Raw genomic sequence first — 115,343 nt, forward strand, 5'->3', positions numbered from 1 at the left:
TGAGAGAAAAACTTGATGAAGGAAAGCTAGACGCCGCTATTGTGACAAGAGCACCGGACAGTGAGGAAGGTTACTGGCTAGCAAGCGACAAAGGCGTGTGGATTGCTCATCCTGATTTTGACATTGAGAACGCCCAACCTCTCCCTCTCGCCCTATTCCAAACCGACTGTAAATACCATGCGGCAGCAGTAGACGGATTAACCAAACGTGGCACTCCTTATCAACTACTGGCATGTTGCAATACGGCTTCTGCACAACGAGCAATTGTACGTTCAGGCATGGCTATCGGTGCGATGGGCAGTATTAGCGTTAGCGAGGATCTTAAGATCTTAGGCGATATGCCATCACTGCCTTCCGTGGATATAGTGCTGGTCACGGGTGTTGAGCCTCATCCAATACTGGACAAAGAATGCTTGGCGCAATTGGTTGAGTTGATGGCTTAACCGGATTCGCTAGCCAATCACAAAGTTAAATTCGCCCGTTAACCGCCCGTCGATTCGTATCGTTTCAAACTGTAGATAATCACGGGCTTTGCCACCCCACCATTCATCACCAGTATTGCCTTTTAAGTACAACTGAGTGGTCAGAAGCTCTTGGTTATCCCGCCACAACTTAACGTGAATGTGCGGTGGGCGAGAGGCGTAAGGCACAGGATACAAAGTCTGGAATAAGTAGCGACCATCCAATTGAGTTTCGACTGCGCCAAAGCCTGCAAAATGTGCATCAAACTTATCATTATTTGGCTGCTTAGGATGATCGTAAATCCCCTGCCCATCGCATTGCCAGATTTCTACTTTGATGCCTGAAACTGGGTTTCCAGATGTATCTACGACTTTGCCTTGCAGCACAATAGGTTCACCAAGCAAGCCCTCCGATTGCAGAATCAAGTTTTGACGAAGAGGAATGTCCACCACTGGATAAAATGGCCCTTCTGTTTGTGCTGGCGTTGGCCGCATTGGTGTTTTCGCTTTTAAAGAGGGTGCGAGCAACAATGTCCACAGCGCTAAAAAGTGTCTTCTTTCCATGATGCCACCAATGCAATTGCGTTGAATTAAGTTTGGGGGAACTTGAGGAATTTGCCATGACGAATATAAAAAATGCCCCTGCAAGAGAGTCATTTGCAGAGGCACTGTGGAACTAAATTGAGTGTTGATTGAAGGTTTATGCGGCTTCGAACGCCAATGCTTTCTTCTCTACCTGACGGAAAATGAGAGTTAGCACACCATTTACCGTTAAATAAAATGCACCTGCAATACCAAATACCGTCAACGTATCGTAGGTTTGTGCGTTAATGCGCTGCGCGTAACCCATCAAATCCATGATCGTAATCGTGCTTGCTAGTGACGTGCCTTTGAAGACCAGAATCACTTCGTTCGAGTAAGCCGGAACAGCGCGACGAATGGCGTATGGCAGCAGCACTTTCAGTGTTGCGGTTTTGTTCATGCCTAATGCACGACACGCTTGCCATTGACCGGAAGGAATCGCGTTAAACGCTCCTTTGAACAACTGAGTACTGTACGCCGCGGTATTGAGTGCTAGCGCTAACATCGCACAGAACCAAGGTTGGCTTAACCATGTCCAGAATACACTTTCTCTTACGGCATCAAACTGACCTGGACCGTAGTACACCAAAAAGATCTGTACCAACAAAGGCGTACCAGTGAACAAGGTAATGATGCCACGACTTACCCAATGCAAACCCGGAGTACGTAGGATCAGAGTCAGCGTCATCATCAAAGCTAAGAGACAGCCCACTACCAAAGAAGCGGCGGTCAATTGAAGGCTAGTGCCTAAGCCATCCAGCATTTGCCAAACGTGTTGTTCGTTCATGCGGTTGCCTCCTGTCCCATGCTCATGCCTTGAATTGAGAACTTCTTATCAATCAGTTTTACGGCACGTTGTGTAATCAAAGTAATGCCTAAGTAAATCGCCGCAGCAGTTGCGTACCATGTAAACGCTTCATGTGTCGCTGCAGATGTTAGCTGTGCTTGTTTCAACAAATCCGTTACTCCGATCAGTGATACAAGCGCGGTATCTTTCAGCAAAACCAACCATTGGTTAGTTAAACCTGGTAGTGCGTGTCTTACTGCTTGTGGCAAAACAATGCGAACAAAAGCATGTGCTTGACTGATGCCGAGTGCACTTGCTGCTTCTCTCTGCCCTCTTCCAACGGCTTTTAACGCGCCACGTAGAGTTTGAGAAGCATAAGAAGCGAAGATCAATGACAACGCCACCACGCCAGACAAGAACGGGCTAACTTCAATAAAGTCGCCGGTGATTAAAAACAGAACCTGAGTCGAACCAAAATAAATGAACAACACGACAAGGATTTCTGGCAAGCCACGCACAATCGTCACAAACGCCGTCATTGGCCATTTAACGAAAACGCGGCGAGACATTTCACCACTGGCGAATACCACTGCCAGAATCAAACCGACTAAAAGGCTTGTGAAGGCTAGCTGGACAGTCATCCAACTAGCTTGAACAAGCGATAAAGAGTAACCCGTTAGTGCCATATTACTTACCGAAGTACTTGTTGTAGATTACGTCGTATTCGCCGTTCGCTTTCACTGTTTTCAGTGCCGTGTTCAGCTTGTTCACTAGCTCGTCGTTACCTTTGTTTACTGCGATACCGAAACCGTTACCGAAGTATTTAGGGTTGGTTACGTGCTCGCCCACGTATGCTAGATTGTCTTCTTTCTTGAACCATTCAGCTACAACAGCTGTATCGCCGAATACAGAATCAATACGACCGTTCTTCATATCGATGAATGCGTCTTGGTAGCTAGAGTAAGGAACCGCTGTTACGCCCGGCATTTGCTCAATCAGGTAACTTTGGTGTGTAGAACCGTTTTGAACACCAACGCGCTTACCTTCTAGTGCTTTTTGATCAGCAACTTTTTCTTTGATAGAAACAAACGCAGCTGAGTTCTCATAGTATGCATTCGTGAAATTCACTTGCTCCAAACGCGCCTCGGTAATGTCCATTGCAGAGATAGCCGCATCGTAACGTTTGAATTTTAATGCAGGGATCAGGCTGTCAAAAGATTGGTTATGGAAGGTACATTTGGCTTCCATTTCTTTACATAGTGCGTTCGCTAGATCCACGTCAAAACCTTGGATTTGGTTGTTTTCATCCATGTATTCGAATGGTGCGTACGTCGCTTCCATCGCGAATTTGATCTCTTCTTGTGCTGCTGCGTTTGCTGCCATAGTTGCAGAAGAAAGGCCGATTAGTGAAGCTAGTAGAATCTTTTTCATTGCAATACTCCGTGTGTACTTAGTGGGCTGACACTCGCAATGACAGCCGAGCTTATCTGTTAAATAGACTGAACTTTAAAAACGTGATTTAGTGATTTAAGTAGTCAGCAAACTGGGCGGTTTGCGGGTTAGAAAACGAATCATTTGTGCCGTGCTCAACGATGTGTCCTTTTTCTAAATACAGTACGTGACTAGCGATTTTCTTGGCGAAATCCACTTCGTGCGTCACAACTACTTGTGTAATTCCGGTTTCGCTTAAATTTTTAATAATCTTAACGACTTGGTTAGTAATTTCCGGATCAAGCGCAGCGGTCGGTTCATCAAAAAGCAAGACTTCCGGTTTCATCATCAATGCACGAGCAATCGCCACACGTTGTTGCTGACCACCAGAAAGTTGCATCGGCCATGCATCCGCTTTGTCTGCCAAATGCAGCGTCGCAAGAATTTGCATTGCCTGCTTCTTCGCTTCTTCTTTATCCATGCCAGCGACTTTTACCGGAGCCTCAATCAGGTTCTCCATCACTGTCATGTGTGGCCATAGGTTGTACTGCTGGAACACCATGCCTACTTTACGACGAAGTGCTAAACCTTGTTTCTCTTTGATTTCAGTAGAGAAATCAAAAACATCATTTGCGATGTTTAGCTTGCCGTTATCCGCACCTTCAAGAAGGTTAAGAACACGTAGTAGAGAGCTCTTCCCTGCACCACTTGGACCAAGTAACACCAGTGTTTCGCCGCTTTCACACTTAAAGCTGACATCGTGAAGCACTTGTGTCTCACCGTAGGATTTATTGATTCCGCTTACCTGAATAGTCATGCTGACATACCGCATTAATTGTCACTTGGCATTTATATTACTCAAAAGGATTTTTTATGCAATAAAAATGTATAAAAATTAATTTTGTTAAATTTTTGTATGATAAGCAATCAATACAACAGAGAATATGACTGGTTTAATCAGTTGGTTTTAACTGAAATTGTTGATGAAAATCCAACAATATGATGGCAATCGAAACAAGGTTAAAATTCTGGTTACTTTTGTGCTTGTGTAGACGGAATTTTGAGTCTTTGAGCGTACTACACCCGACGCAGACCTTCTCATTTTTGCCGGGCTCCCCTCGATTTCCGGTAAAGCCTTCTATCGGCGGGTTCCTGATTAGGACTTTGTGAATGGACTATAATTTCTCTTTGTATTCTGGCCTTTAATTCGAGTCATCTAAGTATGAGTGAGATAACCCCATGTTGAAGTCGCATTGTTTTTCTCTCATTGCACTTGCTTCTCTGAGCTTACTTTCTATACCCAGCGTTTGGAGTAGAACAGCAATCGTGTTACCTGGATTGCATGAACAGGGTATTGATCTTCAAGATAAGCCTATCTCTGCTGTGGCTACACGTGAATGGGAACTGGATCATGCTGATATCGTGTTTGGAGCTTACAAAGATAAGAGTGATAACGAGCGTGTAAAAGCGCTTGGTTACATGTACAACCAAAAGCTGGAACTTAACTCAGGTTGGCTGGAAAACGATATACGTAACCAAGCAGAACTGAATGGAATTGACTACGAAGATTTCTTTCTCCACTTTTCTGAAGACACTATCCTAGCTGAAGTCGACTCAAGCCATGGTGAAAATACCTTACTCAATCGAAAACCGATGATCGTTGGCTATACCGCCAGCGCTGACCACGCCGGCTTTTGGCTATATCAACCACCGCCATGGGATGCTGATGTATTTGGCCAGGCGAATAATGGTGGAGCCCTCTATGTCTATCACTCAGAGAAGTTCGACCGCTTAGCCTTTACGTTCTCTCAGTTTGCTCAAGGCGGCAGCTTCACGATTGAATACCCTTCTGCTATCGACTCGTTTGGTCGGGTAACAGAATGGAAACGCTTCGCGATTAAAAAAGACAAAACTGAGAACATGACTAAAAACCAAACAGTAAACTGGTCTGTTCCTTCGGATTGGGTTCGCGCTACAACGCATGATGGTAGCGGAAAAACTTATGGTGGCGGTCAGTACTTTGGCTCCACCTTTTTACGCGACGGCGGCCGCCTTTACTTTGCGAAAATTACTTGGCATGACGGCAACATAGAAAACCGCCCACGTCTCGAAAACATTCAACTCAAAAATAGCTTCCCTGCCGTCAATATCTCAGGAGCACCAACGGAGACACCGGAAGGCCAAACCATTCAACGCTGGCGTAAAATTCGTGGCTTCGACAAATCTGCAGATCGAAACCAAGACAATTATCTTTCTTGGAATGAATACAAAAACCGTTCGAATAAGAATGCAACGGCCCGATTTCGTTGGGAGTCACGGGTTATTCCATTTGGTCGTATGTGGAATCAAACCTCTTCTTGGGCATTGACCAATCTCGGTAATCCCGTTTTTACCAATACAATGCGCCACTATTACCAAGCTGAATGGGCGAAACAAGGTTTAAATGGTGCGTACAACGACGATACGAATAAGTTACTCGGTGCAAATCAGTTCTACATATATTCCGGAGGCACAGTGGATGAACTTGGTTTGGTGGCGGGTAGCCAAGCTGCTGACGATGCTTACAAAGCGCAATTCTCGGCGTTCTTGAATAAACTGGCAACGCTGGATGAAGATGCGTTAATTGGCCTCAACATAGGTACGGCAAACTTATTCGGTCGTAATGGGCAAAACCACTTGGTTAACGCTGGCTCCTTGTACTTGCGCGAGCACTACCTTTTCCCTGCTACCGGCTTTAGTGGCTATGCTGGCTTGGCTAAATTTTGGGATAACTCTGCACTCGCCAAAGCGGGTCAGAAAGTGATTTATCAAGCGACCACGCGTTATGGTCGAGTTCAATACTTTGGCAACACTGAGGATAACTGGAAACAGGACCAATACTCTGCACTAGCGGTGTTCTACTTAAACTATCACCCTGAGCGCAGTTACTTTAATCAGTGGAACAATGGCTACTTATATGGAAGTAATAACACAACAGGTGACAACTTCTGGAAAGCAGGCGTACCAAAGAATATTGCTTATCAACCTAGCACCTTGCTTGCCGTTGATTTGGGAGAGCCTGCCAATCAAACACCAGAGGGATATCAGGCGACTCCGGTAATGATGTCCACCAGCACGCCCTATCCTGCCGATTACACAGTCATTGGAGATGCTTCTATGAGCAAAGTGGCTCATCCTGACTTGCCCAATGGCTCTATCGATTTGTTACCAACCCATACGTACTTTGCGTATCACTCAGACGATACGGTAGTGATGCATGGCCCTACAGAGATGGTGTTAGCCCGAGAATTCACCAAAGGCAGAGTTCTGTATCGAACTGATTTCTTTGGCAAGAATATCGATTATTTCACCTCACCGAAGATGACAATCGCGCTTCCAGAGCCTATGCGACCTGTAGATCAAGACGGTAACATCGGCGACTATGTTTCTCATATTGAGATTGGCGGCTACGAAGGAGTGTTCTTGCTACATTAACTCCCTTTCAACCCCTCTCACCAAACGCTTCATAAATCGCCGTTTTTATGCTCAACGTCACTGAAAAAAACTTGTTCACTGAATCTTTATAAACCGATGTATATACTGAAGTAAATGACAACGACAAGGAAATTCAGTCACATGAAGACGACACCTTCAATGCTCTCTGTTCTGCTGCTATCAGCATTATCTACTCATGCAAATGCGGACGAATGCGGAAAAATAACTATCGCAGACATGAATTGGAATTCGGCCAGCTTAATGGCGCACATCGACCAATTTGTCTTAAATGAAGGCTACCAGTGCGATGCGGAATTGATCCCTGGTGATAGCGTTCCTACGGGCACCTCTATGATTGAAAAGGGGCAACCTGACGTTGCGCCAGAGTTATGGACAAACGGCATTAAAGAAGCACTTGATAAAGGGATTGCGGATAAACGCTTGCGTATCGCTAGTGAATCGCTTGTCAATGGCGGTGAAGAAGGGTTTTGGGTTCCCGCCTATCTGGTAAAACAGTATCCAGAGCTCGCGACGATAGAAGGCGTCATCAAGCACGCCAAACTATTTGAACACCCAGAGGATGATGACAAGTTCGCCTTTTATAGCTGCCCTGCTGGTTGGACATGCCAAATCACCTCCGGTCACTTGTTTAATGCATTAGGGTTAAGTGAGCACGGCTTTGAGATGGTTGACCCAGGATCTGGCGCAGCATTAGCTGGCACCATCGCCAAAGCCTATGATCGCAAAATGCCTTGGTTTGGTTACTACTGGTCACCGACCCCCGTATTGGGCAAGTATGATATGGTCAAAGTGGATTTTGGTAGCGGAACAGATTTAGAAGAGTATCGCAACTGTACCACTCAGCCTGATTGCGCTTCACCAAAAGTAACAATGTACCCACCTTCTCCAGTTCGCACAGTAACAACTGAGGCATTTGCGAACAAAGAACCCCAAGCATTCGCGTACTTGCAGAAACGCGGATTTACCAACGAGCAAATGAGTGAAATGCTGGCCTGGATGGAAGATAACTACGCAGATGGTGAAGAAGCGATGTTTTACTTCTTTAATACCTACCCTGACTTATGGAAAGGTTGGGTATCTGAAGACGTAGCGATGAAGATCGAAAAAGCACTCTAGTGATTGACGTCTAACTCGTACCAAATAATTTAGCCTCCCATACCGTTTGAATAAATAGTATTGGAGGCTAATCAACGATTCGTTAATACATGGTGTGACCATTCAATGTTTCTTTAGGAATCTCTTGCAGAGCGTCCCAATGTTCGACGATTTTCCCATTATGATCAAAACGAAAGAAATCCATCGTCACGTATTCAATATCATTAGGCCATGTTTGGTGCGTGTGTAGTGCCACCAAATTCCCTTCAGCAATGGCTCGCACAAACGTAATATCTTTATCGGGATACTCATTTTGCATCCGCTCAAAATACTCTATAAAAGCCTCGGGACCATTTCCAACTAATGGATTGTGCTGGATGTACTCATCACCTACGTAGTCTTCAACTGCCTTTCTTGGGTTACCTCTATAGGCGGTTTCGTAAAACGCAATGGCATTTCTTTTATTCTCTTGCAGATCCATTTTTCTTACCTGTGTTGCTCCATCTTGCGGATAACGGTAATCATAGTCTTTGAACTTCAGAAGTGACTGAACATCGCGCACAAAAAAGGCCGCTAAACAGCAGCCTTCATCACTTCTACTTGGAATCATCGCCTTTCATAGCTTAAACCACACCACCAGCACCGAGCATAGAACGCTCACTGTTCTCCACCAGCAACGCGGTTGCGGTTTGTTTCAGTGTTTCCCATTCTTGGTCTTCGACAAAGATACCATTTTGCCAAGAAGCTTGTTGCGTACGGCTTAACTCATCGCCTTCAATGTGGGTGGTATATCCTTGTGCACTTTTCTCGATATCGAAATCGTTCACGGAGAGCTCGATAACCATACTATGCAAATCCGTATCATGCCCATCAAACTGATCCGAGAAAAAGACTTCTGGTGCGATTCGTCCGCGGTTTAACACATAAAGCGTTCGCTTGGGACTAGAGCCATTGACCCATTGTGCGCGACACGCGATGCCTTTTGCAGAGAGCTTCAACAACTCACTAAAACCTAGCCAACGGTTATGGCACTGCGTCAACGTGATAGTAATCGACTTACGGTTAATCATTTTCTCAAGTGCGAAATCCAACACAGCGGGTAAATGACACGCTACACTCCCGTTGTGCAGTTCTACCTCTATGTTTGACGGCGTACTGTTGGTCACCGATACGGCGCAGTCTGAATCTAACCCAAGAAACAGACTGGCGTTATTAAAATGACGAACTCCATGTAAGCCAACCATTTGCAAGTCCGCCACCATGTTCGCAATGACATCCGCCTCACCACAGTGACGGCGCATGCCAAGAAATGCCTTATTAACCGCGGCCACCAATTCGTTGTGAGAGACGATCATAATGCAAATCCTCCACTGATTTTTTGATTATCACTTTGCGCAATTTCGTCACGTGGCGGCATGCTAGGGAAAATCCATGTGTCTGCCAGTTTAGGGTCGTGAATTTCATCTAACAACGGCGCACCTTGGAAGAAAGTTACTCGAACCCAACGATCCGAGCGCGGATCAAACTTAGTCGCGCCAAAGATCGCCAATTTACAGCGCAGTAAGTGCATTGGTAACGCATCTTTACGCAGCACATTCATTTGAATATCCCCCATCGCACGGTTGCCTAGCGTCCATACGCGACGTGTGATCGAACGATAAGCCGGTTTTTGCAATAGAAACTCTGCTACGGACATTTCTACATCACAGTCAAGCAAGGCCTGGTACAAGCGATTCACTTGTCTGCCGATATCAAGCGGCAGTTCTTTTTCTTCTCCAGCCTCTTCCCCGCGAACACCAAGCCTTGGCTCTTCTTTATCTTGTGAGCGATACCAGAACCAGTAGTTGTTCTCGGCTAGTGAGTAATCCGCATCAATCGCCCAGCGGTACTTGCTTTGCAACACTTCCAGTAAATCTTGGATCTTTTTCCCGCCCGGAATAGATAACGTTTCATCCGTATTCATTTGGCTAGCAAATTCATCCACTAAAGATGGGTAGAGTTCGATCAAGCAAGAGGTGAGGATTTCTTGGGCTTCCACACTCATTGTTTTCTTATGCTCGACCAAACTCGCCCAGTTCGGATGTAATTCCATTAACGTTGTTAGCTTCGATAGCAGTTGTTTGATGTCTGCTATCGCTTGATGATTGAGCCTGTCTTGATGTTCATTGATGGTGATGACTTGCTCTAAATGACGCTGTGCTTTTTGCAGCAATCCTTGCAAAGGAGCATGGAACGACGCTTCACATGGCATGGCAAAGACTCGCGCTACCGCACGTTCGCGAGAGGTCATCCATTGGTCAACGATGCACGGGTGATTAATCAAGTATGGAGCCATGCCTAAGCCAGTCGCATTGCCGACACCAAGGTAGCGCTGCAAGCCACGATGCAAAGCCACCGCGTTGTCGCCACCTTGTTGAAGTGCCAGATAGTGCACCCAATCTAGGCTGAATTCACGCAACATATATACTGCACACATTTGCGCACTAAAAGACTGGCTGAAATCTGAGTTGTTCTCTAACAGTTTGAAATCGGCGATACCAAACTTTCCGTTACCATAAACAGCTGTGGTACGCAGGATATAACCCACTTCCGCTAACTCTTTCGGCTCAGGCTGCTCGCCTTGAGAAAGCGCGCTAACAATGTGCTCAAACACGCGCACACTTTTGTTTGCGCGAGCAAGAACAAGTACGTTGTTTGGATTACGTCCCGCTTCTTGCAGCGGTACATTTTCTCGCAATCTTTCCAACAAAGTAACATCAACATCGCCTTGAACCAGTGCAAATGTGACGTCCCACTTTTCAGCAATTACGCGATCATTACGCTCGTCGTCGGCAATTTCATCACAGAATACCACCAAATGATAAACGTGCTCTGGCGTGGTCAATTTGTAAATCACATGACCATAACCACGAGGACAAAGCTGCCACTCATGCTTGGTTACTTGCCAGTTTTGGCTTGCCATATTACGAATCAGACTGCGAACAAAGCTGATTCGGTTTTGGTGCATTGCGCCAAGCCTTTCGGCTGCCATGACAATCGCTGCATCGCGCATAGTTGCTTCCGTATAAGTAGAACGATGTGCATCCATTTTGCTCACCACCTATTTGTTATTGTAAGAATACTAGGGTTTGTGCGGATGCAGGAGGAAAACACCCGCACAAGCTCCACGTTGTTTGAATTGGATAATTGTTATAGCCCTTGCTCTTTCGCCATTTTGATTGCAATTTGTGGCGCATTCCAAAGTGACGGTAACAGAATCAACGAAACCGGAACCGCGGTAATAACAATGAAAGATTGCAGAGCAGAGATGCCACCAGAGCCAAGAGAAATCAGGATTAGTGCCGTCACACCCATCATTACTCCCCAGAAGGTACGGATGATCGCATTCGGCTCCGTTTCACCACTGATCACGACACTGATTGTGTAGGTCATTGAGTCGCCCGTCGTGACGATGAAGATCGTGGTTAAAATCAGAAATAGAATTGAAGTCAGCATTGGCATTGGTAGTTGCTGAGTCACTGCAAGCAAAGCACCTGGCAAGTTAAAGCCTTCAAACGCCGCACTCACGCTACCCGGTTCAGCAATTTCAAACGCAAGGCCTGAGCCGCCCACAATCGTGAACCAAAAACAGGTGGTTAACGGAGCCACAATACTGATGGTGGAAATAACTTGGCGAATAGTGCGACCACGGGAAATACGCGCAATAAAGATTGCCATCATCGGACCATAACCCAGGAACCAGCCCCAGAAAAATACTGTCCACCAACTTAGCCAACCTTCGTCACCGCGATAGGTCGCCATTGGGATAAAGTTATCCAGCATGCTCCCTACACCTTGAATATATCCGTTAAAGATAAAATTCGTAGGGCCAAAAAACAGGATGTAAACCATCAATGCCATTGCCAGAATCACGTTGTAACGACTAAGCAGTTGCATGCCTCGGCTTAATCCACTGAGTGCTGACAAGGTGTAAAGCGCAATCGCAAACAAGATGATGATAAGCTGAGTGGTAAAGCCATCAGGGATATCAAACAACGCATTTAACGCGTAGCTAACCTGCAAGCCCAGAAACCCAATTGGACCAATGGTGCCCGCGGCTACCGCGATAATGCAGCATGCGTCAATCAATGCACCGAGTTGGCCTTTAAGTGCTCGTTCGCCCAAGACTGGGTAAAGCAAAATACGGGGTTTTAGTGGTAAACCTTTGTCGTAATGTAGGTGCATCACCACGATGGAAGTTAAGCTACCTACAATCGCCCAAGCTAGAAAGCCCCAGTGCATAAAGGATTGCGACAACGCATTCACCGCACCTTGCTGCGGGTTATCTTGCGCGCCGTACAAAGGAGGTGGGCTAACATAATGCGCGATAGGCTCAGCCGCGGCCCAGAAAACGCCACCACCAGCCAATAAGGTACAGAAAATAATCGCCATCCAGCGGAAAGAATCCATTTCTGGTTTTGCAATCCCGCCCAACATCACCTTGCCTGTTCGCCCTGCAGCCAAGCCAAGACCAATAAGAAAAGTGAGAAGCAGCAGTAACTGCCAGTATGGGCCAAATACCTGAACTGCCCAGCTAAAACCGGCGTTAACGATTGTAGATAACAGCTCGCCGTCATAAAGTGCAATAGCAACGAACAACGCGATGAAACCACCGCTATACCAAAAGGCCGGGTTATTCAGTCCTAATTTGTCCGTCGTGTTTTCTGTTGTTGATGTGTTGTGTTTTGCTTTTGACTTGCCCGATGACACGCTCATCGTGGAAGCTTTCATGCTATTGGTTAAATCAGACATACTCTGGCTCCAGAGGTTCTTTGCAGCAGCCAAAGACTGGCTACAAATGTGAGTTTTACGCCTGCCGTATTGTTATTATGTGGGCAGGCGGTTCCTACTTTGGGGAATGCTATGAAATAGGCTCTAATCCTTCTTTAAGGAAGTTGAACCAGTTTTCACCCAATATTTTTCCAGCCTCAGATTCACTGAATCCGTGACCCATTAATCCGTTGTAGATGTTCTCCATCCCTGCGCTGCCGCAGAACCATGGCAGCGCATCTGGCCATCCCGAGTTACTTGCTGAACCTTCGCCGTAATCCATCGCTTTTGACCAACGACCGTTGCGCATCCACTCCAACACTTGTTGCGGCTGATTTAGGCACAAATCGCTACCGATACCTAAATGGTCAACGCCAAACATGTCTGCGGTTTTCGCAACCATCTGGCAGAAATCATCCAGCGTGCACTGGCTGCCATTTGGCAAATGGAACGGATATAAACTGAATCCAATCAAACCACCGCGCTCCGTCAGTGCTTTGATCACGGTGTTAGACTTGTTGCGCAGTGCGTCATGCGCAAACGTCGGGTTAGCATGGCTGATACAAATTGGACGCGAAGAGAGCTCGATAGCTTCCAACGTCGAACGCTCCGCGCTGTGGGACATATCAATGATCATCCCGACTCGGTTCATCTCTTCAATCGCTTGCTTACCAAAGCGAGTTACACCTGAATCGTTTTGTTCGTAACAACCTGTCGCTAGTAAGCTTTGGTTGTTGTAGGTCAGTTGCATGATCAGCAGACCTTGGCGGCGCATCACTTCAATCAGACCAATTTCATCATCAATCGGTGAGCAATTCTGCGCGCCGAAGAAGATGCCGACTTTGCCTTCTGCTTTGGCTTTTTCTACATCTGCCATTGAATAAATAGGCATGATGAGGTCCGCATTTTGCTCGAAGCGCAAGTTCCATTCAGCAAAACGCGTTAAGGTTTCGCGCGCAGTTTCGTGGTAGACGATGGTGGCATGAACGGCGGTAATGCCACTCGCCTTAAGCGTTTGGAAATACTCTCGATCCCAATTGCAGTACTGCAATCCGTCAATCACAATCCGTTGTTGGTACATAACCACTCCTTAAACAATTTCTTAGCCTTTTCGTGCGGGCAACTGACACCATCAGTTACCCAGCCGATCTTAGTAAGGACGCTGATAAGCGGTTTTCACTACGGTGTAGAACTCTTTGGCGTACTGACCTTGCTCACGAGGACCAAAGCTAGATTCTTTACGGCCACCAAATGGAACGTGATAATCTGTACCCGCAGTTGGCAAGTTAACCATGACGCAGCCCGTTTGGACTTGCTGTTTGAAGATCGCGCTATTGCGCAGACTTTGCGTGATAATGCCGCCTGTCAGGCCAAAGCGCGTATCGTTCGCGACTGCAATTGCCTCATCCAGATCAGAAACGCGAATCACGCTTGCCATTGGTGCAAAGACTTCTTCTTGGTTCACTTCCCAGCTGTTTTGTGTGTTCAAGAACAGGGTTGGTGACATGTAGTACCCGTCATGATCTAGGCTCAGACGCTCGCCACCAAAAGCCAGCTCTGCGCCCGCTTGGCGCGCGTTTTCGATCCACTCAAAGTTCGCATTCAGCTGGTTACCATCAACAACAGGACCCATGAATACGCCCTCTTCTAGTGCGTGACCCACTTTTAATTCGCTCATGCGTTTGATTAGCGCTTCAACATACGCGTCGTGAATTCCGTCCATAACCACAAGACGAGAAGACGCGGTACATTTTTGACCTGCACCCGAGAATGAGCCTGCGATTGTGGCTTCAACGGCAATTTGAATGTCTGCATCATCTGCCACTACGAGCGCGTTTTTGCTGCCCATCTCTAGCTGACAACGCACAAAGTTTGGTGCCGTAGCCGCTGCAACTTTACGGCCAGTGTCCACAGACCCAGTGAAGCTCACGCCGTTCACATCTTTCGAATTGATAAGGGTATTACCGACTTGCGAACCGCTACCCAAAACGAGGTTAAACGTGCCAGCAGGTAAACCTTGGCGATGGATAATCTCTGTCAGCGCAACGGCACTTGCTGGGGTTAGGTTGGCAGGCTTCCAGACGACGCTGTTGCCAAACGCAAGTGCTGGCGCGATTTTCCAAGCCGCTGTTGCTGTTGGGAAGTTCCAAGGAGAGATAATGGCGATAACGCCGACGGCTTCGCGAGTAACTTCAACGGAGACACCTGGACGGACGGAAGCAGCGCTATCGCCAATTTGACGCAGAACCTCAGCAGCAAAGTATTGGAAGAATTGGCCAGCACGGTAAATCTCACCTCGACCTTCAGCAAATGGCTTACCTTCTTCACGCGAAAGCAAGGTGCCCAATTCGTCACATCGTGCAATGAGCTCATCACCAATCGCTTGTAGCACTGCTTGCTTGCGCTCGATTGGTGTTTTTTCCCACTCTGGCTGCGCTGATTTAGCCGCTTGAATCGCTTGCTCTACTTGCGACACACTCGCTTGTGCGAAATCGCCAATGTTTTCGCTGATATCAGAAGGGTTAATATTGGCGATGGTGTCCATGCCCGATTGCCATTCACCTGCTATATAGAGGGATTTTTCTGCTTGAACATTGTTAATAAAAGTCATGGTTCTTTCCTTGTTCTTCCGATTTGTGATGGCAAGCCACCCACTCACTGATCTCTAATTGTTCTTATTGGATTTATTCTGGTTGGCTTGCCGACGCGTAGACGACAAACTCCACCAACATCTCTTCTCGCGCTAACCCTGCAACCACCATGGCGGCGCGATTTGGGTACGGCGCTTCAAAATATTCCGCGTACACTTGGTTAACGGTCTTTAAGTATTCTCTGTCGGTCACATAAATCAGGACCTGCAACACCGAGTCCAAAGACTCCCCTGCACACTCCAGGGTGTGAATGAGATTGTTAAAGGTTTGACGTGTTTGTGCTTCGATACCGCCTTCCACAACCGCGCCTGTGTCATCAATAGGAATTTGAGCCGTATACAGGGTTCCGTTGTTGACTATCGCCCATTCAAGCGGCGCTTTAGAAGCAAATAGACTGGTTTTAACTGGGTGTTTTTTAGTAGGAGTATTCACGTGCCTTTCAACCTTTGTAACAGCTTTGTTTCAATATGGTTAAATGATGCACATTGACAGGCGATAAATCTAACGGTAAATTTTTGACATTTGATAAATTAAACTTATCACTCTATTTAAAATAACGTAAATAAAGGGATTAAGAGGCATTAGGGATGAGTATTAAGCTTCAACAATTAATGCATTTTGTGATGGTAGTCGAGGAAGGAGGCTTTCGAGCCGCTTCACATCGTGCAAATCGTTCTCAGGCGGCACTGTCCACATCGATAAAAGAGCTTGAAAAAATTCTAGGGCAAACGCTGTTTGAACCCGGAAACAAAACCAAATTGACCCCGTTTGGTGAAATTTGTCTGCCCAAAGTGGTTCAGTTTCTCAATATCTACAGTGCGCTGGACAACGATCTCAAAGCTGCCGCGGCCGGACAGCAAGGGAGAGTGCGAATTGCGAGCGTTCCTTCTGTTGCAGCGAAACTCATCCCGAGCGTGTTGGGTGCCTTTTGCGAGCAGTATCCAAATGTAGAAGTAAGCTTGATCGATGATAACGCGGCGGGCGTCGAGGCTCGCTTACTCTCCGGTGAAGTCGACTTAGCGCTCGGTAACCCCTCTCACCTCGATGAGGGCGGCATTGACTTTACGCCGCTGTTAGCCGATCCAATAGGCGTGGTGTGTTTAAAGGACAACCCTATTGCGAGTCATCCAGAAGGAATCGAGTGGCAAACTTTGTTGGAACAACCCTTTATCCGTAACGGCACTTGTACACTTCTAGATCCAACCCCAGCAAGAGCTCTGAGTCAGCAAGCGCTCTATTCGGTCGAAAATATTACTTCGCTATTTTCTGTCTTAGAACTTGGGATTGGTGTCACGACCCTACCGAAGCTTGCTTTCCCAACCAATGAAACACGCTTGGTTTGGATTCCGCTTATCGATCCACCACTTGAAAGGCAAATTGGTATATTTACGTTAACCGATCGCACGATCTCGCCTCAAGCTAAAGCATTTCACGATCTTTGTGTACATTATTTAAACTATCAAAAAGAAGATAAATAATGGTTCGATTAACATGCGGATAATTAAAAGCCTCCATATTCAGAGTGGAGGCTAATTTGTATTTGTGTATTCGCTTCGTTCTATTTTTTGCGACGATTTCGGTTCTTATACACCACGCAAAAGTTACCACGCTTGGTACGACACTTTGAGCAACGTTCACAATCTACTGGTGCGCGATTGCCTTCTTTCCAACGTTTGATCAACTGTGGCTCAGCCAATAAAGGGCGTGACACAGCAAAAAATTGGATACCTGTGTTTTCTGCAATTTTCTCAATCGCATCAATGTCGCTCAGCCCGCCGACAGTAATCACCGGTATGCTAACGTCCTGACTGATCACGTGACCATATTCGTGAAAGTAACCTTCTTCTTGTAGTGTGTAACCATCGAACGTTTGACCAACAAGTTCGTTTGCTTTGCCGTGAATATTGCCAGACACGACGATCGCATCAACGCCTACTTCTTCAAGTTTCTTACAGACGACGCGAGTTTCATCGAACGTTAAACCGCCGTCAAAGAACTCTGTTGCCGTCAGTTTTACGAGGATGGGAAATTCGCTTCCAACCAGCTTTCTGGTTTCAGAATAAATTTCTAAAAGAAAGCGCATGCGATTTTCTAAGTCACCACCATATTCGTCTTCTCGACGATTATAGTACGGGCTTAAAAACTGGTTAATTAAATAAGTGTGCGCCGCATGAATCTCTACGCCGTCAAAACCAGCGTCTTGAGCACGTTTACTCGCCAATGCGAATGCCTTTACGATGTAGTCTATTTCGTCCTTTGTCATCGCTTTGCCTTGCGTATTTGTACCACGCTCAGGCACGTCACTCGGAGCGAAGATGACACGCTCACCGACGTTATGGGTGGTTTTGGTGCCACCGTAAGCAATTTGCATCACGATTTTAGAATCTTGTTGATGTACTAGCTCTGTTAGCTTTTTGTATTCTTCAATAAAAGAGTCGTTGTAGATCCCCATCATACCTGCGTTGGGTTTCTCTTCTTCAACGATATTGGCATAACCCGTGACAATAAGCCCAACTTCCCCTTTCGCAAGCGTTTCGTAAATATCGTAAAGCTTTACCGTCATGTGACCATCTTCGGTCGCCATGTTCTCCCACGTTGCGCTTCGCACAAAACGGTTCTTTAGGATCATGTTGCCAATGCGGGCTTCGGAAAACAAAATGCTCAAAACCAGTCCTCTTAAAGTTGTCTTTATGTTTTATCTTTTCGCAAGTAAACAAGATCGAAAAAGGAACAGCGATACACGATGTATGGCTGTTCCTTCTCTGAATCCTTGAGACCTGCAAACTACAGGCGCACCTTAATGCCTCGGAGACGACAAAACTTTAATCTGGGTTAAGGTTTAGTGAGTTTTTAGATTATGTAAAAGGATGATTCTTAATCGTGTTCATTTCACTGGAGTTAAGATGCTTCCTCTCCCACTTTCAGTAGTAAAACTTGTGTATTTCGCTAGCAGGTGATTCAACTCAAACATTCACATTGTTAGTTTGTATGCTGCTATGAGAACTAGCACTCCCCCCCAAATGTTTACATTACAAACTGTCGATATTGAATTCTCATATGGTAAGTAGAGTTATTGCGCTGTTTATACTTTTAGCTTAATCGTCGCTATCTCTTGGCATTATTACGCGTCAGCGGAAACGCGCGATCTACTATGTTTTACACGCTGGTTGTTTTTGCTTTTAGATATGAATACGTGATAGTGAAGCTAGAGGAGGAACAGGGAAAACAAAGGACAATAGAAAGTTAAATGACCTTACTTCTAGGTAAGGCCATTGATGCATTCAGCAGCACAAGATATTAGCGCGTAGCAAACGCTTAGGTCTGGTTGTTACAGAGCTAGAGGAATCAACTCGACACCAAGCACACCACTGATCCCCATCACCACTAGCAGTGAGACTTTAAACACCGACTTTGACCAAGCGATATAGTTGTTGTCATCAATGCTGCGAAAGGTCACTTTCGTCCACATAAAGCAAACAACCGCTGCAACCGCTAAGTATTCATACCCGGCTTCACCTAGTAAAAATAACCCCAATGATGCTGCTCCAAACGCCACGACATACGCTTTCATGTGTCGATGCGCTTTATGAATACCTTCTTTAACTGGCAATACGGGAATCCCGGCTTCTCGGTAGTCTTGCATGCGGAACATGGCAATGGCATAAGAGTGCGGCATTTGCCAGAGACAGAACATGGTAAAGAGTAAAATCGCTTCCAAGCTAATGAAGTTTGTTACCGCCAAGTAACCCACCAATGGCGGAACTGCGCCTGAGATACTTCCCACTAAGGTTCCATACACCGAGTTACGTTTGTACCACATCGTGTAAAAGAACACGTAATACACGTAGCCAAGCAACACGACGACAGCGGATAGTGGGTTCACTCGGATAAATAACAGTGCGGTTCCTACCAGCAATAAAGCAAGTGCATAAACAAACGCAATATCGATATTGATGTTGCCTTTCACTGTTTCACGATTTCGTGTACGTGCCATCTTTTGGTCGATATCACGATCGAAAATATTATTCACCACACAACCTGAAGCGATGACTAACCCAACACCAACTAACGTCGTAACGAACAGCATTAGACTGGCTGGTTCTGTTTTTGCGGCGAGGAAGAACCCCGCCGCAACAGAAATCAGGTTGCCGAAAATAATGCCCGGTTTAGTGATAGACAAATAACTTTTCAGCATGCCTTGACCTACAACTTCATGTTGACGTTCATGTTGTAGATGATCCATACCGAGCCAGCGATAAGGATAAGTACAACAATGGCGGTAAACATCAGTGATACAAGATTCCAACGTCCGTCGGATGTTTTTGTTTCCATGTGCAAGAAGTATTTAAAGTGAACAAATATCTGCACTAATGCACATCCAAATAGAATCGCATAGGTCGTTGTATCTGGTAATGATTTCGTCCAAACAAAGTAGAACGGAATTACCGTCAGAATCAGTGAGGCAATAAAGCCTTTCACGTAATCTGACGAACTGGTTTCTACATGTTGATCCATTACATTACCCCCAGTAAGTAAACGATGGTAAAGACACAAATCCAAACGATATCTAGAAAGTGCCAGAATAGGCTTAAGCAGTTAAAGCGCATTGCCATATTGTCGTTCAGACCTTTCGTCGACAGTTGATGATACGCTACCGCTAACCAAATCAGACCAAAGGTTACGTGCAGGCCGTGCGTACCAACCAACGTAAAGAATGCCGACAGGAATGCACTTGTTTGGGGCCCATAGCCTTCTTCAATCAGGTGATGGAACTCATAGACCTCCATACAGATAAAGCCAAGACCAAGCGCGAACGTGACTAACATCCAGCGTTTGAGACCAGCAACGTTGTTGCGCTTCATCGCGATAATGCCAAAACCAAATGTGATACTGCTAAACAGCAGCAGCATGGTTTCGACAAACACGAATGGGAGTTCGAAAATGTCTTTACCTGTTGGGCCTGCAATTGAATTGCTCGACAGCACAGCGTACGTCGCGAACAAGGTCGCAAACAATACACAGTCACTCATCAGGTAAACCCAGAAGCCAAATAGCTTGTTGCCATTCGTGTCATGGTGGTGATCATGGTCGTGATGTGCTGCGATATTAGTTTGCATACGTCACCTCCAGATCATCTTTACTTTCGCTGTCTTTCACTGAGTTTTTCTTCGCTTCTTCAAGCTGAGCTCGACGTTCGGCCTCAATTGCTTTGATCTCTTCAACTTCCACGTAGTAATCCACATCATCGTTATAGCTATGCTGAATACACGTCACGATAATACCGACCAAACTTGCCGCCGCTAGCCACCAGATGTACCAAATCATGCCGAAGCCAAATAGGAGCGACCAAGCCGACACGTAGATGCCTGTTGCCGTGTTTTTTGGCATATGAATACGTTCGTATTCCACTTCTTTAGTTGGATCGAACTCGCCACTTTGTTTCTGGTACCAGAAGGCATCCAGCACATCACCTTTTGGTAGGTGCGCAAAGTTGTAGAACGGCGGTGGAGACGATGTTGCCCACTCAAGAGTACGACCACCCCACGGGTCACCAGTTAAATCACGGTTTTGCTCGCGGTCACGGATACTCACGTAAATTTGGATGAACTGAGACAATACGCCCAGCGCAATCACAACCGTACCTGCTGCGGCAATCGACAACAGTGGGAAGTATTCTGGGTTGATGTCTTGGCTTAAACGACGAGTCATCCCCATGAAGCCCAGCGCGTAAAGCGGTAAGAACGCCATTAAGAAACCAATAATCCAAAGATAGAACGCGCGTTTGCCCCAAGTTTCATTCATGGTGAAACCGGTCGCTTTCGGGAACCAGTAAGTGATCGCAGCGAAACATCCAAACACCACACCACCGATGATAACGTTGTGGAAGTGAGCGATAAGGAATACTGAGTTATGCAGAACGAAATCTGCGCCCGGAACAGCCATTAGTACGCCCGTCATACCACCAACAGTAAAGGTGATCAGGAAACCCACCGTCCACATCATTGGCGTCGTAAAGCGGATGCGGCCTTTGTACATCGTGAATAGCCAGTTGAAGATCTTCACCCCTGTTGGGATAGAAATGATCATCGTGGCAATACCGAAGAAGGCATTTACGTTCGCGCCAGACCCCATCGTAAAGAAGTGGTGTAGCCAAACGACAAAGGCAAGAATCGTGATAACTACGGTAGCCCAAACTAGCGATGTGTAACCGAACAACTTTTTACGTGAGAAGGTTGCGGTGACTTCTGAGAACACACCAAAAATTGGCAAGATCAAAATGTACACTTCTGGGTGGCCCCAAGCCCAAATCAGGTTGACGTACATCATTACGTTGCCGCCAAGATCATTGGTAAAGAAGTGCATGCCTAGGTATCTATCCAGCGTAAGCAGAGCGATAGTCACCGTTAGGATTGGGAATGAAATGATGATCAAAATGTTTGCACATAGAGATGCCCAAGTGAAAACTGGCATCTTCATCATTGGCATAGACGGTGTACGCATACGCAAAATGGTCGCGAAGAAGTTCACGCCTGTTAACGTCGTACCAACACCTGATATCTGCAGCGCCCAAATCCAATAGTCGACCCCGACTCCTGGGCTAGCCTCAATACCTGAAAGCGGCGGATACGCTAGCCAACCTGTACGACCAAATTCACCTAAGCCGAGAGACATGTTTGTTAGGATGACACCTACAACAAACAGCCAGAAGCTCAAGTTATTCAGATACGGGAAAGCTACGTCACGCGCACCAATCTGCAATGGCACGATGATGTTCATCAGACCAATGACCAATGGCATCGCTACGAAGAAGATCATGATCACGCCATGGGCAGTAAAAATTTGATCGTAGTGATGCGGTGGTAAGTAACCTGCTTCACCCGCAGAAGAAAGGAGTTGCTGACTACGCATCATGACTGCGTCAGCAAAACCACGAACAAGCATCACCATCGCTACTGCGATGTACATGAAGCCAAGTTTTTTATGGTCTACTGAAGTAAACCATTCATTCCACAAATATTGCCACTTTCCGGCTTTGGTCACCGCGTAAACTACGGCTAAACCAACCAGCGCCACAACCGCTAGGGTGATGACAATAATAGGTTCGTGGAATGGAACTGAATCAAGAGTTAATCTTCCAAACATTACGATTATCCTTGGTTTTCAGGCAAACAGTTCATTGAACCAGGATGCTGAGTCACAACGTCGGTGAACAAGAACGGAGGAACGCTAGAGAACAAAGTGACTGGCTCTGCGATACTTGGCGCTGCCAGTGAGCTGTATTGCTCCCAATCTTCAATACGATCAGGGCTCGCCTTCACTTTCTGCACCCAATTTAGGAACGCAGCACGATCAGACATTGCTGAAGCTGTGAACTTCATTTGCGAAAAGCCTTCGCCGCTGTAGTTCGATGCAAAACCCTTATAGTCACCTTCGTGGTTCGCTATGAGGTTGAGCTTGGTTACCATGCCTGGCATCGCGTAGATCTGTGTACCTAAGCGAGGGATGAAAAAAGCGTTCATGATGTTGTCCGAAGTCAGTTTGAACTGCACTGGCACGTCTTTCGGGAACGCCACATAGTTCACCGTCGCAATGTTTTCTTCTGGATAGATGAACAACCATTTCCAATCGAGTGACACCACTTCGATGGTCATTGGTTTAACATCACTTTCCAAAGGTTTGGATGGCTCTAGTTCATGAGTCGAACGCCATGTGATCGTCGCAAGAATCGCAATGATGATGATTGGAATTGTCCATACCACCACTTCGATTTTGGTCGAGTGTGACCACTCGGGTGCGTACTCTTCTTCAGTGTTAGAGGCGCGGTATCGGTAAGCGAAGTAAATCGTCATTAAAATCACAGGGATTACAACGATCAACATCAGCAAAAGAGCAGTAATAATTAACTCTTTTTCTTGCACACCAATGGCACCTTTGGGGTCAAGTAAAGCTGAATTACATCCTGAGAGCATAAGTATGACGGACGCCAAACTTCCCCTCGACAAGATGCGTTTATATCTTGAGGCTTCCATTAACTTTCTCGATGGTTGTCTGGTTTCAAAGCAGATGCCAATCAAAGTAAATAAGAGCTCACAAATAGCGCAGAGGTAATGTATGAGAACAAGAAAAACTTCGATAAGTAGTTATTCTACTTACAATTTTTCAACTTCGTCATCAAGCATTTAACCAGCTAGAATGAACCGTTATTTACTACGATACGATTGGTATCAAGCCAAGAACCAGTTGTTATAGTCATTAGAATGTTTATGTGTTGAGCATGAGTAACGTCGGGCTCAGAGCGAAACAAAACGGAATTGAGTGGAGATCAAAACCACACTCTTAGTGTGAGTTTATTGTTACACTTTGAAACACTATGTTACATTTGGCGCATTATGAGGAGTAAAAAGTTAAAGCTCATTAGCCACAACTGGAAACTAACCTTCCATTAATGGAAGTTACACACTTTAAATAGAATATTAACCTCAACACGAATTTCTCGTGCTTCAACAATTAATTATTTAAAAACAAACAGTTGAAACTAAAAATTGATGAGACTGACTATCAACTTCATTTACGCAGATAGCCTTAGTGAGAAGCGGAAACTAAAAAACCAAAAGTGTGATCAGAATCAAATTAATGATTTCACTTAATATTTGAGTGGTATTTACATCTCTTTATTGGATTGCGAGAAATCATTCTCAAGGTAAATCCAAACATAAGTTGTAAATACATTTGGGTTGCGCAGAATTAGCACTCCACAACATAGAAAATGTTGAAATGGAAAGAAACTTATTATTCAGGTCTATCAGAGCCTTATTTCAGTGGTCACTTACATACGAATGCCTCCATCCACTTCTAAAACCCTGCCAGTAAAGTAATCACTCTCAATAATGTATTTTACTGCATGCGCGATTTCGCTTGTTTCGCCCATCCTGCCAACTGGGATCATCTTTTCTAATCGCTCTATGGCTTCGGGTTTCATTTGCTCTGCCATCGCGGTATGTACTACACCTGGTGCAACCGCCGCCGCGCGAATACCGTATCTTGCGAGCTCACGGGCCCATGTTGTCGCCATGGTCGCGACCGCCGCTTTAGATGCAGAATAATTGGTTTGTCCGATATTCCCTGCTCTCGCAACACTAGAAATATTGATGATAACGCCTTGGGAGCCACTCTCAATCATCTTGACGGCCGCTTCACGCCCACACAAAAATGTTCCTGTCACGTTAACGTTCATGACCAAATTGAATTGATCCAAAGACATCTTACTGATCACGCCATCTTTTGCTTTTACAAGTAGTCCATCTCTTAATACGCCAGCGTTATTGACTAACCCATTGAGTTGACCAAAATCTTGGATAATCGCTTCAAACGTGGTTTCAACGTCGATTTCGTTGGTGACATCCACTTGATATGTCAACGCTTTCGCACTCAGCATTCGACACTGCTCTTGTGTTTCCATTAAGCCACTGGCGTTTACATCCAACAACGCTAAATCAGCGCCAGCTTGAGCAAAGGTAATGGCCATCATTTGCCCAAGCCCCTGCCCTGCTCCTGTAATGGCAATAACACTACTTTTTATGTCCATATTGGTGCACTCCATAGCTCGTAATGTTCTCTATCTCAACCAGTCTAAGTTGGCCGAAATGATGCGCATTTTAGGTCACCATCTCGGGCTGGTTTGTCACAAAACTCGGTCTAGCCTTTCTTACTCTTGTATAACTCAAATAAGCTTGAGAAATCGAGCTCGCCGTGGCCGCTCGCGTTGTGGAAAGAATATAAGTTGCGCGCTAACGACCCCATCGGAACCGAAGAATGTGTTTGTAACGCCGCATCTAACCCCAAGCCGAGATCTTTTAGCATGAGTTTGCTCATAAAGCCCGGCTGGTAATCGTGACTGGCTGGCGCACTGTCCATCACACCTGGGCAAGGATTGTAAAGCTCCAATGCCCAATTTCGGCCAGAGCTTTGCAGCATGATGTTTGATAGCACTTTTGGATCGAGTCCATGATCGATACCTAGGTTTAATGCCTCGCACGTACCAGACATTAAAATGCCGAGCATAAGGTTGTTACAGATTTTCGCCATTTGACCATCGCCTGCTTTGCCAGCATGGAAAACATTTTTTCCCATATACTGCAAAATGGCATTGGCTTTAGAAAACGCTTGATCCGAACCACCAACAATAAAGGTTAATGTCGCCGCTTTAGCGCCAGCAACGCCCCCCGAAACGGGTGCGTCGACAAACAACACGCGTTTATTTGCCGCTTCATTGGCGACTAATCGCGCGGAGTCCGGATCAATGGTTGAACAATCAATCATCAAGGTACTTGGCGAGACAAGGTTGAGGACACCTACGCCACCATGTAAGTCGCCAAGATACACGGAACGAACGTGAGATCCTGCTGGTAGCATCGTGATGACTGTGCTTGCACCATCTACTACCTCTTCGATAGAGCTCGCCACCACGGCACCAAAAGGTACTAGTTGCTTTGCGGCTTCGCTATCGACATCGAATACTTGCACGTTAAATCCAGACGCGAGTAAGTTTTGCGCCATAGGATGCCCCATTCTTCCTAAACCGATAAATGCGATGGTACTCATGATCATTCTCCTTATTGACCTAGTGTTTGTTCACCCAAATTAGCAAGCGGATGCTCGTTATCTGACCAAAGCGAGGTAAACAAAGTATCGATAACATCTTCATCGACTTCACTGACACTGTTAAATATCCAGCTCGGCTCGCCATCCCGGTCAATGAGCCGAGAACGGACGCCCTCTTTAAACTCACCTAATAAGGCACTGCGAACCGACAAACTCAACTCTAAACGGAAGCAATCTGCAAGCGGTAAGCTGTGGTACTCTTTCACTTGTCTAAAGCAAATATGCGCGGTGATCGGACTGCCCGATGCGAACGTTTGTTTCGCGTTTTCTATCCACTGGCTATTCCCTTCGATAGTCATGATTCGCTGTGCTATCGCATTAAGATCAAAGCCTTTGCACGCTTCCTCTATCTGATCTAAGTATGGACAAATTTGCGTGGTTGGTTTGCTATCAATAACCTGTTCTTCCATTAATTTTAGTAGCGCAGTTACCAACTCTTTCGCATCTTCTTTGCCCCACTGGAGCCGCTTTAGCTCATCCAGTAAGGTGGGATACTGCTCTTCCAACAGTAACCAATCGGCCAAACCAATAGTGACAGCGTCACTTGAATTTACCATTGAACCTGTCAATCCGAGGAATAAGCCCACTTGCGGATCTATCTGGCTTAAAAACCACGTACCTCCCACATCAGGATACAGTCCGATATTGATTTCTGGCATAGCAAGGCGTGATGTTGTTGTCACAACGTTATGGCTGGTTCCCATAAAAAGCCCCATCCCACCGCCCATGACAATGCCTTCTCCCCAACCGATAATGGGTTTGTTGTAAGTGTGGATGAGATAGTCACACTCATACTCCAACGAGAAATAGTCCGTACAGAACTCTACGATTTTTTCTTTGCTCTCGTTATGCATGACATGATACATAGCTCGAACATCACCACCAGCACAGAATGCTTTTTCTCCAGCGCCAGTGAGTACCACACAAGTCACATGCGGATCGTCTTGCCACTTGACAAGCTGATCGTTAAGTTGGACTAACATGTCATACGTCAATGCATTCAATGAAGCGGTGTTGTCTAACGTTGCGATACCAATGCGGTGCACGCCATCTAAGCACTCTATTTCACTGATGGTTACCATCCCTGCCATGTGGCCTCCTATCGGTTTTTCCATTGCGGTGGGCGTTTTTCTAAAAAGGCGCGAACACCCTCAACTTGATCTTCCGTATCAAAAAGATTCAGAAACAACTCTCGCTCTTTCATTAAGCCGTGTTGAAGTGGCGCAGAGCGCATATTTTGAATGAGCGCCTTACATGCGGCGACAGAAGATGGCGACTGGTTCGAAACAGATTCAGCAAGCTCCAGCGCTTTACTTAAAGCTTCACCTTTGGGAACCAACTCCTCAGCCAAGCCTAGTTCTTTTGCTTTGTCAGCGCTGACTTGTTCTCCACATAAAATGATGCGCTTTGCCCAGCCTTCTCCTACTAACGCTGTGAGGTTTTGGGTACCGCCAGCGCAGGGCAAAAGTCCGACTTTGGCTTCAGGTAAAGCAAGTACCGCTTGCTCTTCAACTACTCGAATATCACAAGCTAATGCCACTTCTAACCCTCCGCCCATGGCGTAACCATTAATGGCGGCAATGGAAACACCACGGAATTCCGAGAGTGTTTCAAACGCTTCACCAAAGCATCGCGCCATGTCTAACGCAACCGCTTTGTCACCATCAGAAAATAGCTTGAGATCAGCACCAGCAGAGAAAAACTTGTCTCCACTGCCAGTTAAAACCAATGAATAGACCTGCTTATCATCGTTAAGTGTGAGTATCAGCGACTTCAGTGCCTTGAGGCTCTCTGCTGTCCACGTATTGGCTGGCGGGTTGTTCATTGTCACCACCGCAACGTGATTAGTGATCGTATGTTGAATGGCTGCTTGGGTTAATGGCATATCTGAATCCTTTCTCAATGAGCAAATCCAATACTTCGCTACAGCAAGGTCGATTCCTCAGAGAGCAAACGGCGCGCGATGATCAAGCGCATGATTTCGTTCGTTCCCTCCAGAATTTGATGCACACGCACATCTCTGAAATGACGCTCCATTGGATACTCTTTGATGTAGCCATAGCCGCCATAAAGCTGCAGCGCTTGGTCGCAAACCTGAAAGCCCACATCGGTTGCGAACCGTTTTGCCATCGCGCAATAAGCCGTGGCATCCGGGTCATTTCGGTCGAGTTTACTGGCGGCATAGCGCACCAACTGCCGCGCAGCCACTAGCTCTGTCGCCATGTCTGCCAATTTGAATTGTAAGGCTTGAAACTGCGCAAGCGGCTTGCCGAACTGCTTACGTTCTTGAATGTACCGTGCCGCCTGATTAAGGGCCTGTTGAGCCGTACCGACGGAGCAGGTCGCAATATTTATACGCCCTCCATCAAGCCCTTTCATCGCAAAGACAAAACCTTGCCCTTCTTCGCCCAGTAAATGGCTAGCTGGAATAACGACATTTTCAAAAGTAACCGCTCGTGTTGGTTGGCTGTTCCAACCCATTTTGGGTTCTTTGCGCCCATAGCTGATACCACCTGTTTGAGCAGGAACAACAAATGCAGACACGCCTTTGGCACCCGCTTCTCCGGTTCGCGCCATCACGACCAAAACATCTGTCTCTCCTGCGCCAGAGATAAAGGTTTTGCCACCATTCAACACGTAAGTATCACCTTTTTTGCTCGCGGTTGTGGTCAACGAAGCGGCATCCGATCCCGCATTAGGCTCGGTTAAGCAATAGGAGCCTAACCACTCCCCCGTAACTAATTTCGGACAGAACTGCGTTTTGGCTTCATCGGTAGCAAAACTGGCTATCATCCAACTCACCATATTGTGGATAGTCATGAAAGCGGTCGTCGACGTACAGCCCATTGAGAGTTGTTCAAAGATAATTGACGCATCCAAACGGCTTAACCCTAAGCCGTCATGTTCTTCTGGTGTGTAGAGACTGAGAAACCCCAGTTCCCCCGCCTCTCTCAATACGTCTTTGGGGAAAATCTGCTTTTCATCCCACTCCGCCGCCATCGGTGCTAAACGCTCATCGGCAAATTGTTGAGCGGTATCGGCAAATGCACGTTGATCTTCATTAAGTTCAAAGTCCATAAAAGCTCCTTTTATTCACTCAGCGCAGTTGGATGGTCAGATTGAGCCCCGTTGGAATATCGTCATCAAACCAACGCGCCGTCACCGTTTTGGTCTCGGTATAAAAACGCACTGCTTGTTTACCATACGCATGTAAATCACCATAGAAACTGCCTCTCCAACCAGTAAAGGAGAAAAATGGTAAAGGGACTGGAATTGGCACATTAATCCCCACTTGACCGACTTGAATGTCATGCTGATATTTTCTCGCAGCAGCGCCATTAGCGGTAAATATAGAAGTTCCGTTGCCGTAAGGGTTGCGATTCACCAACTCAATGGCCTCTTGCAACGTTTCGACTTCCATACAAACTAAAACAGGGCCAAATATCTCTTGCGTGTAAATCGACATGTTCGCTGTTACACCGCTAAACAAGGTTGGGCCAATCCAGTTTCCATCGGGAAAGCCGTCCACTTCACACTGACTGCCATCGAGTTCACACACTGCGCCTTGTTGTTTGCCATCTTCGATTAGGTCCAATACGCGTTGCTTGGCTTGCTCACTGATCAGTGGGCCATAAGCAGCCTGTTCATCATCCCAAGGCCCTGGGTGTACTTTCGCCATCGCCAGTTTCAGGTCTGCAATCCATTGTTTTGAATCGCCGACAAATACCGCAACAGAAATCGCCATACAGCGTTGCCCCGCAGCCCCAACGGAGGCTCCGATTAGGTTATTCACCACTTGATCTTTGTTTGCATCAGGCATGATCACCATGTGATTCTTTGCACCAGCAAAAGCTTGAACCCGTTTAAAATGTTTAGTCCCTGTGGTGTAGATATAACGGGCAACGGGAACCGAGCCAACAAATGACACCGCTCGAATATCAGGATGAGCCAGAAGAAAGTCGACTTGCTCTTTGCGGCCATGAACGATCTGCAACACTCCTTTCGGCGCGCCAGCTTGCTCAAATAGTTCAGCTAAACGAATAGAGGTCAACGGCACTTGTTCGGAGGGTTTAAGCACAAATGTATTGCCCGCAGCGATAGCGATTGGGAACATCCACAACGGAATCATGGCAGGAAAGTTAAATGGCGTAATGCCGCAACACACACCTAGGGGCTGAATCATTGAGTAACTATCAATATCCGTGGCAACGTTTTCGACGGTTTCGCCCATCATGTTGCTGGCAATGTTTGCCGCCTGCTCAACAACCTCTATGCCTCGCCACACATCGCCTTTAGCATCCGCTAAAATCTTACCCGTTTCATGAGAAAGCAGTGTGGCAAGCTCATCATGATGCTCTTTGAGCAAGTGCTGATAACGAAGCATAACTCGGGCACGCTCGGGTATCGCCACTTCTTTCCAAGATTGGAATGTCTCTTTCGCATTATCAATGGCGGCTTCCATCTCGTGCTCTGTGGAACATGGAACGTACGCAATGACATCATTAGTGGCGGGATTGGTTACCTCAACCCAATCCGATGTTTGAGATTCACGAAACTCGCCACCAATAAACAAGGGAACCAAACGAGTCATCATTTACTCCTTTCTGATTTCAATTAAAGCGGTATTTCAATGCCTATCGCCGTGGCTTCTCCACCGCCGATACAAAGTGATGCAACACCCCGCATCACTTTTTTGGCTTCGAGATCACCATTGGTGCCTAGCGCTTGTAGCTGACGCAAACTGTGAATCAATGTCACCAGAATTCGTGCGCCACTAGCCCCTATCGGATGCCCAAGTGCACAGGCTCCACCTTTAATATTTACTTTGCTTGTATCTAGTCCAAGTTCCGCCACCGCTATTTGTGTCACGACGGCAAAGGCTTCATTGATTTCCCACAGGTCCACTTCATAAATTGACCAATCTAGCTGGAACAGCAGTTGCTCAATTGCGTAGACGGGTGCCAAAGTAAATTCTGCAGGTTTTCTGGCATGTGTAGAGTGCGCCTTGATGATCGCAAGTGGTTTAAGCCCCTGATGACGCGCAGTGTCTTCATCCATAAGCACCAGAGCCGCCGCGCCATCTGAAATGGCACTCGAATTAGCAGCGGTCACCGTACCTTTTTCATCGAATGCAGGTTTGAGTTGAGGAATTTTACCAAGGTCAATCGAGCGAGGGTGCTCATCGTAGTCCAGCACCGCTTGTTCTGACTTGGTATTGAGTGAAACCGGCGAAAGTTCATCGGCAAACAAGCCTCGCTCTTGAGCTTCCAACGCACGCTTTGCCGACATCACGGCCCATTCATCCATTTGCTCTCTGGTGAACTTAAGCCTGTCAGCAACTTGCTGAGCATAAACACCCATTAAGTGCCCTTCGTAAGCATCTTGTAGCCCATCGAGAAACATGTGGTCATACGTAGACTGGTGCCCCATGCGCATTCCCTTTCTCGCCTCCCTCAGCAAATACGGCGCATTGGTCATACTTTCCATACCACCAGCAATGGCAGAGCGAATCGTTCCAGCTTTAATGAGATCGTGCGCTAACATGACGCTCTTCATGCCAGAGCCACACACTTTGTTAATGGTGGTGCACCCTACACCCAAAGGAAGATCGGCCCCCATAGATGCTTGCCTCGCAGGAGCTTGTCCACACCCTGCTGGAAGCACACATCCCATGAACACTTCATCCACCGAAGTCACATTCACTTCGTGCATTGCCGCCTTGATCGCCAGTGCGCCTAATTGAGGAGCAGAGTAAGTTTGCAACTTGCCTTGAAAGCGCCCAATTGGCGTTCTTTTCGCGCTGACAATCCAGATGTCTTTTCCCATGATTCGCATTCCCTTAAGGTATATGTGAACACTTGGCAGAATGATGACACCCTACATAGAATTACTCACCAAGCGCCACACCAGCCTTTATCGCCTTTTTCACTAACAAACTTTCATTCCGCGATTTCTTGACGTTTACGTAAGCATAGCACTAGCCTTTACAATGAGATGAAAAAACACACCAAGCAGGCGTTTATATTTCAAAGTTGATGTTCGACCTTCCCATTAAAGGTTCGATTTCCAGAAACTGGATTTTTATTCGAGGTAAGTATGTTATGGAAAAATACAAGATCAGTGACCTCGCCAAGGAGTTTGATATTACTACTCGCAGTATCCGGTTTTATGAAGACGTGGGTCTGATTGAACCAGAGCGAAAAGGCAATATGCGCGTTTATCAACGCAGGGATAGAATTCGCCTCAAACTGATTTTAAGAGGGAAACGACTCGGTTTTTCGTTGGCAGAAATTCGTGAACTTTTCGAGCTCTACGACATGCAACAAACCGAAGGACAGTTATTGAAAATGCTCAATATCATTGAAGAGAAACAAGCCGTCCTACAGCAACAACTCAACGACATCAGCGTCGTTATGGCAGAGTTGAATGCCGCTAAGGAGCGTTGTATTCAAACACTCAAAAGCAAGCAGACATAAACGCTATACTCAATTAGCAACACCGCTACAGGCTTTTCCACCTTACCTCTGATACCGGGAGACGTTATGAAAAGCACCTATACCCCACTCAATTTCGGACTTGGTGATACCATCGATATGCTCCGAGAACACGTTAATGCCTTTGCTACGGAACATATCGCGCCCATCGCCGCTGAGATAGACCGCGATAACCAGTTCCCGAATCATTTATGGCCTTTGTTGGGAGAAATGGGGTTGCTTGGTGTGACCGTCGATGCAGAGCTTGGTGGTGCAGGCATGGGATACCTCGCTCATGTTGTTGCCATGGAAGAAATCAGCCGTGCCTCTGCGTCTGTCGCTTTAAGCTACGGCGCTCATTCTAACCTGTGCGTCAACCAAATCTTTCGTAACGGCACGCCTTCTCAACGCGAAAAATACCTTCCAAAACTCATTGATGGTACGCACGTTGGCGCCCTAGCGATGAGCGAGCCCAATGCCGGTTCAGACGTGATAAGCATGCAACTGAAAGCGGAGAACAAGGGCGACCATTTTGTACTGAATGGCAACAAAATGTGGATAACAAACGGGCCCGATGCTGACGTAGTGGTGCTTTACGCTAAAACAGATGTCAGCGCAGGTTCACGTGGCATTACCGCATTCATTATTGAACGTAACTTCGCAGGTTTCACTCATGCTCAAAAGCTGGACAAGCTAGGCATGAGAGGCTCGAATACTTGCGAACTTGTATTTAACCATTGCGTAGTGCCAAAAGAGAATATTCTTGGCGAGTTGAATCAAGGCGTCGAGGTATTAATGAGTGGGCTGGATTACGAGCGCGTCGTCCTCGCTGCCGGACCACTCGGGATAATGCAAGCTTGCATGGACATTGTGGTCCCGTACGTACATGAACGAGAGCAGTTTGGAAAATCCATTGGCGAGTTTCAGTTAGTTCAGGGCAAGATCGCCGATATGTACTCTCGAATGAGTGCAGCAAAAGCGTATGTATATACCGTCGCAGCGGCTTGTGATCGAGGTAACGCAACACGCAAAGACGCCGCTGGCTCGATTTTGTACAGTGCAGAGCTCGCCACACAAATGGCACTCGATGCAATCCAGTTGCTCGGTGGGAATGGCTACATCAATGAATACCCTGCTGGGCGTTTGCTACGTGATGCAAAGCTTTATGAAATCGGCGCGGGTACCTCTGAGATTCGCCGCATGTTAATAGGCCGAGAGCTGTTCGAAGAATCTCGCTAACGGAACATACGACAAGGAAGTCATTATGGCCATTATCAAAAGTAAAACTAAGCCAACTGACGAGTTATTTCTTTCCAATAAAGCTGTTATGGAAACGTTGGTCACTCAACTTAATCAACACATCGAGACCATCAAACAGGGCGGCGGTGAAAAAGCCATTGAGCACCAGAGGCAAAAAGGAAAACTCCCCGCCCGAGAACGCATCGCGCGCTTGCTTGATGACAACACTGACTTTCTTGAAATCAGCCAGTTTGCCGCCTGGCAAGTGTATGACGAAGCGATCCCCTGCGCTGGTGTTATCGCCGGCATTGGTATCATAGAGGGGATTCAATGCATGGTCATCGCCAACGATGCTTCGGTAAAAGGCGGAACCTACTACCCACTCACGGTAAAAAAACACCTTAGAGCGCAAGAGATTGCGCAACGTTGCCAACTCCCCTGCGTGTACTTGGTGGACTCCGGTGGCGCAAATCTCCCTCATCAGTCCGACGTCTTCCCCGACAAAGAACACTTTGGTCGCATTTTCTTTAACCAAGCGAGAATGTCAGCGAAAAGCATCCCCCAAGTTGCTGTTGTGATGGGGCTTTGCACTGCTGGGGGCGCGTACGTTCCTGCCATGGCGGATGTGTCCATTATGGTTAAAGAGCAAGGCACCATTTTTTTGGCGGGGCCACCTTTGGTGAAAGCGGCCACTGGCGAAGTCGTGACGGGTGAAGAGCTCGGCGGTGCAGACGTGCATTGTCGAAAATCTGGTGTCGCAGATTATTACGCTGAAAATGATGAACATGCCCTAATGCTTGCGAGAGAAGCCATTGCCAATGCCAATAGAACAAGACCTGTTAAGCCAGAAAACACCGTACTTCCTCCCCGCTACGACGCAGAAGAAATCTACGGAATCGTGAATGCCAACTTACGACTGTCATTCGACGTTCGAGAAATTATTGCCCGCATCGTCGATGATTCTGATTTCGACGAATTCAAAGCCTTGTACGGCAGAACGCTAGTGTGTGGTTTCGCTCGTGTTCAAGGACACTTGATTGGCATTGTGGCAAACAACGGTATCTTGTTTTCTGAATCGGCACAAAAAGGCGCGCACTTTATTGAGCTGTGCGCCAAACGGAAAACACCGCTTCTTTTTCTCCAAAACATTACCGGCTTTATGGTCGGAAAAAAGGTTGAAGAAGAAGGCATCGCAAAACATGGCGCCAAGCTAGTGATGGCCGTCGCTTGTGCTGACGTGCCGAAGTTTACCGTGATCATCGGTGGATCGTACGGCGCTGGTAATTACGGCATGTGCGGCCGAGCGTATGATCCAACCATGATGTGGATGTGGCCGAACGCGCGTATTTCTGTGATGGGCGGAGAACAAGCAGCAGGCGTTTTAACACAAGTTCGAAAAGACGCGAAGGAACGTCAGGGGGAAGCGTGGTCAGAGCAAGAAGAGCACATTTTTAGAGAATCGATCATAGACTTGTATGAAACACAAGGACATCCCTATTTTGCGAGCGCTCGGCTATGGGATGACGGAATTATTGACCCTAAAAAAACGCGTCAGGTGTTGAGTCAAGCGTTAACGGCAGCATTAAATGCCCCCATTCCTGATAGCGAGTTTGGCGTCTTCAGAATGTAAACATCCAAAGATGAATTAAGGAAGTTAGTATGCAGGAAATGCAACCAAGCATTATTCCCAACGCCCAAAGGCAAGATGATGTTCTTTGGCATGTCGATGATAATGGCGTAGCGACCATTACCCTAAACAGAACAGCTAAACACAATGCTTTTGACGCTTGTACGATCGACTTGCTGATCCACCGCCTAGATTATCTCGCTTTACGAACGGATGTGCGGTGCTTGGTATTAAGAAGTAACGGCAAGCACTTTTCATCCGGGGCCGATTTGAATTGGATGCAGTCGATGGCCGACAGCACGATGCAAGATAACTTCGTTGATGCCCAAAACTTGGCAAGACTCATGGAAACATTAGATTCGTTCCCTCAACCCACCATCGCAGTTGTTCAAGGTTCCGCTTATGGTGGTGCTTTAGGGTTGATTTGTTGTAGTGATATCGCCATCGCAAGCCAAAGTGCCAACTTTTGCTTAAGTGAAGTTAGGCTTGGTTTAGTTCCAGCGACCATTGCGCCTTACGTCATGCGCGCGATGGGGAATAGACAAGCTAGACGCTATATCTTAAGTGGTGAAGTCATTTCAGCCGAAGATGCCGAACGGTTTGGTATTGTGCACGAAGTGAAAGAAGCCAAACAGCTTGAAAATGCGGTCGATAGCGTAATCAAGACGTTGCTACTTAATAGCCCAGATGCGATGCGTAAAGCGAAAACGCTTTGCCATCAATGTCATCAAAACCCCATCGATCAACAACTGATTCACTATACTAGCAAGCTCATTGCGGACATTAGAGTATCACCCCAAGGTCAAGATGGGCTGCACGCGTTTCTTGAAAAACGTAGCCCAAGTTGGGTCACCAAGTCACAGGACAAGTAATGCTACCTTCCAAAGTAAAGATTGTCGAAGTAGGTCCTAGAGATGGGTTGCAAAATGAATCTCCTGTTGCGACCCAGACTAAAATCCGGCTGATCAACTTACTCTCTGATACTGGGCTAACTCATATTGAGGCGGGCTCTTTTGTCTCACCCAAGTGGGTGCCACAAATGGCGGACTCAATAGAGGTCATGAAAGCAATAACACGGCGAAATCATGTTACCTACTCTGCCCTGACACCAAACCTAAAAGGCTTAGAACAAGCGTTGGAGGCTGACGCCAATCAGGTCGCGATTTTCACTTCACCCTCAGAAGGATTCTGCCAACACAATATCAATTGCTCGATTGCAGAAAGTTTAACTCGCTTCGAGCCTGTAATGCGATTAGCCACCAAACACAGCATCCCTGTTCGAGGTTATCTATCCTGCGTTGCAGATTGCCCTTACGACGGTCCAACAGCCCCTAAACAGGTGGCGAGCGTGACCAAATCGCTCATCGATTTAGGATGCTATGAAGTATCCCTAGGCGATACAATCGGCACAGGCACGCCAAGTCGAATTGCTGCTATGCTGGAAGCCGTCATGTTGGTTGCACCTCTTCCCCAGCTTGCTGTCCATTTCCACGACACATGGGGACAAGCTCTCACCAACATTTATCAGGCACTGAGTATGGGCATCAATACCATCGACAGTAGTGTAGCTGGGCTGGGTGGATGCCCATACGCTCATGGCGCATCAGGAAATGTCGCAACGGAGGATGTACTGTATTTATGCCAAGGGTTAGGAATAGAAACGGGGATCGACTTAGAGCTACTGGCTAAAGCTGGCTGGATGATCAGCGAAGAGCTGGGTCGGCAGCCTACATCAAAAGTGTCATTAGCATTGCGTAACCGCGTATTATCACTTTCGTAGAAGGCCATCCGGCACCTCAAATTCTCCCAACCCAAGTTAATTTGCTCTACTTTCGAGTAGGGAAGCGAAACCGCCCGCCAGTACGATAAATAATTAGAGAAAATAAGATAAGCACACAACCTACTAGTTTATTTGCCGTTAGCACTTCGCCATACCACAGCACGCTCAGAATAACCGTCCAAACTGGTTCTAATATCATAATTAGAGCAGCGTTACCTGCCTGAACAAATTTTTGCCCCATGGTTTGCATTACGTAACGCAAGCTCGTCGCTAATAAGGTACTCAACGCAAACCACCACCAAATAGAGGAGTCTACCTCTGCCGGGAAAGATTCCATAAAAAATGAAACCAACAAACCTAAACAACCTGCTGAAAAAAGTTGCACGCAAGTAAGCAGCAGCACAGGTAGTTTTTGAGAGTATTTGCTGTTCACATTAAAATGAAGCGCCAAAACCAGTGCTGCACCAAGAAACCACAATTGACTGGCCGATTGTTTCCAGCCACCAACTAAAGAAAGACAAGCAAGACCTAATACAGCGATAGGCAAAGAAAGCCAGAAAATTCGTTGTGGTCGTTGACGAAACATAACCCATGCAACAATCGGCACAAACAGCATGGAAAGGCTCATGATAAATGCGCCTTCCCCGAGAGTATCACTGATAGAAATAGCGTAAATCCATGTCATAACGGCACTGCCTAACAGGAGCCCGACACCACCAGCAGAAAGCACATCTTTTAAGTTTGCTTTCAGCAAAGGTCGGTAACATAGAGGCAGTAAGCAGAGCGAAGCGATAGTAAATCGCGCCCCAATAAAGCCAAAAGGTGGTAAACCCTGTATTGTTTCCTTAGAGAATATCCAGCCAAGTGCCGCGATCATCGTCGTCGCAACCAGAATAACCGTCGCTTTGCGTTCTGAGTTAAACATAAGTACTCACAAAATATGGAACACACAATAGCGCAGCAAGAGAGTTTTACTGCGCTATTGTGTAAATTTGAAAGGGGTTTGTGTCGAGCGAAAAAGTGAAAGCCCGATCCTCTCCTGTATTGTTGTCACGCAGATTGAAGTTCTGCTGCTAGATACATTAAATGCAGGCAAAGTCTTAAGGCAAGCCTTTTCGCATACTAAATTACTTTAGCATTCTATACAGCAAGCAAACTGGCTAAAACCGGTACCGGGTATCGAACTACCTCCCCTTCAAAACGCTTAACTTGACTGCGGCAGGAGTAGTATTGCGACTTCAGCGCTCCTCAATACAGGTTGAATAAGGCGAATTGCTTTTTACCCATCGCCCCTACAATGAAAACTTATTGATTAACTACAACGAGCGGTTAAATTGCTCCACGGCCTCTACAACACGGCTAGCGCCATCTTGTATTTCATTCATCACATTGCCTGCTTTTTCAGAGAGCTCTAGCGTATCTAGTGCTTCTTTTTGGCATTTAGCGATCAGCTTAACTGCGTTATCTGTTCGCTGTAGGTTTTCACTTACCATTGTGACAATTTCATCGGTGGTTGCATTGGTTCTTGTAGCAAGCTGTCTGACTTCATCAGCAACAACGGCAAAACCTCTACCATGCTCACCCGCACGAGCCGCTTCTATCGCCGCATTTAACGCCAATAAGTTAGTTTGGTCAGCGATACCACTGATGCTATTTACCAACTCGCTAATACGCGATGAGTGCGCTTTAAGCTCGTCAATCGCGGTGTTCGCTTGCTGCATTTGCTCGGAAAGTATCTGCATCTTTTCTAACGTTGAGCCTATAACCTCTTGCCCTTGCAGGGTTTGTGTTCCAGTTTCTTGGGAGATTTCGTTCGCCAATTGCGCAGCCTGGGCCATTTTCTGTTCCTGCATCACCTGCTGGGTAATATCTGTCGCGAACTTAACGACCTTGTAGAGCTCTCCTCTGTCGTTATGGATAGGGTTATATGAAGCCTCTAGCCACACCTCTTCACCATAACGGTTAACTCGTTTGAATCGCTCTGATGAAAATTGCCCTTTTGCTAAACGTTGCCAAAACTCACGGTAAGCTTGAGAGCTCGACTCTTCCTGATCACAAAACATGCGATGATGCTTCCCTAGAATCTGATCAAGCGTATAACCCATTGTGTTTAGGAAATTATCGTTGGCTTTTAAAACATGGCCATCTAATGTGAACTCAATCACCGCCATAGAACGACTTAATGCATTTAGCATGTCCTCTTGCTCACGGGATGATTTGATCGTTCGCGTAAGTTCAGAAGCAAAAACAAAAAAGCTTTCTACTTCTCTGCGCTCATTTAAAACAGGCTGGATAATCGTTCTTAACCAGGCTTCCTCACCATTACCTTTCTGTACTTGCAATGCCCCATTCCAGAACACTTTATCTTGGACGGCTTTCTTCATTCGATGAAAGTGGTCTGTATTGCGCGAATTTGACGGTACCAATTCAGTAATTGATTTCGTTAAGATCTCATCATCATGTAAGAAAAGTTCTTGCTGTAGTTTGGTATTTGCAGAAGTAATGAGGCCTTTACTATCCAATGTTAAGCGGATCATCTCTTCATCTAAACTGGTTTGGATTTGCTGCAGGATTTGCAACTCCTGCTTTAATCGTTGATTTTCTTGTTGAAGCGACTTATTAAAAAACATGACTTTCTCTCATTCGACCGACCTTCGGACTAGTCAAAGGTTTATTATTTGTATACCGAATAACCTGCAAGCGGCAAAATCGTTTGGTTGCATATTCAAACGCGATTTCTATTTCTCATCAAAGGACCCCGCTGGGAATACGGCGATTTTTTCTACAGTGTAACCTAAGCGCAGTATACTGAAATTTCTTCAGCGCCCAAGCTGTTTATATATTTATCAATATTAAAGCTCTTTATCGCCAGTTTGAGGTTTGTATTTGTGGATGTACTTATATGGAAAATTGGTGTGTTCAGATCAATAAGTCTTTCCATCAAAAAAGGGCTTTGACTTAGTTCCAATAATTTTTGCCGTTTTATCGCTGTTCCATCCGCCGTTTGAGCGATTATCCACTCCTTATTCGCTTGTATTTCTATTAACAACGCACGGAGGAACCAATAACAGCACACCGACCAACAAGCTTTTGGACATTTTTGAGTTAGTGATTTTGCTAAATTAGCGAAATACTGATTAGTTTATGTATGGATGGGCTTCAAATGCGTGGCCAAACTCCTTTGGCCACTACAAACTGTAGGATTAGTATTCCATTAACCAACCAAGGAGTGTTAGCTCCAAGAATGGTAAGAATGCTGAAAATTGGCTCGGACATTCGTGACGTGCACCACCCAGTGGACGTTAACGATATTGCCCCTATGAAGATGCCTCTGCGCTATGTGACGAAGTATTGGCAGTGATTACCAAGCTTCCTCAAAAAGTAAACGGCTATTGACTTTCATTGGTCACCAGTTCGCTAGTGGCCATCTTCACTAAACCTTTAATCGCAAGTCTCGGGGGGAAGAACATAAGTTTTGCTTGAGAACTTCAATGCAAGCTCCCGTTCAGATACACATTCAATATAGCCTTTCTCATTAAGCTCTTGCTTTGTTGATACATTCGTATGCCAACCATATGCAAAGGAAGCCAAGAATAAGCAGCTTAGAACTAACACAACCACTTTAGGTAACCATCTTAAGCATCGGCCAGTAATGAATACTATCAATGACAATAACGATGCAGTGATCATTGCGTAGCTAAGAGCCAGTAATGACGCGTCATTTAGTGGGCTGTATATCTTGACCACATTTGGGAGACTTTCTGAGTCGTAAAGGCCATTGGTAGAGAAAGGGACTATGAGCAATGATGATGCTATGCATGCCGCCAAAAATAGTCCAGAGCGAAAACGATTAATTTTCATCAATCAACCTCTCAATTTCTTTTTTCATTGGTTCGGTGAACTTGTATTGGTCATCAATAGCCGAAACAACTTTACCAATACCGAAAGCAGTAAGCACAAAGAAACCCAACAATAACGCTGTTGGTGGCGCTGCAAACGCTGCGGTAACTCCAACTCTAAGCCCTATCGTTATGCCTTGAGCAATCACACCAGCAACCACACTTTTTGATACATCCGATGTAAACTGTCCTACTACCTCACCTAGCGTTTTTTCATCGTGCAATATGTAATCAACTGCATTAACCGCACCACTGAACACAAGTTCTACATAGATATTGCTGCTCAAGAAACTGACATTGCCTCGAACGGTGTTTAGGGCGTGGCCAATTTTAAGCATTTTAGGCGTTGCTTCCTGCCAACGGACACCTAAATCTAAATATCGAGGCTTGTAGTTCTCAACCACAATGTTCATTACACCATTGATATTGACGGCTTTGGCGGTTGCCCCAAATCCACCGAGATCTTTGGCCACGTCATAAGCGTCTTTAAGTCCCTTGCTAACGCCAGTGTAGTCCTTACCTATAGTGAGCTGTCCGTGCGTGTCTTTAATGAGCAAATCCAAATACTCGTTGGCTTCTTCAACGGTTAGTACGGCAATACTGACGTTCTCTTGTTGAGAGGTGTCCCATTGATATTCTTTAGCTTGCTTTTGTAAATCATCGTCCCATTCTTTTTCTGTTAAGCCATAAGCTTGTTGGGCAGCTTTGCGTTCAGCAAGAACGCGCTCTCTATTTTCAGCCCATCGTTTCTCATCGCTCGCGGTATATCTCAGCTCTTCCTGACGTTCTAGGCGTTGACGTACTGTACGTTCTCTTGTGGTTTTTTGTCTTTCTACTGGAGCTACAGGAGCGGATTCATATCTCATGGGGTTTAGTTTTACTAGTAAATGAAAAAGGATAATAACAATATTTTCAGTGCTTTATCATCCCCCAACAAGATACCTCGAGGAATTAACTGGTTAAATAGGCAAATTGCCAAGTCAAACAAGCATAGTGAAGGGGCAAGTTATGTTGGTTTGTATTCTATCGGATAACTTTTTGTAGGGTAAAACGCAAGCACCAAATTTTGTAGAGTATTTATTCCAGCTTATTTTGGGGCAAAGATAAGTTTGGCAGAGAAAGCCCAAGCTTAGTCTTCAGGCTTTATATCAAAACTCATAAAATGAAGCTTTGGATGCCTAAAACAACCCTAACTCACTTCAATTGCTGCCCGCACTAACACTTTTGTTTTGTATCGTAACTGATTTGCTTACTGACGTTCTTTAGTTGCACTCCTACCTTATTAAAGGCCTTTTGAATAGTTGTGGAAACATGCTGGCGGCCCTCTCCTTCAAAAAAGTTAGCTCGATCTTGCTTCGTTTCGAAGACGCAGACTATTTCTAAGCTTTGTGGAAAAGAAGAGAATTTGACGGTATGAGTCACCCAAAGAAAGCCATCGTAGCCTTTTAGCGTATCTTCACAAACTTCGGTCAACACTTCTCTAATTAGATTCTCGACCTTCTTATCTGATTTGCGCATAAATTAAACTTCATTCCTATCTAAAGCCTTTAATTAGGTTTCAGTGTACATTGTCTTAAACAGTATTTGGCAGTGGTATTTAGCCAAGAGCCTGTAGATGAGGTTATTCGCACGAAGATTTACCGACCTACTCGCTTCGAACTACATCTTACGCTGTTAAAAATAAGCGCTTTGCAACTCTACAAAACGCTTCTAACTTATTAGATTATTTTAAGTGTGTTTCAAGGAATGCAGAAACCTTGTCCATTGCAATGCCGACTGCTTCTGGATGGTCATACAGTTCATAGTGAGACCAGTTTCCCAAATTAACCAGCTGTCGGTCTTTTGATTGAACAGAGCGGCCATAAATTTCCTGCCCATCACGATAAGCACCAAACGCCCCGACTTTTTGCCCTACCACGGCCATAACAGGCTGAGTCAATAACGTTTCGGCAAATGCAAAGGCATCCCAGCTCAGTGTTTTCTGTGCATGTGAAAACAGCATACGAGTTGCACCACCTTCGGTTTGTCCACGTGATGTTTTGTAGTATTCAGTAGCTTCGAACACGTCTCGTTCTGTTAATCCATTTTCTTTTGCAAATTCAATATTTGGAGGAAGAAGTTCATCGATTTTCAGCTCTGAGCCGCGAGCTTCGGCTGTTCTCTGTGCAGCCATAGCTTCAAGATTGGCGATAGGGTCGTACATACTAAAGCCTTCACGGAACAAGCGACCTAAGTTAACAGGCGTAATACCTACGACAGCTTTCAAGCGCTTTTCGGTTAGGGCTGAATTGATCATGTAACCACCACCGCCGCAGATACCGAGTCCACCAATTCTATTCTCATCGACATAAGGTAAAGTCACTGCATAGTCGATAACGCGACTGATATCTTCAACACGTTGACTTGGGTCTTCTACGTAGCGAGGCAATCCCCCCGATTCTCCTTGGAAGCTCGCGTCAAATGCGATCACGACGTAACCTAACTCAGCAAGGGCTTTACCATAGACAGCGCTGGATGTTTGTTCTTTACAACTACCAAAAGGATGAACACTTATCATTGTTGGGTAGCGTTTCGATTCATTGAAGCCTTCTGGAAATAAAATTAATGCAGACATATCCCAAGCCATATCAGCATTTCTAAAAGTGATTTTTTGCGTGTTCATAACCCATACCTTGAGAGTAAAAAGCCTTGAAAGGCTCAAAGCAATCGAGCCTTTCATCGGGAATATTAAAGAGTGCGTTGAAAGAAAGATGCGAGTTGAGATACTGCGTCATCGACGTATTCTGCAACATCATAAAGCGACATATGGTTCGCACCTTCAATCACATATAGTGATTTATCTGTACTCGCTGCACGCTCTATCAAGTCATCACTCATCCATTTGCTGCCTGCGTCACGACCAACGACTGCAAGAATTGGCTGAGTTAGGAATGCTTCCGCTTTGTGGTACGCATCGTAAGTAATGATCTGGTTTAAGTTACGAGTTAGAGCAAAACCCGGCGCATTTGGATGTTCACAACGTGGTGTGTGGTAATACTCCCAAGCTTCGCGTAGCTCTGCATTTGAGGCATCTTCTTCACGCATCGGAGCTAAAGGAATAGTCGCGAATTCTGTACCATTCGTGTCGGTTGTGCGAGCATTCGAACCAAATTCTAAGTAACCAACAGCGTCAGCATCGTTAACCGAATTATCCCAACCATTACGGAACATTTGGCCAATGTTTACGGCACTAACCATACCCAGTGCTTTGATTCGACGATCATTGATCGCTGCATTTGCACTATAGCCCGCACCAGCACAAATCCCCATTGCGCCAATTTTATCGTTATCGACGTACTCTAACGTTGTCAGATAGTCGACGACTGCGCTCACGTCTTCAGTACTCGTGTAAGGGTTTTCCATTTGGCGAGGCTCACCTGTACTTTCACCTTGATACGAACGGTCAAACGCAATGGTAATTATGCCGCTTTTTGCAAGTTTACTCGCATATAGGCCTGCGGTTTGCTCTTTTACGCCACCACCTGGGTGTGAAACAACAACCGCCGCATATTGTTTACTTGCATCAAAATCTGTAGGGAAGTTGATAACCGCTGAAATCTCAATACCTTGACCATTGAGATTTTTGAAAGTGACTTTAGACATAGCGACATTCTCCATTAGAGGTTAACTGTTCATCTCAGGCTGACCTAAGCTTTGATGTAATATTAGTCAACACACTGTTTCGGATAAATATCGTTTTATCTACATGACTGTTTAGTTATACTTAACAAATGAGAATAGAACCTTCTTTAATTTCATCACTGACGTGGTTTGCACATATTGCTCGCCATCGCAGTTTCACTAAAGCAGCCTTAGAAATGGGGGTAACCCGTGCTGCCTTATCACAACACCTAAAAGCGTTAGAACAACAGCTACAAGTTCGGTTAATTAATCGAACCACCAGAAGTATGTCGCTGACGGAAGAAGGCCAACGTCTGCTTGATATTTTGCAACCTTCATTGGTGAACATTGAGCAGGTAGTTAACGAATTGAACGACTCTCATCTTGAGCCTTCGGGATTAATCCGTATCAGTGTATCAAGAACCGCTGCTCGGCTGCTTATTGAGCCCTATCTAGGTGAGTTCCTCTCTCGTTATCCTAAAATACGCCTAGAGCTAATCATGGATGATGGGTTTTCTAACATCGTCGCAGAAGGCGTTGACGCTGGCATTCGCTTAGGATTAAGCTTAGATGAACATATGGTTGCGGTCCCTATTACTCCGCCGTTAACAACGGCAATAGTGGGCTCTCCTGAATACTTTAGGCAAAATGGACTACCTCAAACTCCTGAGGATTTAGAAGGTCACAATTGCCTTGCTTATCGTTTTACCTCTAGCGGAACAATTGATCATTGGTCGCTAACCTCTCCAGATGTTGCAAAGCGCACCCTCGTTTTCGAGCCTAAAGGCAATGCTATTTTTAATGATGACTATAGTATGTTACAAGCTGCAATACAGGGTGTGGGTTTAGTGAAGCATATTGATTTATGGGTGGAAAAGCACATAGATGAGGGAAGATTGACCCGAGTTCTGACACCTTGGTGCAAAGAGTTTCCAGGGTTTTATTTATATATGCCTTCACGAGAGCATATGCCGAAAAAAATCCGCGTCTTGATGGATTTTTTAATCGAAAAGCGCGAAGCTCTGAAACTCAAAGAGTAATTACCAAATTGCTTTAAATAAAAAAGCGAGCACGAGGCTCGCTTTTAACTTTCTGTTTTCGTTATATATTACAATAGCTCAACCGATTGTTTAGCTATCACAAATTCCTCGTTAGTAGGAATAACAAGAGCTTTGGCGCCTAACAACTCAGATGTTGCAATAACACCTGCGTTACCAAATCTTGCATCTTCGTTACCTTTCTCATCTTCAACAAAACCTAACAGTTTTAGGTTTTTCAAGATTTCACGACGAATTGGTAGTGAGTTTTCACCAATACCACCAGTGAAGATGATGCCGTCTAATGAATCCAGAGCCGCTAGGTAGGAAGTAATGTATTTCGCAACGCGGTAAGTGAAGATCTCAAATGCCAACTTCGCACGTGAATTCCCCGCTTCCATTGCTTCTAGTACGCCACGAGCATCACTTGTCACACCAGATACACCTAAGAAACCTGACTTCTTGTTCATCATCTCGAACACTTCGTCTTTTTCCCAGCCTTTACGGAAAAGGAACTCGATAACACTTGGGTCTAGGTCACCACAGCGAGTGCCCATCATTAGGCCAGCTAACGGCGTCAAACCCATACTTGTATCAACACATTCGCCATTTTTAACCGCACTCACTGATGCACCGTTACCTAAGTGCACAGTGATAAAGCTGCTTTCTTCAACCAGCTTATCTAGCATTTTCGCTGCTTCACGGCTTACGTAGTAGTGGCTTGTGCCGTGAGCACCGTAACGACGCACTTTATGCTCTTCGTAAAGCTCGTAAGGAAGTGCGTACATAAAGGCTTTGGCTGGCATTGTTTGGTGGAAAGCAGTGTCAAATACAGCAAATTGAGGCAGTGAAGGGAACGCCGCCATTGCCGCTCTCATGCCTTCAGCGTTCGCTTTGTTATGAAGTGGTGCAAGTTCAGCAAGGCGCTCTACTTCTTGAATAACTGTTTCATCAACTTTCACAGTTCCTTTAAAGGTTTCACCGCCTGCGACAATGCGATGACCCACAGCGACAAATTTTGAGCTCAAACCTAGAGTTTCGAGTAGTTTTACCACTCGCTCAACAGCGTACTGATGATGGTTACCGCCAGCTGGAATTGCTTCAACGGTTTTTTCTCCCTGATATTTCCAACTGATTTCAGCTTCAGGTAGGCCAAAACACTCACCAATACCTGATACCAAAGCTTCACCGGTTTCAGAATCAATAACAGCAAATTTTAATGAAGAGCTACCAGAGTTGATCACCAGTACAAACGAATTAGACATGAAATAGTTATCCTGTTGTAGAGCAGAGGTTGTAATAGCGCTTGTGCGCTGCGTACTTCTTGTTTGCCCCTCTATTATTCAATAATTTTTTAATCTTTCAACAATCTTTTAGTAAAAGCGATTTGATTGAACAAATTTTGTTGATCTGTAGCAAGTTTTGATTTTATTTGAAGGCTAAAAAATATCACTTGTTAAACATAATTTATGAATAGGTCAATTTGTACAAAGTCAGATATATAAGCTACGTTGTTTATTGGGTGAACAAAAATAACAAACCAATCAATAAATCGGGGTAATAATGTGCCCACTATTGCATTTCTATTAGTGATCTTAGGTTTGATTTTGCTCTGCTGGGGATGGCAGATGACAAAAAACATCTGCTCGAAAACTGACGTAACCGGGTGGACTTTCCTATTATTGTTAATCAGCTGTTTCATTTTTGCTTATGCCGTTTTTTTGCACGCTATCATGCAAAAACCTATTGCTTCTCTCTTAGAAACGGGGGTTTCTCTTATACTTTTTGGCGGCAGTATCTTTGTCGTGCTGGTGATTAAGTGGAGCAACGATTCAATATTAGAGCTTCATACCGTTGCTGAAAGAGAGAAGCGCAATGCCGTCCATGACGCTCTTACTGGGCTCCCTAATCGTAAATACTGCTTTGAGTCTATCGAAGGCAGAATACAATCTAGAGACCCATTCTCGGTGATCCTTTTTGACGTGGTTAATTTTAAACAAGTCAACGATGCAATGGGTCACTTTTGTGGAGACCAGTTACTTATTCAAATTGGTCAACGCCTTCAGGGGAAACTGAAAGGCAATGACCAGATATTCCGCGTTGGTGGTGATGAATTTGTCATCCTGACATCTTCTGCATGCGAGGAAACGGGTAAAAAACTCATAGAAGAACTAGATTCTGCAATGTCTGAACGCTTTCATTTAGATGAGTTTCAAGTTTCCTGCCGCGTTGTTTTTGGTATAAGCACCTACCCATATGACGCCCTAACCAATGACCTTTTGATCAAGCACGCAGATATCGCTATGTATCACGCCAAGCGTAATGGCAATCTTTTTGCGTTTTATAATGAAGATATGAACGTCGGGGCTAAGTACCAACTTGAGATATCTTCTCGTATTCAATGTGCGCTTGAAAAAGAGGAGTTTCAGTTGTATTACCAACCGTTGATTGATGCACACACTAACTTAGCTGTCGGTTTTGAAGCAGTGATTCGTTGGCATGACGAAAATGGTAAAACGATCTCACCCAACGACTTCATTCCTATCGCAGAGCGTAGCAATCAGGTGCACAACATTACCATGTGGGTTCTTAACCAAGTAGAAAGGGATCTGCAAACATTTATAGAGAAAGGCATTAAGCTTCCTGTCCACGTAAACTTATCAGCGAAAGATCTCTCATCTAACTTGCTGTTTAATCGCTTAGAAACTTTGCTCAAAGTAAACCCGCAATTCGCTGACCTAATAAGTTTAGAGATCACTGAAACGATGGCGATCGATAGGGTCGTTGAGCTCAACCCCTTAATTCATCAAATTAAAGGATTAGGTATAAAGATCAGCTTGGATGATTTTGGCACTGGGTATTCATCTTTGTCACTGTTAAGAGATCTTCCGGTTGATCAAATTAAAATCGACCGCTCATTTCTTTCCACAGCAAGCCGCACAGAAGGCTCCCGCTCTATCGTTGAGAACACGATTGCGCTAGCACATGGATTAGGGTATTCGGTCGTAGCAGAAGGCGTTCAAGACATGGACACACTGCATTTTTTGAGAAGTCGAGGCTGTGACATCATTCAGGGTTACTTGTTCTGTCCTGCCCTGCCCTTAGACGAAGTAATAAGTTGGGTAAACAAACACGATGAAAAGCAAAACCGTATTAGACGCGCATAAAAAAGCCGAGCGCTTTGCTCGGCTTTCAATTCTTTGTGTAGCAACTTAAACCGTCGCTTTAATCACTCGTGATTATGCGTCTGTACGACGGCCACGACCGTGACCACGTTCACCACGATGTGCACCACGGTGATCACCACCACGGTTGCGATCGAAACGACGTTCGCCACCTTCGCGATTGCCATCGCGGTTGCCGTCACGGTTACCGCGGAAGCCACCTTCGCGACGACCGCCTTCACGACGATCACCACCACGATTGCCGCCTTCGCGGTTGCCACGGTAACCACCGCCATCACGACGACCACCATCGCGACGACCACCGTCACGGCGACCACCACGAGACTCGCGGAAATCATCGAAGTCACATACTACAGCACCAACATCTTGTTGACGGATACGTAGTTTGCTTAGCTTGTTCGCCGCGTCTGAAGTCATTGCTTTAGGTAGCTGTACGAATGTGTGACCTTGAGCTAGTTTGATCGCACCGATAGAACCTTTACCTAGACCTAGTTCGTTTGCTAGAGCGCCAACGATGTCTTTAACTTGAACGCCTTGCTCACGACCAACTTGAAGCTGGTAAGTATCCCAGTCTTGGTTGTTGAAGTTACGACCGCCATCGCGACCACCTTCACGGCGCTCTTTACGACGTTGCTTGTCACGCTCAATTGCTTCAACCATTGGGTCTTCGCCAATGTAGAACAGAGGACGTTTGCCTTGCTGACGCTTAAGAAGCATAGCAGCAAGTGTTGCTGGGTCGATGTCTAGAGAAGTTTGTAGTTTCTCTACCAACTCAGCAAATTTGTCTAGTGCTTTGTGCTCTTTCTCTGCTTCAAGCTCAGCGCCTAGCTTAGCTAGACGAGCTTCAGCAACTTGGTCACGTAGAGGAAGTTGGATTTCTTCCATAGATGACTTAGTTACACGCTCGATAGTGCGAAGCATACGAATTTGGTTAGTGCGAACTAGAAGGATCGCTTTACCCTTACGTCCAGCACGGCCAGTACGACCGATACGGTGGATGTATGACTCAACATCAAATGGGATGTCGTAGTTGAATACGTGCGTAATACGTGGAACGTCAAGACCACGAGCTACAACATCAGTTGCAACTAGGATGTCAATAACACCTTGTTTGATGTGATCAACAGTACGTTCACGTAGAGACTGAGGAATGTCACCGTGCAGTGCAGCTGCTTTGAAGCCACGTGCAGATAGCCAGTCAGCCAGACGCTCAGTATCTTGACGAGTACGTACGAATACGATTGACGCGTCAGTTTCTTCAGTTTCAAGAAGACGAGACATCGCTTCATCTTTCTCTACACCTTTCACTACCCAGAACTGTTGTTGAACTTTGTCTACAGTGTGGTTTTTACCAGCAACGTCAACCGTTACAGGGTCACGAAGGAAACGTTCAACGATCTTCTTCAGCATTGGAGGCATAGTTGCAGAAAACAGAACGCGTTGTGCTGACTCTGGAGCGTGCTCCATGATCGCAGTTACGTCATCTACGAAACCCATGTTTAGCATTTCGTCTGCTTCATCAAGAACGAAAGTACTAACTTCGTCTAGGTGTAGACGTTCGCGATTGATAAGATCTTGAACACGGCCTGGAGTACCGACAACTACATGAGCGCCACTTTTAAGAGCACGCATTTGGTCGACAATAGATGCGCCACCGTAAATCTCTAGAACTTTCAAACCTTTGATATTTTTACCAAGGTTTTTCATTTCCGCTGCAACCTGAATTGCCAGCTCACGAGTCGGAGCAAGTACAATCGCTTGCGGTTTGCGTTGGTTTAGATCGAGTTTGTTGAGAAGAGGCAGAGAGAACGCTGCTGTTTTACCTGTACCTGTTTGAGCTTTACCCAGCGCGTCAGCACCTTCCAATAGGTGTGGGATTGCCGCAGCCTGAATTGGAGTTGGTGACACGAAACCCATTCCGTCTAGAGCAGAAAGGATAGAATCATTCAGAGATAAATCACTGAATTGAATAACAGAATCTTGCATTGGGATCCTACTTAATTAAACAAAAAAACAGTCCCATATGCTCTTCCAATTCGATACTGATCCATCCAGATACTGATTCCATTCAGACGGGAACACAGCACAGTACACAACCGCGATAAGCCATTAGGGACGACTAAGGGAGGCGGATTATTCCTTAAAAGCATAAAAAAATCCAGAAAAAATTGAATTACATCACAATTTATTCTCAACAATGGTATTTTTAGCATATTTTTCCACCAACCCTACCATTCCCCGTAGATTCGCGTAACTCACAGATGAGAATTTCATCAATATTTAAGCCAATTTCTCGTGGTTAAATTGGCAAAATTCACGGCGAAATTACGCTCCACAGGTAGTAATAATAGCTCGCAATGATTATAGTGTGCCCAACTCCATAGGTAATTTAAGAAAAGATGTTTCAAGATAACCCACTACTCGCTCAGCTTAAGCAGCAAATCCAAGAAAACCTGCCTAAAAAAGAAGGCTCAATAAAAGCCACAGATAAAGGCTTTGGCTTTTTGGAAGTGGACAGTAAGACTAGCTTCTTCATCCCGCCTGCGTACATGAAAAAGTGCATGCACGGTGACAAAGTCGTCGCCATTATCCGCACCGAAAATGAACGCGAAGTTGCAGAGCCACAAGAGCTGCTGGAACAAGCCGTGACTCGCTTTATTGGTCGAGTAAAAATGTTCAAAGGTAAGCTTAACGTAGCACCTGATCACCCACAGCTTAAAAAGCTATCTCTTAAAGCGAAACTAAAGAAAGGTCTAAAACCTGACGAGTTCGCCGAAGGTGATTGGGTTGTCGCACATCTTATTCGCCACCCTCTAAAAGGCGATAACTCTTTCTTCGTAGAAATTTCTGAAAAAATCACTGACGCGAATGATAAAATTGCGCCTTGGTGGGTAACGCTTGCTCAAAACGATCTACCAAACTCTGAGCCAGCAGGCATCGATAACTGGGAACTGAAAGACGACGCGGAGCTAGAACGCGTAGACATGACTCATGTTCCATTCGTCACTATCGACGGTGAGTCGACTAAAGATATGGACGATGCGCTGTACGCGAAGAAAACCGTATCTGGCGATTTCGAACTCACCATCGCTATTGCGGACCCAACCGCCTACATCACACCTGAAGATGAAATGGATAAAGTAGCGCGTGAGCGTGGCTATACTATTTATCTTCCAGGCCGCAACATCCCGATGCTACCTCGCGATTTAGCGGACAACCTATGTTCTCTGATTGAAGGTGAAACCCGCCCTGCTATTTGCTGTACCGTAACGGTAAGTAAAGATGGTGTGATTGGCGACGATATTAAATTCTTCGCGGCAAACATCAAATCACATGCCCGCCTAGCATACGATCACGTGTCTGATTGGTTAGAAAACGGCAGCTCTGAAGCATGGCAGCCATCTGAAGAGATCGCGACCATCGTTCGTGATCTTTATGAGTTCTCTCTTGCTCGCGCTGAATGGCGTGAGAAAAACGCAGTGGTCTTCCCAGACCGCCCTGACTACCGTTTTGAGCTCAGTGAAGATAACGATGTAATCGCTATCCACGCAGACATGCGCCGCAGTGCAAACCGTCTTGTTGAAGAATCCATGATTACCGCAAACATCTGTGCAGGTCGTACATTACGCGATAAATTTGAAACAGGTGTCTTCAATACGCATGCAGGTATCAAGAACGAGAAGATTGAAGAAGTGGTTCAACTTGTCAATCCAGAAGGCCAGTTGGAGTTCACAGCGGAGTCTATTGCTACACTAGAAGGCTTTGCTGCGTTGCGCCGCTGGTTGGCAGCTCAAGAAACGTCTTATCTAGATAACCGTATTCGTAAGTTCCAAGCATACAGTGAAGTGGGTAATCAGCCTCTGCCTCATTACGCAATGGGTTTAGACATCTATGCAACTTGGACATCACCAATTCGTAAATACGGTGATATGATCAACCACCGTATGTTGAAGGCCGTCATCCTTGGTAAAGAACCCGTACAAAAACCAGATGACCAAGTAGGCGAAGAGCTAGCTCTACATCGTAAACATCATAAAATCGCTGAGCGAAATGTCTCAGATTGGCTATATGCACGCACGCTTGCTGATGAGCCGAGCAAGAAAACTTGTTTCACAGGTGAGATTTTCGATATTAATCGTGCAGGCGCACGTGTCCGACTTCTCGAAAATGGCGCAGCAGCCTTTATTCCTGGTGCACTAATTCTTGATAATAAAGAAAGAATTGAGTGCAATGGCGACAACGGTACCATCTCTATCGATAAAGAGGTCGTATACAAACTTGGGGATACATTGGAAATTGTCCTTACGGACGTAAACCAAGAAAACCGCAGTTTAGTTGCAAAGCCAACCCAGGTATTCGCTGAACAACCAGCAGCACAAACAGAACAGACTGTAAGTGAATAATACCGAATGAAGTTAAAAGGCGCTCTATTGAGCGCCTTTTTTATTTGTTATGTAAAACGATAAGAACGAGTATGCCGAACATTGAGATCATTCGCTTTAATCACTTCACTGCGCGCAAAAGTGAGCGTTACACTGCAACACATAATGGGTTATATATTGTTGAAGAAGGTGCCCTATTAGTTCATCAACCTAATGGCGAGCAATTTGAACTTAAAGCCGGAGATTTCACACTCTATAACTCCGCAGATCTGAGCAGTGCAGAAGCCGTCTCTAGTGACGGTGGCTTTAAAGCACTGGCTTTGGTCTTCAACCCAAACATATTCTGTGACTTTAAGAAAGCGCACCCGATGCTACGTTCCAAAACGGAAGAAAGGCGCTTCTATCCTTTTTCGACGCAATCCGGTAGCGAAGTAGCACAATTGAAGGACATGTTGGTTAAGTTAGCGAGTCGCAACGCTCCAGACTACACACAAAGCCATATCGCAATGGCATTGCTGTCGTTGATGGTTGAGGTAGAGCCAAACATCCTATCTATCATAGATGATGCAAGTAGCCTGAGCGACTCTCAAAAAGCCATTAAGTACATTGAGGGTAATATTGAAAAAGACATCACGCTAGAAGGCTTAGCGGCTCATATGAGCATGTCCATCGCGACCTTGAAACGTCGCCTCGCCGCAGATGATCTTTCGTTTTCTCAGATATTAAAGGTGAAACGGATAAACTTCGCAGCAACCCAACTGCGCAAGTCAGAAAAATCAATAACAGAAATAGCGTTTGAGTCTGGTTTTAAAAGTGCAGCGCATTTCAGTACAGCATTTAAATCCGTTTACAACATGACCCCCAAAGACTTTAGAAACCAAGTCGTTAAGCCTAAAGTATAAATCATGTCGGCATTCGCATCCGTTGGGCTCGCCCTATTCCCAAAAACACGCTTGAGGATCACGCTCCAATTCGTTGAGTAAGTCCTCAAGCATTCGGCTAAATGGAAGTGGCTTATAAGGCACCCACCTTAACAGCTCGTTGTGATATGTGGGAACATAGAAATACCAAAGTTGGTTGTCCTCATCAAACATGATCTTCGCGACGGGAGAAGTATACTCGCTATGCTGGGAGTCGAGGAGAAAATGCGCCCGATGAAGCTCAACGCCATTTTCTACTAGCTCATAGAGGCACTTGCCCTGTTCGACAGGCAAGTTAGCATTACGCGCAGAGCAGAGCGATTGAACTGATTTGTATAAACGACTTGTCGCCATTTGGGACACTGACATCAACGTTCTCCCGATGGATGATAGTTAGAGCTGTCGATCCTAGTATATAACCTTTACATCATCACCGATGGTAGTTATCTACCTAACTCAAGTATAAGATAGCTATATTATCATTTGCCCAGATTATCATCTCAATCCACTTGGAAACGCTAGCTCCATCACCTCTTGACTAGAAACAATTCCTTTGTTTAGCGCTAACAGTTCACAAAAGTGTAACCTGAACGCAATATCATAAACTCTGCTTTATCCCGTATATGGAGTTTAATATGTTACGTTTTACTGTGGCGACGTTATTGGCCATAGCAGTCTCCCTCCCTACCATTGCAAAAGAAATCAACATCTCAGGTTCAACGTCGGTTGCTCGTGTGATGGATGTACTTGCTGAGGAATACAACAAAACACACCCAGACGATTACGTTGCTGTTCAGGGCATTGGTTCGAGTGCTGGTATCACCATGGTCAATAAAGGAGTAGCCGAAATAGGCATGAGCTCTCGCTATCTGACTGAAAGCGAAAAAGGTGAAGATCTCAATGTATACCCTATCGCTTATGATGGCCTCGCTGTTGTTGTAAACCGTACCAACTCTGTAGAAAACCTTTCTCAGCAACAGCTGTTTGATATTTACAAAGGTAAAATTAAGAATTGGAAAGAGGTCGGGGGCGCAGATCAGCCTATCGCGGTGGTTACTAGAGAAGCGTCTTCAGGTTCACGTTACAGCTTCGAAAGCTTGCTGGGACTGACCAAAATCGTTAATGATCGCCTTGTCTCGGATATCAGCCCAAACAACTTGGTTGTAAACAGCAACAGCATGGTAAAAACCATTGTTAACCATAACACTCGCGCCATTGGTTTTATCTCTGTAGGGTCAGTAGATCGCTCGATCAAGGCGATTCAGTTAGATGGTATTGACCCAACCTCGACAAACATTAGCAATCATAAGTACAAGTTGGCGCGACCATTCCTAGTGCTATACAAAGTAGATAAGATTAGCGATGCAGGTAAAGGTTTTATCGCTTTCCTTCGTTCAGAGCAGGGACAAAAAGCGATTGCAGATTACGGTTATACGCCAGTAAAAAACTTTAATCAGTAAAAATGAAAAAGAGAGCACCCTGATGCTCTCTTTTACTATGTCGTGTTCTATCCGGTTTCGGAATTAGAAATGCAGTTGAATTACAGAGACCACAACCGCACCAGGTCGACGAATACCTTCAATTTCCACTTTAATTTCGCGCTCAATCTCCAAACCTTTTTTGATTGGCGTTACTTTTGTTAACGTGCTGACTGCACGAACATTATTGCCTGCTTTGACAGGGTAAGGGAAACGGACTTGGTTTAAACCCAAGTTAACTACCATTTTAGCTGTTGGGAACATTGGCTTGTCTGGATCGACTGAATCCGTCAGTTTAGGCAGCAATGCTAATGTTAAAAAGCCATGAGCGATAGTTGTCTTAAATGGAGATTCAGTTGAAGCACGCTCTGGATCGGTATGAATCCATTGCATGTCTTCCGTTACCGCACCAAATTGGTTAATACGTTCTTGAGACACATGAACCCAATCACCAGTGTGAATAACTTCGCCAATTTTTTCACTTAACTCGTCATAAAGCTTTTGAGCCTCAGGTGCCATTACGATCGGTGCAGGTTGAGGTGCAACTTCTTCGTTGACGGCTGGCTGCTGGTGATCACGAACTTTTGAGAAAAGAAAGCTATTTTGAGCTTTCCCCAAAAAGTCACTCCAATAATCGCGTAACGTTGGAGACATCCAATTCATAAACTCGGATTGATGAGCAGAAATCGCATCAACTTTGTCTTTAAATAGATTTGTGACCTTCATAAACACCCTTAAGAATTCTAAGCACAACTGGCTATACCAGTTAATTTTGAATTAGTTCACAAAGTCTTGCAAATACTTTCGGGCGAACACATGTACCCTAAAAGCATGTTATGTCTTATATATCAGCAAGATAACAATAAAACACCATTTTATTGACGTGCGCCAATATAAAGTAAAAACTCTATAAATTGGTACTTTTTGTCCCTTTTTCACTCCGTTTTCAAACTGTCCAACATCACATCAGTGATCATAAAACAAGCAAACAGTACTTCTATTATAATTCAGCACTTTACAAGTCGGACTATGCTCCTTATTATACCGCCCACTACGGAGAGATGGCTGAGTGGTTGAAAGCACCGGTCTTGAAAACCGGCATACGTTAATAGCGTATCTAGGGTTCAAATCCCTATCTCTCCGCCACTTATTTAGAGAGCTCGCATTTATTGCGAGCTTTCGTCGTTTTAGCTCTTAAAAAACGAGATTTAGAAATCCTCGCTCGTAAACGAATCCGGCACTTCACTATATTCCAGTTAAAAGCCCGCTAATGTTTAGCGGGCTTTTAACTTCGATTTTCTAAAGTTTAAGCAAACTTCTTAATCATTTCAGACAGGTCATTGGTGCAATTTTGCACTTTGGTGTTCATATGATTCGTTTCAGTCATCAGTTCATACGATTCACTGTACTTTAAATTAAGCGACTGGATGTTTTCATTTATTTCATCCGTTACATAAACCTGCTCTTCTATCGCGACCGCAATTTGTTGGTTTCGTTCGACGACGTCTTGAACAAGGGATTCCAGTTGTTGAATGCTATCCAAAGCAGTACCTAGCAATGTTACCGTTCCGGTCGACATTTCATTACCTTTCTCTAACGCAGAAACCGCTGACTTGCTCCCATTTTGAATCCCTTCAATGGCCGATTTAATCTCTGTTGTCGATTCCTGAGTTCTTTTAGCTAAGGTTCTCACTTCATCTGCTACAACGGCAAACCCTCTGCCTTGTTCGCCTGCCCTCGCGGCTTCAATTGCAGCGTTCAACGCTAATAAATTAGTTTGTTCGGCAATACCGTTGATGACTTCAACAACGGTTCCAATTTGCTCGGTTTGTTGGTTCAAACGTATGACCACTTTAGATATTTCGCCGAGCTCATCAACCAACTCTAAAACCGATTGGTTAACATTATCGATAACGCTACGGCTGTCTATCATCGTATTTTGCGCTTCTAACGTAGCCTCGGCGGTCGCTTGAGCATTATTTGATATCTCAGATGAAGAGGCTTGCATCTCGTTGACCGCTGTTGCGACCGAGTCAATCTCCACTTTCTGTGCGCTTAAGTTCTCCGTCACTTGCTGGCTATTTGTCGCAGCACTGTTAGCACTTGCGCGCGTTTCTTCGCAAGAGTCTTTTACAGACACGCCAACGCGCCCCAATAGCGCATTGGCAAATTGCTTACGCATCTTCATACCCAGCTCAATCTCAGCCAGATCGTTGATTCTTCCGCAATAAATATATTCCATGAGTGGATTGTTGAAGTCTTGCCTAGCCTGTTTAGCGAGCTTCTCAACTGGTCTGGTTAATACATAAATAGAGAAAACGGAAAGTAACGCAACAACGCCAAACGCTATCATTGGTGATTGATTCATTTGTAGAGTGAGTAAGCCAAGAAGGTTTGAAATTAAAAGGAAGAAGGCCGATCTCATCCACAAACGTGTACGAGGGAGATACATTTTCCACGGCTTACGATTATTTCGAAGCTTCGAATACGCTTTTTCCGCTCGCTGGATGTGTATACGCTCAGGTTTAAATCTCACTGATTGGTATTCCACAACTTCACCATTAGATTTTATAGGAGAAGCAAACGCGTCAACCCAATAATAGCCGCCGTTTTTACGTCGATTTTTGACCATTCCCATCCAGTGTTTGCCAGTTTTCAGGTGAGTCCATAAATCTTTAAAAGCCTGTTTTGGCATATCAGGATGACGCACAACATTGTGGGGTTTACCGATAAGCTCCCCTTCATCAAACCCCGCGACTTCATTAAAGTTTTCACTGGCATATTTGATGTAACTGGAGGTATCGGTAATGGAAACTAGGCTGTAACTCGAAGGGTAATCGTATTCCGTTTCACTCATAAACATGTGTCCTTACATTGATTAATTAACAAACGGCAAATATGAATTTATCAGCATAACATTTACATGCATAATGATAGGTTGATTCAAAAATAAAACAAAATTATTGACAAGCTTACTTGTTACTTAATGACTCTAGTCGCATTTTTATCCTCTAATACAAGGCTTCGTTGATATGCACAAGACTGAGCACTGTTCAAAATTAATACACAAAAGCGCTTCCGTACTGAGTTCGTAAATTGTTATAAGTAATCCACTAAAACGAAAACAAGGAAGACAAACACAATGACTATTCACTTTCGTCAGCTTGCAGCTAAGAGAAACACGACACACTTGTTTATTGACGATTGGAAAATTAACACTCAGCAGTCTTGGGGGATATTCAGCGCGGATGGAGATATTGGCTCTCTGCTTGGAGACCTTATTTGTGATGAAATGTCACCAGATAGTGGGGAAATTGAGCTAAATGGGCTGTCCGTTGCGCAAGTGTCGTTATCAGAGCAACAGCGATTACTGGAAAGAGAATTAGAAAAGGATGATACGGATTTTCTTGATCGTATCGACCAAGGAAGCACTGTTTATTCATTAATCCTAGAGCAGAGCCAAGACACTGACTTAACTGAACAGCTAATTAATGATCTCGACCTAAGTCATCTTAAAGATAGTGGCTTCCGCGTTCTCTCTACCGGAGAAACCAGAAGAGTAATGTTCGCCCGAGCTTTAGCCACACAACCTGACTTAGTATTACTCGATAATCCATTTACTGGCTTAGATATTGAGCACCGAGCTGCTCTCTCTCGCTATTTACACTCGCTTTCTCAAAATGTACAACTACTCATAACCTTCTCTCGCGAATCTGACATGCCTGAGTGGATCAATAGCATCGCGCTTTTCAGTGCAGGAAAGCTTGATAGTACAATGGATAAGTCCAGTTGGGATAATCATCCAATCATTGGACAAATTAAATCTCAGTCAAAGCAACAGAGTGAAGAAATGATGAGCTTGATACGTCAGCATCAGCACTCGACGCCATTCAACAACCCAATATTTGAACTAAAGAATGGGGCTGTCGAATACACCGATAAGAAGATTTTTACTGACTTGAACTGGCGCATAGACAAGGGCCAACATTGGCAGGTCAAAGGCCCAAATGGTTGTGGAAAGAGTACCTTACTTGGATTGATCTTTGGCGATCATCCGCAATGCTACAGCAATGACATTGATATTTTTGGTAAAAAGCGTGGTACTGGCGAGACAATCTGGGAAATTAAGCAGCATATCGGCATGGTGTCTTCAGCGCTACACCTCCAATATCGAGTCAATTGCAGCGCATTAGAAGTCATTTTGTCAGGATTTTACGATTCGATTGGGTTGTATAACCAGCCAACTCGCAAAGAGATGAATATTGCAAACGAGTGGCTCGATATCTTACATATGAGCCAGTACAAAAAAACCTCATTCAAGCAATTAGAGTACGGTCAGCAGCGACTATTACTGATTGCAAGAGCCATCGTGAAACAACCCACATTATTGATTTTGGACGAGCCGTATCAAGGGTTAGATTTTTTGGGTAGACGGTTAGTTAAGAACACACTTGAACTCATCGCTAGAGAGAATTTAAGCCAACTATTGTATGTGTCTCACTACCAAGAAGACCGCTTAGATAGCATCAAAAATGAGTTAGAGTTTGTGTTTGATGAAAATGCTCAGTGTTATAGAGCTAACGTCTACCAATCATAATGACTTCGCTGCGCAAGCTGCTCATAAGGTAATGGTTTGGAGTACAGGTATCCCTGATGATATCTCACTCCCATCTGCTTTAAGTGTTCAGCTTGCGCTATGGTTTCCACGCCTTCAGCGATCAATTGTACTTGTAATTCTTCCGCGAAGTGAACCATCGCTTTTAAGACAGAAGCACTAAGGCTAGGAATACCAATGGTTTCGACAAAGCACTTATCGATTTTTAAGTAATCTATGCGCATGTGCTGTAGAAATGCTAACGAGGTTTGGCCAGTTCCAAAATCATCGATCAGCACATCAATACCATGCACTCGCAGCGCTGCAATGCATTTTCTCGCCTCTGAATCAATGAGCTGACGCTCCGTTATCTCTACCCCTAATGAGACTTTGTTTCGGCTCAACTGTCTGTCGAGCAATTGAATTTTTCTGATCGCGTTTGGTCCGACTAAATAACCAGGCGGCACGTTAATACCAAGGTGGACAGGCTGATCAAAGCCTAATTTACTGAAGTCCTCTGCCGCTTTATCCAGAACGAAATCAGTAAGTAAAAAAACCAATCCACTTTGCTCTGCCGCAGGGACAAACTCATCCGGAGAAATGAACCCCTTACTTTGATGCTCCCATCGCACTAGCGCTTCAAACCCGAATAACTGGCCGGTATCAACGTTAACTTGCGGTTGGTAATACAGGGTCAACTCTCCTCTTTTTATCGCTCTTTTAAGATCCAGTATCAAATTGCGATGAGGATCAATAAACTTATTCAACGCATACAAGCAAAGGTAGATCACGAAAATAATTGGAATTGAGTACAAAAAATAGGAAAGTGTTCTCTGTTTGACGAAAAGATCGCTGGCTTCGCTCAAAGCTTCATACTCAAACATTTGCGACGATTTGATACCGATAGGATTACTTCCCGCTCTTAATGCTCCTTCAGGTGAAACTTGCTCATGGATAAACAGCGCAGAACGTTTTAGGCGTAAATCGTTGTTAAACCCTATTGTCGCATTAAAGTAGTCATGATCGATAATCGTTACGGCTTGATAACCGCGCTCTCCTTCCGTTACCACTAGCAAAAACTGATCGTACAAGCTATCAACACTACCAAGCGCTAGCGTTTGTCCCTTGGGAAAGGTGATGTGCTCAGCTAACGGTTTAGAGATACTTCCCAATTTCGAAGAACAAGTAATGACTCCCTCTTTCACAATGAGCATTTCTTCAATATCTCGTTCAAACATTAAGCTTTGCTGGAGCTCTTCACATCGTTCAGGGTGTAGCAGCGCCGTGCGGTTTTCTGTCTCTATTTGGAATAAAATTTCATCTGCAATTTGCACATTTTTTTCTAATAAATGATTGAGGTTGTTTTGCACGCTTTCACGAGCTAAATACAAAACCTCTCCAATAACCAAAGGAATAGGCAGAAGAAAAATGATGGCTTTTTTAAAAATCGCCTTATTCAGCATATAAAAGTAACCTTTTATAAAACCGATTTACTGAGATGGTACCTCGATTCCGATACCCGCTAGCAACTCACGTTTTTAACATTATTTGTTTGGATTAACTCAGTATGCGAAACGCTGAGTAATACCGCAAACTAAACAATGTCTTAATCACTCCTGTTCCAATTTAGTATCAAGCGCCTCAAACCTGAGACTTTAATTCGACACCATGTTATGTCTATCGGTACTTGCGAAAGTCTTTACCTGTCTGTTTCTCATCATGTAAGAATTACCCATTAAAATTATTTTTCTTTTCTCAGTGATTAAGAATTATATTTGTCGTAACTCCTACAACACGTTACAACACTCTCATGACGACAAACAAAGCTAATGCTAACCAGGTAAACGAAAAATCACTGCAGTTGTTAATGCAAGTTGCAGTTAGTCCGTTCCCAGTTTCTGCGAAAACGCTAAGCGAGCAATTGAACGTTCCTTTAAGCAGCCTTTACCGACACTTAAAACTGCTTAAAGAGTGGAACTTGATCGAAGAAAGCGTTCACGACAAGACATTTGTCGTTGGTCCGGCGGCATTATTACTCATGCACAGCTATGAGACCGCGCAACATGGGCTCGACATGGTCGAAACCATACTGGCTAGGTTGGTACAACAAACCGGGGAAATGGCCGCTTATATGGTACCAGCGGGTTATCGTGCGCTTTGTGTCAGACAGAAAGAAAGTATGCAGGCGCTGCGTTGCAGCTTCGTCCAGGGTCAAAGTCAACCTCTGCTGCGCGGTGCCTCATCTAAAGTGATGCTCGCTTTTATGCCTCAAAGTCGATGCGAGAAAATCTTGAGATATTTTAATCAAGATCACCGACGCGACGAGTGGGAAAAAGAGCTCACAACCATCCGTAAACACGGATATGCCGTCAGTACTTCTGAGATTGACCCTGGTGTTTCAGGTATTAGCGCACCGGTAATGAAAGGAAGCAAACTGATTGGCGCAGTCTCGGTGATGGCTCCGGCCCACCGAGTCGAAAAGGATAAGCAGCGCATTATTTTACATGTACTGCAAGCGGCAAGGGCACTACCACCAGAAAGGTAATTCATCATGTTAAGCTTTTTCAAACGCTATAAACTCCATCACACAGTGAAACAGCCGCAACATTACCCTTTTTCTTTTATGACAGTGTGTGAGTATTTGCCACCCATGTCTAAGGGCGCGTTTGAATTAGCTGATCAAAGTTTGGAAAATGCTAGCGATTGGCTATACCAACAGCATGATCATGAAACCGCTGAAAACTTTGGTCACTTCAACCACGACAAGCTGGAAAATGGCGAGTTTCAGGAAGCATTAAGCCTTTCGCTTTCTCGCCACTCAATTCCTGTTTTAGTCACTAACTGTACCGAGGCAATCTTGTCCATGTTACCTGTGGTCGTGTCCTATCGAGACGAAGTGGGTGTGGTAAATATTGGACATGACATGAACTTGAAACCAACACTTGAACCACGTTTAGGCTCGGCATTCCATTTTGCTCTTTCTCGCTATCAAAACGTGCGATTATTTTTTGCTGGTGTTAGCGAACAAGATACAAAGCAAGAAACGTGGGAATACGCGGAGGATCAAGGTTGTGACTGGGTAACCGATAAAGAGTTTTCTTTTCGTCATCGCAATAATGTTAAGCAACAGATCGGCAATTACCTAGACCACTGCGACCAAATAATCATTAGTATCGACCTTGGATCTCTAAAAACCAAAAACAGCCTTGATGGCGCGTCAGAAATTGATATCCAAATGGTTCTACGCACGATTAGGCAATGTTTGGTTGCAGGTAAAGTGAGAGCAATTCAGCTCGTTGGCGATCGAGATTGTCTGGTGTATTCGAGACAAACGAAAGCCATACTAGAAGAGTTATATCAGATGGCTCCACTCATCGTTCACGCTGCCTAGCGTTATAAACGTTCAGAATCAGGATCGCGTCCTTCCTGATTCTGAACCAACATGCTTACTTATTATCCTTAACTAACAAATAGTTACACATATAAATCGACACACATCACACTTACCTCTTGAACTAACCTGACACTTACGTTGTAATAAGGCCGCTAAACTTTGGTATGACATACGAAATAAAAAATAACCAAAGTTCAATAACTAAGCGGCTTCAAAACAAAAAGTACCGCAGCTATTCCAATTTCAGTGAGCATTTGCTCACGCTCGCTTGATGCCATCTTGTTCCACTCATTAGGACATTTGATGATGCGTCTTTGCAGTATTTTCACTGCGGTTCTTTTTTTACCGCTAACCTCACACGCCACCACTTATGACGTAAAAGATCTATCTGAGTTAGGTCAACTTTGCTCACACAAGAGTTTTAGTATCGAAAGCGATGGCACGACTTATCGCTGTACAGGGAAACTAGTCCTACCCGCTGGTGATAAAATTGTCTCCTCATTACCGGAAAAAGAGATAACGTTAAAAGCAGATTATGGCATTGTGTTAGAGGGGAATAATACGATTGGTGAACCCAATAAGCGTATTTCTCTACACGCCCTCGCTACCGGATTAACGGTTAACAATGAGAAAGCTTCAAACCTCGACGATTACCAAAACAAGCACACTGTTATCTATGGTGACCTTCTATCGGCTTATCCAACAAAGCTGCATAACGTTCTCATAGACGGGAATATTAAGCTAACAGGTTCGACACTTCACATTGATGGAACGTACAACACCATTATTGGTGATATTTCGACACACAGCACGACCAATGTATTTAATACAAACATCTGTGGTAAGGTCGAATCACAAGGCGAAACACTACACCTAAAAACAAACCATCCTTTACAAGACCATTTTGTCGTCGGTGATGTTTCTGCGCACAACTCTCTGATTATAAAAGATATGTCGATCTATGGTACAGCTGAATCTGTAGGATCGTCAGCTACATTAAGTGGCTCATTCTATAGTTCCACCGCAGCAATTAAATACTTCCAAACATTGAACTTCAACAACGCTCCAAATCAGCCTAGTCAAGTTTGTGGTGAAATCCAACAAACGCCAGGAAGTGCGCAAACGAAAGCACAAGACAACAAATACACGCAATACTGTGGATTGGGCGAGGCTGATTGTCACTACTCTTCCCAAATCTGTCCAATCACCCCTCAAGATGTTCCGAATTGCAGCATGCAGCCTCCATCGGAGAACGACTTAAACCTCAGCGTCACACCATCGGACGACATGACACTGATGTGCGGCGACGATCTTCCGCAATTTACAGTAACAACAACCAATAATGGAGAAGTTGTAAGCGCAGAAGTCAGTGCCGTCCTATCACACCCTGACTTATTCACTTTAGAGGTGGTTAAAGGTCATCAGACATTAGGAGCCAACCAATTTATATCAGACGATAATGGTGAACTTGTTGTTCGAGTGGTTCCGAATAATATTGATACGATCTCGTTAGATACCAACTACACACTAACTTTCACTATGGCAGAAGACACGAGCAAGCATCAAACTGTTCGCTTTATGTTTACGCCATTTATGTTTGAGGCCTACTCAAAGACAAAAAGCACCGCTTTAAATGAAATACGCGTTATTGCAGGTAAGCCAGAAAACGTGCATACGCGATTACTTGCTTGTGCCACCACCGGCGAACCTGTAGTAGCAAGCAACTACAATGGTACGCCTAAAGTTTTTCATCCATTGGTTCAACCATTAGGAGGAAGTGAAGGAAACTTTAGCTATTCAGCAGAATTTGAAGATGGCTTGTCTGAACATGGCCTTATCACGAACGAATCCGGCATATTTGAAGTGACATTGTCCGATCATTTTGAATGTGAGGGATTTGAAGAGTGCCCAGAAGAAGGCAAAGTGGAAGTGAAAGGAACATTTAATGTGCACTCGCGACCATGGACACTGGCTATCTGTGACAACCAACGTGCTTTGCCTTCTGGTACCTCTGAACAAGGAGAAGGGTTTCTTGCTGCCGGAGAACTTTTCTCTCTAACGGTGAAACCAATCATTTGGCAACCTGACGACTCTGTAAGTGGGTCTGTTGAATCAGCACGCTATTGTGATGCTTCTATCACCCGTAATTTTACGCTTGATGACGCTCCAGCAGCATCGGTTGTCTTGTCGAGTGAGCAACATACGCCATCAGAGACAGCGAACCAAACCTCAAAATTGCTAAAAAGTAGTGACTCACTGGCTCAGGCGCATAATTCAGCCAAGAATGATCAATTCGTCTTTAATGGATTATATTGGGAAGAAGTCGGGAGCTTGAGAGTAAAAGCAAACCTAGAACGTAAATATCTAGGTATGACTGTAAACGAAGGCTATCGTTACGTTGGTCGTTTTTACCCAAAATATTTTCAAGTGCAAGACCAAGAATGGCACTACCCACATGGCCAAACTTTTGCTTACATGAATCAACCTTTTGAGAAAGTCACTTACGATGTTGTCGCACTCAATGCGCATAAGGAAAACGTGAAGAATTACGTCCACTTTTCGTCTAACCTTCAACAATATTTCGATTTAGGCGAGCTAAGCTCATACTCCGATCGGTTTTTGCCGCCAAAGCCTAAGAAGGTAGAATGGAAACCACTGGGTAACGCGAGTGTTGGAACGTTTGTGATCGAGAAGCCGTCGACCAATGCGACTTGTAACAATAGCCCATGTTGGAAAAAGAACACGACAGATAAACAATACCCTGATGGCCCATTTAATAAAGGGACTAACAGTGACAGCAGCAAAATAGGTATAGTCACGACTAAAGCCGTTGATGAGGTAAATTTCTTTGATAACAGCGAAATGCTCACTCAACAACCGGACATTCGATTCGGTCGTTTGAACTTTCAAGATGTAGGTGGCAACCAAGGCATGGTGTTCAAAGTGCCACTTGCTGTAGAAACTTGGCAAAACGGTCGATTTACTACTAACTTCGATGACAGTTCAACGACGGCTAATGGTGAATATTACTTCAGCACGCCAATTTGGTCGAATGCGCCTGCAAACAACGCCCTGCTTTCTGGCGTTGGAACGATGAGTATTGGCAGGATGACCGATATCGTTGCAAGCCAAATTGACTCAGCGCGCGAGCAAATACAATTCCATCTAGATTTAGACAGCTCAGGCAATCGCATCCCTTGGCTGAAATACGATTGGGATAGCTCTACAAGTGAAGAGGAAAACCCACCCGTCATTGTTACGTTTGGTATTCACCGAGGAAACGATCGCATTATTTATCGTGGTGAACCCAATATGCTTGGCCTAAATTAACGCGAAACGGCAAACAAAAAGAGCCCCTCAATTGAGGGGCTCTTTTCATCACAAACGGATGTAATTTACTTTGCGCCACGACGCGCTTTCAGGCGCTTCACCATAGCAAGACGACGCTCTGCCGACCCTTGGTCTGTTGCCGACTGGTTCGGATTATTACGACGACCTTGACGATTCTTAAATGCTGGTTTTGAGTGCAGCTTTTCAATGTAAGATTCACGCTGTTTTGGTTCATAGCCTGCAAGCTCAATACGGCGAATGCGTTGCTGGATCAGATTTTCAACCTGAACAACCGTGAGCTCTTCATCTCGATTTACAAATGAAACGGCATGACCTTGTTTACCTGCACGGCCTGTACGACCAATTCGGTGAACGTAATCTTCCGCTAGGAAAGGCATGTCATAGTTCACAACGTGAGGTAAATCTTCAATATCTAGACCTCGAGCAGCGACATCGGTAGCCACCATGACACGTGCTTTACCGGACTTGAACTCTTCTAACGCACGACGACGAGCACTTTGAGCACGGTCACCATGACAAACCACCGCTTTGATACCATCAAGTTTCAGCTCTTTTACCACTTCGTTTGCGGTCTCTTTGTAGTTCACAAATACCAACACTTGTTTCCAGTTCTTACGACCAATCAGCTCCGAAAGCAGTTCCGTTTTTCGCTCTTGATCAACTGGATATAACACGTGAGCAACTGTCTGTGCTGTCGTATTCGCTCGCTCAACTTCAATACGCTTAGGCTTACGCAGGATATCTTTTGCTAACAGATTTAGTTGGCTCGAAGTCGTTGCCGAAAACATCATAATTTGCGGATCAGTATCCACATCTAGCATGATCTTACGTACTGCGTGAATAAAGCCCATGTCCAAGATACGGTCTGCTTCATCAAACACTAAAAACTCTAAGTGTGCGACCGAGACATTACCTTGTTCAATGTGCTCTTCCAATCGACCTGGTGTAGCCACTAGGATATCTACACCGTTTTCTAATGCCGTTACTTGAGAAGACATTTTACGGCCACCGAAAATCGCGGCCACCGACAGGTTCGTGTACTTCGTGTAAGCTTTGATGTTGTCAGCAATTTGTTCAGCAAGCTCACGAGTTGGAGCCAAGATAAGTGCGCGAGCAGTCTTACGAGAAGCGCTACGGTTACTGTCTAGCAACTGCTGAATCATAGGCAGAGAAAACGCAGCCGTTTTACCAGTACCTGTTTGTGCTGTAGCGAAAATATCATGGCCTTTGCGAGCCATTGGAATCGCCTTCTGTTGAATTGGCGTTAACTTTTCATAACCGCATTCTGCCAGTGCTTTAACCACTTCTGGCGCAAAACCTTGAGATGAAAATGACATTGAGCGTATTCCTTAAACAAACCACTAAAAATAGCTTTAAAAATTTAGCCGTGCACTATACCCGAATTTGAGTGATTTATCTCACTTTTCTCATTGAAATCCTACAAAAGAAAAAACGGTGAGCACAGATATATTAGTGGTTCACCGTTTTCGTTTAACCTTTGCGCGATTTAATGTTTGATGCCAGATAACTGAAGGAGAATTCGCTCAAGCTCATCCCATGGCAACAGCTGAGAATCTATCACTTCTAATCGTGATTCAAAGCCTTCTAAGCTGATTTCATTCACCGACACGACTCGGTTGGCAACATTAAACGCGTAACAACCTTGATCCGTATTGACCACCGCTTTAACACGCTCTGCGGTCAAGTCCGAAAGCATAGAGAAAAGCTTTTCAAAATCAAACTTATACTCTGCCCCAAACAACCACCCACAACTAAAATAACCCTGCCCTTTGTTCTCTTTGCGCACAAAGGCTTCACCAGGCGCCAACTGGAATTGAGGCTCTTGATGAGCGTGGTCATGATGATGTGACTCGATATGGGAAGAAGCGCTGCCGTAAACACGCTCGATATCCAAGACTTCTATCGGTAACTCACCGTCATGAATAAGCTTACTGAATACTTTTGAAGGGGATTGGTCCGTCACCCAGTCATTAAACACATCAAGGTCGTGGCTGGAACATAGGTCAACCTTACTACCAATAACCACATCTGCACTGTTTAACTGGTCCACGAAGTTTTGGTTAGAAAGATACTTTTCATCACTTAAGTTACGCGGATCAACCAAGGCAATCGTCGCTTTAAGATCAACGTAAGGTTCATACTGCTGTGAGGTAAGCGTCGCGATAACCTGTTTTGGATGACCAAGGCCTGTCGGCTCAATCAATAAACGGTCCGGTTTTTGACGCAATAATGCGGTGATACCTACCGACATCGGCACACCCGCAGTGCAGCACATACAACCACCCGGCACTTCTTTAATCAACGCGCCTTGGTCGGTCATCAATGCACCGTCGATGCCAATCTCACCAAATTCATTGACCAAAACCGCCCAGTTTTCTTTTTCCGGTTTGTTCTTCAGTAGATTTAAAATCGTGGTCGTTTTACCGACACCCAAAAATCCGGTCAGTATGTTGGTTGGTACTCGATTTGACATGCTTATCTCCGACACGTTAGTGCATTAATGCTCCAGCAAAGTATACGGAGAATGTGACTCGCTTCAACGCTTTTTATCGCACGCATCAAGCTCATTGCGTGATGCGTTGGAACACATTTTTCGAGCTTGTTTGGGTTGACTTATCAACTCTGAACGCTTCATATCAGACAGGTATCTACTGGTATAAATAACGCAAGTAAAAAACGCGATAATAGCGACTACGATGGGAAGAACTCCGAGCGTGTTTTCGAATTTAAGCGCAGCAATAGCCAACGCGAAAACAACGACAGAGATAAGTGCGATTGACTTACTTTTGTTGCTTTTCATAATAACTCGCCTTTCGTAAAGTTAGCCCCCTAACACCTCCTGTACTAGAGGAATGTCAGTTTGAACAACATCCAACCTGACTATTCAATGCTACTCCTTTCGCTACTTGTGAAATTTGACAAAGCTAACATTTACTACAACATCAAACGACGAGCTTATTATTATCTTTCAGATACTTACTGGGTTTTAAAACACTTACTAGCAAATCGTTCCACCGCTTACCAGGATATCGCTATCATTGGCAATACAAACTTGCGCCACCAGCCTCAGCCCTTCGACTATCATGTCCAAAGACATAGAAGGCTGACTGCCATTTGCTGCTTGTTCTGGCAATAATGGAATATGAACAAACCCGTGACGAATCGGATTGTCTATCAAGTAATGTTGGATCCCATAAAAGAGATGGTTACATACAAATGTTCCAGCACTGTTGGAAATCTGGCTAGGTATACCCTGCGTTTGCAACGTTTGCACAACACGCTTTATCGGTAGTGTCGAGAAGTAAGCATCAGGACCATCGGCCACCACGGGTTCATCAATCGGCTGATGACCAGCGTTATCTGGAATACGAAAATCATCGACATTAATTGCGACACGCTCTGGGGTTATCGCGCTACGCCCGGCCGCTTGCCCTACAGTAATCACACAGTCTGGCTGGTGCGCTTCTATTGCTTCAATAACGACTTTCACCGAGTCATATCGAACTACGGGGACTGGGCAAGTAACTATCACACCGCCTTTTATGGCCGCAGCCTCTAATTGCTTGACCGCTTCTAAGGCGGGGTTAATGGCGTCACCACCAAAAGGTTCAAAACCGGTAATCAGGACTTTCTTCATAACAGCCTTTAGGAAAAGAGTTTTACAAATTATTGCACTCCCCTTCACCCCATCCAATAGCAAAAGTATTGTTGACATAAGCCAGACAACATTGTGTGACTCATGTCTAACCAGAGAGTGTTTTCTGCCTCATTGAATCTAGGCAAGTTCCGGACTATCGAGACTAACTATCGATGATTAGTGGCAGGACGAGGCTCTATCATTACATGACTCGCGCAGAAACTTGGTTTCCACGCTTAACTTAGGTAGAGTACGCGACCGCAATGCAATTCGAAGAGATTGAATACAATGAATATTGATAACCATGTAATCGAAACGATTGAAGAGTTAGAGGCATTTCTGCATTTAGTAGAAAGCGGCGCTCTTGGCCTTGAAGGTGTCACTGGCGTTGCGCTAGCCACCTCTAATACCGATGGTCGTCCATTTGTTGCCGTATTAGGAGAAAAGCACCAATTGCTCCTTGGCCGCTGGGTTTCGCAGCACGTATATGACAATGGTAAAGACATCGTTCGTAACGGCCCAACCAGAAAACACTAAGCGCTCGACGCCACCTATAACATCACGCCGTCTTATACACCAAGCGTATGCTTTGAAAGCAATGCGCTTGGCGTACTCAAAAAATAAAAAAGAAAAGGCTAGCCTTTATTAATTTTGTCGGTATACTGCACATCAGCTCTTACGGAAAGAGCTATTAATGTAATTAAAGATCAAAGTTTCTCTCAGTTCCACATCGAATTCCTCGTTTACGTTCCTGCGACAAAATAGTTATCTCTAAAATCATATAGTAGCACTTGATATTAGCTAAAAATTCAATATTTAAAACAATCAAATATAGAGGTATCTATGTCTAATAAATTAACTGGTTCAGTAAAATGGTTCAACGAAACTAAAGGTTTTGGTTTTATTTCTCAAGACAATGGCGGTGATGACGTATTCGTTCACTTCCGTTCTATTGTTTCTGAAGGCTTCAAAACTCTTACTGAAGGCCAAAAAGTATCGTTCGTTGTTGAACAAGGTAACAAAGGTTTACAAGCAGCTGAAGTAACTGCACTGTAATTCTTTGTGTGGCATCAATGTTGTTGGTGCCACAACCCCCTTCCACTTGTTACTGCCCTTACTATTCTCTATCTAAGTTTATATAGCCAAATCACTTACCTCTCCCACACCATCATTAATCACTTTCAATAAAGTCACTTTGGTATACATCTTTAGGTAATCACACAACCTACCTTGCAATTCCAGTTTGGAATTAAATTAATCTCATTCATATCTGAATCACTTCGCCTCATGCTTTGCTCATAAAAATAAAGTTTATAAAATAAAAGCGATTGGCGAATATAAGAGAAAAAATGAAATTAAATATATCTGCTCAATCAATAAATTCTAATAACTACGAGCACATAATCCCTAGCTGAGAGGTTGAGTTTGCACTGAAATGCCATTACATGAAGCCATTTATCGGACAACACTTCATAGGGACAGCATCTGGATTCACACACTTCGGAGCATTTGTTGAGTTAGAGGAAAACCGAATCGAAGGTCTCATTCCTTTATCAACTTTCCAAAATGGTGAGTTCGAATTTGATGCAGTCAAACAAAAAATTTCCATCCAGAGCGCCACGTTTACTTTAGGGACCAAAGTGCACATGTTGGTTAAAGACACCGATTCGAAACAAAGAAAGATCATGTTCAACTTAAAAGATGCGGAACACGCGGTAGGTTAGCCTGTTTTAGGTTACTTTCTAATCCATTAATCAAAAATAAAAAATAAGCTTTTAATACCGCAATTAACTTGTGACATTTCGCTGACATCGACTCATTCTAAAACCCTAACATCTGACAAAGGAAACGAATCTAATTTTTGTTTCCAGACACCATCGCAGAGTGTATTTCCAGCACTCTGTTTGCCTCGAGAGGTTCTTATGACAGCCTAGGATCTCTCGAGGCTTTTTTGCACCTATTCAAACCACCTGATTCTACATTCCAACTATTATCCCCTACACAAGCTGTACTTTTTAACTAGTGCACTAGATCGCGAACTCTGATTTAAGCAACTGATCACACAACCACTTCTAAATTTTGGGTATAAAAGTATCAATACTTTCGTTAACTAGGATGTAAATAATGAAAAACTCGTTTGATCTCACTATGCCCAACGAAGAAGGATACTTTGGTGAATACGGTGGTAGCTTTGTTCCACCTGAGCTTGAACAAATCATGCATGACATCAACGCAGCTTATGAGGAATGCAGCAAAGATCCTGAATTTAAAGCGGAACTCGCTCGCCTGTATAAGCACTTTGTTGGACGACCTAGCCCAATCTTCCATGCGGAAAACTTGTCTAAAAAATACGGAGCAGACATCTACCTAAAGCGCGAAGACTTAAACCATACAGGCGCACATAAAATTAACCACTGCTTAGGGGAAGCCATTCTCGCTAAAAAGATGGGTAAGAAGAAACTGATTGCTGAAACTGGCGCAGGGCAACACGGTGTTGCGCTTGCTACAGCCGCGGCATTGGTTGGCTTGAAATGCGATATTTACATGGGTGAAGTTGATATCGCCAAAGAACATCCGAATGTCGTCCGCATGAGAATCCTTGGTGCTAATGTCATTCCTGCCACTCATGGGCGCAAAACCCTCAAAGAAGCGGTAGATTCTGCATTCGAAGCTTATCTGAAAGATCCTGATACACAACTTTATGCGATAGGCTCTGTCGTTGGCCCTCACCCATTCCCTAAAATGGTGAGAGATTTCCAATCAATTATCGGTAACGAAGCACGAGTTCAATTCAAAGAAATGACCGGCAAGTTACCCAATAATCTCGTCGCATGCGTTGGAGGTGGTTCTAACGCGATGGGGCTATTTACTGCTTTCTTAGAGGATGAACAAGTCGCCATTCACGGCGTTGAACCTGCGGGCCGCTCTTTGCAAAAGGTTGGCGAGCATGCTGCAACACTCACACTCGGTGAGCCAGGTATCATGCACGGATTTAAGTCTTACATGCTTAAAGATGCGCAAGGCGAACCTCAGGAAGTGTACTCTGTAGCAAGTGGCTTGGATTACCCATCGGTTGGGCCTCAGCATAGTTACTTAAAAGACATTGGCCGTGTCAATTACGGCTCAATCAGTGATGACGAAGCGATTGATGCCTTCTTTGAGCTGTCTCGTGAAGAGGGAATAATCCCTGCTATTGAATCCTCACACGCTGTCGCTTACGCAATTAAACTCGCGCAGCAAGGAGAAACCGGCTCGATTTTGATCAACTTATCAGGCCGTGGTGACAAAGACATTGATTTTGTCGTTGAACACTACGGCGCAAAATACGGCATTGAATCACTCATATAGCCTAACTCCGTAGCCTAACCCTACATGCAAAAAGCTACCTGGTACTAGGTAGCTTTTTGTTTTTGTCTACTATTTTAAGAAGCAAGTCCCTTTACTCACTGCTCTCACTATACCTTTAGAGCAAAATTCGATTAACCGATAAGAGCTGGAATGCCTGGAAGCTGACCAACAATAGCAAGGGAGCCTGCACAAACGATAAACGCAGTGCCAGGAATCAGATATTTATCTTTGCGCGATAGTTCGTTAGCACGCTCATGGTCGCCGATAAGCCCGAGGTTATCCAACAGCATCGTGATTGCCCAACCGAAGACTGGATTAACGAATGCACAGGCAAAAATACAGATACCTGCACTGAGTGAATCTTTATGCTTATGGATCATCTGCATACCCGCTTCAAGGAGTGGTAAGAATACACCCACAATCAAAGCAACGCGCAGAACAGGTTCCCACATTGCTAGATCCATTGGGTAGCCAATTACCGCCGCCGCAATACACATGAAACCCGTCAACAGAGCGCCACCTGGAATAGGACGCTTGGCAATTGCGGCAGGAATCATGTACGTTCCCCAAGAAGAAGCTAGGTTTCCGCCCCCTAAGAGTGAACCAACCCCCTGACGAACAGATGCTCCGACCATCGTGTCGTCGACATCCATGAGTACACCTTTCGCTTCTTTTGGGTAGTTAAGTTCTTGAAACACACGATGGCCGAGATAATCAGGGGACCACATAGCGACTGCCAGTAGAGCAAATGGAGTCACGGCAATAAAGTGCTCTAGGGTTGGCCAGCCTAGCTGCCAGCCTGTATCTTCCCCCCACCAGTAGAATGGACTGAAATTAGGCAGGCCCGGTTCTGTGGTAAAAGTGAATTCCGCTCCCATCATATAAGCAACAATACCCGCGAGTGCAGAGCACAATGGGATAGCGAGCCAACGTTTATTGATCTTGGCTAAGTAAGCGTAAACCATAACGGTTAGGCCTATGACCACAAACGAAATGTAACCTTGGTCCGTACTTGCAGCCCACGCTTCCGTCTTATTAATTTGCCCGAGCAACCCAACGGCACCAAGGTAGATCAACAACCCTCCTCGAACCCCGATACCAGTCAGAGTCATGAGTTTAGAGCCACCTTTGGTTAAAGCGAGAATTAAACCAAAAACACATACCATCAAACCTAGCGCGAGAGGGTGCCCTCCTGCAGCTGCGATCATAGGAATCAGCGGTATCATTGGGCCATGGGTTCCCGCTAAGTTTGCATTCGGGTTTAGGATGGCAGAAAACAGAATGACGAACAGGGCTCCAGCGATAAGCAATTCGTAACGCACGTTTTCTGCAATGAATTCCGGAGATAAACCAAACTGAGCAGCAAAAGCGGAAACCATGGCAGTGACCATCACCACTTTACCAATGGTCGCTGCTAATGCAGGTACCCAGTCTTCGATTTCAATACTGTAATCACGTGAGGGCAAATGAATTCCCCAGCGACGGAAACTCATGACGGTTAAATCATGATTTAGAAAGTCTTCTCGGCTTTCAAATTCATGCGGTTTTTTGCGCACATCCCTGTAAAAAGTCTTACTTTTGTCAGACATTGAGTCATCCTTTTATGTTTCAACGTTGAACTACGTCAACTAGAGTTTCGCTTGGTAGACAGACCTTCGACCAATACGAGACAACACCCACATCAAACTTCTAGGCCATACTAAGATAGCGGCATGAACCAATTTTGATTTTGAGCTTATTAAGCATGTGTTGCTATGGGTAGGAATATTAGACATTAGTAAAAGAACAACAAAAATCTCACTTATTACACAATAATTTAACATTGAACTAAGACGCTTGAACTTTTATGAGTCATTTTTGAGCAGAGAGCCAAGTAGAACGGCCAATTCCGATTTATACTTTCAAGGTAGAGATCACTGTGCTCGCATCCATCGCAAAGTAACTATAGATATCTCTGCATTGTATACTTTGTTAAACTCCGCCCTTTAATGAGTAAGGCCCTTAAAAATGATGACTAACGAAGAGAGAATCGAGCTGCAACAGAACAATCCACTGCACGGGTTAAAGCTAGAGACTATGTTGCAAGAGTTAGTAGATTTTTACGGCTGGGACATTCTAGATACAGCAATGCGTTTTAATTGCTTTAACACTAAGCCTTCGATTGCAAGTAGCGTGAAGTATTTAAAGAAAACCGAATGGGCGAGAGAAAAATTAGAAAACTTTTACCTTTATCGCTTTAAGCGTATGCCACGCGCGAGCGAAGAAGAATACAACTTACCACCAAGAGCTCGTACCTTCCCTCATGGCCTTGAACCTAAAGAGCCAATGCCGCTAACCGTTGACTCTATTCTTAAGTCACAAGCTAAAGCAGCGTCTGCATTTAAAAAGCGTTCACCTCGCGGACGCCCTGCTCGTCGCCAATAACACTATCTTGAAAAGCAATAGAGCCCTACTGGTAGCTCCAGCAGGGCTCTATTGTTCTTTAAAGGAATGGCTAGAAGCGAAGACTCAAGCTAGTGAGCATTCCCTTTCCCCAGCAACTCCCGTAAGTAAACTCACATGTAGTTTACGTTTTCTATTGATTACGCTTTTTCTTCTTTTTACCCGTACCTGCTGGCTTCGCTCGCGGCTTCATTGGTAAAAAGTAGGCTTCACTCTGATCGTCTTCCACTTCAAAACCGACTACCTGCTCGCGTTCAAGTTGGAACTTATTTTTCTTTTCTATCACTTTGAAATGGTGGTAGTCGTCGTAATCGATAAGAGATAACCCTAAACCTACTTCACCAGCACGACCACTACGACCGATTCGATGCATATAATCAGCAGGGCTACGCGGAAGATCGAAGTTAATCACCACTGGAAGTTTTTCAATATCAAGGCCGCGTGCTGCGATATCGGTGGCAATAAGAACTTGAATCTCGCCAGACTTAAAACCGTCAAGGACACGAGTACGAGCGCCCTGCCCTTTATCACCATGGAAAACTTCAGCGGTAATACCGCGTTTTGACAGCTTTTGAGCTAAATGGTTACAGGCATTCTTAGCATTCACAAAAATCAAAGTCTGTCGCCACTGATGCTGTTTGATTAAGTGCGCGAGTACCGCCGTCTTCTCACCTTTATTTACACTAAACACGCGCTGCACCAAAGTGCTGGCTTCTGCGCTCTGCAACTGAACTTCAACAGGGTCGCGGAGCAACTGCTGAGCCAGCGTCGTGACTTTATCAGGGAAAGTAGCAGAAAATAACAGCGTCTGTTTCTTCTCTGGTAGTAACGCAAGAATCTTATTCAGTTCTTCGGTAAATCCGAGGCTCAACATTCGGTCGGCTTCGTCAAGAACAAGCGTTTTTACTTGGTCCAACTTAATCGCGTTACTGGATACCAGATCAAGTAATCGACCCGGCGTTGCAACAATGATGTCACAGCCACCACGAAGCGCCAGCATTTGTGGGTTCACCGATACACCACCAAATACGGCAACCGTTTTGATCTTATCTCTGAGATGGTATGAGTAAGATTTGACGTTATATGCCACCTGTGATGCCAACTCACGAGTTGGTACTAAAATCAGGTGGGAAACGAAGTTGCCACGGCGATTGTTTGATTCGTCTTGCTGAACAATTTTTTGCAAGATTGGCAGCGAAAAAGCAGCGGTTTTACCAGACCCCGTATTGGCACCACCAATAATATCTTTCCCTTCAAGGATATCAGGAATAGAACGGGATTGAATGGGCGTCGGTTGGCTGTATTCCAACGCTTCTAGTCGCTCGACTAATGTTGGAATCAGGCCAAGGTCGGCAAATGTCGCTTGCTGTGTTTTATCTGTCATTACGATGAGTGGCTCAGTGCTAGTAAAGGCCGTGTATCTTATGCTATTTCGCGTCTGGATGTTAGAAATAATGGCCCAAACAGAAGATTGGTGAAAGAAGCACTATAGGGTTCAGGAACTTCCTTTCACTAACATGAGTTAATGGTTTCGGTAACCAATACTCTACGACCAAGATGGTAGAGCTCACGACAAGCAAAGGGAAAAGGAGCCAGGCACTCTGACTCCTGTAAAGCAAAACACATTGTATTTTGGGGAAAGAGATTACAAAGGCAGGCCACATCCGAATCAAAGGCTTAACCACACTATTTAAGCTCTGTGGTTTTGAGAGCTTAATATAGCTTGAGAAAACTCCAGGTCACTAATGTCCATCGTTGTCTATTTAACTATCGTTACTGATGTCGTATATGGAAATACCTGTTGTCAGAAAGGTAACGCGCCAAGATGAGTAATGTTGCATATCATCCTCGTAAGCCCAATTCCTTCACGAGGTAGTAATGGAAAAAATTAATTTATCCCGATATCTGATATGTAGCTTCGCCTTTGTGTTGCTTTATCCTACGGCAATAGATCTCTACTTGGTTGCTTTACCACAAATCGCCCATGACCTGTCTGCCAGCGAATCACAACTTCATATTGCTTTTTCTATTTACCTCGCTGGTCTAGCATCGACTATGGTTTTTGTTGGGCGAACTGCTGATTGTTTAGGACGCAAACCTGTTGCCATTTGCGGTGCAGTGATTTTTACCCTTGCATCAATGTTCGCGGGCTCTGCTGAGACCAGTAATAGCTTTCTAATAATGCGCTTTTTCCAAGGCGTAGGTGCCGCATGTTGCTATGTAGTGGCCTTTGCCATTTTGCGCGACACTTTAGGTGACCCAAAGCGAGCTAAGGTTCTATCGATGCTTAATGGAATTATCTGTTCTATCCCAGTACTTGCCCCCGTGATCGGCAATCTGATTATGATCAAGTTTCCGTGGCCCGTGTTATTCACTGCCATGGCGATGATGGGTATTGCGATAAGCTTAATTGCTTGCTTTGTCTTAAAAGAAACCTTGCCTAAAACCAAGCGCACAACTTTAAAGGTGAGTGAAGCTTCGAACGAATCACTATCTAACCGCTTTTTCATATCGCGCGTTATTTATACATCTTTAGGCGTCACAGCTATTCTCTCTTATGTAAATACGTCACCAATGATAATAATGGATTCAATTGGTTTTACTCGAGGCGAATATTCAACAACAATGGCACTACTCGCGATGGTAGGTATGACGACATCGTTTTCAGTACCATTTGCTCTTTCTTGCTTCAAACAAACCACATTGATGTTCGCTGCACAAATGACCAATTTTCTGTCGGCTATCGTTATTCTCGCGGCTCACTTGAATAGCGATAGTCCGACACTTTATATGGTAGGATTCACTCTGCTCAGCATGAGTTTTCCAATGGGGTTTGGTTTGGCGATGAGCCAAGCGTTAAGCCAGTTCTCACGCAAAGCTGGACTTGCAAGCTCTATGCTTGGCATAGGTCAGGTTTCTTGGTCTGCACTTTACATTTGGTTGATGGCGACGTTAGGTGTGTCGGCCGTGATGATGTTAATGATAGCGTTGGTTGCTAGTGGCGTTATTGGACTCTCCGTAATATTATTATTTCCAAATCATAACGTTAGTGAGCCTCATGAAGAAATCTCTTGCCCGACTTGATCTTAATTTACTGCTCACTCTGCAATTGCTACTGCAAGAGCAGAGTGTTACTAAAACGGCGAAAAAACTTAATGTAACTCCCTCAACCGTGAGTAAGTCTTTAGGCAAATTGCGCGCTTGGTTTGATGACCCGCTTTTTGTGAATACGCCGCAAGGCCTAAAGCCAACAAATCTCGCGACAAACGTGCAAGTGCTTCTGTCAGACTGGATGCAGATCGGTAACCTGATTGTTTCACACCGAGGTGATGATGTTCCAAGCGGAGTTAAATTTCATCTTGGAGTAGAGTCGCCATTGTCACTCATCATGGCGGATGAACTGACCAAACGAATCCATGATTTTTATCCAGACTCAACGGTAAAGTTCCATAACTGGGATTACGACTCGTTAGACGCCATTACCAGCGGTGAAGTGGATATTGGTTTTACTGGCCGTGAAAGCCATCCTCGCTCCAAAGAGTCGTTAGAACTGCTCCCGTATTTTATTAATTTCGAAGTGCTGTTTTCGGATTTACCTATGGTGTATGTCCGCAAAGATCATCCTGCGCTCAAGCAAGAGTGGAATTTGGATACTTTCTTAAGCTATGCCCACATCAATGTAGCATGGGAGAAAAATGACAGTTGGGCATTGGATGAGATCTTGGCTGAACAGGGATATACTCGAAACGTTAGCCTAACGATGGCGAGTTTCGAGCAAGCTTTATTTGTTGCAGAAAAGCCCGACCATCAAATGTTAACCACAGCACCAAAGTATTGTCAGCGATACTGCGAACAGCTTCACCCCAACTTAATAGCGTTGCCTATCCCCATTGCCGAAGATTATCAGCACAAGCTACTGATTCCATTTACTATGATTTGGCACAAACGCAATAACAAGAACCCTAAAATCGTGTGGTTGAGGGAGACGATAAAGAGCCTGTATGGCACAAGTTGAACGATTAATTTTTTAAATACAATTTAGAACAGCCTCCCTCTTAATGCTATCAATAGCCGTAGGAGTGAAGTCTTGCCTTCCATTAGATTAAGTATTTTAAAATCTTGAACTCTATTATCCACTTCGAAATTGATTTAAGCTCATGCGGGCAGAAAGAAGCTAGAAGCACTTGCTTATGTTGCGTGAGTAAATGAATGTAAACCTCAGTACATAAAAACGAACCTAATTTAGGTAAGCTCTTGGCAACTATATGCCACGACTCGAAAAGTAACGCGTGGGTGAATCGCCATAGACCCGACGAAACATCGCAATAAAGTTACTGGGCGTCGAATAACCTAAAGCATGTGCAATATCTCCCACCGATTCCCCTCGAGCTATCATTTCTAATGAATGTATTAGCAGTACTTGTTGCCGCCATTCACTAAAACTCATGTTTAACTCACTTCGAATCAATCGTCTTAACGTCCGAGATGAGACTGCCCCAATATTGGCCCAATGCTCTACAGAATGCTTGCTGTTTGGGTCTATTAAAATTGCTTGAGTAACTTTTTGCAGTTTCGGATCTCTGGGCAGTGGGATGTGGAGTGACTCATGAGGGCTATTGACGATTTCATCGGATATTACGGCGAGAATACGTAAAGACTGTATGGATAGATCGTCTGTTTTGCTCCATATCGATGCTCTAACCGATAGGGCTTTCAACACATCGCTCATTTGGATAACACAAGGTCTCATTGGAAACCGCTCACAACTCTCTGGAGTAAACAGTAATGAACGACCTTTCAGAGAACCACAAAAATAAACACTGTGCATCGCACCCGGGGGGATCCAACCAGCTCGGTGAGGTGGTAGCATCCACGTTCCTTCATCGGTTTTGACCTGAATTAGCCCTTCATCTATACACAGTAACTGGCCTCGATGATGACTGTGCCAATTATGTGGCCGTTGATCCAAATGGTTGAAGTCGCTCCTTTCATGCTGCCACTCCTTAGCGATAAGTGCGGCGCCATTTTTCCATTCGCTGTAATCAGAGTTTGTCACTTTATTTACTCAATTCTATTTTGGCCATTATTCATTATTTTCTGTCCTCTTAACGTTACCATAGCAAGTTAGCGTTCGAGTAACATTTTAGCAACGACCATTTTATCGAAGGCAGAACCATCATGAACGAACCTATCTTTATTATCTATTACATTACAGCAGGCTTGGGCATTGGCTTTCTCGCTGGACTCGTTGGTGTGGGTGGTGGTGGAATGGCCGTCCCTATTTTTGCGTTTCTATTTTCACTACAGGGAATAGCTGATACGGAAGTAGTCCATCTTGCGTTAGGGACATCAATGGCTTCTATGATTATTACAACATTGGGCAGCATGCGCGCTCACTACAAAAAAGAGAATGTAGACTCGACAATGGTAGTAAAAATGTTGAGCGGAGTTCTAGTCGGAACATTTTGCGCCACATTCGTAGCATCGTATCTACAAGGCGTCTATCTGGCTGGCTTTTTTAGCGTATTCATGTTGTATGTTGCTTATAAGATGTTTCTCAACACTGAAAATGAGTACAATCCGAACCCACATGGGGCTATCGGTAATATCACTGTAGGCTCGGTGATTGGCTCTGTATCAGCACTTGTCTCTATAAGCGGTGCGGGGTTGATCATCCCCTATCTTGTCCAGCAAAATTTTGAGGTAAAACGTGCTATTGGTACCTCTGCTGCGATAGGTTTCCCTATCGCGCTGTCAGGAAGCCTCGGTTACATGTTAAACGGATGGGAAAATACAGATTGGAACAACTTAGTCTTAGGATACATATACCTTCCTGCAATGATCAGCTTCTCCATTAGTAGCTACTTAACTACTAGCCTCGGCGTGCGTTGTGCAGAGTATTTCCCAAATAAAGTTCTTAAGAAAATCGTTGGTATTTTGTGTGTTCTTCTAAGTTTCAAAATGTTGGTACAAGTACTTAGTTAGAGCAAATAATACGGTCACTAGTATGTCTTGCAGTATGGTGGAGGGATAAGCCTGCACAAAACTTACTCCTCGCTTTGCTTACTCGAACAGACAATGTGTAAGAAAGTGTCACATTGTTGCTATTCTTGTGGCTTTGTTAGGCTAGTCAGAATTACATCCAAAATTTTCTGGTGATTGTCCTTTCTGGAAACCTCGTCACGCTCCTGGCAAAGTGCTTCCTCCCCTTCTGATGCGAGAATTTTAATGCCACGCTCAGTACATTCTGCGAACGCACTAAACTGACTCGCACTGGGGATCTCTTGAAACGCCACATTGGGAAGAGCAACAAGTGATTCGGCTGGTGTCAGTGCGGGATGTAGCCGATCAGAGAGCGCCACCACGGTGATAGCATTGTTCATCAAGGCCAGAGTTTCAGGGACAAAAGTTTTCGTTAGCTCAGGGTTGATAACGACGACCGATTTCAGTTTGTTTTCAGACTGAAATCGGGGGAATTTTTGATCCGGGATGCTGGTAATATCAACGTTATTTTCACGTAACCAATGACAGTCTACATTGGTGGCGTTGTGACACGATGTTCGATATTTCTCCGGGCTTATTTGCGCTCCGGAGAGCATCAGCATAGATGTGCCGCCCAGAAAAAAGCCGACCCCCTGCACTGCATCAGTATCTACGCCTCCGGACAGTATCCCGACCGAACTTAATTCGTTCAGCCCAAGCACCAAATCACTGGTTCTGAATGTGATTTCATCAACAGCCATTTCTGCATTGATTTCGTTCGGTGCAGGAGGCTTTGGTACCACAACGACATAACCTTGTTGCGCCAGGCTCGAGGCTATCCAACCACTGTGGGAAAACGCTGACCGTGTTCCGCCCTGCGACAAAAGCACAACGGGAAATTTTCCACTTGCTAAAGGGGCATCTAACTGCGTTTCGACTGATTTAAAAATGTTCCCCCTACCAAACGTGAAATTGTTTTTTTCGTTCGTGGTGGGATACCAATAATAGACTTCTACTGGCTTGTCTCTGTCTTCACTGAATGCCGTTTTGATTGTTAGCGCAGAATGGTATTTCGGCTCATTCGTACTGGCGCTGGCACTGACACATAATGTAGCGAGTAGAAAAGACATTTTTATTTTGGTTTTCATTTTTCCCTCAGCCGGTCAACACATTATTCTGCACGGCATCTAGAAAAATAACGCGCAGGAGATTCTCCATATATTTTGCGAAACATAGCAATAAAGTTACTTGGAGTCGAGTCACCCAAAGCAAGTGCCTACTTTGAACTGCGCCAGCACTCTCTTGGACAGAAATGATTTAGAGCACTTACTTAAATTAGCAAAATGCGAATAACTTCTGGTATGGAAAATCTGTGTCCAATCTGGCAGGAGCAGTTTAGTTATTGGAAATGCAGCTTTATCGAGACGTTCTATATGTATTGGCTTAACAGAGGTGTTGCGAGCTTCAATGCAATACCAAACATGATGCATGAAATCGCAGAATCTAAAATTCTCCATGTTCTTGGCTTACTAAAAAGTGGGATCAACTTGTTAGCCAAATACACTAATCCATAAAACCAGATCCCTGATGCAATCAGTGCCCCTATAACAAACAATAGTTTTTCATCAGGTTCCATTTGAGCAGTCACACCACCAAGGATCACCACCGTATCCAGATAGACATGTGGATTTAAAAAAGTGATAGCCATCGCCATTAAAATGACTTTTAACCAACTCTGGGCAATGTCCGAATTTTCCAACTCTAGGTGACTTGAACCATTCCATGCTGATTTTGCAGATTGGTAGCCATACCAGAAAAGAAATACTACGCCGCCAAGAGTCAAAAGGTCTTTCCATAATGGTGCTTTATAGAGCAGTGTCCCTATACCAAGTACACCAGTACTGATCAGTAGAATGTCTCCAAGAAAGCAGATAGTGGCAACGGACAGTGCGTATTGCTTTTTTAATCCGCACTTTAATAGAAACGCATTTTGGCTACCGATTGCGACAATCAAACTTCCAGAAACAACGGCACCCGTTAACAAAGTATTTATCACATCAAACCTCAATGGATTTTGAAGCAAACACCAACGATTGCTCTATCACTGAATCAGGCATGATCACTTGCAAGTGTTTAATCATTTCTTGCCCCGCCTCCTGCAAGTGTTCTAGTGGCATTTCAGGCAAGCTTTCTAGAATAAACCACATGTTACGTGTGTCAGATTCAATTCGGGTTCTGACACCCTGCCTCCAGTTCCAACGACGACAAGTAACGCCTACTTCATCGCGCCAAATTACTTCCCCAACATCAGGGTTTTCAATTGAAGCCTCACCATTTTTCATGGTGTCAAAGGATTCAGAGCCGTCTGCGATAGTGAGTGTTGGCGTTCCTTGATAACTGTCCATATCTTCACCACCTACGGGTATGGCGTATCGAATACTGATGGCATTATAAATATCCACAATAGGGTCAATGCTCTGCATTCCTCCATCTTTCAATACTCGTTTTCGCAGTGCAGCAGCCGAGCAAGGGGTTCGATTTGGTTTAGCGCCAAATTGACGAAAAACGTCTCCCCACGCATTGATGTGTGATTCTGCCCATGGATAGTCGTTCTCAATGACGGAAGTACATGCTTCTTGCAGAACCCGTTTTGCATACTCTTGGCTCTGAACTTCCGTTCCTTTGACGGATATGCTCAATGCTTTGAACTCTGGTGCAATCTGGGAAATTCGAGCATCGATTGACGGCACTACAACAACCATTAGATAATTCCTTCAGTGATTCATTTTCATGCAAGATACATTACAATGACCAAAAAAGTCAATATATCGACCGATAGTGGCACTGATGCTGATTTCATTAATCAAGCGGTAGCCGCAAGGATCAAGGAACATCGAAAAAGGCTCAAGTTGTCACTGGATGCCCTGTCAAAAAGAGCAGGGATAAGTAAAGGCATGTTAGTAGAAGTGGAGAAAGGGGCAGCTAACCCTAGCATTTCGACGTTGTGTAAACTGTCTGCTGCCCTTGGGATTTCGGTTGCCGATATTGTGAATGTTGCGAGTAATCCAACAGTCAACATCATTGATAAAGAGGACATTCCAACGCTTTGGACTGGCGAGCACGGTGGTAGCGCAAAACTTCTGGCGGGAACAAGCGGCCCAGATATGATTGAGTTGTGGCGCTGGAATATGAAACCATCAGAAGTTTTTGAATCAGCAGGTCATCCACAAGGCACGTTTGAACTTTTTCATGTTGAGTCTGGAATACTCACTTTGAATATTGATGGGAAAGCCATAGAACTGCATGAAGGTCAGTCCGCTATAGCTAAAACGGATGTCCCTCACAGCTACTCAAACCAAGCAGATTCGGATTTAGTTTTCACTATGAGCGTTGCTGAGTTACATCGATAAGCCCACTCATTTAGAGGCGAGTTCAAATAAGATTTATTAAGGCAAAGCCATACTCACAATAGATGGATTAGTACTAGCCCCAAGTAACAATGGGGCACTTTTGCGTTGGAAAGTACTCAACATGAAGGCTCTCGACAAAGATGAATCAACTCGATGCTGCCCAAAAGACGTCTAAGCGAGTTTCAGATTTCAAGTAACTTTTGAGACTTTGAGCACAACTTCGAGCACTTTATGTATATCGGTGTGTTCAATCCTAATAGAGCATTGAATAGTTAGATATTGAGCAATCCATGTGAACTATGAAACTTAAGTTAACCGTTTGATTTGCTCTCTTACGATATCTAAAGCTGATTGCAATTGTAATCGGCTTAATGGACCTGCAAGTGATATCCTCACTGCTGCCGGCACTTCATACCGACCCACAGCAAACATTTCCGCTTCCCTCAATCTGACACCATGTTTCAACAACGACTGGTTAAAGTGATACCCTGTTAATGGCTCAGGCAAAGGTAGCCACACATTGTAACCAGGAACACCAATCTGGATTTCGGGAAATACTGCCTTCCAGATCCGATGACGTGCACTGAGTTCCATCGCTATCTCTTTGTCCACGGCTTGCATAGCTCCGCTAGTTAACCAACGACAAACAAGGTCGATTATCAAAGGGCTAACATACATACAACTGGCTCGTAGCGCACGTTGCAGTAAATCTTTGAACGACAAAGGCAGAATGATGAAACCCAGCCGCAATCCACCTGCAAAGTACTTAGAAAAACTGCCCACGTATAAGGTAATATCTGGAGCGATAGCAACTAAGGGACTTTTTCGATGAGACGGTGGGCAGTAGAGAACATCGTCCTCAATAATCAACACATTGTAACGACGACATATCTCTATGATTTTTAGTCTTCGGCTATCCGTTAACTGAGCTCCGGTCGGGTTCTGTATTCCCGGCGTAAGATAAAGCAGTTTTGGGCGATGCCTCTTACAGTGCAAAGCCAGATCTTCTGGATCTAATCCATGTTCATCGACTTTTACTGGCACTAGCTTTCGTTCGGATTGCTGACATGCATAGATGAACTCTGGATAACACAGCCCTTCAGCAAGAATTGTATCTTTAGGGCGGCTTAGAGATTGAATAATCAACGATATCCCGTGTTGCCCTCCATGAGTCCACACTAGACGCCGTGCATCAATATCGATATTGAATTTGGTCATCAGCCATTGTCGAAGAGTCTCGTTATGACCCCGAATGCCATCAGCGGAGTAGTAATCCAGCACGGCTGCCTGCGCAATTTCCTCGTGTGATAGCTCTTTCAACGCATTCGCAAGAAATTTCGGCTGCGATAATAGCAAAGGTCGGCAACGTGCCAGATCAATGCCTTTTTCTTCCAATACCGGATGATAAAAGTGGTTCAGTTCAGTTTCTCTGTTACGTACATAAGTACCGCTTCCTACTTTTGGTTCCGTTAAGCCCCTCCGCTCTAGCTCCCTATATGCCCTCGTCACCGTTCCAACCGTCACACCTAAGCGATAAGATAAAATACGCTGAGGAGGTAATTTAGTGTCTGGTTCGAGTTCACCACTCTCTATCACCTCAGCAATCGCATCAGCCAGTGCCATAAACTTAGGTCCGGAACGACCCGATATATCAGGGACTAACATTGTCTCTCTCCGAAGGGGTACAATTAATTCTTGTATTCAGGATAAATAAGGCCTGACGAAAATGAAATCAAAGAATTGTCACCATGACGCATTAACTGTAGGTCTCTCTCACTTCATCCCTTTATTCTTGGCTTATCAGCACTAATTTGAGAAGAAAAGAAATGACAACATTATGGGACCTAACTCCAGCGATGAGTTTATTTGCGTTTGTCACCGCCATAACACCCGGCCCAAATAACTTATTGCTCGCCAACTCAGGGGCACAATTTGGTATAAGGAAATCATGGCGACACCTAATTGGTATCCGTATTGGCGTAATAGGGTTAATTCTGCTTTGTGCATGTGGTGTCGGTGTTGCCCTACAGACTCATCCAAGTTGGTATCTCGCTATAAAATACATCGGTCTGGTTTACATGTTCTGGCTGATGATTAAGCTGCTATGTACCAACCCTTTCGCAGGCAAACCCACTAAAAGCAAACCAATCAACGTAACTCAGGCTACGTTGTTTCAACTGGGTAATATGAAGGCTTGGATGGCATCACTTGCTTTGGTCACAAGTTATAGTCTCCCTTCTAACTATTGGTTCTCTGTTACATTGATTACTTTCGTGTTTACGACATTCGGACTGTTTGCAAATATTACTTGGGTCTGGGTTGGTAAAAAAATTCGTATTTATCTCAATACCGTATTAAGACAGCGCGTATTCAACATCAGCCTAGCGACGATAACATTCATATCATTGTTACCAGTTTTGGGGCACTCTGCCTGAATGACAAAGAGCAGAGTTTTGTATGTATAAAATTGCCAATTATCTAAATTCGCATTTCGAGGCGTAACACACTTTGGGACAAAAAAGAGTCAGCCTAACGGTCTGGCTCTTTTGAATGAAAAAATAGTCTGGTGGGAGAACTTGTAAGGCTGTGGCAGGTTACACTCACTTACTCCTTAGGCAGGTGACCAGTTTCCTTCGCAAGCTTTTGCATCGCCTCGGCAAACGTTGTTGTCCCGCCTTTAGCTTTAAGCTGTATTACCTTATATCCCAACTTTTCCAACGCTTGGCGCTCTGCCAAAACAGCTTTGTCATTGTGTTGGCTACCTTGAGCTGGCTGATGAATGTAACATCCCTCTAGTTTACCATCTTCGACCAATTGGTGATGTTTCAGTGCATCGATATCAAAATTCATAATAAGTCTTTTCATTAAGAGTGGGAGTTTCTGTGGCTAGTTACATACGCTTCAAAGGCTTCACGACACTATCTAAGCCTTCAATTTTGAGCGCTAAACATAGCTTGAGCAAATCCCCTAGCTCGCTGCTTGGCCAGCCCTTTTTATCAAACCACAGTAAGTATTCTTCAGGCAGGTCGATTAACACTCGCCCTGCATATTTCCCAAATGGCATTTGCATTCTAGCGAGTTTAATGAGGTTTTCTTTTTCTAACATAAGTGACAGAGAGTTAAGGTAACTCGTCCAAGGGTAACACTGGTTCTCCCTCCTCACCAGCAAATCGCAGTCACGTTTATTTTTGGCGGCCTTGACTCGCTTTATGCTAGAGTACGCGGCATAAAAAATGAGAACGAGAAAGCAATGAAGTCACCTTGTCGAGCAGCATGTAAAAATAACGCCGGAATATGCTCTGGTTGTCACCGAACGATGGATGAAATCATCCAATGGAAAGACAAAACCGATCTCCAACGAGATGCGATTATCGAACAAATCGCAGGAGAAGATTCAACACACAGTTGTCCTGAATGCGGGACTCAAGCCCATTGTGATATCGCCGCAGGCAAAGAGACATGCTGGTGCTTTACTATAGAAACCCGTGATTTACCCAAGCCAAGCGCCAACCAGCTGTGTTTGTGCCGAAAATGTCTAGAAAAAAAGCCAGTCGCGTAATACGACTGGCTTACTGATCATCGTTTTCTGACTGGTGTTTATTTAGCGGTTAAAGCGGACGCTTCAAACTTAATGCCTTCCCACCCTGTCACCATAAAATTACGAATATTCTGGTGATCGCTGTTCTCTGGATGCTGCAATACATCTTCACGATAAAAACGGCCAAAGCAGGCTAGCGTCGCTTCTTTGTCTAGGTTGTTTAGCAAACCGAAAGCGAAGATCTTACACGAACCGTTGTTCTCGCCTGCATTGTTTTGTGTCTCACCATTTACAAAAGCGGTTGGCTCAAACGTATAGTTATCTTCGATCACCGCCATCGTTGCTTCAAATTCGACCTGCTCTGGTGACGCTGCCAATAAATCTAAAAACGATTTTAATTCCATTATTCCTCTATCCCTACTTCATCATATTGATGACACATTAGTTTCATAAAAAGCCAATATAAGAGTCATCAATCATACATATATTCAGAGCCTTACCAAATCACACGTCATTCAGCGCTCTATCATTCCAGTTGCGGAAATGGACAGCAGCATAAAACCCATGCTGATTGACAACCTATCGGATTGATAAGGAGATATCATGATCACCCCTTTAAAGGCAATCGGTGCACTCGCATTGTCATCACTTGCCATCGCGTGTTCATCACAACCCGAAGATACCGTGGCTTCATTCGCTACACAATGCAAACCTACCACTGCACCCGTTACTGGGGAAACGTCAATTCAAGGTTTAACTTTTATCGGAACATCCGTTGCTGATGCACCATTCGACACATCGGCAGCTGAAATCGTCAGTTATGACGCCTGTACAGATAAGCTCTATGTGGTTAATGCTCAAGCAAAACGTGTCGATGTAATGTCTATGGATGACAACGGCGTACCAACGCAAAGCGCATTCATTGATCTCAACAGCGCTGGCGAAGCAGCGGGCATTGAAATTGGCGCAGCAAACAGTGTCGCTGTATTCAATGGTTTGGTAGCAGTTGCGATTGAAAACAGTAATAAACAAGCGAATGGTATTGTTGGCTTGTACCGCTCCGGCGATTTGTCATTAGTCACGATTTTCCCAACAGGCGCATTGCCAGACATGGTTGGCTTCTCAAAAGATGGCCGATACATCGCAACCGCTAATGAAGGAGAACCAAACAGCGATTACAGCATTGACCCTGAAGGTAGTATCACTTTGATCGATCTGAGCCTTGGTGTTACTCAAGCAGAAGTGTCACAAATTGGCTTTAACGAATTTGATGATTCACGAAAAGCAGAGCTTCCAAAGAATGTGCGTATTTCGGGGGCAAACGCCACCATCGCACAAGATCTAGAGCCGGAATACCTCACTTTTGCAGATAACGGCAAAATCTATGTCGCGCTACAAGAAAATAACGCCATGGCAATCGTCAATCCAGAGAGCAAATCAGTAGAGCGAATTGTTGGCTTGGGTGAGAAGTCTTGGTCGGGCGCTAAACTCGATGCATCCAACAAAGACAAAATCATTGGGAACTTGAAAAGCTACCCACAACTGGTTGGCTTATTTATGCCTGACACCATCGACAGCTACTCAGTGAATGGGAGTACTTACATCGTATCTGCAAATGAAGGCGACGGGCGTGAGTACGGATTCACAACCACTCAAGAACTGTGCGACAAAGCTGGCTTTATGTGGGATGAAGACGATTACCTTGGTACAGATGAATACACATCTGAGCAAGGGAACTGTTTAAGCCATATTGATGAAGTGCGCGGTAAGAAGCTGAAAGTAGCAGCAGAACACCCATTGGCAGAGGCACTAAAAGACAACAAACAACTCGCGCGTTTAAAAGTGATTAAGCCGGAACAAACGCTTTCTGCACAAGAGAATGTTCAATCATTTGGCGCGCGTTCATTCTCGATTTGGGATGAAAACGGCAAGTTGGTCTTCGATAGTGGTGACGATTTCGCGACTATCGCGCTGCTGAATGAAGGCAAGAACTTCAACAGCACCAACGATAACAATAATAGTGGCGATGACCGAAGTGATGATAAAGGTATTGAGCCAGAGGCGATTGAAGTAGCACAAATTAACGGTCGTCATTACGCGTTTATCGGCTTGGAGCGTCAAGGCGGTATCATGATTTATGACATCACAGACCCGAAACAAGCGCAGTTTATGCATTACGTAAACCGCCGTGATTACAATCAGCCAGTATGTACAGAAGTCGAAGATGGCGAATGCATGAACGACACATACAATCCAAAAGCAGGCGATTTAGGTCCAGAATCCATTAATTACTTTACCCGTAATGGTGGTCATTTTATCGCCGTTGGCAATGAGGTATCGGGCACGACATCCGTCTTCCGAATCAATCTATAAAGTAATGTAAAAGTCATTTAGAACCAAAACGCCCGACGTAAGCCGGGCGTTTTTTTGTATGAGGTAATGTCCTACTCTGCCGATGCTAGCGCGTCACACTTTGATGCGCAGATAAAATCGTTTTTATGCAGACCTTTGATAGAGTGACTCCACCACGTTACGGTAACCTTACCCCATTCCAACAAAATAGAAGGATGGTGGAACTCATCTTCTGCCAGTTCCGCGATTTTGTTACTGAAAGCCCATGCTTGTTTGAAGTTCTTAAATTTATACACCTTTTCTAGTTGAGGTATATCTTCTCTTTCAATGATCTGCCAATCAGACAATTGCAGAAGCAGAGACTGTTGCTCTTCTTTGCTTAGTGCAATGGCATCGATACTACAAGCTTCGCATTTTTGTTCATTCAACATGAGCAGGTTCCTTTGGTTCAAAAAGTGGAGGAAGCAGTCCAGCTTCAATCGCTAGATCGGCTTGTTTCAATAAATTTAACTGACTGATTTTAAAGAGCTGAGAAAAGTCATCAATCACGTAGTACTTCGGTTGCATGATGTCGATACGATAAGGCGTTCTCAGCACTGTTTGTAATTCAAATGGGTCGCGAATTGCTGCATCACTCTCTAATGCGTAGAGGGTTTCGCCAGGAGATGAAAGAATACCACCACCGTAAATTTTGGTTTTGTCCCCTTCTTTCACCAAGCCAAACTCTACGGTAAACCAGTAGAGGCGAGCGAGATAGGCTCTTTGTTTTGGGGTACCGGCTTGCCCTAGTTGACCATAATGCTCGGTAAATGCAGCAAAGTCTGGGTTGGTTAACATCGCGCAATGACCAAATATTTCGTGGAAGAAATCTGGCTCCTGTAAGTAATCGAACTCATCTCTTGTACGCAAGAATGTGGCGACTGGAAAGCGCTTATTACCGAGTAGATTAAAAAATCGGTCGAAATCAATAAGCGCGGGAACGGGCTCCACTTGCCAACCTGTTGTCTCCATCAAGACACGATTAATTTCTGGTAACTGAGGAACGCGGTCTTGAGGTAAATCAAGCAGCGTCAAACCGTGTAAATAAGCCTCACAAGCTCTGTTTTGGATCACACCCATTTGTCGTGTTACCAAATCTCGCCAAATGGCGTCTTCTTCACGGCTCCATTCAACCCTGCCTTCCTGGTTTACGGGTTTAGAACGATACTGGGTCATGGCTCATCTCCATTAACAAATCCTTTACATTAAGCCTATCTGTAGTCTTAAGAGCTTCCAATCCCTGCGCGATTTTCTCAGCATCATCCCGATGTAACATATTGTTTACAATACATCGTAACTGCATGATTTTTATGACACGATATAATATCTGGCTTGTTTGACTTTATCGTGTATTCCTCTCAAACTAAAACCTGTTATCACTTTGTTATAGAGGGACCTATGCGCGAGAGCAGCAAAGTATGGCAACCGAGCGAAAGTCGTATCGAAGAAGCCAACATTACACAGTTTATTGAACACATTAATCGACAAGGAAGTACCCTTGAAAGCTTCGCTGATCTGCATCAATGGTCACTCGATCATGTAGAAAAATTTTGGCAGGAAGTTTGGCTATTCTGCGACGTCATTGGCACTCAGGGAGAGACCATAAAAGAGCGAGCAGAAAGTCGCTGGCAGCAACCTGTTGAAAATAGGGATATAAAATGGTTCCCAAACGGGCAAATTAACTATGCCGAAAATTTGCTAACCTACGCGTGTCACCAACCCGATGATCTCGCGATTTGGTTTGAAAATGAACGTGAAGAAAAACAGACCTACACCTGGAAACAATTGTGCGAAGAAGTTTCGAGTGTGCAGCAATGGTTGAAAGAATGTGGAATTAAGCAAGGTGATGTCGTCGCTGGGTATTTACCTCACCTACCTCAAACGGTGATAGCTATGCTAGCAACCACCAGTTTAGGGGCGACCTGGACTTCCACCTCACCTGATTTTGGCATCGAAAGCGTTTTGGAGCGCTTTGGTCAAGTGAAACCCAAAATCCTGTTTACTTGTGATGGCTATACATTCAATGGCAAAACTTTCGATATGTCTGAGAAAAACCAGCATATTGCGGATCATCTTGATGGTCTTAAACAAGTTTGCCAAATTAGCTACCTTAAACCACACATTTTTGAATGCGATGTCTGCACCCAAGATTGGCAAAACGTCCTGAATCAATACACCCCCGAAGCGCTGACTTTTACTCGTGTGAATTTTAACGATCCGCTATTTGTGCTTTATTCTTCAGGCACAACAGGCAAACCGAAATGCATCGTTCATTCCGTCGGCGGAACGGTGCTTAATCACTTGAAAGAGCATCAACTGCATTGCGATATTCAACCGAACGAACGCGTGTTTTATTACACGACCTGCGGTTGGATGATGTGGAACTGGCACGTTTCTTCACTCGCGAGCGGTGCATGTTTGGTGATTTTTGATGGTAGCCCTGTTTACCCCACTCATGATGTGCTCTGGGACCTCGCAGAACGAGCCGAAGTGACGCTGTTTGGAACCTCAGCAAAATACCTAGAGGCGCTGGAAAAAGCATCTTTTTCTCCGCAGAAAAGTGATGCATTTCCAAGTCTGAAAACCATTTGCTCAACGGGCTCTGTTCTGTATCCAGAACAGTTTGATTATGTCTATCAGCACATTAAAGAAGATGTACACCTCGCCTCGATTTCTGGCGGAACAGACATTTGTGGCTGCTTTGTATTAGGCAACCCTATTTCTCCCGTTTATCGGGGAGAGTGCCAATCAGCAGGGTTAGGGGTCGATGTCCGAGTCTTTAACCCACAAGGTAATAGCGTAATGGGAGAGCGCGGTGAGTTGGTTTGCGCCAATTCATTACCCAACTTCCCTGCTGGCTTTTGGAACGACACCGGTGAGAGATATCATCGCGCTTATTGGGATAAATTCGACAATATTTGGCACCACGGCGATGATGTTGAACAGACCAGCGTTGGGGGATACGTGTTTTATGGTCGAAGTGATACCACGTTGAATCCCGGTGGCGTAAGAATCGGCACGGCCGAAATCTATCAGCAAGTGAACTGTATAGACGGTATTCTAGATTCGATCGCAGTAGGAAAAGAAGTCGATCGCAACGAACAAATATGGCTGTTTGTCCAATTAGTCAAAGGGGAAGAGCTCAATGACGAGATGATCGCTTCCATCAAAGCACAGCTAAAGTCTGCATGTTCTCCAAGGCATGTACCTAGTGCAATTTACGCAATAAGCGATATACCTAAGACACGCTCAGGAAAGCTGGTCGAGTTAGCCGTTAAGCAAATCGTTAACAACCGAAGCGTCGAAAATTTAGGCGCAATAGCCAACCCTGAAGTGCTGGAGGAGATACGCAGGATAGTCGTCTAAAAATTACCTCCGAAGACTTAGTTGTTCGAGTATGTCCTTGCCTGCACCATGACGACTTGTTTAGAGCAAGTGAAGTTACACATACCCTCAGCAGATAAGAAAAAAGCGAGCTTGTTAGCTCGCTTTTGTCAATTTTTGTTCTTTATTCAGCGGTATTAGCGACGACCAAGCCCCATTAATACCGACATTGTTTTACCATCAGATGTAATGTCAAAAACGTGTCGCGATTCAACTTCAGTAAAACCCGCTTCTTTCAGTGCACGCTCAGACTTCGCAAGGGTAAAACCGTCTTGTTCACATTCTGCAATCCAATCAAAATGAACAAAATAGCCGCCGTGGTTAAGTAGAGAATGCGAGATCGTTAATGACGCGTCTAAGTCTTCCACGAACGCTAAAACTGATGATGCAACCACCAAGTCGAACTGTCCACGAAACGCAGGGTGCTGAGCAACCAAGCCGCGAGATAGTGCATCTACCACAGGTTCTACGTTGACGAGCTCTTTTTTATCGAGTTCCTCAATCATGGCTTCCGATGCGTCTAATGCTACGATGTCTTTAACCATCGGTGACAATCGTTGACTTAACTGCCCTGTTCCGCATCCAAAATCTAGTACTTTAATGCCATCAAGCTGAGTTAGCTGTTGTAACTGCTCAAACACCGACTGCGCAAATTGCTCTGTTGCTGGATTTGATTCCCAGTTTTTTGCTAAGCCGTCCCAATCTTGTGCCATCGTGGCCTCCATGTTCACTTTTTGTAACCCACATAGATTACCGCAAAACCGTTAAAAGACCATAGACTTATCTGGCGGATTCGCGTTTTTTTCGATAATCTTTCATGGCTTTGGGAGCGCATCTGCATAATACCCAAATTATTTGAATTCATTTATTGGTTGTGTCAAATCATGAACTTAACTCAAGTAGAAGCCTTCTGCACCATCGCTGAGTGTGGTTCTGTTTCTGAAGCGGCAAGGCAACTCGACTGCAATCGTACCAAACTCAGTATGTCGATTAAGGCATTAGAGAAAGATCTCGACGTTGAATTGTTTAACCGAACTGGCAACCAGCTCACCCTCTCTGAAGCTGGGAAAGCCATTTACAAAGATTGCGAACACCTACTTATCATCGCACAACGGGTCAGAAAGACCTGCGCTCAAATCTCGGAAGGGTTTAACGCGGAAGTTTGGGTAGCACGTGACGACTCCTTACCTGATGATCTCTGGCAAGAATTATCTCATACATTGAATAACCGCTTTCCTTCAACAACCTTCAACTTAATCTTGGCATCCAGTGGCGACTTAGCCAACTTGGTCAGTACCCACCAAGTAGATTTTGCTTTCGGCGTTGATTATGAGCGAGTAGACGATCCCCGTATCGTATATAACCCATTAGGCAAGATACGTATGATGTCAGTATGCAGTGTAGAACACCGCCTAAGTAAGATGCGCCGTGTCTCAGACGAAGATCTACGTAGTCAGATGCAAGCACTAATGGTGTACCTAAATGAGAAAGACAACCCTGAACTGCAACCTTTCTCGACTCGATATATTGGTTTTTCGAGTTTTGACTACATGCTGAACACCATCTTAGAAGAAGACGCTTGGGGCGTGCTTCCTGAACCATTAATCCGCCATTACCTTCGTCAGCAGAAGCTCGCCGTTATCAAACACACATACGGATTGACGCAAGAAGACTACTGTATGTTTTCACCTAACGGCCATACTGAGCATCCTGCAATGACGTGGTTAGCAGATAAATTGAGCGAGTATTTATTTGACTTCTAAACATTTTATCAGTGAGCGTCAATTTTACTGACACCAAAAAACCACAGTAAGCCGTTGTTTTATAAGAAAATAAATAAAAGCGCAATTTTTTAGATTAGTTACTGGTCACTTTGTGGTTGCCTAAATTACCTTATGAGCGAAGAATAGTAAGGTATTAAAATTCAAAGGCATCTTTTATGTGTGACAGGACAAGCAAAAACGAAAACCGTATTCTAACCATTTCAGCCCTTTTGGCATCTGGGTTCGCTGCTGGTGGTATGGTACTTGGCTTGCTTGTAGGCTCAATTGTCATCGTGTTTGACGGTGTTTACTCTTTGGTCAGCTTACTGTTAACTTTATTGTCACTGGCCGCTTCTTACTATATTAACAAACCTTCAAAATCTGTATTCCCATTTGGAAAAGCGGTCTTAGAACCAATCGTTATTGCGATAAAAGCAGCCGTCATTTTAGTGGTTGTAAGCTTCTCTCTCTACTCTGCGATATCAGCATTGATGTCTGGAGGTCGCGAGGTCGATGCTTCTATTGCGACCTTATTCGGCATCGTGAATGTTATCGGCTGTGGTTACGCTTGGTGGTTTATGGCGAAACGCAGCCGCCGCTTCTCATCAGGCTTGATTGAAGCGGAGAAAAAACAGTGGCAAATGGATACTTTGTTGAGTGTGGCGGTGACCGTAGGATTTATCTCGGCTTGGGCTGTTTCACTAACGCCATTTTCTGAGTATGCAGTATATGCCGACCCCATGATGATGGTTTTAATGGGCTTTTACTTCCTCAAAGTACCGTTCGATATGCTAGTAGGTGCCCTACGTGAACTACTAATGATGACACCAAGCAAAGAGCTGTGTCAGAGCGTTGGCAAAGATGTTCTTGAGATTGAAAAAGTGACTGAGCATCAATTGAAACTGGCTGGCGTAACGAAGGTGGGCCAAGAGCTACGAGTAAATGTGGACGTACATATTGATGACGACACATTGGAGCTTGATACACTAGAGCACACTCGTAAGCAGCTTATCAAGCGACTGTCGAAGCACAGATTCAAGCTTCAACTACACTTGAACGTCGCTTATTAGAGCGCCACCAAAGAGCCGTTAAAACTCAATAAAAAGCTCCCAATCTCGGGAGCTTTTTTAATTTTTTCGATTTAGTTGCTTCGTATTCGAATACAGCTCGCAAGGGAGATCTGTTCGTTGCTCACTTAAATTCTCTGATCTCGTTGGTAACTTACCCAGCCGCTTCGCGCTTCTCTTTGGTGACTAACCAACACATCAGCGAGCCCACCGTTACCATCACAACGCCCTGCCAAAAACTATGGCTCAGAGTTACGCCAAGAATAATGGAAGAAAATAAAGCGGAAAAAATGGGCGTGAAGTAAGACAAGGTGGCGAGAAAAACCATATTGCCGCCAACGATCGCGATATTCCATAAACCATAACCACCAGCCATTAAAGCCGCAGAAGCCACTAAGTACCCCATCGCTTCCCAACTGAATGTCATTGGTGGCTCATCCGTAAACGCATATTTGACCCAAAGCGAAACAGCTGTTGCAATGAAAAACAGGGTAATCGCATTATGTTTAGATTGCTGCCTTTGGGTTAAGTTGCAATAAAAAGCCCATATAACCGCGCCAGCGAAAGCCATAAAATACACCAGAGGGTTACTACTAACATTGGACATGATCTGAGTTATGGATAAGCCATTCTCACCGCTCACAGTCCAAGCAACCCCAACAAACGCCAGCGTAACTGCGGGATAAAGCAACCAGTTTGTTTTTTTATTGCTGCCAAGGACCGCAAATAAAACCGTCAGTGCGGGCCAAAGGTAGTTGACAATCGACACCTCAATTGCCTGCGCGCGCGAGTTGGAATATCCCAAAGATAGAGCGAGAAATATTTCATAGCAGACGAACATCGCACCACCAAGCACAAGATACTTGGGAGAAAAGTAAGACAACTTTGGAATACCGACCACGATAAGAAGGAAAACAGAGCTAAGAGAGTACAACATGGCTGCCCCGCCTACAGGACCTAAACTCTCCGTAACCAACCTCGCGATGCCAAGCAGACAACTCCAAGAGAGAATTGCGATACAACCATAAAGTGTGAAACGAAATTGCACTGATTTCATGTGACCTACCACTCACGAATGCCAAAGGAAACGTCAGCTTAACTCAAAAATGATCAGGTTCAACGTACTGTTTTATAAAAATCAGTATAAAAATCATTCTATTAAGCCGTTGGAGTTGATATGAAACATTTTCTGCCCTCTAGTGTTATGCTTACACCCTTTGTTGTGCGCTACTATGATGAAGATGACAACGAGAGTGAAAACGTTAAAACACATTCGGAAACGCATGGTCTAGATAGCGAAGAGCAATCTAAGGAACGTTCAGAGTAAAGGAATCAAAACATGAAAAAAGTCGCAGTCATTTTAAGTGGTTCAGGCGTTTACGACGGTTCTGAGATCCACGAAGCAGTGTTGGCGCTCTACGCCATCGAGAAAGCAGGGGCAACTTGGCACTGCTTTGCACCTAACATTGACCAACTCCATGTCATCAATCACCTAACTGGTGACGAAATGGATGAAACCCGTAACGTCTTGATCGAATCAGCTCGTATCGCACGCGGAAACATTGACGATGTTGCCAAACTTAACGTTGATGAATACGATGCCCTACTGCTTCCAGGTGGATTTGGTGCTGCGAAAAACTTAACCGACTTCGCCGTTTCAGGTGCAGAGTGCTCCATTAACACACACGTAGCTCAAGCTTGTCGCGCGTTTGCTAATGCGAAAAAACCAGCTGGCTATCTGTGTATTTCTCCTGTCATTATTCCGATGATTTATGAGCAAGGCGTGAAAGGAACGGTAGGCAACGATGAGGCAGTCTCAATAGCATTTAATCAAATGGGCGGTGAACACACCACGTGCCCTGTCGAAGACATCGTTTTTGATGAAAAACACCTCGTACTTTCAACCCCTGCTTACATGTTGGCAGAAAATATCTCTCAAGCGGCTTCAGGTATCGAAAAGTTAGTATCAAAACTGATTAAAATAGCTTAATTATTAGTAGTTAGCTTATAAAACACTTCCCTATCCCCATTGATAATTAAGTTATTAATGGGGATTTTTTATACTTTAGTCGAATTTAGAGATATATCCGCGTCAGAAGTCAATTTCCGCCAATCGTTTGCGTCCATGGTTTCATATTTATTCTACTTTATATCAGTGTTGCACTTATACGCAGTGCAACAAGATCACTGTCACAGTTTTTCTCTTGCAAGTACCTCTAAGTAGGTAAACTTGCTTCAGATCAACTTCAATCTGGAAACGAATGTGCGACAGTAAATGGCAAATTAAGAAAGATTATTAAAAATAACGACGGAGCTATCCAATATGACAAGTGCATTTTTTATCCCTACGGTAAACCTAATGGGCGCTGGTTGTTTGAAAGACGCAGCAGACAGCATCCAATCTCAAGGCTTTAAAAAAGGTTTGATCGTTACGGATAAGATCCTTAACCAAATCGGTGTAGTCAAACAAGTTCAAGACCTTCTCACTGAGCGCGATGTAGCAACCGTTGTGTTTGATGGCACTCAACCAAATCCAACTATCAGCAACGTTAACGACGGCTTAGCACTTCTTACTGATAACGAATGTGACTTCGTTGTCTCTCTAGGTGGTGGTTCACCACACGACTGTGCGAAAGGTATCGCGCTTGTTGCTTCTAACGGCGGCAAAATCGCAGATTACGAAGGCGTAGACCAGTCTGCAAAACCAATGATGCCACTTATCGCAATCAACACGACTGCGGGCACTGCATCTGAAATGACGCGTTTCTGCATCATCACTGACGAAGAGCGTCACATCAAGATGGCTATCGTTGATAAGCACACAACACCGCTTATCTCGGTAAACGATCCAGAGCTAATGCTAGCTAAACCTGCTTCGCTAACTGCGGCAACAGGTATGGATGCCCTAACTCACGCGATTGAAGCTTACGTATCTATCGCAGCAACACCAATCACTGATGCGGTAGCAATTAAAGCGATTGAGCTTATCCAGGCTTACCTACGCACAGCAGTGAAAAACGGTGAAGATCTAGAAGCTCGTGAACAAATGGCATACGCGCAGTTCATGGCGGGTATGGCATTCAACAACGCGTCTCTAGGTTACGTACACGCAATGGCACACCAGCTAGGTGGTTTCTATGACCTTCCACACGGTGTTTGTAACGCGATTCTTCTACCTCACGTACAGCGTTACAACGCGCAAGTATGTCCTGAGCGTCTACGTGACGTAGCAAAAGCAATGGGCGTAAACGTAGAAGGCATGTCTGCTGAAGCAGGTGCAGCGGCAGCAATCGACGCTATCGTTACTCTAGCGAAAGATGTGGGTATCCCAGCAGGTATCAAAGAGCTTGGTGCGAAACTAGAAGACATCCCAACACTAGCAGACAACGCACTGAAAGACGCTTGTGGTTTCACTAACCCTAAACAAGCAACTCACGAAGAAATTTCTAAGATCTTCGAAGAAGCGATGTAATCTCGCTACATAAACAATTCTCTAGCCTTAATTCAATCCCCGATCTCGTATCGGGGATTTTTTACATTCTTATACAATCCATGCTCTGCAAAACGTTCTCTTTTAGTGTTAGCTTTTAAGTATTAACACGATTCATATTGGAAGGAACCATGAGAACGATTGCTGCTGCCCTACTCGCTTGTTTATCCTTTTCTGCCAACGCTGCCGAATACCGCGCTAACGAAGTGGCGAATGGATTTCAGATCCCTTGGGGGATCGAGTTCTTAGATAGCCAACGCGTTATCGTCAATGAAAAGAACGGTACGGTTTCGTTGCTGGATATCACCAAAGGCAAACCTCAAAAGCTGTTTAACGTTCCCGATGTGAACACCAGTGGACAAGCCGGCTTATTGGATGTTGCGCTCGCACCGAATGCCGATAAGCAAAACCCGCAACTCTTCTTTACCTACAGCAAGCGTACGAGCAAAGGCAATACGGTGGCGTTAGCGACGGCGCAATTGCAAAACAATCAGCTTGTAGGTTGGAAAGATCTCTTTGTTGCTGATGCCTTCACCGATACAGGTCGCCACTACGGCAGTCGAATTTCATTTATTGACGACAAAGTTTACTTCTCAATCGGTGACCGTGGCGAACGTGATAATGGGCAAGACACTCAAACCCATGCTGGCAGTATTGTGCGCCTTAACCTTGATGGTTCGGTTCCGCAAGACAACCCATTCAAACCTTCCCAAGCTCTTCCTGAGATATGGAGTTACGGGCACCGCAACCCACAAGGTATGTTTTACGACGAAGCAACAAAACAGCTGTGGTCGATTGAACATGGACCACGCGGTGGCGATGAAATTAATCTAATCAAGAAAGGCGCGAACTACGGCTGGGCAAAAGTCTCTCATGGTAAAGAATATTGGGGACCGTTGGACGTTGGGGAAGCTAAGTCGTTACCGGGAATGGAAGATCCCAAGCTGGTATACGTCCCTTCTATCGCGCCCAGTAATATGATTTTGTACCGTGGTGATAAATACCCAGAATTGGACGGGAAAATCCTCGCAGGCGCATTGAAACTGGCGCACATCAACGTGGTTTCTATTGATAATGGCAACCTTACCGAATCAAAAAGATTAATGGAGAATCTTGGTGAGCGAATAAGAGATATAACCATCAGCCCCGATGGTTATATCTACTTTTCTACCGACAGCGGCAAAATATTTCGTCTTGAGGAAAGGTAATCAAACACTAAAATCGTTAAGACTATTTAATTTGTGACGTACTAGTGATTTATTTTCGTACAATCTAAGCAGAAGAATCTAAACTTAACAATAACCTTTTGTTTTTTAAAACGATAGTTCGGTTAAGTTGTACGAGGTCATTATGATTCCATTCCCTTTACAGCTCGATAAAATTAAAGCCGTGGTGTTTGATTTAGACAACACCTTGGTGAGTTCTGATATGAACTTCGGCGAATTGCGACAACAGCTAGGTTGTCCGCAGAGTGAAGATCTATTGGATTTTGTCGACGCACTTGAGCACCCTCATCATCGAGAGCACGCTCATAACGTGATATTTGATTACGAGATTTCTGATGCTGAGCAGTCTGCTCCAATGATTGGCTGCCATGAATTGCTCGCCCACTTGCATCAAAATGAAATCAAAACCGCTATCGTGACGCGCAACTGTCAAATCGCCACGCAGCGCAAACTAGAACACAACCAAATCTCAGTGGAACGAGTCATCACTCGTGAATGCTTCCCGCCCAAGCCAGACCCTTTGTCTCTGCAAGTATTGGCGAAAGAGTGGCGTTTGATGCCTGATGAAGTGCTTTATGTCGGCGATTACCTCTACGACTTGCAGGCAGCGTATAACGCGCAGATGCCCTCTTGCCTTGTGCACCATGGGAATCAAGAAACCTTCAATGATTCAGCCTCATTGGCGCTTAATGAACTCAGTGATTTATTGAGCCGTTTCGAATCCTTACCACGCAAATAAAGCGCACATATAAAATACGCAAACAAAAAAAGGGGCACCAACGTGCCCCTTATGACTTATTCCCGATTGTTTCATGCGTTCCCAAGGATTACTTGGGTGATGCGCCACTTAGCCTTGTAGGTAAGCGTTAAGCATCCACATTAATTTTTCTTGCTCACGGATGTAGTCACCCATCAATGCCGCTGTACCTTCGTCATCTGCTTCACCCGCGTTTTGTAGAATCTCACGCTGTTTTAGAAGTAGAACGCTAAAGCCTTGAACCAGACCTTGTACACACTCCTCACCAGAAGTCGCGTTTTGATGTTCTTTAATTTCACTTGCTTCCAAGTAGTTGCTGAATGCGTGCGCTGGCGTATGACCCAAAGTTAGAATACGCTCTGCAAGCTCATCGATTTTTGTTTGTAGATCAGTATAGATTTCTTCAAATTTTACGTGCAGTTCGAAGAATTGCGCACCTTTAATGTTCCAGTGGTAACCGCGAGAGTTCATGTACAACACTTGGTAATGCGCTAGCAGTTGATTTAACTGTTGAGCTAGTTGTGCTGATTGTTCGCTGTCTAGACCAATTAGGCTTACTTGTTTGTTCATAATCTTGCTCCTAGAAGGATGATACCAATCGTAGTAACGAACTATTCTCTTACCGGGATTGGTATAAAGTTTAAAAATTCTTTTGCAGTATTTGCTGCCGATGGAGTCATATTACGACTCCGGCTCGGTGAAGAAAATTTGGTTTTAACTATGATTTAAATAGCTAAATCCAATGAGCAAGCAGACGAATATCGGCGTATCATCCAACAAAAAGCCCCAACCCTTTTTGTGTAAAAAGGATTGGGGCTTTTTTACTATTTGGTTAACGTTCAAAAGTAGATGAACAGACGTAAACCTTATCTACGCCGTTTTAAAAGTTGCCATCTGTTGATTCAGCTCGGTAACTTGCTCTTTTACCTGCAATGATGTCTCTGATGCACGTTGGCTAGTATTCGAAACCTCATCCACTGATTGAGTAATACCGGACATCAATCCAGTGATCGAGTTGGTCGCATGAGATTGCTGCTCTGCCGCTGCCGCAAGTTCTGCCATTTGTTCATTCAAAGAACCAATTTGCTCGGTCGTGACAAGCAAACGAGTTACCGCTTTTTCAATGTGCTCAGCGCCCTGCTCCGCAAGTGATTGGCTGTGTTCAATCTCCTCTACCACCGAATTGGTCGAGCGTTGAATCGCATTGATGATACCGTTGATTTCTGTCGTCGATTGAGTAGTGCGAGTCGCTAACATACGTACTTCATCCGCCACAACCGCAAAGCCTCGTCCTTGGTCACCCGCACGCGCTGCTTCTATCGCTGCATTCAATGCCAGTAAGTTAGTTTGTTCTGCCAAACCTTCAATTACTTCCGTCACTCGACCAATGGCTTCGCTCTCTTTGCTTAACTGCGTCACTTGCGTACTCGCGGTTTCAATGCTGCCATGCAAGCTTTCCATGGTGACTTTGTTTTGCTCTAAAGCATCACGACCTTGTTCAATCTCGCCTTTTGAATCAGAAAGCTTCTGCACCGATTGATTGGCTTGATCTAGAGTGTTACGCGCGGCTAAAGCGATTTCATCCAATTGGCTTCCCATTTCAACAATGCTGGTTTGTTGCTGTTCTACATTCGATGAGGTGACTTGCGCCGATTCCAACAAAGCCCCCATGCTGGTATCCACCTGGTGCGCTTTTTCACTCACCCCTGCCACGATGCTCGCTAACGATTGGTTCATGCGGTTAATCGAATCGGTAAGGTCTGCCAATTCATCTTTCCCAACAACAGTTAACGGAGGCTGAGAAACATCTCCTGAAGCGATCGTCTTGGCTCGCTCCGATAAGTTTTTCACTCGGCGACCAATGGTATTGCCCATGTATTTTGAAATCGCTACTGCGGCAATCAAAACCAATGCCGCAGCAATCAACATAGTGGTGAGTACGTTCTTGATCGACTGATTAATACCCTGTCCACTTTGATCAGCACGACTTTGCTGAGCCAATACGATCGTTTCTAAGCTTTGGTCTAGTGCATCCGCTGCTGGCAACAGTTCGTTCGCCATCAGCAAGTTTGATTCGTTCCACTCTGGCGACTGACGCAATGCAATTACCTGCTCTGCTAAAGGAAAGTACAGTTGCTGCATTTCTTTAAACAGTGACCACAATGATTGGTCGTTATCAGTCAGTCTGTCGAGTTTACTGTCGATTTCCGCCACAGACTGATTGTGGTACTTAATCAAGTCGTAGTATTTGTCCAGATGATCTTGCTGCCCGTACAACAGGAAATCTCGCAGAGCAGACAGTGCATTGGCGAGCGAGGTATAGCTATCCGCGTAAACTTTAAACAAACGCTTTCTGTCTCCACCAAATGGGTTTCCTGACTCTTCATTGATTAAGCTTTGAAGCTGATCAAGTGCCACTTCTGCAATGGGTGCCGCTTCGTTAATAAAGAGGTTGTGCGCGGGTAAGTTCTCATCACTGTGGCTAAGTTCAATCAGCTTGTTCAAAGAGACTTTTACCGCGTCCCACTGGCTTTGAATCGCTTGAAAATCCTGTTCAGAGATCAGAGCCTGCAACGTTGGAAGCGACTCGTCTGTAGAAGCCATGATATTGCGTACGTCCTCACTCAGACGTGCGCTCGCCTCTTCATCGCCACCTAGCAACATGTAGGCTCGAATAGAAGACAGCGACGCTTGAACGGACTGTTGGATACCGCGACTGGTGTCGACGGTCGGTAAATCGGATTTAAGTAACGAAGAGGCGTATTGCTCTACGGTAGTGACGTTGCGATACGTGAATACCGCTGATGCCATAAAAAGTACGGCTAGCAGCACAAAACTGAGCTGCAACTTCCCTGATATCGTAAGGTTCATCCATAAACTCCTGACAACGATGAGCCTTAAATATAACGATGTTTACAAAAATGTTAAATACTGGTATCAAAAGTTACTAAGAAAACCATGTAAATCACTATTTTAAGCCGATAAATAGGGCTTATTTGAAGTATGGTATGCGCTCACTACGTAAAATCAGATAATTAACGTAAGTCGTTTCTAAGCAGTCTTGATCCCACAACGAAAGAATCCGCTTAGTGGCGAAGTAGTAATCTTTATTACGCAGTAGCACACCCACCGTGCGGCTGAGCTGCTTAAAGCGCTGTTGCTCATTAGCAGAGATGTAATTGTCTTCATTTTGAATGATCGGCGCCAATCCATCGGTAAACCAATTGTTCAGAATTTCACGCATCTCAAGTTCCGACTCTGGTACATCGATACTCGACAACTCGCGATGCAGTGGCGGCGGTACTATGTACTTCGACGCTTTTGGTGAACTAACATAACGGTACATGTCGCTCCTCCTTGTAAATGACTCTTATACCCAAGTGACTTCAAGATGCAGGATTCAGAGCGTTGTCATTGATTCGGGGTCAAGGAAAACAACGCAGCGTAATAGTCAGCTCTTTCCACGTTGTTTGACACAGAAACCGAGTCAATGACACGCTCCCGAAGGGCGAGCTGTCTTGGTTTGTATACTTTGTTGTCGATTCTTGATTTAGACCCACTAGACCTTTAAATCGCCGCCGCGTCTACAAACCAAGCCATTCTCGCTGAACCTAACATCTCGAGGTTACTTGGGTATAAACTAGCTAAGAATACTTTTTTCAATTTCCAAGTTTTTTCTAGAGCTCATAGAAAGAAGACCAACAAAAAAGCCATGCAAAGTAGGCTCTGCATGGCTTTGGTTCGGGAAGCAATGACACTGCCCTCGTCTAGGACTGGTTACATTGAGCTTTGATCGAAATCGTTGCCTTGGTCAGTACCTGTTTGAGTATCCGAGTCGAAGCTGCCAGAGTCATCCGTGAAGTCAACACCTTGATCTTGACCTCCTGCACTTGTCCAGTCGCTGCCGCCAGATTCCATACCCGCCATATCTGGTTGCTGATCTTGAGCAGAACCTTGCATGGTGTATTGATCATCGACTTCAACTTCAACTGTGCCACTCGCACCTTCTACTGCGCTGCCCAATTCGTCGTAACCTTGGAATTGGATTTCGCTCGTACCTTCGTAACCTTCTGGTAGGTCAACCGATACTGGTTGGTTCAGGTTGCCACTTAATGTGAAGCTGCCATCGCCATTATCCAGTGCGTTGCTTACCGATGCGCCATCAGGTAGACCGGACATTTCTGCATAATCCACCGATTCGTTACCGCTGACCTCATCTGGAACCGAGATAGAAATGGTATCGCCTGGTGCTGCAGTCACATCAGCTGCGCTCTCCTCTTCACTGTCTGCACCGTTTGCTGCTTGCTCTTCAGGCTGTTGCGCTTCGCCAACTTGCTGCTCTGCTGATGCTTGAGCAGTTTGGATTTGTGGCTCGTCGCTTTGCGCTGAATCGTCCGCAACTTGGATGCTCAGATTCTGAGTCGATACTTCACCATTGTCGTTGACCTGAACATCCATAGCCAAATTGCCATCGAAGTCATCGTTCGGCCAGTATGTCCACTCTTCACCACCTGATTTCGCAAAGAAACCAGCATCGTTTGCATCGGCGACATCCAACACTTCTGCTGAAGGGCTAATGCCAAGTTCATCAATCAACTGTGCTTCCGTTAGTGTTAGTGAACCATCATCAGCCAGTGCGTAGCCTTCGCTGGTAGTGGTTTCACCTTCACCTTGGATGTCGACATTAAAGAAGCTCTCAATGCGGTTTTCACCGTCAGTTGCAATGAAGCCAACTTGAACATCTCCGGTGTAGCCTTCTGCTGGTGTGAATTGGTAGTTACCTTGGTTATCGGTCTCTATCACACCTTGACCTTCCATTAGGCTCACTGACTCAATGCTCAAGCTGTCGCCTTCTGCATCGCTCAAGGTCGACAGCATGTCATCATTGGTGAACGACAAGGTGCCATCCGCTGCCATTTCTGTGGTAGAAATGCTGTCGATTTCTGGAGAAGCATTCTCTTGTGGTGCGTCTTCTTTCACGACCACACCCGTTTGCTCATCATGAAGCACACCGTCTTTATCAATCACGTAAGCGATATCCGCTTCACCAGTAAAGCCTGGTGCTGGATTGAATGTCCATGTGCCATCACCGTTATCGACAATCTCACCTTGGCTGCGGTCAGCTAGGTGAACAAATTTCACTTCATCACCCGCGTCAGCGTCTACGTTTTCTGCCAATCCGATTAGGTCATCAGCGGTTAGGATAACGGGCTCACCCGCTAGGGTTTCGAAGTCACCTGAATCGATGCCATCTTCGAACTCTTCTGGCTCGTCACCATAATCCACCGTTGTTGCGGTCACGGTTACGAAGAACTCGCCATTAAAGTCAGCCGGAGGCGTCATTTGCAGGTCTGAAATATCCCACTCGTTCAAGTCGATGTATTGACCCGGTTCCGTAATGGTAATGGTGTTCACACCATCCGTAACTTCGAAGCCAACAGGGAAACCAGTCATCACTAGGTTACTCAGTGTTTCTGAATCGTCGATCAGACCAACATTCAAGCCTAGGTGACCCGTTTCGTCCTCACCGAAGACTAACGGACCATCATGGTCGGTTGTGATGACCGCGCCATCCGCAACAGGGCGAACAAACACTGGTACATCAAGTACTGTTTCAAACTCACCGTCACTTACCACAACTTGCAAGTCAGAAACCCCTGCAAAATCGCCAGTCGGTGTGAACGTCCAAGTACCGTCACCGTTGTCTGTTACCTCACCACCATCTTCACCTTCTGCGGTGATAATGCGTGATACGACTAGGTTTTCAGTGTCAATGTCGCCGAACAAGTTCATCAGGTCGCCAGCGTCGAAGGTGAATGCGCCATCCTCGTCGGTTGCCATAAAGGCATTACCCACATTGAATGGAGCATCGTTGACTGGAATGACATCCACATTCAACGAGCCTTCAACCACTTCTTCACCATCCGTCGCGGTGTAGCCCAGTTCCACCAAACCATTGAAGTCTTGAGTGGTTACCAAGTGGTACATACCATCTGGTTGCTGGGTTAATGTCGCGTTTGCAGGCGCACGAACCGTGATGCTTTCTACGCTGATTTCGTCACCATCAAGATCCGTAACTTGATCAGCGATGTAAGCAGGGTCAATCACCATGACCACATCTTCTTCGCCTTGCATCTGGATGGTTGGCGCTTCTGGTGCATCGTTAACCGCTTCGATGTTTAGATTGCCTTCAACCGGCGTCACTAAATCACCATCGCTGACACCGAACGACATTGGCACATCACCATTGAAGTTCTCAGCCGGAGTGAATGACCAAGTGCCATCACTGTTGTCTAGCAAGTCACCGTATTGCTCATCAATCACTAGGTCGACAGCAGACAGTTCGTCGTAGGTGTTGTCGATGTCTGTTGCATTAGCAAGCAACATGTCCTGCGTGATAAGAATGGTGGTATCTTCGGTGCCAGCAATATTCACTGGCGTTGATTGCGGCGCATCGTTAATTGGGTTCACCGTTAGGTCGACGCCCACTTCCACGCTCGCACCATCGTTATCAATCAAGTCGAAGCTTAGGTCGATATCGCCATTGAAGTTCGCATCAGGCGTAATCGTAAAGCTACCATCTTGGTTCTCAACAACGGTTGCATTGGCTACCGCGGTTAAGTTCACTGCTTCTAGATTATCGCTGTCTACGTCACCCGCTTGAGCCAGTAACTGCTCTTGACTCAATGTGATTGAACCGTCTTCATCGACACTGTAAGCCAAGTCGCCAGATACCGGAGCATCGTTGACTGGCAATACATCGATGTTCGCGTTGGTTGTCGCAGTTGCACCGTCTTCATCAGCCACTACTACGTCTAGGCTTACGCCACCATTGAAGTTTTCATTTGGCGCGAAGCTATAAGTGCCATCGTCATTCGCCGTTAGAATGCCATCGCTACCACTGTAAGAGACGCTTTTTAGGCTCACGTCACCTTCCACATCGCTTGATTGCGCTAGCAGTTGCTCTTCCGTGAAGATAATGACTTCGTCTTCATTGACAGAGTAACTTGTCGCACCTGCGATTGGTGGATCGTTCACCTCAAGAACGGTAATACCCGCAGTGGTTGAGTCTGTCGCACCCTCTTCATCGACAACTACAACGTCTAGGCTGACCTCGCCATTGAAGTTCTCGTTTGGAGAGAAGGTGTACGTACCATCGCCATTGTCTTGGAAGACGCCATCTGCGCCGCTGTAGCTGACACTATCAATCGCGACTTCGCCTTCGACGTCAGATGAGTTAGCCAATAACTGCTCGTTACTGATGGTGATCGAATTGTCTTCATGCACCGTGTAAGACGTGCTGCCTGCAACCGGTGGATCGTTCTCTGGCGTCACGCTTACGTCGATATTTGCGGTCACGGTATCCGTGCCATCAGAAACATCGAAGGTAAAGTTCACATCACCATTGAAGTTCTCGTTTGGAGCAAAGCTGTAGGTACCATCACCGTTATCGGTTAGGACACCATCGGCACCAGTGTAATTGACACCTTCTACCGATAGGTCATCACCATCGATATCCGTTGCGCCATCAAGCAGATCTTGGTCAGTGAAGGTCAACACGCCATCTTCACCAATGGTGAACGCTTGATCTTCCGGCTGCGGCAAGTCATTGACTGGGTTAACCGTTAGGTCAGCCGTTGCAACGATAGTATCGCTGCCATCATTGATATCGAACGTGATATCAATGTCGCCATTGAAGTTCGCGTCAGGCGTGATAGTAAAGCTACCATCGTCATTAGCCGTAACCGTCGCATCACCGTCAACCACTAGGTTGGAAGCGGTTAGTGCATCGCCTTCTACATCCGATGCTTGTGCCAGTAACTGCTCTTGACTCAATGTGATTGAACCGTCTTCATCGACGCTGTAAGCCAAGTCGCCAGATACCGGAGCATCATTGATTGGTAAGACATCAATGTTCGCGTTGGTTGTCGCAGTTGCACCGTCTTCATCAGCCACTACTACGTCTAGACTTACGCCACCGTTGAAGTTTTCATTTGGCGCGAAGCTGTAAGTGCCATCGTCATTCGCCGTTAGAATGCCGTCGCTACCACTGTAAGAGACGCTTTCTAGGCTCACGTCGCCCTCCACATCGCTTGATTGCGCTAACAGTTGCTCTTCCGTGAAGATAATGACTTCGTCTTCATTGACAGAGTAACTTGTCGCACCTGCGATTGGTGGATCATTCACCTCAAGTACTGTAATACCTGCGGTAGTTGAATCCGTCGCACCGTCTTCATCGACCACGACAACATCTAGGCTCACTTCGCCATTGAAGTTCTCATTTGGAGAGAAGGTGTACGCACCATCACCATTGTCTTGGAACACACCATCTGCGCCACTGTAGCTCACGCTATCAACCGAAACATCGCCTTCAATATCCGATGAGTTCGCTAGTAGCTGTTCATCACTGATGGTGATCGAGTTATCTTCATGCACTGTGTAAGACGTGCTGCCCGCAACCGGTGGATCGTTCTCAGGTGTGACTGTCACATCGATATTCGCGGTCACGGTATCCGTGCCATCAGAAACATCAAAGGTGAAGTTCACGTCGCCATTGAAGTTTTCGTTTGGCGCGAAGCTGTACGTGCCATCACCATTGTCGGTTAGGACACCATCTGCGCCAGTGTAAGACACACCTTCTACCGATAGGTCATCGCCATCGATATCCGTTGCGCCATCAAGCAGATCTTCATCAGTGAACAGCAAGACGCCATCTTCACCAATGGTGAACGCTTGATCTTCCGGCTGCGGCAAGTCATTAACTGGGTTAACCTTTAGGTCCGCCGTTGCAACGATAGTATCGCTGCCATCATTGATATCGAACGTGATATCAATGTCGCCATTGAAGTTCGCGTCAGGCGTGATAGTAAAGCTACCATCGTCATTAGCCGTAACCGTCGCATCACCGTCAACCACTAGGTTGGAAGCGGTTAGTGCATCGCCTTCTACATCCGATGCTTGTGCCAGTAACTGCTCTTGACTCAATGTGATTGAACCGTCTTCATCGACGCTGTAAGCCAAGCCACCCGATACTGGAGCATCATTGATTGGCAGAACATCAATGTTTGCCGTCGTCGAAGCGGTCGCACCATCTTCGTCCACGACTACAACATCAAGATTCACTTCACCATTGAAGTTTTGGTTTGGTGCAAAGCTGAACGTGCCATCACCATTGTCGGTAAAGATACCTTCGCTGCCACTGTAGCTCACGCTATCTAGTGCTACCTCACCTTCAATATCGGAAGAGTTTGCCAACAACTGTTCTGCACTGATGGTGATAACTTCATCTTCATCAATGGTGTAACTGGTTGTACCTGCGATTGGTGGATCGTTCACTTCAAGAACGGTAATTCCCGCTGTTGTTGTATCAACCGCGCCGTCCTCGTCAACCACGACGACATCAAGGCTAACATCGCCTGTAAAGTTCTCGTTTGGTGAGAAGGTGTAAGTTCCATCGCCATTAATTTCTAGCACACCATCGTTACCGCTATAGCTCACGCTATCAATCGATACATCACCTTCAATATCCGATGAGTTCGCTAGTAGCTGTTCATCACTGATGGTGATCGAGTTGTCTTCATGCACAGTGTGAGACGTGCTGCCTGCCACCGGAGGATCGTTCTCTGGCGTAACACTCACATCGATATTCGCGGTCACGGTGTCCGTGCCATCAGAAACATCGAATGTAAAGTTCACATCACCATTGAAGTTCTCGTTTGGAGCAAAGATGTAGGTACCATCACCGTTATCGGTTAGGACACCGTCCGCGCCAGTGTATGTGACACCTTCTACCGATAGGTCATCGCCATCGATATCGGTTGCACCATCAAGCAAGTCTTGGTCAGTGAAGGTCAACACGCCATCTTCACCAATGGTGAACGCTTGATCTTCTGGCTGCGGCAAGTCATTGACTGGGTTAACCGTTAGGTCAGCCGTTGCAACGATAGTATCGCTGCCATCACTGATATCAAACGTGATATCAATGTCACCATTGAAGTTCGCATCAGGCGTAATGGTAAAGCTGCCATCATCGTTTGCAGTAACCGTTGCATCACCGTCAACCACTAAGTTAGTCGCGGTTAGCGCGTCCCCTTCTACATCCGATGCTTGAGCAAGAAGCTGCTCTTGGCTAAGCGTAATTGAATTGTCTTCGTCGACACTGTAAGCCAAATCACCCGATACTGGAGCATCATTGATTGGCAGAACATCAATGTTTGCCGTCGTCGAAGCGGTCGCACCATCTTCGTCCACGACTACAACATCAAGATTCACTTCACCATTGAAGTTTTGGTTTGGTGCAAAGCTGAACGTGCCATCACCATTGTCGGTAAAGATACCTTCGCTGCCACTGTAGCTCACGCTATCTAGTGCTACCTCACCTTCAATATCGGAAGAGTTTGCCAACAACTGTTCTGCGCTGATGGTGATAACTTCATCTTCATCAATGGTGTAACTGGTTGTGCCTGCGATTGGTGGATCATTCACCTCAAGAACGGTAATTCCCGCTGTTGTTGTATCAACCGCGCCGTCCTCGTCAACCACGACAACATCTAGGCTAACATCGCCTGTAAAGTTTTCGTTTGGTGAGAAGGTGTAAGTACCATCGCCATTAATTTCTAGCACACCGTCGTTACCGCTGTAGCTCACGCTGCTGATCGCAACATCACCCTCGATATCAGACGAATTAGCCAGTAGTTGCTCATCACTGATGGTGATCGAGTTGTCTTCATGCACAGTGTAAGACGTGCTACCGGCCACCGGAGGATCGTTCTCAGGTGTGACTGTCACATCGATATTCGCGGTCACGGTATCCGTGCCATCGGAAACATCGAAGGTAAAGTTCACGTCACCATTGAAGTTTTCGTTTGGTGCAAAGCTGTAAGTGCCGTCACCATTGTCGGTTAGGACACCGTCCGCGCCAGTGTAAGTCACGCCTTCAACTGTTAGGTTGTCACCTTCTACATCCGTCGCGCCTGTTAATAGGTCTGCATCTGTAAAGGTAAGAATACCGTCCTCACCCACTGTGAACGCTTGATCTTGTGGCTCTGGAGCGTCATTGACTGGTGTTACTGTTAAGTCGAGACCAGCCGCGACCACTTCTTCCCCGTCAGTCACATCGTAGGTGAACTCGATGTCACCGTAGAAGTTCTCGCTTGGAGTAATGGTGAAGCTGCCATCCTCGTTCATTTCAACCGTTGCATTTTCATCATTGGTGCTCAGGTTGATTGCGCTTAGGTCGTCACCATCAATATCAACGGCATGCTCAAGTAACTGCTCTTGAGTCAGCGTAATGCTGTTGTCTTCGGCAGTTACCGCCGTGATATCACCCGTCACTTCTGGTGCGTCATTGGTTGGCGAGATATGAATCGTCACATCTTGCGTCGCTGTCGCCGTTGTACCTGTATCCACATCCGTAGACGTAGCGTTCACAGTTAACGTCACATCGCCATTGAAGTCTGCAGAAGGAATAAACTCTAGCCCTTCTAGCTCGCCTGGTTGTAGTGACCAAGTGCCGTCGCCATTATCAACACCTGCTGATAGTGAGCTGCCTTCTGGCACATCTTCAATCAAGATAGAGAGGTTTTCTGAGCCATCGGTATCGGTCAATGCTGCATCGATATCAAGCGGCACTGGTGTATCTTCGGTACCAATGATTTGGTAATCCGCGTCCGCTACCGTGATTTCGATGTTGTCGATGCCGAATGACTCGTCAGGAATACTTTGGTTTAGCGTAGAACCAAAGCCTAACTGAAGCTGACCGTCTTCCACCGGAACGGTTAAGTTCACTTGGTGTGCTTGGTCGTTCCAACCACTGAAGCCTTCACGTTGAGAGGCTCCGTGGATCACTTCACCCACTTCGTTACCGTCAGAATCGTAAAGCGTTGTCGTACCATC

96 protein-coding genes, 1 tRNA gene and 2 pseudogenes (2 of these 99 cut by a window edge) are annotated in these 115,343 nt (G+C 45.1%); 39 read left to right on the forward strand and 60 right to left on the reverse strand.

What is annotated here, in order from left to right; all coding sequences use genetic code 11:
• Positions 1-443: the 3' portion of a LysR family transcriptional regulator gene (locus R7E42_RS11225; protein WP_085568967.1), read on the forward strand. 388 nt of this gene lie to the left of the window's left edge; 443 of the gene's 831 nt are visible here — the last part of the coding sequence; the start codon falls outside the window, past its left edge; its stop codon occupies positions 441-443.
• 9 nt (positions 444-452) lie between these two features.
• Here R7E42_RS11225 and R7E42_RS11230 read toward each other — a convergent pair whose 3' ends face one another.
• The 5 genes from R7E42_RS11230 to artP form a co-directional block, all read right to left on the reverse strand.
• Positions 453-1,025 carry a protocatechuate 3,4-dioxygenase gene (locus R7E42_RS11230; RefSeq protein ID WP_213905235.1) on the reverse strand — a complete coding sequence of 191 codons (573 nt, stop codon included), beginning with the start codon at positions 1,023-1,025 and terminating at the stop codon, positions 453-455.
• Between the two features lie 136 nt (positions 1,026-1,161).
• Positions 1,162-1,830, reverse strand: coding sequence for an arginine ABC transporter permease ArtM (gene artM / locus R7E42_RS11235; RefSeq protein WP_005388569.1), 669 nt, complete (start codon positions 1,828-1,830; stop codon positions 1,162-1,164).
• The gene (artQ, locus tag R7E42_RS11240; protein ID WP_005388570.1) at positions 1,827-2,516 is read right to left on the reverse strand and encodes an arginine ABC transporter permease ArtQ; all 690 of its coding nucleotides are present in this window, start codon (positions 2,514-2,516) and stop codon (positions 1,827-1,829) included. Before artQ ends, artM begins: the two co-directional genes overlap by 4 nt.
• Position 2,517: 1 nt before the next feature.
• Entirely contained in the window at positions 2,518-3,261 is a 744-nt protein-coding gene (locus R7E42_RS11245; protein WP_005390934.1) for an arginine ABC transporter substrate-binding protein, read from the reverse strand.
• An 88-nt stretch (positions 3,262-3,349) separates the two neighbouring features.
• Complete coding sequence (artP, locus tag R7E42_RS11250; RefSeq protein ID WP_086013014.1) at positions 3,350-4,078, reverse strand: arginine ABC transporter ATP-binding protein ArtP; 729 nt, start codon at positions 4,076-4,078, stop codon at positions 3,350-3,352.
• A gap of 422 nt (positions 4,079-4,500) precedes the next feature.
• Between artP and R7E42_RS11255 the strand changes: the two genes are divergently transcribed.
• Both R7E42_RS11255 and R7E42_RS11260 read left to right on the forward strand, forming a co-directional pair.
• Positions 4,501-6,735 (forward strand): hypothetical protein, encoded by a 2,235-nt coding sequence (locus tag R7E42_RS11255; RefSeq protein WP_136976438.1) that lies wholly within the window; start codon positions 4,501-4,503, stop codon positions 6,733-6,735.
• Between the two features lie 141 nt (positions 6,736-6,876).
• Entirely contained in the window at positions 6,877-7,872 is a 996-nt protein-coding gene (locus R7E42_RS11260) for an ABC transporter substrate-binding protein (protein ID WP_318072669.1), read from the forward strand.
• An 82-nt stretch (positions 7,873-7,954) separates the two neighbouring features.
• Here R7E42_RS11260 and R7E42_RS11265 read toward each other — a convergent pair whose 3' ends face one another.
• The 7 genes from R7E42_RS11265 to R7E42_RS11295 form a co-directional block, all read right to left on the reverse strand.
• Positions 7,955-8,332, reverse strand: a complete 378-nt coding sequence (locus R7E42_RS11265) for a nuclear transport factor 2 family protein (RefSeq protein ID WP_031777276.1) — start codon at positions 8,330-8,332, stop codon at positions 7,955-7,957.
• Positions 8,333-8,474: 142 nt separating this feature from the next.
• Entirely contained in the window at positions 8,475-9,206 is a 732-nt protein-coding gene (locus R7E42_RS11270) for a DUF3726 domain-containing protein (protein WP_053307776.1), read from the reverse strand.
• Positions 9,203-10,939, reverse strand: coding sequence for a hypothetical protein (locus tag R7E42_RS11275; protein WP_258498052.1), 1,737 nt, complete (start codon positions 10,937-10,939; stop codon positions 9,203-9,205). Before R7E42_RS11275 ends, R7E42_RS11270 begins: the two co-directional genes overlap by 4 nt.
• A gap of 101 nt (positions 10,940-11,040) precedes the next feature.
• Positions 11,041-12,642, reverse strand: a complete 1,602-nt coding sequence (locus R7E42_RS11280; RefSeq protein WP_213876120.1) for a BCCT family transporter — start codon at positions 12,640-12,642, stop codon at positions 11,041-11,043.
• 109 nt (positions 12,643-12,751) lie between these two features.
• Positions 12,752-13,741 carry a membrane dipeptidase gene (locus tag R7E42_RS11285; protein WP_053303711.1) on the reverse strand — a complete coding sequence of 330 codons (990 nt, stop codon included), beginning with the start codon at positions 13,739-13,741 and terminating at the stop codon, positions 12,752-12,754.
• Positions 13,742-13,810: 69 nt separating this feature from the next.
• Positions 13,811-15,271, reverse strand: a complete 1,461-nt coding sequence (locus R7E42_RS11290) for an aldehyde dehydrogenase family protein (protein WP_318072670.1) — start codon at positions 15,269-15,271, stop codon at positions 13,811-13,813.
• 73 nt (positions 15,272-15,344) lie between these two features.
• Positions 15,345-15,743 (reverse strand): RidA family protein, encoded by a 399-nt coding sequence (locus R7E42_RS11295; protein ID WP_005375789.1) that lies wholly within the window; start codon positions 15,741-15,743, stop codon positions 15,345-15,347.
• A gap of 155 nt (positions 15,744-15,898) precedes the next feature.
• Between R7E42_RS11295 and R7E42_RS11300 the strand changes: the two genes are divergently transcribed.
• Positions 15,899-16,789 (forward strand): LysR family transcriptional regulator, encoded by an 891-nt coding sequence (locus R7E42_RS11300; protein WP_005375788.1) that lies wholly within the window; start codon positions 15,899-15,901, stop codon positions 16,787-16,789.
• Positions 16,790-16,869: 80 nt separating this feature from the next.
• Here R7E42_RS11300 and R7E42_RS11305 read toward each other — a convergent pair whose 3' ends face one another.
• From R7E42_RS11305 to R7E42_RS11365, 13 genes are all read right to left on the reverse strand, one after another.
• Entirely contained in the window at positions 16,870-17,976 is a 1,107-nt protein-coding gene (locus tag R7E42_RS11305; protein WP_318072671.1) for an NADH:flavin oxidoreductase, read from the reverse strand.
• A 663-nt stretch (positions 17,977-18,639) separates the two neighbouring features.
• On the reverse strand, positions 18,640-19,554 hold the full coding sequence (cyoE, locus tag R7E42_RS11310) for a heme o synthase (RefSeq protein WP_033906955.1): 915 nt from the start codon (positions 19,552-19,554) through the stop codon (positions 18,640-18,642).
• On the reverse strand, positions 19,515-19,826 hold the full coding sequence (cyoD, locus tag R7E42_RS11315) for a cytochrome o ubiquinol oxidase subunit IV (RefSeq protein ID WP_005375783.1): 312 nt from the start codon (positions 19,824-19,826) through the stop codon (positions 19,515-19,517). Before cyoD ends, cyoE begins: the two co-directional genes overlap by 40 nt.
• A complete protein-coding gene (cyoC, locus tag R7E42_RS11320; protein WP_005375782.1) occupies positions 19,826-20,428 on the reverse strand; it encodes a cytochrome o ubiquinol oxidase subunit III in 603 nt (200 codons plus the stop codon). Before cyoC ends, cyoD begins: the two co-directional genes overlap by 1 nt.
• A complete protein-coding gene (gene cyoB, locus R7E42_RS11325) occupies positions 20,418-22,454 on the reverse strand; it encodes a cytochrome o ubiquinol oxidase subunit I (RefSeq protein WP_005375781.1) in 2,037 nt (678 codons plus the stop codon). The genes cyoC and cyoB overlap by 11 nt, the downstream gene beginning before the upstream one ends.
• 5 nt (positions 22,455-22,459) lie before the next feature.
• On the reverse strand, positions 22,460-23,341 hold the full coding sequence (gene cyoA / locus R7E42_RS11330) for a ubiquinol oxidase subunit II (protein ID WP_005388604.1): 882 nt from the start codon (positions 23,339-23,341) through the stop codon (positions 22,460-22,462).
• A gap of 797 nt (positions 23,342-24,138) precedes the next feature.
• Complete coding sequence (locus R7E42_RS11335) at positions 24,139-24,897, reverse strand: SDR family oxidoreductase (protein ID WP_053349980.1); 759 nt, start codon at positions 24,895-24,897, stop codon at positions 24,139-24,141.
• 110 nt (positions 24,898-25,007) lie between these two features.
• Positions 25,008-25,913, reverse strand: a complete 906-nt coding sequence (mmsB, locus tag R7E42_RS11340) for a 3-hydroxyisobutyrate dehydrogenase (RefSeq protein WP_005375775.1) — start codon at positions 25,911-25,913, stop codon at positions 25,008-25,010.
• Between the two features lie 11 nt (positions 25,914-25,924).
• Positions 25,925-27,064 carry an enoyl-CoA hydratase/isomerase family protein gene (locus R7E42_RS11345; RefSeq protein ID WP_318072672.1) on the reverse strand — a complete coding sequence of 380 codons (1,140 nt, stop codon included), beginning with the start codon at positions 27,062-27,064 and terminating at the stop codon, positions 25,925-25,927.
• Between the two features lie 8 nt (positions 27,065-27,072).
• On the reverse strand, positions 27,073-27,858 hold the full coding sequence (locus tag R7E42_RS11350; protein ID WP_206952830.1) for an enoyl-CoA hydratase: 786 nt from the start codon (positions 27,856-27,858) through the stop codon (positions 27,073-27,075).
• Between the two features lie 38 nt (positions 27,859-27,896).
• Positions 27,897-29,051, reverse strand: coding sequence for an acyl-CoA dehydrogenase family protein (locus R7E42_RS11355; RefSeq protein ID WP_213962395.1), 1,155 nt, complete (start codon positions 29,049-29,051; stop codon positions 27,897-27,899).
• Between the two features lie 19 nt (positions 29,052-29,070).
• Complete coding sequence (locus tag R7E42_RS11360; RefSeq protein WP_213963840.1) at positions 29,071-30,564, reverse strand: CoA-acylating methylmalonate-semialdehyde dehydrogenase; 1,494 nt, start codon at positions 30,562-30,564, stop codon at positions 29,071-29,073.
• Between the two features lie 23 nt (positions 30,565-30,587).
• Positions 30,588-31,799 carry an acetyl-CoA C-acyltransferase gene (locus R7E42_RS11365; RefSeq protein WP_017821196.1) on the reverse strand — a complete coding sequence of 404 codons (1,212 nt, stop codon included), beginning with the start codon at positions 31,797-31,799 and terminating at the stop codon, positions 30,588-30,590.
• A gap of 275 nt (positions 31,800-32,074) precedes the next feature.
• Between R7E42_RS11365 and R7E42_RS11370 the strand changes: the two genes are divergently transcribed.
• From R7E42_RS11370 to R7E42_RS11390, 5 genes are all read left to right on the forward strand, one after another.
• Positions 32,075-32,449: a MerR family transcriptional regulator gene (locus R7E42_RS11370; RefSeq protein ID WP_017821195.1), complete on the forward strand. Its 375-nt coding sequence runs from the start codon at positions 32,075-32,077 to the stop codon at positions 32,447-32,449.
• A 66-nt stretch (positions 32,450-32,515) separates the two neighbouring features.
• Positions 32,516-33,685 (forward strand): isovaleryl-CoA dehydrogenase, encoded by a 1,170-nt coding sequence (locus R7E42_RS11375; RefSeq protein WP_318072673.1) that lies wholly within the window; start codon positions 32,516-32,518, stop codon positions 33,683-33,685.
• Between the two features lie 25 nt (positions 33,686-33,710).
• Positions 33,711-35,315, forward strand: coding sequence for a carboxyl transferase domain-containing protein (locus tag R7E42_RS11380; RefSeq protein WP_318072674.1), 1,605 nt, complete (start codon positions 33,711-33,713; stop codon positions 35,313-35,315).
• A gap of 29 nt (positions 35,316-35,344) precedes the next feature.
• Positions 35,345-36,184, forward strand: a complete 840-nt coding sequence (locus R7E42_RS11385) for an enoyl-CoA hydratase-related protein (RefSeq protein ID WP_256902640.1) — start codon at positions 35,345-35,347, stop codon at positions 36,182-36,184.
• Complete coding sequence (locus tag R7E42_RS11390) at positions 36,184-37,092, forward strand: hydroxymethylglutaryl-CoA lyase (RefSeq protein ID WP_318072675.1); 909 nt, start codon at positions 36,184-36,186, stop codon at positions 37,090-37,092. Before R7E42_RS11385 ends, R7E42_RS11390 begins: the two co-directional genes overlap by 1 nt.
• 46 nt (positions 37,093-37,138) lie before the next feature.
• On the opposite strand, the gene R7E42_RS11395 is transcribed toward R7E42_RS11390, so the two are convergent.
• The 7 genes and pseudogenes from R7E42_RS11395 to R7E42_RS11420 form a co-directional block, all read right to left on the reverse strand.
• A complete protein-coding gene (locus R7E42_RS11395; RefSeq protein ID WP_005375761.1) occupies positions 37,139-38,017 on the reverse strand; it encodes a DMT family transporter in 879 nt (292 codons plus the stop codon).
• Positions 38,018-38,408: 391 nt separating this feature from the next.
• Positions 38,409-38,945 carry a methyl-accepting chemotaxis protein gene (locus R7E42_RS25935; protein WP_372036153.1) on the reverse strand — a complete coding sequence of 179 codons (537 nt, stop codon included), beginning with the start codon at positions 38,943-38,945 and terminating at the stop codon, positions 38,409-38,411.
• Positions 38,943-39,722, reverse strand: a pseudogene (locus R7E42_RS25940) (PAS domain-containing protein); the annotation flags it as partial. The pseudogene R7E42_RS25940 and the gene R7E42_RS25935, both read right to left, overlap by 3 nt.
• Positions 39,723-40,942: 1,220 nt before the next feature.
• Positions 40,943-41,857 carry a hypothetical protein gene (locus tag R7E42_RS11405; RefSeq protein ID WP_005386210.1) on the reverse strand — a complete coding sequence of 305 codons (915 nt, stop codon included), beginning with the start codon at positions 41,855-41,857 and terminating at the stop codon, positions 40,943-40,945.
• A 349-nt stretch (positions 41,858-42,206) separates the two neighbouring features.
• The gene (locus R7E42_RS11410; RefSeq protein ID WP_031781024.1) at positions 42,207-42,509 is read right to left on the reverse strand and encodes a hypothetical protein; all 303 of its coding nucleotides are present in this window, start codon (positions 42,507-42,509) and stop codon (positions 42,207-42,209) included.
• A 205-nt stretch (positions 42,510-42,714) separates the two neighbouring features.
• Positions 42,715-43,653, reverse strand: a complete 939-nt coding sequence (locus R7E42_RS11415) for an alpha/beta hydrolase (protein WP_318072676.1) — start codon at positions 43,651-43,653, stop codon at positions 42,715-42,717.
• A gap of 65 nt (positions 43,654-43,718) precedes the next feature.
• Positions 43,719-44,633 carry an alpha/beta hydrolase gene (locus R7E42_RS11420; RefSeq protein WP_318072677.1) on the reverse strand — a complete coding sequence of 305 codons (915 nt, stop codon included), beginning with the start codon at positions 44,631-44,633 and terminating at the stop codon, positions 43,719-43,721.
• Positions 44,634-44,761: 128 nt separating this feature from the next.
• Between R7E42_RS11420 and R7E42_RS11425 the strand changes: the two genes are divergently transcribed.
• Entirely contained in the window at positions 44,762-45,691 is a 930-nt protein-coding gene (locus R7E42_RS11425; RefSeq protein WP_256913326.1) for a LysR family transcriptional regulator, read from the forward strand.
• Positions 45,692-45,759: 68 nt separating this feature from the next.
• Here the strand turns inward: R7E42_RS11425 and R7E42_RS11430 are convergent, their stop codons facing one another.
• Positions 45,760-46,953 carry an acetate/propionate family kinase gene (locus tag R7E42_RS11430; protein ID WP_318072678.1) on the reverse strand — a complete coding sequence of 398 codons (1,194 nt, stop codon included), beginning with the start codon at positions 46,951-46,953 and terminating at the stop codon, positions 45,760-45,762.
• 363 nt (positions 46,954-47,316) lie between these two features.
• Here R7E42_RS11430 and R7E42_RS11435 point away from each other — a divergent pair, with 363 nt between their 5' ends.
• Entirely contained in the window at positions 47,317-48,855 is a 1,539-nt protein-coding gene (locus R7E42_RS11435) for a putative bifunctional diguanylate cyclase/phosphodiesterase (RefSeq protein ID WP_031781023.1), read from the forward strand.
• A 72-nt stretch (positions 48,856-48,927) separates the two neighbouring features.
• Here the strand turns inward: R7E42_RS11435 and R7E42_RS11440 are convergent, their stop codons facing one another.
• On the reverse strand, positions 48,928-50,859 hold the full coding sequence (locus R7E42_RS11440; protein ID WP_005375680.1) for a DEAD/DEAH box helicase: 1,932 nt from the start codon (positions 50,857-50,859) through the stop codon (positions 48,928-48,930).
• Between the two features lie 413 nt (positions 50,860-51,272).
• Here R7E42_RS11440 and rnb point away from each other — a divergent pair, with 413 nt between their 5' ends.
• Together rnb and R7E42_RS11450 are read left to right on the forward strand one after the other, a co-directional pair.
• Complete coding sequence (gene rnb, locus R7E42_RS11445; protein WP_151515455.1) at positions 51,273-53,276, forward strand: exoribonuclease II; 2,004 nt, start codon at positions 51,273-51,275, stop codon at positions 53,274-53,276.
• A gap of 71 nt (positions 53,277-53,347) precedes the next feature.
• Complete coding sequence (locus R7E42_RS11450) at positions 53,348-54,157, forward strand: helix-turn-helix transcriptional regulator (protein ID WP_151515454.1); 810 nt, start codon at positions 53,348-53,350, stop codon at positions 54,155-54,157.
• Between the two features lie 33 nt (positions 54,158-54,190).
• On the opposite strand, the gene R7E42_RS11455 is transcribed toward R7E42_RS11450, so the two are convergent.
• Positions 54,191-54,544: a DUF3024 domain-containing protein gene (locus R7E42_RS11455; protein WP_017635751.1), complete on the reverse strand. Its 354-nt coding sequence runs from the start codon at positions 54,542-54,544 to the stop codon at positions 54,191-54,193.
• 266 nt (positions 54,545-54,810) lie between these two features.
• Between R7E42_RS11455 and R7E42_RS11460 the strand changes: the two genes are divergently transcribed.
• Positions 54,811-55,635 carry a phosphate ABC transporter substrate-binding protein gene (locus tag R7E42_RS11460; protein WP_017635752.1) on the forward strand — a complete coding sequence of 275 codons (825 nt, stop codon included), beginning with the start codon at positions 54,811-54,813 and terminating at the stop codon, positions 55,633-55,635.
• A 63-nt stretch (positions 55,636-55,698) separates the two neighbouring features.
• Here R7E42_RS11460 and R7E42_RS11465 read toward each other — a convergent pair whose 3' ends face one another.
• Entirely contained in the window at positions 55,699-56,379 is a 681-nt protein-coding gene (locus tag R7E42_RS11465; protein WP_005375670.1) for a MaoC family dehydratase, read from the reverse strand.
• Positions 56,380-56,708: 329 nt separating this feature from the next.
• Between R7E42_RS11465 and R7E42_RS11470 the strand changes: the two genes are divergently transcribed.
• Positions 56,709-56,799, forward strand: a tRNA-Ser gene (locus R7E42_RS11470).
• A 160-nt stretch (positions 56,800-56,959) separates the two neighbouring features.
• Here R7E42_RS11470 and R7E42_RS11475 read toward each other — a convergent pair.
• Positions 56,960-58,510: a PAS domain-containing methyl-accepting chemotaxis protein gene (locus R7E42_RS11475; protein ID WP_213876087.1), complete on the reverse strand. Its 1,551-nt coding sequence runs from the start codon at positions 58,508-58,510 to the stop codon at positions 56,960-56,962.
• Positions 58,511-58,795: 285 nt separating this feature from the next.
• Between R7E42_RS11475 and modF the strand changes: the two genes are divergently transcribed.
• Positions 58,796-60,250, forward strand: a complete 1,455-nt coding sequence (gene modF, locus R7E42_RS11480) for a molybdate ABC transporter ATP-binding protein ModF (RefSeq protein WP_213885987.1) — start codon at positions 58,796-58,798, stop codon at positions 60,248-60,250.
• Here modF and R7E42_RS11485 read toward each other — a convergent pair.
• Positions 60,238-61,710, reverse strand: a complete 1,473-nt coding sequence (locus tag R7E42_RS11485) for an EAL domain-containing protein (RefSeq protein WP_025768976.1) — start codon at positions 61,708-61,710, stop codon at positions 60,238-60,240. The genes modF and R7E42_RS11485 overlap by 13 nt on opposite strands.
• 347 nt (positions 61,711-62,057) lie before the next feature.
• Here R7E42_RS11485 and R7E42_RS11490 point away from each other — a divergent pair, with 347 nt between their 5' ends.
• The 3 genes from R7E42_RS11490 (at position 62,058) to R7E42_RS11500 (ending at position 66,971) form a co-directional block, all read left to right on the forward strand.
• Positions 62,058-62,792 (forward strand): IclR family transcriptional regulator, encoded by a 735-nt coding sequence (locus R7E42_RS11490; protein ID WP_005386192.1) that lies wholly within the window; start codon positions 62,058-62,060, stop codon positions 62,790-62,792.
• Positions 62,793-62,798: 6 nt separating this feature from the next.
• Complete coding sequence (locus tag R7E42_RS11495; RefSeq protein WP_025768977.1) at positions 62,799-63,638, forward strand: arginase family protein; 840 nt, start codon at positions 62,799-62,801, stop codon at positions 63,636-63,638.
• A gap of 306 nt (positions 63,639-63,944) precedes the next feature.
• The gene (locus tag R7E42_RS11500) at positions 63,945-66,971 is read left to right on the forward strand and encodes a polymer-forming cytoskeletal protein (RefSeq protein ID WP_318072679.1); all 3,027 of its coding nucleotides are present in this window, start codon (positions 63,945-63,947) and stop codon (positions 66,969-66,971) included.
• Positions 66,972-67,036: 65 nt separating this feature from the next.
• On the opposite strand, the gene R7E42_RS11505 is transcribed toward R7E42_RS11500, so the two are convergent.
• The 4 genes from R7E42_RS11505 to pcp all read right to left on the reverse strand — a co-directional run bounded on the left by R7E42_RS11505 (position 67,037) and on the right by pcp (position 70,650).
• Positions 67,037-68,329: a DEAD/DEAH box helicase gene (locus R7E42_RS11505; protein ID WP_005375652.1), complete on the reverse strand. Its 1,293-nt coding sequence runs from the start codon at positions 68,327-68,329 to the stop codon at positions 67,037-67,039.
• 170 nt (positions 68,330-68,499) lie between these two features.
• Entirely contained in the window at positions 68,500-69,486 is a 987-nt protein-coding gene (locus R7E42_RS11510) for a CobW family GTP-binding protein (RefSeq protein ID WP_104980800.1), read from the reverse strand.
• Positions 69,487-69,549: 63 nt separating this feature from the next.
• Positions 69,550-69,813: a hypothetical protein gene (locus tag R7E42_RS11515; RefSeq protein ID WP_005375648.1), complete on the reverse strand. Its 264-nt coding sequence runs from the start codon at positions 69,811-69,813 to the stop codon at positions 69,550-69,552.
• A 198-nt stretch (positions 69,814-70,011) separates the two neighbouring features.
• Positions 70,012-70,650, reverse strand: a complete 639-nt coding sequence (pcp, locus tag R7E42_RS11520; protein WP_053350641.1) for a pyroglutamyl-peptidase I — start codon at positions 70,648-70,650, stop codon at positions 70,012-70,014.
• A gap of 288 nt (positions 70,651-70,938) precedes the next feature.
• Here pcp and R7E42_RS11525 point away from each other — a divergent pair, with 288 nt between their 5' ends.
• The 4 genes and pseudogenes from R7E42_RS11525 (at position 70,939) to trpB (ending at position 73,998) form a co-directional block, all read left to right on the forward strand.
• Positions 70,939-71,187, forward strand: coding sequence for a hypothetical protein (locus R7E42_RS11525; protein ID WP_005375646.1), 249 nt, complete (start codon positions 70,939-70,941; stop codon positions 71,185-71,187).
• 306 nt (positions 71,188-71,493) lie between these two features.
• On the forward strand, positions 71,494-71,706 hold the full coding sequence (locus R7E42_RS11530) for a cold-shock protein (RefSeq protein ID WP_005375644.1): 213 nt from the start codon (positions 71,494-71,496) through the stop codon (positions 71,704-71,706).
• Between the two features lie 359 nt (positions 71,707-72,065).
• Positions 72,066-72,374: pseudogene (locus R7E42_RS11535) on the forward strand (S1 RNA-binding domain-containing protein); the annotation flags it as partial.
• A 400-nt stretch (positions 72,375-72,774) separates the two neighbouring features.
• Positions 72,775-73,998, forward strand: a complete 1,224-nt coding sequence (gene trpB / locus R7E42_RS11540) for a tryptophan synthase subunit beta (RefSeq protein ID WP_005375643.1) — start codon at positions 72,775-72,777, stop codon at positions 73,996-73,998.
• 131 nt (positions 73,999-74,129) lie between these two features.
• On the opposite strand, the gene R7E42_RS11545 is transcribed toward trpB, so the two are convergent.
• Positions 74,130-75,587 (reverse strand): DUF3360 domain-containing protein, encoded by a 1,458-nt coding sequence (locus R7E42_RS11545; protein ID WP_151515447.1) that lies wholly within the window; start codon positions 75,585-75,587, stop codon positions 74,130-74,132.
• Between the two features lie 418 nt (positions 75,588-76,005).
• On the opposite strand from R7E42_RS11545, the gene R7E42_RS11550 reads away from it, so the two are divergent.
• Positions 76,006-76,422: a VF530 family DNA-binding protein gene (locus R7E42_RS11550; protein ID WP_318072680.1), complete on the forward strand. Its 417-nt coding sequence runs from the start codon at positions 76,006-76,008 to the stop codon at positions 76,420-76,422.
• A 151-nt stretch (positions 76,423-76,573) separates the two neighbouring features.
• Here the strand turns inward: R7E42_RS11550 and R7E42_RS11555 are convergent, their stop codons facing one another.
• Positions 76,574-77,824: a DEAD/DEAH box helicase gene (locus R7E42_RS11555; protein WP_005375545.1), complete on the reverse strand. Its 1,251-nt coding sequence runs from the start codon at positions 77,822-77,824 to the stop codon at positions 76,574-76,576.
• A 494-nt stretch (positions 77,825-78,318) separates the two neighbouring features.
• On the opposite strand from R7E42_RS11555, the gene R7E42_RS11560 reads away from it, so the two are divergent.
• Together R7E42_RS11560 and yidZ are read left to right on the forward strand one after the other, a co-directional pair.
• A complete protein-coding gene (locus tag R7E42_RS11560) occupies positions 78,319-79,524 on the forward strand; it encodes an MFS transporter (RefSeq protein ID WP_318072681.1) in 1,206 nt (401 codons plus the stop codon).
• Complete coding sequence (gene yidZ / locus R7E42_RS11565; RefSeq protein WP_213970820.1) at positions 79,499-80,455, forward strand: HTH-type transcriptional regulator YidZ; 957 nt, start codon at positions 79,499-79,501, stop codon at positions 80,453-80,455. Before R7E42_RS11560 ends, yidZ begins: the two co-directional genes overlap by 26 nt.
• A 246-nt stretch (positions 80,456-80,701) precedes the next feature.
• Here the strand turns inward: yidZ and R7E42_RS11570 are convergent, their stop codons facing one another.
• Positions 80,702-81,496 carry a helix-turn-helix transcriptional regulator gene (locus tag R7E42_RS11570; protein WP_318072683.1) on the reverse strand — a complete coding sequence of 265 codons (795 nt, stop codon included), beginning with the start codon at positions 81,494-81,496 and terminating at the stop codon, positions 80,702-80,704.
• A 122-nt stretch (positions 81,497-81,618) separates the two neighbouring features.
• Between R7E42_RS11570 and R7E42_RS11575 the strand changes: the two genes are divergently transcribed.
• Positions 81,619-82,425 carry a sulfite exporter TauE/SafE family protein gene (locus R7E42_RS11575; protein WP_318072684.1) on the forward strand — a complete coding sequence of 269 codons (807 nt, stop codon included), beginning with the start codon at positions 81,619-81,621 and terminating at the stop codon, positions 82,423-82,425.
• Positions 82,426-82,544: 119 nt separating this feature from the next.
• Here R7E42_RS11575 and R7E42_RS11580 read toward each other — a convergent pair whose 3' ends face one another.
• The 3 genes from R7E42_RS11580 to R7E42_RS11590 all read right to left on the reverse strand — a co-directional run bounded on the left by R7E42_RS11580 (position 82,545) and on the right by R7E42_RS11590 (position 85,184).
• Complete coding sequence (locus R7E42_RS11580; protein ID WP_318072685.1) at positions 82,545-83,570, reverse strand: hypothetical protein; 1,026 nt, start codon at positions 83,568-83,570, stop codon at positions 82,545-82,547.
• A 281-nt stretch (positions 83,571-83,851) separates the two neighbouring features.
• Positions 83,852-84,478 carry a LysE/ArgO family amino acid transporter gene (locus R7E42_RS11585; protein ID WP_318072686.1) on the reverse strand — a complete coding sequence of 209 codons (627 nt, stop codon included), beginning with the start codon at positions 84,476-84,478 and terminating at the stop codon, positions 83,852-83,854.
• Between the two features lies 1 nt (position 84,479).
• Complete coding sequence (locus R7E42_RS11590; RefSeq protein WP_053350631.1) at positions 84,480-85,184, reverse strand: B3/4 domain-containing protein; 705 nt, start codon at positions 85,182-85,184, stop codon at positions 84,480-84,482.
• A gap of 45 nt (positions 85,185-85,229) precedes the next feature.
• Between R7E42_RS11590 and R7E42_RS11595 the strand changes: the two genes are divergently transcribed.
• Positions 85,230-85,832: a helix-turn-helix domain-containing protein gene (locus R7E42_RS11595; protein ID WP_025768446.1), complete on the forward strand. Its 603-nt coding sequence runs from the start codon at positions 85,230-85,232 to the stop codon at positions 85,830-85,832.
• Positions 85,833-86,138: 306 nt separating this feature from the next.
• On the opposite strand, the gene R7E42_RS11600 is transcribed toward R7E42_RS11595, so the two are convergent.
• Positions 86,139-87,497, reverse strand: coding sequence for a PLP-dependent aminotransferase family protein (locus tag R7E42_RS11600; RefSeq protein ID WP_318072687.1), 1,359 nt, complete (start codon positions 87,495-87,497; stop codon positions 86,139-86,141).
• Positions 87,498-87,658: 161 nt separating this feature from the next.
• Between R7E42_RS11600 and R7E42_RS11605 the strand changes: the two genes are divergently transcribed.
• The gene (locus tag R7E42_RS11605; RefSeq protein WP_005389411.1) at positions 87,659-88,267 is read left to right on the forward strand and encodes a LysE family translocator; all 609 of its coding nucleotides are present in this window, start codon (positions 87,659-87,661) and stop codon (positions 88,265-88,267) included.
• Between the two features lie 169 nt (positions 88,268-88,436).
• Here R7E42_RS11605 and R7E42_RS11610 read toward each other — a convergent pair whose 3' ends face one another.
• On the reverse strand, positions 88,437-88,682 hold the full coding sequence (locus R7E42_RS11610) for a hypothetical protein (protein WP_033906842.1): 246 nt from the start codon (positions 88,680-88,682) through the stop codon (positions 88,437-88,439).
• 40 nt (positions 88,683-88,722) lie between these two features.
• Positions 88,723-88,938: a DUF3820 family protein gene (locus R7E42_RS11615; protein ID WP_318072688.1), complete on the reverse strand. Its 216-nt coding sequence runs from the start codon at positions 88,936-88,938 to the stop codon at positions 88,723-88,725.
• A gap of 144 nt (positions 88,939-89,082) precedes the next feature.
• On the opposite strand from R7E42_RS11615, the gene R7E42_RS11620 reads away from it, so the two are divergent.
• Positions 89,083-89,391 carry a cysteine-rich CWC family protein gene (locus tag R7E42_RS11620; RefSeq protein ID WP_080276966.1) on the forward strand — a complete coding sequence of 103 codons (309 nt, stop codon included), beginning with the start codon at positions 89,083-89,085 and terminating at the stop codon, positions 89,389-89,391.
• A 38-nt stretch (positions 89,392-89,429) separates the two neighbouring features.
• Here the strand turns inward: R7E42_RS11620 and R7E42_RS11625 are convergent, their stop codons facing one another.
• Positions 89,430-89,774: a HopJ type III effector protein gene (locus tag R7E42_RS11625; protein ID WP_005375560.1), complete on the reverse strand. Its 345-nt coding sequence runs from the start codon at positions 89,772-89,774 to the stop codon at positions 89,430-89,432.
• Positions 89,775-89,973: 199 nt separating this feature from the next.
• On the opposite strand from R7E42_RS11625, the gene R7E42_RS11630 reads away from it, so the two are divergent.
• On the forward strand, positions 89,974-91,743 hold the full coding sequence (locus tag R7E42_RS11630) for a choice-of-anchor I family protein (protein ID WP_318072689.1): 1,770 nt from the start codon (positions 89,974-89,976) through the stop codon (positions 91,741-91,743).
• 71 nt (positions 91,744-91,814) lie between these two features.
• Here the strand turns inward: R7E42_RS11630 and R7E42_RS11635 are convergent, their stop codons facing one another.
• Both R7E42_RS11635 and phhA read right to left on the reverse strand, forming a co-directional pair.
• Positions 91,815-92,153, reverse strand: coding sequence for a 4a-hydroxytetrahydrobiopterin dehydratase (locus tag R7E42_RS11635; RefSeq protein WP_005375563.1), 339 nt, complete (start codon positions 92,151-92,153; stop codon positions 91,815-91,817).
• Positions 92,143-92,937 carry a phenylalanine 4-monooxygenase gene (gene phhA, locus R7E42_RS11640; protein WP_318072690.1) on the reverse strand — a complete coding sequence of 265 codons (795 nt, stop codon included), beginning with the start codon at positions 92,935-92,937 and terminating at the stop codon, positions 92,143-92,145. The genes R7E42_RS11635 and phhA overlap by 11 nt, the downstream gene beginning before the upstream one ends.
• A gap of 222 nt (positions 92,938-93,159) precedes the next feature.
• On the opposite strand from phhA, the gene R7E42_RS11645 reads away from it, so the two are divergent.
• Positions 93,160-95,127 carry an acetoacetate--CoA ligase gene (locus R7E42_RS11645; RefSeq protein ID WP_318072691.1) on the forward strand — a complete coding sequence of 656 codons (1,968 nt, stop codon included), beginning with the start codon at positions 93,160-93,162 and terminating at the stop codon, positions 95,125-95,127.
• Between the two features lie 155 nt (positions 95,128-95,282).
• Here R7E42_RS11645 and R7E42_RS11650 read toward each other — a convergent pair whose 3' ends face one another.
• Positions 95,283-95,858, reverse strand: coding sequence for a class I SAM-dependent DNA methyltransferase (locus R7E42_RS11650; RefSeq protein ID WP_054728907.1), 576 nt, complete (start codon positions 95,856-95,858; stop codon positions 95,283-95,285).
• A 171-nt stretch (positions 95,859-96,029) separates the two neighbouring features.
• On the opposite strand from R7E42_RS11650, the gene R7E42_RS11655 reads away from it, so the two are divergent.
• On the forward strand, positions 96,030-96,908 hold the full coding sequence (locus R7E42_RS11655) for a LysR family transcriptional regulator (protein WP_005375568.1): 879 nt from the start codon (positions 96,030-96,032) through the stop codon (positions 96,906-96,908).
• A gap of 176 nt (positions 96,909-97,084) precedes the next feature.
• Positions 97,085-97,978 carry a cation diffusion facilitator family transporter gene (locus R7E42_RS11660; protein ID WP_005389400.1) on the forward strand — a complete coding sequence of 298 codons (894 nt, stop codon included), beginning with the start codon at positions 97,085-97,087 and terminating at the stop codon, positions 97,976-97,978.
• A 151-nt stretch (positions 97,979-98,129) separates the two neighbouring features.
• Here the strand turns inward: R7E42_RS11660 and yddG are convergent, their stop codons facing one another.
• Positions 98,130-99,032 (reverse strand): aromatic amino acid DMT transporter YddG, encoded by a 903-nt coding sequence (yddG, locus tag R7E42_RS11665; RefSeq protein WP_042521459.1) that lies wholly within the window; start codon positions 99,030-99,032, stop codon positions 98,130-98,132.
• A gap of 120 nt (positions 99,033-99,152) precedes the next feature.
• Between yddG and R7E42_RS11670 the strand changes: the two genes are divergently transcribed.
• The 5 genes from R7E42_RS11670 to R7E42_RS11690 all read left to right on the forward strand — a co-directional run bounded on the left by R7E42_RS11670 (position 99,153) and on the right by R7E42_RS11690 (position 103,430).
• The gene (locus R7E42_RS11670; protein WP_017634379.1) at positions 99,153-99,302 is read left to right on the forward strand and encodes a hypothetical protein; all 150 of its coding nucleotides are present in this window, start codon (positions 99,153-99,155) and stop codon (positions 99,300-99,302) included.
• A 12-nt stretch (positions 99,303-99,314) separates the two neighbouring features.
• On the forward strand, positions 99,315-99,965 hold the full coding sequence (gene elbB, locus R7E42_RS11675) for an isoprenoid biosynthesis glyoxalase ElbB (RefSeq protein ID WP_017634378.1): 651 nt from the start codon (positions 99,315-99,317) through the stop codon (positions 99,963-99,965).
• A 333-nt stretch (positions 99,966-100,298) separates the two neighbouring features.
• On the forward strand, positions 100,299-101,447 hold the full coding sequence (gene yiaY / locus R7E42_RS11680; RefSeq protein WP_042521463.1) for an L-threonine dehydrogenase: 1,149 nt from the start codon (positions 100,299-100,301) through the stop codon (positions 101,445-101,447).
• A gap of 149 nt (positions 101,448-101,596) precedes the next feature.
• Positions 101,597-102,673, forward strand: coding sequence for a PQQ-dependent sugar dehydrogenase (locus R7E42_RS11685; protein ID WP_318072692.1), 1,077 nt, complete (start codon positions 101,597-101,599; stop codon positions 102,671-102,673).
• A gap of 142 nt (positions 102,674-102,815) precedes the next feature.
• Positions 102,816-103,430 (forward strand): HAD family hydrolase, encoded by a 615-nt coding sequence (locus R7E42_RS11690; protein ID WP_005388252.1) that lies wholly within the window; start codon positions 102,816-102,818, stop codon positions 103,428-103,430.
• Positions 103,431-103,538: 108 nt separating this feature from the next.
• Here R7E42_RS11690 and R7E42_RS11695 read toward each other — a convergent pair whose 3' ends face one another.
• The 4 genes from R7E42_RS11695 to R7E42_RS11710 form a co-directional block, all read right to left on the reverse strand.
• The gene (locus tag R7E42_RS11695; RefSeq protein WP_005388254.1) at positions 103,539-104,018 is read right to left on the reverse strand and encodes a Dps family protein; all 480 of its coding nucleotides are present in this window, start codon (positions 104,016-104,018) and stop codon (positions 103,539-103,541) included.
• A gap of 300 nt (positions 104,019-104,318) precedes the next feature.
• Positions 104,319-106,319, reverse strand: a complete 2,001-nt coding sequence (locus R7E42_RS11700; RefSeq protein WP_064369169.1) for a methyl-accepting chemotaxis protein — start codon at positions 106,317-106,319, stop codon at positions 104,319-104,321.
• Between the two features lie 121 nt (positions 106,320-106,440).
• Positions 106,441-106,794 carry a hypothetical protein gene (locus R7E42_RS11705; protein ID WP_064369168.1) on the reverse strand — a complete coding sequence of 118 codons (354 nt, stop codon included), beginning with the start codon at positions 106,792-106,794 and terminating at the stop codon, positions 106,441-106,443.
• 431 nt (positions 106,795-107,225) lie between these two features.
• Positions 107,226-115,343 carry part of the coding region annotated (locus R7E42_RS11710; RefSeq protein WP_318072694.1) for a tandem-95 repeat protein on the reverse strand (this coding region is incomplete at its 5' end). The annotated region continues 1,260 nt past the right edge of the window, so 8,118 of the 9,378 annotated nt are shown.

This window comes from Vibrio sp. Vb1337 (assembly GCF_033338715.1).
Classification (GTDB): domain Bacteria; phylum Pseudomonadota; class Gammaproteobacteria; order Enterobacterales; family Vibrionaceae; genus Vibrio; species Vibrio alginolyticus.

Coding starts and splice junctions, on each gene's coding strand:
- R7E42_RS11230 (WP_213905235.1), bottom strand. CDS start 1,025: ATGGAAAGAAGACACTTTTTAGCGCTGTGGACATTGTTGCTCGCACCC.
- artM (WP_005388569.1), bottom strand. CDS start 1,830: ATGAACGAACAACACGTTTGGCAAATGCTGGATGGCTTAGGCACTAGC.
- artQ (WP_005388570.1), bottom strand. CDS start 2,516: ATGGCACTAACGGGTTACTCTTTATCGCTTGTTCAAGCTAGTTGGATG.
- R7E42_RS11245 (WP_005390934.1), bottom strand. CDS start 3,261: ATGAAAAAGATTCTACTAGCTTCACTAATCGGCCTTTCTTCTGCAACT.
- artP (WP_086013014.1), bottom strand. CDS start 4,078: ATGACTATTCAGGTAAGCGGAATCAATAAATCCTACGGTGAGACACAA.
- R7E42_RS11255 (WP_136976438.1), top strand. CDS start 4,501: ATGTTGAAGTCGCATTGTTTTTCTCTCATTGCACTTGCTTCTCTGAGC.
- R7E42_RS11260 (WP_318072669.1), top strand. CDS start 6,877: ATGAAGACGACACCTTCAATGCTCTCTGTTCTGCTGCTATCAGCATTA.
- R7E42_RS11265 (WP_031777276.1), bottom strand. CDS start 8,332: ATGGATCTGCAAGAGAATAAAAGAAATGCCATTGCGTTTTACGAAACC.
- R7E42_RS11270 (WP_053307776.1), bottom strand. CDS start 9,206: ATGATCGTCTCTCACAACGAATTGGTGGCCGCGGTTAATAAGGCATTT.
- R7E42_RS11275 (WP_258498052.1), bottom strand. CDS start 10,939: ATGGATGCACATCGTTCTACTTATACGGAAGCAACTATGCGCGATGCA.
- R7E42_RS11280 (WP_213876120.1), bottom strand. CDS start 12,642: ATGTCTGATTTAACCAATAGCATGAAAGCTTCCACGATGAGCGTGTCA.
- R7E42_RS11285 (WP_053303711.1), bottom strand. CDS start 13,741: ATGTACCAACAACGGATTGTGATTGACGGATTGCAGTACTGCAATTGG.
- R7E42_RS11290 (WP_318072670.1), bottom strand. CDS start 15,271: ATGACTTTTATTAACAATGTTCAAGCAGAAAAATCCCTCTATATAGCA.
- R7E42_RS11300 (WP_005375788.1), top strand. CDS start 15,899: ATGAGTATTAAGCTTCAACAATTAATGCATTTTGTGATGGTAGTCGAG.
- cyoE (WP_033906955.1), bottom strand. CDS start 19,554: ATGGATCATCTACAACATGAACGTCAACATGAAGTTGTAGGTCAAGGC.
- cyoD (WP_005375783.1), bottom strand. CDS start 19,826: ATGGATCAACATGTAGAAACCAGTTCGTCAGATTACGTGAAAGGCTTT.
- cyoC (WP_005375782.1), bottom strand. CDS start 20,428: ATGCAAACTAATATCGCAGCACATCACGACCATGATCACCACCATGAC.
- cyoB (WP_005375781.1), bottom strand. CDS start 22,454: ATGTTTGGAAGATTAACTCTTGATTCAGTTCCATTCCACGAACCTATT.
- cyoA (WP_005388604.1), bottom strand. CDS start 23,341: ATGGAAGCCTCAAGATATAAACGCATCTTGTCGAGGGGAAGTTTGGCG.
- R7E42_RS11335 (WP_053349980.1), bottom strand. CDS start 24,897: ATGGACATAAAAAGTAGTGTTATTGCCATTACAGGAGCAGGGCAGGGG.
- mmsB (WP_005375775.1), bottom strand. CDS start 25,913: ATGAGTACCATCGCATTTATCGGTTTAGGAAGAATGGGGCATCCTATG.
- R7E42_RS11345 (WP_318072672.1), bottom strand. CDS start 27,064: ATGGCAGGGATGGTAACCATCAGTGAAATAGAGTGCTTAGATGGCGTG.
- R7E42_RS11350 (WP_206952830.1), bottom strand. CDS start 27,858: ATGCCATTAACCCAAGCAGCCATTCAACATACGATCACTAATCACGTT.
- R7E42_RS11355 (WP_213962395.1), bottom strand. CDS start 29,051: ATGGACTTTGAACTTAATGAAGATCAACGTGCATTTGCCGATACCGCT.
- R7E42_RS11360 (WP_213963840.1), bottom strand. CDS start 30,564: ATGACTCGTTTGGTTCCCTTGTTTATTGGTGGCGAGTTTCGTGAATCT.
- R7E42_RS11365 (WP_017821196.1), bottom strand. CDS start 31,799: ATGGGAAAAGACATCTGGATTGTCAGCGCGAAAAGAACGCCAATTGGG.
- R7E42_RS11370 (WP_017821195.1), top strand. CDS start 32,075: ATGGAAAAATACAAGATCAGTGACCTCGCCAAGGAGTTTGATATTACT.
- R7E42_RS11375 (WP_318072673.1), top strand. CDS start 32,516: ATGAAAAGCACCTATACCCCACTCAATTTCGGACTTGGTGATACCATC.
- R7E42_RS11380 (WP_318072674.1), top strand. CDS start 33,711: ATGGCCATTATCAAAAGTAAAACTAAGCCAACTGACGAGTTATTTCTT.
- R7E42_RS11385 (WP_256902640.1), top strand. CDS start 35,345: ATGCAGGAAATGCAACCAAGCATTATTCCCAACGCCCAAAGGCAAGAT.
- R7E42_RS11390 (WP_318072675.1), top strand. CDS start 36,184: ATGCTACCTTCCAAAGTAAAGATTGTCGAAGTAGGTCCTAGAGATGGG.
- R7E42_RS11395 (WP_005375761.1), bottom strand. CDS start 38,017: ATGTTTAACTCAGAACGCAAAGCGACGGTTATTCTGGTTGCGACGACG.
- R7E42_RS25935 (WP_372036153.1), bottom strand. CDS start 38,945: ATGCAGGAACAGAAAATGGCCCAGGCTGCGCAATTGGCGAACGAAATC.
- R7E42_RS11405 (WP_005386210.1), bottom strand. CDS start 41,857: ATGAGATATGAATCCGCTCCTGTAGCTCCAGTAGAAAGACAAAAAACC.
- R7E42_RS11410 (WP_031781024.1), bottom strand. CDS start 42,509: ATGCGCAAATCAGATAAGAAGGTCGAGAATCTAATTAGAGAAGTGTTG.
- R7E42_RS11415 (WP_318072676.1), bottom strand. CDS start 43,653: ATGAACACGCAAAAAATCACTTTTAGAAATGCTGATATGGCTTGGGAT.
- R7E42_RS11420 (WP_318072677.1), bottom strand. CDS start 44,633: ATGTCTAAAGTCACTTTCAAAAATCTCAATGGTCAAGGTATTGAGATT.
- R7E42_RS11425 (WP_256913326.1), top strand. CDS start 44,762: ATGAGAATAGAACCTTCTTTAATTTCATCACTGACGTGGTTTGCACAT.
- R7E42_RS11430 (WP_318072678.1), bottom strand. CDS start 46,953: ATGTCTAATTCGTTTGTACTGGTGATCAACTCTGGTAGCTCTTCATTA.
- R7E42_RS11435 (WP_031781023.1), top strand. CDS start 47,317: ATGACAAAAAACATCTGCTCGAAAACTGACGTAACCGGGTGGACTTTC.
- R7E42_RS11440 (WP_005375680.1), bottom strand. CDS start 50,859: ATGCAAGATTCTGTTATTCAATTCAGTGATTTATCTCTGAATGATTCT.
- rnb (WP_151515455.1), top strand. CDS start 51,273: ATGTTTCAAGATAACCCACTACTCGCTCAGCTTAAGCAGCAAATCCAA.
- R7E42_RS11450 (WP_151515454.1), top strand. CDS start 53,348: ATGCCGAACATTGAGATCATTCGCTTTAATCACTTCACTGCGCGCAAA.
- R7E42_RS11455 (WP_017635751.1), bottom strand. CDS start 54,544: ATGTCAGTGTCCCAAATGGCGACAAGTCGTTTATACAAATCAGTTCAA.
- R7E42_RS11460 (WP_017635752.1), top strand. CDS start 54,811: ATGTTACGTTTTACTGTGGCGACGTTATTGGCCATAGCAGTCTCCCTC.
- R7E42_RS11465 (WP_005375670.1), bottom strand. CDS start 56,379: ATGAAGGTCACAAATCTATTTAAAGACAAAGTTGATGCGATTTCTGCT.
- R7E42_RS11475 (WP_213876087.1), bottom strand. CDS start 58,510: ATGAGTGAAACGGAATACGATTACCCTTCGAGTTACAGCCTAGTTTCC.
- modF (WP_213885987.1), top strand. CDS start 58,796: ATGACTATTCACTTTCGTCAGCTTGCAGCTAAGAGAAACACGACACAC.
- R7E42_RS11485 (WP_025768976.1), bottom strand. CDS start 61,710: ATGCTGAATAAGGCGATTTTTAAAAAAGCCATCATTTTTCTTCTGCCT.
- R7E42_RS11490 (WP_005386192.1), top strand. CDS start 62,058: ATGACGACAAACAAAGCTAATGCTAACCAGGTAAACGAAAAATCACTG.
- R7E42_RS11495 (WP_025768977.1), top strand. CDS start 62,799: ATGTTAAGCTTTTTCAAACGCTATAAACTCCATCACACAGTGAAACAG.
- R7E42_RS11500 (WP_318072679.1), top strand. CDS start 63,945: ATGATGCGTCTTTGCAGTATTTTCACTGCGGTTCTTTTTTTACCGCTA.
- R7E42_RS11505 (WP_005375652.1), bottom strand. CDS start 68,329: ATGTCATTTTCATCTCAAGGTTTTGCGCCAGAAGTGGTTAAAGCACTG.
- R7E42_RS11510 (WP_104980800.1), bottom strand. CDS start 69,486: ATGTCAAATCGAGTACCAACCAACATACTGACCGGATTTTTGGGTGTC.
- R7E42_RS11515 (WP_005375648.1), bottom strand. CDS start 69,813: ATGAAAAGCAACAAAAGTAAGTCAATCGCACTTATCTCTGTCGTTGTT.
- pcp (WP_053350641.1), bottom strand. CDS start 70,650: ATGAAGAAAGTCCTGATTACCGGTTTTGAACCTTTTGGTGGTGACGCC.
- R7E42_RS11525 (WP_005375646.1), top strand. CDS start 70,939: ATGAATATTGATAACCATGTAATCGAAACGATTGAAGAGTTAGAGGCA.
- R7E42_RS11530 (WP_005375644.1), top strand. CDS start 71,494: ATGTCTAATAAATTAACTGGTTCAGTAAAATGGTTCAACGAAACTAAA.
- trpB (WP_005375643.1), top strand. CDS start 72,775: ATGAAAAACTCGTTTGATCTCACTATGCCCAACGAAGAAGGATACTTT.
- R7E42_RS11545 (WP_151515447.1), bottom strand. CDS start 75,587: ATGTCTGACAAAAGTAAGACTTTTTACAGGGATGTGCGCAAAAAACCG.
- R7E42_RS11550 (WP_318072680.1), top strand. CDS start 76,006: ATGATGACTAACGAAGAGAGAATCGAGCTGCAACAGAACAATCCACTG.
- R7E42_RS11555 (WP_005375545.1), bottom strand. CDS start 77,824: ATGACAGATAAAACACAGCAAGCGACATTTGCCGACCTTGGCCTGATT.
- R7E42_RS11560 (WP_318072681.1), top strand. CDS start 78,319: ATGGAAAAAATTAATTTATCCCGATATCTGATATGTAGCTTCGCCTTT.
- yidZ (WP_213970820.1), top strand. CDS start 79,499: ATGAAGAAATCTCTTGCCCGACTTGATCTTAATTTACTGCTCACTCTG.
- R7E42_RS11575 (WP_318072684.1), top strand. CDS start 81,619: ATGAACGAACCTATCTTTATTATCTATTACATTACAGCAGGCTTGGGC.
- R7E42_RS11580 (WP_318072685.1), bottom strand. CDS start 83,570: ATGAAAACCAAAATAAAAATGTCTTTTCTACTCGCTACATTATGTGTC.
- R7E42_RS11590 (WP_053350631.1), bottom strand. CDS start 85,184: ATGGTTGTTGTAGTGCCGTCAATCGATGCTCGAATTTCCCAGATTGCA.
- R7E42_RS11595 (WP_025768446.1), top strand. CDS start 85,230: ATGACCAAAAAAGTCAATATATCGACCGATAGTGGCACTGATGCTGAT.
- R7E42_RS11600 (WP_318072687.1), bottom strand. CDS start 87,497: ATGTTAGTCCCTGATATATCGGGTCGTTCCGGACCTAAGTTTATGGCA.
- R7E42_RS11605 (WP_005389411.1), top strand. CDS start 87,659: ATGACAACATTATGGGACCTAACTCCAGCGATGAGTTTATTTGCGTTT.
- R7E42_RS11610 (WP_033906842.1), bottom strand. CDS start 88,682: ATGAATTTTGATATCGATGCACTGAAACATCACCAATTGGTCGAAGAT.
- R7E42_RS11615 (WP_318072688.1), bottom strand. CDS start 88,938: ATGTTAGAAAAAGAAAACCTCATTAAACTCGCTAGAATGCAAATGCCA.
- R7E42_RS11620 (WP_080276966.1), top strand. CDS start 89,083: ATGAAGTCACCTTGTCGAGCAGCATGTAAAAATAACGCCGGAATATGC.
- R7E42_RS11625 (WP_005375560.1), bottom strand. CDS start 89,774: ATGGAATTAAAATCGTTTTTAGATTTATTGGCAGCGTCACCAGAGCAG.
- R7E42_RS11630 (WP_318072689.1), top strand. CDS start 89,974: ATGATCACCCCTTTAAAGGCAATCGGTGCACTCGCATTGTCATCACTT.
- R7E42_RS11635 (WP_005375563.1), bottom strand. CDS start 92,153: ATGTTGAATGAACAAAAATGCGAAGCTTGTAGTATCGATGCCATTGCA.
- phhA (WP_318072690.1), bottom strand. CDS start 92,937: ATGACCCAGTATCGTTCTAAACCCGTAAACCAGGAAGGCAGGGTTGAA.
- R7E42_RS11645 (WP_318072691.1), top strand. CDS start 93,160: ATGCGCGAGAGCAGCAAAGTATGGCAACCGAGCGAAAGTCGTATCGAA.
- R7E42_RS11650 (WP_054728907.1), bottom strand. CDS start 95,858: ATGGCACAAGATTGGGACGGCTTAGCAAAAAACTGGGAATCAAATCCA.
- R7E42_RS11655 (WP_005375568.1), top strand. CDS start 96,030: ATGAACTTAACTCAAGTAGAAGCCTTCTGCACCATCGCTGAGTGTGGT.
- R7E42_RS11660 (WP_005389400.1), top strand. CDS start 97,085: ATGTGTGACAGGACAAGCAAAAACGAAAACCGTATTCTAACCATTTCA.
- yddG (WP_042521459.1), bottom strand. CDS start 99,032: ATGAAATCAGTGCAATTTCGTTTCACACTTTATGGTTGTATCGCAATT.
- R7E42_RS11670 (WP_017634379.1), top strand. CDS start 99,153: ATGAAACATTTTCTGCCCTCTAGTGTTATGCTTACACCCTTTGTTGTG.
- elbB (WP_017634378.1), top strand. CDS start 99,315: ATGAAAAAAGTCGCAGTCATTTTAAGTGGTTCAGGCGTTTACGACGGT.
- yiaY (WP_042521463.1), top strand. CDS start 100,299: ATGACAAGTGCATTTTTTATCCCTACGGTAAACCTAATGGGCGCTGGT.
- R7E42_RS11685 (WP_318072692.1), top strand. CDS start 101,597: ATGAGAACGATTGCTGCTGCCCTACTCGCTTGTTTATCCTTTTCTGCC.
- R7E42_RS11690 (WP_005388252.1), top strand. CDS start 102,816: ATGATTCCATTCCCTTTACAGCTCGATAAAATTAAAGCCGTGGTGTTT.
- R7E42_RS11695 (WP_005388254.1), bottom strand. CDS start 104,018: ATGAACAAACAAGTAAGCCTAATTGGTCTAGACAGCGAACAATCAGCA.
- R7E42_RS11700 (WP_064369169.1), bottom strand. CDS start 106,319: ATGAACCTTACGATATCAGGGAAGTTGCAGCTCAGTTTTGTGCTGCTA.
- R7E42_RS11705 (WP_064369168.1), bottom strand. CDS start 106,794: ATGTACCGTTATGTTAGTTCACCAAAAGCGTCGAAGTACATAGTACCG.